The following is a 112,303-nucleotide window of genomic DNA, read 5'->3' as shown; positions in this document are numbered from 1 at the left end:
ATCTGCGGCAACACCAGGCAAAACTTCATGCCAGCGACCTTGAACTGGCGCAGGCAATTCTCGTCCAATAGCCATCCCTGTTATTCCGGAGTCGTTCCATGCGTAGCCCGCTGATTGCCGCCACCCTTGGCCTGCTGTTGTTGGCCGACGTGGCCCAGGCACAAACCCTGGTGGCCACCAGTAATATCATCGTCCGCGCCTCTGGCCGCACGATCGATTTCACCTCGGACACCACCACCTCGATCCGAGACTCCAAAGTCGTACGCGAAGCCCATGACGATGCCGCCAGCTTTGTCGCCAGCAATGGCGATATCCGTGGCGCACAACTGGAAGCTGCCTTCACTGCACTGCGCACCCAATTGCCGGAAGCCCGTAACGCCAGCGATCAGGTCCTCGCCGAAGCTATCCTCGCTCTGTGAAGCCAGTTTTCGCCTGGCTGCTGGCCGGGACCCTGGGGCTGCTCTGTGGCACCGCCCAAGCCGACCTGCAATTGCGCCTCAAGACCGATGGTTTGAGCCCGGCGCAACAACGCGCCAGCCAGGCGCTGCTGGATGAAGCGATGCAGGCACTGCCGCCGCGCTTCATCCAGCAACTGGATCGCACCATTGATGTCGGCTGGACCGACCAGATGCCCGACAATGCCTATGGCGCGGCATCCCTGGTTGCGGAACTGGACCTCAATCGTGCCCTGTTGCCCAGCCTGGCCGATGGCTCGGCTGCGACCCAGAAGACCAGTCGCCCCCACGGCACCGTGCGCCGGGAACTGCTCGCCACCGTACTTCATGAACTGACCCATATTTATGATCGTGCGCGTTTATGGCCCAGCGCCGAACGCAGCCTGATCCAGCGCTGCACCCGCAAGACCGGTACTTCCGGCCTGATCGGCCTGCCGGATGAGTGCCGGGGCCAGAACGATCGCCGCTTTACCCTCAGCGACGACCCGCGGCTGCTGGACCTGGCCGGCTGGCCGCAATATGTCGGTCGCCGCGGAGAGCGGGAACAGCACAACCGGCAGGTTGCCCGCAGTCCGGACCTCTACGAGATCACCAACCCGAAAGAGTTCGTAGCGGTGAACATGGAGTACTTCCTCCTCGATCCGAGCTACGCCTGCCGCCGCCCGGCGCTGTATCGCTACTACCAGGAACATTTCGCCTGGGCCCCAGCAGCCAAGGACAATTGTGCCCAGTCCTTTGCCTTCCTCAACGCCGGCAACGACTTCGCCAAGACGCCCCTGGGCAAGGTCGACCCGGAACGGGTCTACGCGGTGGACTACCTGCTGGCCGAGGCCAACCAGAACTGGGTCAGCCGCTGGGGCCACAGCATGCTGCGCCTGGTGATCTGTGCACCGGGCCGGCCCCGTGGCCCGGACTGCCGACTGGACCTGGACCAACACCTGGTGCTGTCCTACCGCGCCTTTGTCGGCGACGTACAGTTGTCCAGCTGGGATGGCCTGGTGGGCAAATATCCTTCGCGGCTGTTCGTCCTGCCGCTGTCGCAAGTCATCGATGAATACACCAAGACCGAACTGCGCAGCCTGGCATCCGTGCCCCTGAAGCTGTCACGCAGCGAGATCGAGGAAGTGGTGGAGCACGCCGCCGAGATGCACTGGAGCTATGACGGCAACTATTACTTCCTGTCCAACAACTGCGCAGTGGAGAGCCTCAAGCTGCTGCGCAGCGGCAGCAACAACAAACAACTGATCGGCCTCGACAGCATCATGCCCAACGGCTTGCTGGAAGTGCTCAAGGGCAGGGGACTGGCGGACACCAGCGTACTCGACGATCCCCGGGAAGCGCTGCGCCTGGGCTATCGCTTCGACTCCTTCCGCGACCGCTACCAGGCCATGTTCGAAGTGATCAAAAAGCACCTGCCGATCAAACAGGCCAGCGTCGAAGACTGGCTGTCACTGAGCGCTGCGCAACGCCGCGAGTGGTTCGACCGGGCCGACCTGCGAACCAGCGCGGCCTTGCTGCTCCTGGAGCAGGCCAGCTATCGCCGGCAACTGTTGCTGGCCCAGGACGAGGTCAAGCAGCGCTACCTGGGCGCCCGGGAACTGAAGAATGGCGGCATGGAAAAAGCCAACAAGACCTTGCAGGAAATTCTCGCCAACAGCGGCTTCCTCAGCCGACCGGCGGAACTGCTGGGCAGCAGCGGCTATGGCTTGCCCCAGCCCGGCGAATGGCAGCGCCTAGAGTCCGAAAGCAGTGAGCGGCAGAAACAGCTGCAATCGCTGACCGGCGAACTGGACAAGGAAGTGCGGGCGTTGCTCGAACCAGCCCGGGCCGCCGAGATCGCCGCCAACGAGGCCAATCTGAAGCAGGTGGGCGAGCACCTGCGGGCTCTGCACAAGGCAGCGGGTGGGTTGGAGCTGCCTTGAAAGCTTCGCCGGCAAGCCTGCTCCTACAGTGTTTCCTCGGGTTCTTCCGGCAATTGCTCGTCCAGGTGCAGCCAGGGAAGCCGGCTGTCGGTCCAGATATGCCGGTCCGCAGGCGCCCGTTCCGGGTGATCCAGAGTGGCGATGGTGACATCGATGCTGTCCTGGCTCAGGTGGGTAACCAGTGCCAAGTGAGCACCGCAGTCAGCGCAGAAATAGCGCGCACAACTTGCAGATGAGTCGTAGCGCGCGGGAACGCCTTCCAGCCACTTGAAAGCCCGGGCGGGCAAAGTGATCCAGGTGGTCACCAGACCGCCGCTGACCCGGCGGCAGATCGAGCAATGACAGTGGGCGATATCCCGCAGTGGCCCGCTGAACTGGTAGCGCAGCCGCCCGCAGTGGCAGCCGCCGGTGTGCAACTCACTCATGTGCATTCCTCTTTTGGGCCCATGCCCGTCACTTTATGCCGCTGGTCGCCTGCCGCAACATCCACCGTTTCCTTTCAATGCCGAAAGCTGGCTGAAAGCTTCCCCGATTAGGATCGCCTCCACTACCGGCAAAAGACCGGTTGGCCACAGCGGGCGTTTCTGGCGCTCCCGGCCCTATTAACAACAACAATGGTGATTCTGATGTCCGCTCGTACCCGCCTGTTCGCTTCGACTCCCCCCGTACGCCTCGTGCTTGCCGTTCTGCGCTGATCCCACCCGGTTCGCCATTCCCTAGCCGCGCTACGCCTGGAGTATTCCCATGCTGACTTTCCTTGGCTTTGCCATGGTCATCACGTTCATGTTCCTGATCATGACCAAGCGCCTGTCCGCGCTGATCGCCCTGATCATCGTGCCGATCCTGTTCGCCCTGTTCGGCGGTTTCGCACCGAAGATCGGTCCCATGATGCTCGAAGGCATCACCAAGCTGGCGCCCACCGGCGTGATGCTGATGTTCGCCATTCTGTATTTCGCCCTGATGATCGACTCCGGCCTGTTCGACCCGGCGGTGCGCAAGATCCTCAAGCTGGTCAAGGGCGACCCGCTGAAGGTCTCGGTCGGCACCGCCGTGCTGGCCCTGGTGGTGTCCCTGGACGGTGACGGCGCCACCACCTACATGATCTGCGTGGCCGCCATGCTGCCGTTGTACAGCCGCATTGGCATGAGCCCGCGGATCATGGCCGGCCTGATCATCCTCGCCGGCGGGGTGATGAACATGACCCCCTGGGGCGGCCCGACCGCCCGCGCCGCCAGCGCTTTGCACGTGGACCCGTCGGACATTTTCGTGCCGATGATCCCAGCGATGCTGGCCGGTGTGGTGGCGATCCTGGCGATCGCCTATCTGTACGGCAAACGTGAACGGGCACGCCTGGGCGAACTGCACCTGGCGGGCGATGAGATCGATCACAGTGAAATCAGCGTCTCGCAGTACCCCGACGCCCGTCGTCCGAAGCTGATCTGGTTCAACGGTGCCCTGACCTTCGCCCTGATGTGCGCGCTGATCGCCGGGCTGCTGCCGTTGCCCGTGCTGTTCATGGTGGCCTTCAGTATTGCCATGATCGTCAACTACCCCTGCCTGCAGCAGCAGAAGGACCGGGTCGCGGCCCACGCCGGCAGCGTGCTGGCAGTGGTCGGGCTGATCTTCGCTGCCGGTATCTTCACCGGCATCCTGTCCGGTACCGGCATGGTCGACGCCATGTCCAAGAGCCTGCTGGCAGTGATCCCTGAAGCCCTGGGGCCCTATCTCGCGGTGATCACCGCGCTGGTGAGCATGCCGTTCACCTTCTTCATGTCCAACGACGCCTTCTACTACGGCGTATTGCCAGTGCTGGCAGAAGCCGCCAGTCATTACGGCATCACGGCGGTGGAAATGGCCCGGGCGTCGATCGTCGGCCAACCGGTGCACTTGCTCAGCCCGCTGGTACCCTCGACCTATCTGTTGGTGGCCCTGGCTGGCATCGAGTTCGGCGATCACCAGCGCTTCACCCTCAAGTGGGCAGTTCTGGTCTGTCTGTGCATAATGTTCGCCGCTCTGCTGATGGGGATTTTTCCGCTGTTCAGCACGCTATAAAAGCAATGATTCTTCGCTCGGGCCGGCTTCCCGGACCGGGCCATAACAACCGCTCAAAGGAATACACATGGAATGGCTGACCAACCCGGAAATCTGGGTTGCCTTCTTTACCTTGACCGCCCTGGAAATCGTCCTGGGCATCGACAACATCATCATGATTTCGATCCTGGTCAGCCGCATGCCCAAGCACATGCAGGCGCGCACCCGGATCTTCGGCCTGGCCCTGGCCATGGTCACGCGGATTCTGTTGCTGCTGTCGATCACCTGGGTCATGCGCCTTACGGCCGATCTGTTCGTGGTCTTCGGCCAAGGCATTTCCGGGCGGGACCTGATCCTGTTCTTCGGCGGCCTGTTCCTGCTGTGGAAAAGCTCCCAGGAGATGTACCACGCACTGGAAGGTGAAGACGAAACCCTGGATGAACCCAAAGGCAAGGGCGGCAACTTCATCTACACCATCATCCAGATCGCCATCATCGACATCGTCTTCTCCCTGGACTCGGTCATCACCGCAGTGGGCATGGTGTCCCATGTGCCGGTCATGGTGGCGGCGATCATTGTCGCGGTCCTGGTGATGATGCTGGCGGCCGGCGCCATCAGCGAATTCATCGACAAGCACCCGTCGCTGAAGATGCTCGCGCTGTCGTTCCTGCTGGTGGTCGGTACCGTACTGATCGCCGAGGCCTTCGAAGTGCACGTACCAAAAGGCTACGTCTACTTCGCCATGGCCTTCTCCCTGGCGGTGGAAGCCATCAACATCAAGATGCGCACCGCCATCGCGAAGAAGAAAAAACAGCAGGACCCGGTGAAACTGCGCAAGGACATTCCTGGTCAATAAACCGCCAACGCGCTACAGAAAAAGGGGCTTACGAGCCCCTTTTTCACGGCTGCAGGCAGCTGTTTTCATGACAGTTTTGTTTCAATCACCGGTTTAGCTATGCGATGCTGGCGTCCTGTGCGTTAGCCAACTACAGCTTAAGTACATAACGTAGAACCTCGCGCAACAACGTCCATTGGCCCCGCTTGGGGCTCTTCACCCCAGGGGGGCCCTCTCATGCTGACCCTGCTCAATCTGCTTTCCGCCGTGGCCCTGCTGATCTGGGGCACGCACATCGTCCGTACCGGCATCCTGCGGGTCTACGGCTCCAACCTGCGCCACGTAATCGGTCAGAACATGGCCAGGCGACCGCTGGCCTTCGTCGCCGGCATCCTGGTAACCGCCATGGTCCAGAGCAGCAACGCCACGGCGATGCTGGTGACCTCCTTTGTCGGCCAGGGCCTGATGACCCTGACCCCGGCGCTGGCCACCATGCTGGGGGCCGATGTCGGTACCGCATTGATGGCTCGGGTGCTGACTTTCGACCTGTCCTGGCTGTCACCGTTGCTGATCTTCCTCGGGGTGATTTTCTTTCTGTCGCGCAAACAGACTCGCGCCGGCCAGCTGGGCCGGGTCGGCATCGGCCTGGGCCTGATCATCCTGGCCCTGCAACTGATCGTCGAAGCCGCAGCGCCGATTACCCACGCCCAAGGGGTCAAGGTGCTGTTCGCCTCACTCACCGGCGACATCCTCCTGGATGCGCTGATGGGCGCGGTGTTCGCCATGGTGTCCTACTCCAGCCTGGCGGCGGTGCTGCTGACCGCCACCCTGGCCGGGGCCGGGGTGATCGGCCTGCCGGTGGCCATCGGCCTGGTGATCGGCGCCAACATCGGCAGCGGGGTGCTGGCCTTCCTCAGCACCAGCATGCAGAACACCGCCGGACGCCAGGTGGCCCTGGGCAGCCTGCTGTACAAGCTGATCGGCCTGCTGCTGATCATTCCGGTGCTCGACCCGCTGGCCCACTGGATGGATAGCCTGGACTTCAGCCCCCAGGAAGTGGTGATCGGCTTCCACCTGTTGTACAACACCGTCCGCTGCCTGTTGCTGCTGCCCACTGTCGGCCCCATGGCCCGATTCTGTGCCTGGCTGATGCCCGAGCGCCCCCAGGACAACGGCCGTGCACGACCACGGCACCTCGATCCCACTGCCCTGGCCACCCCGAGCCTGGCCCTGGCCAACGCCGCCCGGGAAACCCTGCGCATCGGCGACCTGATCGACAATATGCTGGAAGCCATGCGCGATGTGCTGCGTGGCAAGCAGACCGCCATTACCCAGGAAATGCGCGCCCTGAGCGAGGATGTCGAAGCGCTGTACAGCGCCATCAAGCTGTACCTGGCGCAAATGCCCCGGGAAGACCTCAGCGAGCAGGACAGCCGGCGCTGGGCGGAGATCATCGAACTGGCGATCAACCTCAAGCTGGCCAGCGACCTGATTGAACGCATGCTGCGCAAGGTCCAGCAGCAGAAGACGTCGCAACGCCGCTCCTTCTCCGAAGTGGGTCTGGAAGAGCTGACCGGACTGCACGCGCAACTGATCGCCAACCTGCGCCTGGGACTCTCGGTATTTCTCAGCGCCGACCCGGAAAGCGCACGTCAATTGCTGCGGGAGAAACGCCGCTTCCGCGCCCAGGAACGGCGCCTGGCCCACGCCCACGTCAGCCGGCTGCAGCGCAAGATCGTCCAGAGCATCGAGACCAGCTCCCTGCACCTGGAACTGATCGCCGACATGAAGCGTCTCAACTCGCTGTTCTGCAGCAGCGCCTACGTGGTCCTGGAAACCTCGGACACCGGGGCGCTGGAAATCGAGAACATGGCTGACATCACCCATTCACCCTGAACGTCCAGAGTGATCTGAAGTCTCTAAAACTTACGCACGCCGTAAGGAAGCTTGTTATGCGTTGTCTGTTATTCGCCTGCCTGTTGCTGGGCAGTGCACAAGGATGGGCCCTGGATCGTTTCCAGGTCGAGGGCTACACCCTGCCCAACGGCCTGCAACTGCTGCTCAAGCCCGGTAGCGAACGCGGCCATGTGGCGATCCGCCTGGTGGTGGGCGTCGGCCTGGACGATTTCCCCTGTGCCGACAAGGAACTGCCGCACTTGCTTGAACACTTGCTGTTCAGCGGCATCGACGCCAGCGGCGAGGGCGGCCTGGAAGAGCGCATGCAAGCCCTGGGCGGCGAATGGAACGCCTATACCAGCAATGCCGACACCACCTTCGTCATCGAAGCCCCAGCGAAAAACCAGCGCAAGGTCCTCGATCTGCTGCTGGCATTGCTCACCCGCACCCACCTTGGCGACAACGCCGTGGCCGCCGCCAAACAGGTGGTGGAGCGCGAAGACGGCGGCCATTACTCGCACCTGCAACGCTGGCTCGACCGCCAGGACCTGGGCCACAAGGCCGGCAACCAGCTGGCGGTGGAACTGGGGCTCAAATGCGCCGAGCGCGCCGAAGTCGGGCACTTGACCCTGGCCCAGCTGGAGCAAGTGCGCAAAGACTGGTACGCCCCCAACAACATGACCCTGATCGTCGTCGGCGAACTGGATCGCCTGCTGCCGGCTTATCTGGAACGCACCTACGGCGCCCTCGAGCCGGTAGAGCCCAGCGAGCACCGCGAGCTGCCACAGATCCAGGGCACGGCCGCCGCCGAGCGCAACTTGATCCATGGCTGGGTAGGGCAGAGCGCACAGTTGCACTGGCTGTTTCCCGAACCCCTGCTGGAGCAGCAGCACGACGAGACCTTCGACCTGCTCAAGGAGTATCTGGACTGGGCGTTATACCGTCAGTTGCGCCTGGAGCATGAGCTGTCCTACGGCCCCTGGAGCGACCGTGAAGTGTTTGGCAGCGTCGGTTTTCTCAGCCTCAATGCCGACCTCGAACGCGATGACCTGCCCCAGGCCCGACAGGTGGTCGAGCAGCTCAAGGCAAAACTGCTCAAGGACGGTCTGGACCCCGCGACTTTCGAGCGCCTGAAGCAGGCCGCCATCGATCGCCAGGCTTGGGCAGTGCAGGGCAACAGCGCCTTGGCGGATTACTACTGGAGTGCCCTCGGCGACTTCGACAACGGCCGCTTCAGCGACCCGGCCAAGCGCCTGCGGGCGGTGAGCCTGAAGCAGGCCAACCTGGCGCTGAAGCAATTGCTGCAACAGCCGGGCTATGTGCGAATCGAAAAACCCCTGTTGGGGGACGAGCAACTGCTCTGGCTGACCGGCGGCCTGCTGGCCCTGATCGTCTTCGGCAGCCTGGGCGGCTACCTGCTGTACCGCCGGCGCACCCTCTAGCCGGTGTGGCGAGGGAGCTTGCTCCCTCGCCACAGGCCGCGGCCAACAGGTATCCTGTCACGGTTTTTTCCTGCCAAGACTGTGACCCCGCCCGATGCCTAACCTGACCCACTATATTCAGCGCATTCTGGAACTGATGAAGCGCTACCCGGGGGTCATTGCGCTCGGCGGTTTCATCTCCGGAGTCGGCAGCTTCATCCTGGTGGACCGGCAACAGAGCCTGGCCTCGTGGATCGCCGTGATCCTGTTGGTGAGCTGGGTCTGGCTGATGCTGGAAAACAGCCTGACCCAACTGTTCACCAAGGTCTTCAAGCGCGAGATCCCACAACCGCTGCTGCGCTACGCGACACAAATGATCCACCAGGAAAGCCTGTTCTTCGTCCTGCCGTTCTTCTTCATCACCACCAGCTGGAACAGCGGCCAACTGGTATTCACCGGGCTGCTGGGGGCAGCAGCGCTGATTTCCATCACCGACCCGCTGTACTACAAGTGGCTGGCGCCGCGGCGCTGGCTGTTCCTCGCCTTGCACACCCTGACCCTGTTCGCCGCCTTGCTCACGGCCCTGCCGCTGATCCTGCACCTGACCACGGCCCAGAGCTTCAAGCTGGCCCTGGGCATCGCCATGCTCCTGTCCTTCCCGAGCCTGGCGTCGATCCTGCCGATCCGCAGCGTGCGCAGCGCACTGGCGGTGCTGTGTATCACCCTGGCCATTGGCAGCACCGGCTGGCTGCTGCGCTCCTGGGTGCCGCCGGCCACCCTGTGGCTGACCGAGGACGCCATCAGCACCCAACTCCAGGACCGCACGCCCGGGGACAGCCTGGAACAGGTGAGTGCCAGCCAGGTACGCAGCAGCGGTTTGTACGCCTACACCGCGATCAACGCCCCCCGGGGCCTGGACGAGCGCATCTATCACGTCTGGAAGTTCAACGGCAGCGAAGTGGATCGCATCGCCCTGGATATTCACGGCGGACGCAAGGAGGGCTACCGCGCCTGGTCCCACAAGCAGAATTTCCCCGGCAACCCAGCGGGAAAATGGCAAGTGCGGGTGATCACCGAGGACGGACAGGTGATTGGTGTGCTGCGCTTCGAGATCACCGACCCAGATCAAGATCCAGCCAAGAGCGGCGAGGCAAAGTAACGGGGATCGTGCTATTACGTAGCACTGCGCAATCGCCACACAAGCTCGGAGCTTATGAATACCCGCATGACGCCCGGCACCGCTCAACTGGATAACGCCCACACTCCGGCGCAACTGCGCATCGGCGGAGACTGGACGCTGGCCCACTACAGCGACCTCAAGCGCCTCTGCCAGAGCCTCAACGGCCACTACGACAGCAGCACCCACGTCGACCTCAACGGCCTGGGAGCCCTGGACACCGCGGGTGCCTCGCTGCTGGTTGAACTCCTGGGGACCGAACGCCTGGGGCAATCCGCCGAACACCCCGATTGCACCCTGTCCACCGCCGACCGCGCATTGCTGCATACGGTCTACAGCTCGCTCAACGATTTTTGTGTACCGGTCAAGGAACCGGAGATTGCCGTCAGCGTGCAACTGCTCTCACGCATTGGCAGTGCGGTCTACACCGTCTGGCAGGACACCCTGAAGGTCCTGGGCTTTATCGGCCTGATCCTCGAAACCCTGGCCCGGGGCCTGCTGCACCCCAAGCGCTGGCGCATCACCCCGGTGGTGGCGCATATCGAGCAGACCGGCCTCGATGCCGCGCCCATCGTCGCCCTGCTGACCTTCCTGGTGGGGGCAGTGGTGGCCTTTCTCGGGGCCACGGTGCTGGCCAACTTCGGCGCCAGCATCTTTACCGTCGACCTGGTGGCGTTTTCCTTCCTGCGGGAATTTGGCGTGCTGCTGACCGCGATCCTCATGGCCGGGCGCACCGCCAGCGCCTTCACCGCGCAGATCGGCTCGATGAAGGCCAACGAAGAGATCGACGCCATCCGCACCCTGGGCCTGGACCCGATGGAGTTGCTGGTGCTGCCTCGGGTGCTGGCCCTGCTGGTGGCGCTGCCGATGCTGACCTTCCTGGCGATGCTCTCGGGGATCATCGGCGGCGCCGTGGTCTGTGCCCTGTCCCTGGATATTTCCCCGGCGATGTTCCTTTCGCTGCTGCACTCGGACATCGGCGTTAAGCACTTTCTGCTGGGCCTGGTCAAAGCGCCGATCTTCGCTTTCCTGATCGCCGCCATCGGCTGCCTGGAGGGCTTCAAGGTCAGCGGCAGCGCCGAATCGGTGGGCGCCCACACCACGTCCAGCGTGGTGCAGTCGATCTTCGTGGTGATCGTCATCGACGCCGTGGCCGCGCTGTTCTTCATGGAGATGGGCTGGTGAGCCGCCCGACGCGCCCGCCCGCCGAGGCGGTGATCGAGGTCCGTGGCCTGTGCAACCGCTTCGGCAAGCAGAGCGTGCACGAAAATCTCGACCTGGACGTGTACAAGGGCGAGATCCTCGGTGTGGTCGGCGGCTCCGGTAGCGGCAAGTCGGTGCTGCTGCGCAGCATCGTCGGCCTGCGCCAACCCAGCGAAGGCTCGGTGCGGGTCTTCGGCCAGGACCTGCCCAGCCTGCCGGAGCAGCAACGTTCCCTGATCGAGCGGCGCTTTGGCGTGCTGTTCCAGAAGGGCGCGCTGTTCACCTCGCTGACAGTGACCGAGAACGTCGCCCTGCCACTGATCGAGCATGCGGGCCTGTCCCGCAGCGACGCCGAACACCTGGCGGCGGTGAAACTGGCCCTGGCCGGGTTGCCCCTGTCGGCCGCCGACAAATACCCATCCTCGCTCTCCGGCGGCATGATCAAGCGCGCAGCCCTGGCCCGTGCCCTGGCCCTGGACCCGGACATCCTGTTTCTCGACGAACCCACCGCCGGCCTCGACCCGGTGGGGGCGGCAGCCTTCGACCAACTGATCCTGACCCTGCGCGATGCCCTGGGCCTGAGCGTGTTCCTGGTCACCCACGACCTGGACACCCTCTACACCATCACCGACCGGGTGGCGGTACTGGCGCAGAAAAAGGTACTGGTGGCGGACGCCATCGACATCGTCGCCGAAACCCCGGACGAATGGATTCACCAATACTTCCATGGCCCACGCGGCCGCGCGGCCTACCAGGCCGCTACACAGACCAACGAGGGATGACATGGAAACCCGAGCCCATCATGTACTGATCGGCCTGTTCACCGTGATCGTGGTGGCCGGCGCCCTGCTGTTCGGCCTGTGGCTGGCCAAGTCCAGCGTCGACAGCGCCTTCCAGGACTATCAGATTGTCTTCAATGAGGCGGTCAGCGGCCTGTCCAAGGGTAGCGCCGTGCAATACAGCGGCATCAAGGTCGGCGACGTGGTCAACCTGCGCCTGGACCCCAAGGACCCGCGCCGGGTACTGGCGCAGATCCGCCTGGGCAGTGAAACCCCGATCAAGGAGGACACCCAGGCCAAGCTGGCCCTGACCGGCATCACCGGCACCTCGATCATCCAGCTCAGCGGCGGTACACCGCAAAGCCCGCCCCTCAAGGGCAAGGACGGCCACCTGCCGACCATCATTGCCTCGCCATCGCCCATTGCCCGCCTGCTGAACAACAGCAATGACCTGATGACCGGGGTCAACCTGCTGCTGCACAACGCCAACAGCATGTTTTCCCCGGACAACGTGGAGCGGGTCAGCAACACCCTGGACAACCTGCAGAAAACCTCGGCCAGCATCGCCGGACAACGTGACGACCTGCGCCAGCTGATGCAGCAACTGGGCTCTATCAGCAAGCAGACCAGCGCCATGCTGGAACAGACCACCGCGCTGATGCGCAATGCCAACGGCCTGCTCAACGACCAGGGCAAGCAGATGTTCGGCAGCGCCGAGCACGCCATGCGCAACCTGGAGCAGAGCAGCGCCACCCTGAACAAACTGCTGAGCGACAACCAGGACTCGCTGAACAATGGCATGCAAGGGCTCAACGGCCTGGCGCCGGCGGTACGCGAGCTGCGCGAGACCCTGAGCTCGCTGCGAGCCATCACCCGCCGCCTCGAAGCCAATCCCGGCGGTTACTTGCTGGGTAACGAGAAGAACAAGGAGTTCACGCCATGAAGCCTGCCTGTCACCTGCTGGCCCGACTGGCCCTGGGGTGCACCCTGGCCCTGAGCGCTGCCTGCTCGATCCTGCCCAAGGGCGAACCACTAGATATCTACCGGCTGCCGGTAGGGCAAAACGCGACCCCTGCCAGGGGCAAGGCACTGTCGTGGTCGCTGCAGTTGCTCAAGCCGCAGGCTGGCGATGCGCTGAACAGCGCACGCATTGCGGTGATTCCCCAGGGCAACCTGATCAGCAGCTACAAGGCTTCGCGCTGGAGCGACCCGGCACCGATCCTGCTGCGCAACCGCCTGCTGGACGGCTTCCAGCGCGATGGCCGGGTGCAGTTACTGAGCACCGACGACAGCAACCTGCAGACCGACCTGGCCCTGGGCGGCGACCTGCAAGCCTTTCAGACCGAGTACCAGGGCAACGCCGTCCAGGTGGTGATCCGCCTGGATGCGCGGCTGATTCGAGGTTATGACCAGAAGATCCTCGCCAGCCGGCGCTTTGAAGTGCGCCAACCCCTGAGCGAACCCCAAGTGCCGGCGGTGGTGACAGGGTTTGGCCAGGCCAGCGATGCGCTGACCCGGCAGGTAGTGGATTGGGCAGTGGGGCAGGGCAACCTGGCGCTGAAACAATGAACGGCCCTTTCGCCGGCAAGCCGGCTCCTACAACCTCCGTAGGAGCCGGCTTGCCGGCGAAGGCTTATCCAAAGAACCAATAGCAAACCGCAATCGCCGCCACCACCCCGGCGAACTCGGCCAGCAAGGCACAGCCCACCGCGTGCCGCACCCGCTGGATACCCACCGCACCGAAGTAGACCGCCAGCACATAGAAGGTGGTCTCGGTGCTGCCCTGGATGGTCGCCGCCGCCAGGGCCGGGAAACTGTCCACACCTTGAGTCTTCATGGTCTCGATGAGCATCGCCCGGGCGGCACTGCCGGAGAACGGCTTGACCATGGCGGTGGGCAGAGCGTCGACAAAGCGTGTATCCCAGCCGGCCCAGGCCACCAGATGACGAATCCCGTCGAGGCCGAAATCCAGGGCCCCGGACGCCCGCAATACGCCGATCGCGCACAGCATGGCCACCAGGTACGGCAAGAGGTTCTTGGCGACGTCAAAACCCTCCTTGGCCCCTTCGACAAAGGCCTCGTAGACCTTGACCTTGCGCAGCGCACCGATCACCAGGAACAGCATGATCAGACCGAACAGGGTGAGGTTGCCGAGGATCGACGACAGGGATGCCAGGGCTGTGGCCGACAGAGTCGCCAGCAGCGCCATGAAGGCGCCCAGAGCCAGGGCCCCGGGAATCAGGTAGGCCAGCACCACCGGGTCCCAGAGACGCAGGCGCTGCATCACCGCCACCGACAGCAGGCCGACCAGGGTCGAGGCGCTGGTGGCCAGGAGGATCGGCAGGAACACCAGGGTCGGGTCCGCCGCACCTTGCTGGGCGCGGTACATGAAGATGGTCACCGGCAGCAGGGTCAGGGACGAAGCGTTGAGCACCAGGAACAGGATCTGCGCGTTGCTGGCGGTGGTGGCGCTGGGGTTGAGTTCCTGCAGGGCGCGCATGGCCTTGAGGCCGATCGGCGTGGCAGCGTTATCCAGGCCCAGGCCGTTGGCGGCGAAGTTCAGGGTGATCAGCCCCAGGGCCGGGTGCCCTGGCGGCACTTCCGGCATCAGGCGCTTGAACAGCGGGCCCAGGATCTTGGCCAGCCAATCGACGATGCCGGCCTTCTCGGCGATCCGCAGAAAACCCAGCCACAGGGTCAGGGTGCCGAACAGCAGCACCATCACCTCCACCGACAGCTTGGCCATCGCGAAAATGCTTTCCACCATGGCGGCAAAGATCCCGGCGTTGCCGCCCACCAGCCACTGCGCCAGGGCGGACACGGTCGCTACGATAAAGAAGCCAAGCCACAGGCCATTGAGCATCGGTCATATCCCTCGGAAGATGCGGCGAATGATAGCGGGGCCCGCAGAAACGACAAACCCCGGATTACCCGGGGTTCGTTCATTGCAGGAGCCGGCTTGTCGGCGAAGGCGCGTCTGAGCCGTATAGAGGACTTGAGGGCCTCTGCGTCGGCAAGCCAGTTCCTACACCGAGGCGCTTAGCCTTTGGACGCTTCGCCTGCCGGCAGCTTCTCTTTGCTGCGCCAGTGCGGCAGGGAGTTCCAGTAGCGCTGGCCCTTGGCATCGTCGTACATGCCTTCCCAACGGGCGATGACCAGGACTGCCAGGGCGTTGCCGATGACGTTCAAGGCGGTGCGCGCCATGTCCATCACCCGGTCGACACCGGCGATGAAGGCCAGGCCTTCCAGCGGAATGCCCACGCTGCCCAGGGTGGCCAGCAGCACCACGAAGGACACGCCCGGAACCCCGGCAATGCCTTTGGAGGTGACCATCAGGGTCAGCACCAACAGCAATTGCTGGCTGATGGACAGGTCGATGCCGTACAGCTGGGCAATGAAGATCGCCGCGATGGACTGGTACAGGGTCGAGCCGTCCAGGTTGAAGGAGTAGCCGGTGGGCACCACGAAGCTGCAGATGGCTTTCGGCGCGCCGTAGGCTTCCATCTTCTCGATCACCCGCGGCAGCACGGTTTCCGAGCTGGCGGTGGAGTAGGCCAGCACCAGTTCATCCTTGAAGATGCGCATCAGCTTGAGCACCGAGAAGCCGAACAGGCGGGCGATCAGGCCGAGGATCACGAAGGCGAAGAAGGCGATGGCCACGTACACCAGGATCACCAGCTTGGCCAACGGCAGCAGGGAGGCGAAACCGAAGTTGGCGACGGTCACCGAGATCAGGGCAAACACACCAATCGGCGCGTAGTTCATGATCATGTGGGTGACTTTGAACATGCTTTCCGAGACGCCCTGGAACATCTTCACCAGCGGCTCGCGCAGATCGGACTGCAGGCTCGACAAGCCCAGACCGAACAGCACCGAGAAGAAGATGATCGGCAGCATCTCGCCACGGGCCATGGCCGCGAAGATGTTCGATGGAATCAGGTTGAGAATGGTCTCGATGAACGCATGTTCATGCTGCACTTCGGCGGCGGTGGCCTGGTACTTGGAAATGTCCACGGTACCCAGGGTGCTCATGTCGATGCCCGCGCCCGGATGGAACAGGTTGGCCAGCAGCAGACCCACAACGATGGCGATGGTGGTGACGATTTCGAAGTAGATGATGGTCTTCAGACCGATGCGGCCAAGTTTCTTGGCGTCGCCGACACCGGCAATGCCGACGATCAGCGAGGAGATGACGATCGGGATCACGATCATCTTGATCAAGCGGATAAAGATATCGCCTGCAGGTTGCAGAACGTTGCTGACCCACCAGGCCTTTTCAGCACTGAAATGATTGAGCAGCGCGCCAATTGCAATCCCCAGGACCAGACCGATGAGGATCTGCCAGGCGAGGCTTAATTTTGCCTTCTTCATATCATTACCCTTACTTCAGTTGGACTCGGGCTGATGCGCGAACTGGAACGCTCAATGGCGGAAAAGTTTGTGCATCGGCCCCCGTATAAGGTCATCCCGAACGAGCATTTACGGCTCTCTGCGGGCGAAAAAAGGCGCAACTATTCCGATGCTAGGGGGGCGCGTCTAATGCCGTAAACGCCTACCCTATGCCGAATCGGCATGAGTTTTTACAAACTAAACGGGCGTCCCAACCGGTTCGAATACGACATTTCGGCAGGCAGAAATACCGTGAAACGGCCATTTCAGGCGGCGTGCAGGCTTGTCGGAAGGGTCAGGAAAAGGTCTGAAAAAGTTTAGGATTACTCTGATTCGGGCGTTCGGAAAGGTTGCGCAATTGACGCAAAGTTTCTCGATATACGGTCGCAGAGAAACACCAGGAAACGTTTGACTGGAGTCAAAGGAAGTTTTTTTCCTTGGGGAATCACGAAAAAGACGGACCGATGGCTCTAGGACAAGACTTTGCTCTTCAAGCACGCCGCAAGCTCGTCAAGTCGATGCTCGACCTGGGAGCTTACGCCGCTGCTCTTTCCTGACCCGGCCCTTGCGGAGGCACTCCCTGTACCCCTAGGTCACTCCGATCATCGGTGGATCAGAACGTCCCGACCCCTTGGTCATGCACTCACCCTCCTCGGGTGGTGCAACAGTCGAAAGAGCCAGGGCGGCCCTTTCTTCTAGCTGTTATGCAAAATCGGCAATGCGCGCTCAGTACCAGTTCGGGTCTTTGCGCAACTGCTCCTGAAGCAATGCCCGCATTCCTTCATCGGGTTTGCCGAGAAAGCGGTAGCTCGCGTGACGGGTCGGTGACTTGTCCGCAGGCAAGCCCGCAGGCACCTCCACCAACATCGCGTAGGCATGCTTCTTGTCGAAGCTGAAGGCCACGATCAGGCGCTGGTTCTGACAACTCTGCGCAGTCTCGCAGAGCGGTCCAACTAGGTACTGATCGCCGTCTTCAGTCACTGCGTTCATCTGTTGCTGAGCATCGCCCGACAGGTTCATCACCCATTCAGGCAAGCGCTCTTCCTTGTGCACAACCCCCTGCCAGGTGTCACGAAACTGCGGGTCCGAACCCAGCAGTTGGTTGGTACGTGCCTGGCCATCATTGGCCGCCGACGCCAGGGCGCTGACGCCCAGCAGCAGCGTGGCAGCCAATGTTTTCAACGAAAGACTCATGGTCAGCCTCGACCACGACGGCCAAAGAAGAACGAAGCGATGAACATCACCAGGAACACGACAAAGAGAATCTTGGCGATACCCGTGGCGGTGCCCGCGATACCACCGAAGCCCAGGACCGCAGCGACAATGGCAATGATCAGGAATGTGATTGCCCAGCTCAGCATGATGATTCTCCTTACTCTTCTATTAATAGTGCTCAGGGGTGCTGCCTATGAAGCCGGTCGTGCGCCGCCGAATGCGGCCCAGACCTTGGTGCCTAGAACACCCAGCGTTCCTGACGCGGAGCCTCAAGCACCGGTTGTGCCTGGTCGACGGCCATCAGTTGCACTGGCGTTGCATCGTTGAGCTGACTGCTCACCGAACTGAAATGGGTCTGGGTGAAGTGATGAGCCGGCACGCGCGGGGCGGGTGCCTGGCTATCCTGCCAACGCTGGAACTGCTGTCCGGCGATCAAGGTGACCAGTAACGCCAGGCTGGCAAACAGGCCTTGCTGGAGATGCAGTGGCGCGATACGCAATTGGGCAAGACCTTGGCGATTCATCCTGAAACTCCTCCCACACTGGTGGTGATGTTGTTATGGAAGCCCTGACTTGCGCTTCACGATGAGAGGGATATTGCAGTCTGCATGCCAGCTTTTAATCATATAAATAATTCAATAAAATCAATGACTTAAATCAATTCAAAGACGCCCACTCACACGCATCCTGCACGATCCCCACCGGCCAACCGTGCGAAATGCACGATCGGACCGTTCCGGGTCCATGGCTTTTTGATCAGAGGGGGAACTTTGCCGAGCCGCGGACAGCCTGATACAGACCCACCCAGGGTCTAGCCTTGGCAAAACATTAGGGATTTCAGTCTGTTAGCCATTTCCGGCGGAGATATCTAACCTTCAGGCCGTGGAATGGATCAGAATCAACCTTGCAACTTGCCCGATTTTTCTGGGACTAAATAAGATCATTCATTAAAGGAGCCTGGGAAATGGAGTCAGCGCCGGAGAATCAAGGCCGCATCCTGCTGGTGGATGACGAATCCGCCATCCTCCGCACCTTCCGCTACTGCCTGGAAGACGAGGGCTATACCGTGGCCACCGCCAACAGCGCGGCCCAGGCGGATACGCTGTTGCAACGCCAGGTGTTCGACCTGTGTTTCCTTGACCTGCGCCTGGGGGAAGACAACGGCCTTGATGTGCTGGCCCAGATGCGTACTCAAGCGCCCTGGATGCGGGTGGTGATCGTCACTGCCCACTCCGCCGTGGACACGGCGGTGGACGCAATCCAGGCCGGTGCCGCCGACTACCTGGTCAAACCCTGCAGCCCCGACCAACTGCGCCTGGCTACCGCCAAGCAACTGGAAGTGCGCCAGCTCTCGGCGCGCCTGGAAGCCCTGGAAGGCGAAGTGCGCAAACCCAAGGACGGCCTGGACTCCCACAGTCCGGCGATGAAAGTGGTACTGGAAACCGCCCGCCAGGTGGCCAGCACCGATGCCAATATCCTGATCCTCGGCGAGTCGGGTACCGGCAAGGGCGAACTGGCCCGGGCCATCCACGGCTGGAGCAAACGGGCGAAGAAGTCCTGCGTGACCATCAACTGCCCATCGCTGACCGCCGAGCTGATGGAAAGCGAACTTTTCGGCCACAGCCGCGGCGCTTTTACCGGGGCCAGCGAAAGTACCCTGGGCCGGGTCAACCAGGCCGATGGCGGCACCCTGTTCCTCGACGAGATCGGCGACTTCCCCCTGACCCTGCAGCCCAAGCTGCTGCGTTTTATCCAGGACAAGGAGTACGAGCGCGTCGGCGACCCGGTGACTCGCCGGGCCGACGTGCGCATCCTTGCCGCCACCAACCTCAATCTCGAGGACATGGTGCGCGACGGACGCTTCCGTGAAGACCTGCTGTACCGCCTGAACGTGATCACCCTGCACTTGCCGCCCTTGCGCGAACGCAGCGAAGACATCCTGACCCTGGCCGACCGCTTTCTTGCACGCTTCGTCAAAGAGTATTCGCGACCGGCCCGAGGCTTCAGCGACGACGCCCGGGAAGCCCTGCTCAATTACCGCTGGCCGGGCAACATCCGCGAACTGCGCAACGTGGTGGAGCGGGCAAGCATCATCTGTCCCCAGGAACGGGTTGAAATCAGCCATCTGGGCATGGCCGAACAGCCCACCAACAACGCCCCGCGAATCGGTGCCGCGCTGAGCCTGGACGAACTGGAAAAAGCCCATATCGGCGCAGTCCTGGCCACCAGCGACACCCTGGACCAAGCGGCCAAGACCCTGGGCATCGACGCTTCGACCCTGTACCGCAAGCGCAAACAGTACAACCTGTGAGCATCACCCTATGAAGTTAGCGATGAAACTGCGGACCCGGCTGTTTCTGAGCATCTCGGCCCTGATCACCGTGGCCCTGCTGGGGCTGGTGCTCGGGCTGGTCAGCGTGATGCAGATGGCCAGTACCCAGGAATCGTTGATCCGCAACAACTTCATCACCCTGGATCTGGGGCTCAAGCTGCGCCAGACCCTGGGTGATCAGTTGATCATCATGCTCAGCAACAAGCCCGACTCCGCAGCCCTGGAAGCCTCGCGGCAGCACTACCTGGACCTCCTCGACCAGGGCATCGCCCACGAACAGCAGAACCCGTCCGTGGGTGGTTTCAAGCAGGCCCGCAGCGACTACCTGAGCTTCTACCAGGCCTTCGAACACAGCAACACTGCCGCGAGCCTGAACAACAACGAGGCGCTGACCGAGCGTTTCAATACCTTGCGCAACGGCCTGATCAACGAACACAAGCGGGCCCTGGACAACATCAGCCAGGTGGAACGCCAGGCCCGGGACCGTGCCTTGCTGGTAGCCGGCTTGCTGGGCCTGGTCGGCCTGGCGGTGCTGATCATCGGCTTCATCACCGCCCACGCCATTGCCCGGCGCTTTGGCGGACCGATCGAAGCCCTGGCCAAGGCCGCGGACAAGATCGGCCAAGGCAATTTCGACGTCACCCTGCCGATCTCGGCCGCCGCGGAAATGAACCTGCTGACCCGCCGCTTCGGCATCATGGCCGAAGCCCTGCGCCAGCATCAGGCCACCAATGTCGACGAACTGCTGGCCGGCCAGCAGCGCTTGCAGGCGGTGCTCGACAGCATCGACGACGGCTTGTTGATGATCGACCGCCAAGGCCGCCTGGAGCACCTCAACCCCGTGGCCCAACGGCAGTTGGGCTGGGACCAGGAGCGCCTCGGCCAGGGCCTGGGCAGCGCCCTGCAACGCCCGGAGCTGGATGAACAGCTGCAGCTGGTTCTGCGTGGCGGCAACCTGGAGCGGGCCCCGGAAGACCTGGATATCGAGGTCGATGGCGAATCGCGCCTGCTGACCTACAGCCTGACCCCGGTGAGCCACACCCAGGGCCATATTCTCGGCGCGGTGATGGTGCTTCATGACGTCACCGAACAGCGAGCATTCGAGCGGGTACGCAGCGAGTTCGTATTGCGCGCCTCCCACGAACTGCGAACCCCGGTCACCGGCATGCACATGGCCTTCGGCCTGCTTCAGGAACGCCTGCACTTTGCCGAAGAGTCCCGGGAGACCGACCTGCTCAATACAGTCAACGAAGAAATGCAGCGGCTGATGCAACTGATCAACGACCTGCTGAATTTTTCCCGCTATCAGAATGGCCTGCAGAAACTCACTCTCGCGCCCTGTCCCCTGGAAGAGTTGCTGGAGCAGGCCCAGGGCCGCTTCAACGAACAGGCGCAGCGGCAGGACATCAGCCTGCTGCTGGAGATCCAGGCGCCACTGCCGCGCCTGCACGCCGACCGTCCGCAACTGGAACGGGTCCTGGACAATCTGATCGACAACGCCCTGCGCCATACCGCCAGTGGCGGCCAGATCCGCCTGCAGGCCAGGCGCCATGGCGAACGGGTGATTGTCAGCGTCGAGGACAATGGCGAGGGCATCGCTTACGGTCAGCAGGGTCGGATCTTCGAACCCTTCGTTCAGGTCGGACGCAAGAAAGGCGGCGCCGGGCTCGGACTGGCCCTGTGCAAGGAAATCGTCCAGCTCCACGGTGGACGCATGGGCGTCTACTCAAGGCCGGGGCAGGGCACCCAGTTCTATCTGGCCCTGCCGCTCTAGGGCTTCAGGCTTCATCATCCAGGCGCCGGGGCACCAGACGCCGGCCTCGGGTAATCAGCTCGGTAAACTGCAAGGCACTCAGGGCATGGGCGAACAGCCAACCCTGACCGAAGCTCACCCCCTCGCTGCTGAGCAGCGAAGCCTGGTCCTCGAATTCGATGCCCTCAGCGATCACCGTGAGATTCAAGGCGTGGGCCATGCGAATGATATGGGGCGCCACGCCACTGCTGGCAGCATCGTGACCCAAGGCGTCGATAAAGGCCTTGTCGATCTTCAGGCAATCCACTGGCAGGCTTTGCAGATAGGCCAGGCTGCAGTAGCCGGTGCCGAAGTCATCGATCAGCACCTGATGCCCGACATCCCGCAAGGCCTGCAGGTTGTTGCGCGCCACCACCACGTCGATCAGGCCACGCTCGGTGACCTCGAAGGCGATCTGTCGCGCCGCCACCTTGTGCAAGGCCAGAAGCCGCGCCATGACCTGACCGATGCGCGGCACCATGACATCACAGGCCGCCAGGTTGACCGAGATATACAGCTGGGGATTGGCTCGCAGTACGTGCCCCAGTTGCTCCAGCAGACGCTGCAGGACGAAGTCGGTGATCTGGCGGATCTGCCCAGTGTTTTCCGCCAACGGAATGAACAGATCGGGACTGGTCAGGGTGCCGTCCGGACGCCGCCAGCGCAGTAACGCTTCGGCCCCTACACAGAGCCTGCTGTTGAGGTCGAAGATCGGCTGGTACAGCACCTGCAGCTCACCGCGTCGCAGCGCCCCTTGCAGCTCTGCTCCCAACGACTGGCGCTGCCGCGCCAACTGATACACCAGCCCGCCGATAAACAGCGCCAGCAACAGACTGAACGGTAACAACCACCACCAGCCATCGAGTACTTCCGCCTGCAGGCTGGCCCGGGGCGTGATCAGCACCAACTGGTACTCGGGATTCTGGGTCGGCATGCGATAAATCAGCAGGTCCGGGGTGACCTGCAGCGGCCCCTCGCGACTGGCGCGCCAGGGCTCCACCGGCGGCCAGGAACGGGCCTGACCCAGTACCGGAATCGCCCGGGAGCCATGCTCGACCACCACCATCAGGCTGCCACCGGCCGGCAGGTCCACCACATCGGTCAAGTGCCCACGGGAGGTGGCCACGCGAAAATTGCCCCGCCCCAGCATCAGAGCAGCGAGGTTTTCATTGGGTTGGGTCGAGGTGTTGAGCCAGTAGCTGTAGGTCGGCCCGCGGATATCCGGAGCCCTGGGCGAGGGCAGGAGATTCTGTCGCGGCCAGTTTGAGCACGTCTGGGTGGCATCCATGTAGGCCGCTTCATAAATGAAGCGATAGCTGTAGCTGACCTGCTGCAGGGCTGCGATCAGCTCGGCGTTGCACTCGCGCAGCGGCTGGGCCTCCAGTACATCCAGGCCTTCACGCAGTTGCCCGAACAGTTGCTCCAGGCGCTCCAGAAAACGCTGGCCCTGGGCGTTCATCTGTTGGCTTTCTCGCTGCTGGACCTGATGCATGGCCACTCCGGCACTGCCCAGCAACAACACCGCCGCGCTCAGCACAGCCGCCAGCGTCGCCAGCAACCAGGGGCGATGGAACCAGGTACGCAGGGTCTGGCGAGCAACCGGCATCATGAAAGATCCGAAGGATTACCAATGAGTTATAGCAACTGATTGAGCAATCGGCCCGAACCGTCCGGCGGCGTCATTATTTTGTCTGGTTGAGCACCTGCAGGATGGCTGCGCTTTCGGCGTCCGGGGTGCCGTCGAATCGGCCCGGGCGATAGTGCATCTGGAAAGCCGCCAGCACGTGGCGGGTGGCCACATCCAGTTCGCCAGTCTGCGGCGTGGCATAGCCCAGGACCGCCAACTGTTGCTGGAACCAGCTGATGCTCGGCAGGTTAGCGGCAAAAAATGCCTGCTGGCGGGCCACTGCCTGAGCGTTTGGCCACAGGCCGAGTCCGGCGTCAGCCAGGCGCTTCCAGGGGAACAGCGGGCCCGGATCGAGCTTGCGCGATGGCGCGATGTCGCTGTGGCCAATGATGTGACGCGGGGAGATGTTGTTGCGCTTGCTGATGTCCTTGAGCAGCACGATCAGGTTCTGGATCTGCGCTTCGCTGTAGGGATACCAGAGCCGTCCGTTGGGGCCATCACGAAAGCCCGGGTTGACGATTTCAATGCCGATGGAGCTGGAGTTGAGCCAGGTCCGGCCCTGCCACTGGCTCTCGCCGGCGTGCCAGGCGCGGTATTGCTCGTCCACCAGTTTGTAGATCGTGGCGGACTTGTCGTCGCCGATCAGGTAATGACTGCTGACCTGACCGTGGGTCAGCAGGGCCAGGGAGCGTTCCAGGGATGCCGAGGTGTAATGAACGATGATGAACTGGGCGCGCTGGTCGTAATTGACCGAAGGGTGGCTGGTGTCAATACGCGGACCGCTGGCACAACCGGCGAGGACCAGGAGCGAAAAAGCAAGAGCAAGAAGTTTCATGGCAAAGGGCAGTACGCTGAAGAAAAGAATGCAACAGTGTAACGTACTGCTCCCAACGCCATGGGCAAAACCGAGGTTTCAGACAGGAATCGGCAAGCGTCTCAGCCTGCCTCTACCCGGTTGCGACCCGCATCCTTGGCCCGGTACAACGCCTGATCGGCTCTTTTGATCACCAGATCGCTGCGATCACCGGCCTTGAAGGCACTCAGTCCGACGGACACGGTAATGGTCACTGGCTCGCCCTTGAAGTGGAACGGACACGCCTCGACCGCCGCTCGCAGCGCTTCCACTATCCGCGCGCCCGCTGGCAACGAGGTATTGGGCATCAGCAGGACAAACTCCTCGCCGCCGAAACGCGCGATAAAGTCGCTGCCGCGCAGGCGCTTGCGCAACACGTTGGCGATGATCTTCAACACCTTGTCACCGGCCAGATGACCGTAGTTGTCGTTGATCCGCTTGAAGTGATCGAGGTCGAGCATGGCCAGCAGCAGGCTGTTGCCATGTTGCTGCCATTGACCGACCTCGTGCTCCAGACGCTCGGTCCAGGCGGCGCGGTTGGGCAACCCGGTCAGCGGATCGATCAGAGCCTTTTGCCGCTGTTCTTCCAGGTGCTCACGGTAGCCCTGGGCCTCCTGCTCCATGCTCGAAACCCGCTCTGCCAGGCTTTGCAGACGGGCCGCCACTTCCTTCTCACGCTCATCGCGCTGCTTCTGGTGGTGATCCATGGTGCCCAGCAGGCCTTCCAGATGGCTTTCCAGTACCTGCTTGAGGTCATCCAGGTCTGCCGCCTCCTGCACGCTGCTCTGCAGGCCATCGACCTGCTCACGGATCTGGGTGTCCATGGCCCGTGCCGCCGAGCTGCTGTCGGCGTGGCCATCACTGGCTGCCTGCAGATTGCTCTGGAAAGCCTCGAGGCGCTCGTTGAGCTGTTTAAGGTACGTCTCGAACTCATGCTGGCCCGAATCGGTGATTGCCAGCATCAGTACCGCCAGATCATCGAGGATTGGCAGCAATTCATACCAGTTCAGGCCATGTTGCAGACGATCACGCATGGCTTCGGCCTGAGGCCGATGGCGTTCCGGCAGACTCAGGTCATCGAGCAGTCCCAGCAGGGTGTGTTCGATATGCTTGGCCACCGAGCTGTAGGAGGGCTCAGGAGAGTCCGGCAGGGCGTAGAGCACATCGTGCTCGGATTGCTCTGGATCGATGGCCGCCAAGGCCTCGGCCATGACCGGCGGCAAGGGCAGGCTGTCGAGCAGCACTGCCGGGGAAACCGCGGGAAGCGGCAACAGCTCATCGGGGTTGAGCGGACCGGGCTCGCTCTGAGGTGCGGCGGGTACTTCTGCCGGCGGCTGCAGAGGCGCTACCGGTAAAGCATCGACTGCGACAGAGGCCAGAGGCGCGACCTCGGCTGCAGCCGGAGCCGGAGCCGGAGCTTCGATCGCGACCTGGGGCGCTGGCTCAAGGGGTGCTTCCTGTGCCAGGACTGGTGGCACGAATGCCACCACCGACGACGGGGGAGGTACGCTGGCCGTTTCGGGCTCAATCTTGGCAGGGGCCTCGGAAACGGGCTGCGCAGCGGGTGTTGCCTCGGGCTTGGCCGGTGTCACGGCGACAGGTGCCGGAGGGACCTCAGCGACTTCCGGCAAATCCGTGGCCGGGGTCTGATAATGCTCGCGAACCACTTCGTCCGCTTCGCCAGCCTCTTCAACCTGGGGACGGGAGTCCACAGCAGGGACAGGAGCAGGCGCCGCTGGCGTAACCGCCTCAGCCTGGGGAGCATCGGCGGTGTCACGGCCCCCGAACAGGCGCTGCAGCAGACTCGGGCGATCTGGTTCGGCGGGAGTTTCCAGCTGGCTCAGGGCCTTGCCCTGAAGATTGCTCAGCTCCCCCAGCAGCAAGGGGATCTCTCGCGCCTGACTGACCCGGCCATCCAGTTGCTTGGCGAAGGCCTTCAACGGGCGGCTGACGTCCCGGGGCAGGGGCAGGGACTGCAACTGGGTAACCAGGGCCGTCAAGGCACTGCTCATCTGGTTGACCCGGGTTTCACGCCGCTGCTCGGAGTCCAGCACGGCTTTTTCCAGACGGGGCAGCAGCGCTGCAAGCCCAGCATCCATGTCGTCGGTGCGCACAACCTCGCGCATCTCCTTCATGCACTGGTCGACCGCACGATCGGTACCCTCCGCCGCCAGGGTGCTACGCACCAGGCCACGACGTAGCAAGTCCAGTCGAGCGGCCCATCGGCGCTCAAGCTTTTCCTGCTGCTCGATACTTTTGAGGTATTTCTCTTTCCAGCGTTGGGCGTCGTCGCTCATTCATCGGTTCCGCGAGGTGCAGGACTCAACGCGGGCAATGCATCGGCCGTGAGCGAACCCGGCAGACGAATCTCTACCGCGACCGGCAGGTGATCGGATATGGGTTGGGCCAGGACTTCGACTCGCTCCAGGGTCAGGCTGGGGCTGAGGAGGATATGGTCCAGGCAGCGTTGCGGACGCCAGCTGGGGAAGGTCGCCTGCAGTTGCGGCGCCAACAGGCTGAGGTCACGTAAAGGGGAGTGCTCCAGCAGATCGCTGGCGTGGGTGTTCATGTCTCCCATCAGCACTTGATGCTTGTAGCCACCAATCAACTCGCGGATGTACGCCAGTTGCCGGGTTCGAGCCCGGGCGCCGAGGGCCAGGTGCATCATCACCACCACCAGCGCCTCGGGGCCTTCGCCAAATCGCACAAGGATCGCGCCGCGCCCCTTGGGGCCGGGCAGTGGATGGTCTTCGATGGCCCAGGGGCGCAAGCGACTGAGCACACCGTTGCTGTGCTGAGCCAGGCGTCCCAGGTTGCGATTGAGCTGTTGGTACCAGTAAGGGAAGGCACCCAGTTGGGCCAGGTGCTCCACCTGATTGACGTAGCCTGAACGCAGGCTGCCACCATCGACTTCCTGCAGGGCTACCAGATCGAAGTCCCCCAGCAGATTGCCGATCTTCTGCAGGTTGTCCGCACGTCCGTTATGGGGCAACAGGTGCTGCCAGCCACGGGTCAGGTAATGGCGATAACGCTCGGTGCTGATACCGACCTGAATATTGAAACTGAGCAAACGCAGGCGACTGTCCGCCGGCAGCCCGGTCGACGCCAAATGGTGCTCGTTGACCTGCGGATCATGCAGGCCAACGATGCGTTCAGAGCCCCAGCGCGGCATGGCGGCGGCGCTTACTTGGCTGCGCGCTCTTTGGCAATCAACTGGTCGGCGACGCTCAGCGCACCTTCAGGACCACCGGCGGAGCCCAGGTCGAAACGGTACTTGCCGTTGACCACCATGGTCGGTACGCCAGTGATCTGGTAGGCCTGAGCCTTCTTCTTGGCGTCTTCGACCTTGCCTTTGACGGCGAAGGAGTTGTAGGTGCTCAGGAACTTGTCCTTGTCGACGCCTTCGGCTACCAGGAATTCGGCCATCTCCTCTGGAGTGGCGAGTTTCTTGCCGCTATGGATGGCTTCGAACACGGCCTTGTGAACCTTGTGCTCGACGCCCATGGCTTCCAGGGTGATGAACAGTTGGCCATGAACGTTCCAGATACCGCCGAACATCGCCGGGATACGCACAAAGTTGACATCGCTAGGGAGTTTTTCAACCCAGGGATTGATGGTCGGCTCAAAGGCGTAGCAGTGCGGGCAGCCATACCAGAACAGCTCTACCACCTCGATCTTGCCAGGCACGGCAACCGGAACGGCGCTGCTCAACTCGACATATGTTTTACCGGCTTCAAGCGGCTCGGCGGCTTGAGCGGTCACGCCAAACAGGCTGGCGGTGACGAGAGCGGCGCTGAGAATCAGATTACGCATGCTTTACTCCTGGACAATTTTGGCGCCTCGCGCGACCTGAATTCAGACAGATCATGGCGGGCTTGAGTTCGCTAGTGTAGCGGCAGACGCCATAAAAAAGGGCGGCCTGAGCCACCCTTTATGCTTGCACCGTCAGATTAATCGATCATTAACGTTGCCGCGGCTCAACACCCTCGGCAACTTGATCGAGCAGGCCTTAGTGCAGGCCCTGAATATAGCTGGACACCGCCTCGATGTCTTTGTTGCTCAACTTGGCCGCGATGCTGCGCATGACCATGGTATCGCCGTCATTGGTGCGGTTGCCTTCGCGGAAGTCGGTCAGCTGCTTGGCCACATATTGTGCGTGCTGCCCACCCAGGTGAGGGAAGCCGGCCGCTGCGTTACCCGCGCCATTTGGCGCATGGCAGCCGGTGCAGGCAGGCATGCCTTGATCCAGCTTGCCGCCCCGGAAGAGCTCTTCACCACGGGCCACGACTTTAGGATCAGCGGCGCCGACGCTGCCTTTCTGGCTGGCGAAGTAGGCGGCGATGTCAGCCAGGTCCTGATCGTTCAGATTGGTCAGCATACCGGTCATTTCCAGCACTTGCCGCTTGCCGGACTTGATGTCGTGCAGCTGCTTCTCCAGGTACTTTTCCCCCTGACCCGCCAGCTTGGGAAAGTTTGGCGCCATGCTGTTCCCATCAGGGCCGTGGCAAGCGCCACATACTGCGGTTTTCGCCTGACCGGCAGCAGCGTCGCCTGCGGCATGGGCGACACCTGTGATGCCCAAGGTCAACAGCAGACTCACGAGTAATTTGTTCATCAGCTAATCCAACTACGGCTAAGGGTTAAGAGTTATGGACCGGAATCACTCGCTCATCCAATGGATGATGGCTCGGTAATCCTCGGCACTGCAGTCCATGCACAAACCACGCGGCGGCATCGCCTTGAAACCCTGGGTCACGTGTTGCACCAGCGTCTCCATACCTTGCGCCAACCTCGGCGCCCAAGCTTCCTGGTCGCCCTTGCGGGGCGCCGTGGGTAGTTGGCCGGAATGACAAGCCCCACAAACACGGTTGTACACAGCTTCCGGATCCTGTGTAGCCTGAGCGCTGTAAAGCGGCATCAAGACACCGGCAGCTAGCAGCCATTTCGTCATAAAACGACCTTTTCAGGGTTGAGAGCGTGCTGCGTTCTAATGCGCATTCAAGGTTTATCGCTCTCGTGAACTTCATCCTACGCTGGGACAAAGCGCACACAAAATCTGCGGCATTATATACTGGCGTTACTGAAACGGAAACGACACCGCTCGCCGCGTCCACTCTCGGCATCGCCCCTATCGGAAATCCCATGCAACTCAAGAACCCCATCCTCGGTCTGTGCCAACAGGCTACGTTCATGCTCAGCGCCGCCAAAGTCGATCAATGTCCTGACGATGACGGCTTTGAAGTGGCCTTTGCCGGGCGCTCCAACGCCGGTAAATCCAGCGCCCTGAACACCCTGACCCACGCCAGCCTGGCACGCACCTCGAAAACCCCGGGTCGCACGCAGTTGTTGAACTTCTTCAAACTAGACGACGATCGCCGTCTGGTCGACCTGCCGGGCTACGGTTACGCCAAAGTACCGATCCCGCTGAAGCAGCACTGGCAGCGCCACTTGGAAGCTTACCTGGGCAGCCGCGAGAGCCTTAAGGGCTTGATCCTGATGATGGATATCCGTCATCCCATGACCGACTTCGACCTGTTGATGCTGGACTGGGCGGTCGCCAGCGGCATGCCGATGCACATCCTGCTGACCAAGGCCGACAAACTGACCTATGGCGCAGCCAAGAACACCCTGCTCAAGGTGCAGTCGCAGATCCGCAAGGGCTGGGGCGAAGCGGTCACCATCCAACTGTTCTCGGCCCCCAAGCGCATGGGCCTGGAAGAGGCCTACACCGTGCTGGCAGGCTGGATGGAACTGGCCGACAAAGGCGCCGAAACCGAGGCCTGAGAGCCGTCGGGAAAACTGTCTGGGGGATGATCAGGCAAGGCAAAAGCGCGGTGCGAAAGCGGAGTTTACTGGCTGTAAATGAGCATTTCGCGCCGCGCTTTTAACGCAGCATGATCATTTCCCAGGCAGTTTTCAGGCAAAAAAAACCCCGGACTTCGTATGGGGAGGGGGAAGTTCGGGGTTCAAGTTCTAGACCGCTAGGGCGGGGTCCAGATATCTGCCAACACTTAACACAACATAGGAGCATCGAAGGGCTTCACCAGCCATTCAGTAACTCTGAGTGAGCTTTCACCGATTTAGTTCCGGCGGATTGCAAAAACTATTGGCAATAAACGATGAAATTTTCCGTGCTAATAGCCCCTGGCCAGCTTTTACCGCGACACTATGCCGCGGCAAAAACCGCTTAAAAGAGCCCTTAGTGGGCCTCATCCCAGTTATTTCCCACGCCGACTTCAACCAATAACGGCACATCCAGGGTTGCGGCACCGCTCATGTAGCCGCGAATCTCATCACGTACTTGATCCACCAGGTCCTCACGCACCTCCAGCACCAGTTCGTCGTGTACTTGCAGAATGACCCGGGCATCCAGCCCCGAGGACTCCAGCCAGTTGTCCACCGCCACCATGGCCTTCTTGATGATATCCGCCGCCGTGCCCTGCATCGGCGCGTTGATCGCGGTGCGCTCGGCCCCGGCACGCTCCTGCGGCTTGTTGGAGTTGATCTCCGGCAGGTACAGCCGGCGACCGAAGATAGTCTCTACGTACCCTTGGTCCGCCGCCTGGGCACGGGTACGGTCCATATACTCGCGAACCCCCGGATAGCGGGCGAAATAGGTATCGATGTAGGCCTTGGCCTGCTTGGTATCGACGCCGATATCCTTGCCCAGCTTCTGCGCGCCCATGCCATAGATCAGACCAAAGTTGATGGCCTTGGCACTGCGACGCTGATCGGACGTAACGTCCTTGAGTTCCACCTTGAACACTTCGGCAGCCGTAGCGGTGTGCACATCCAGGTTGTTGCGGAAGGCATTGAGCAGGCCTTCGTCCCGGGACAAGTGCGCCATGATCCGCAACTCGATCTGCGAATAGTCCGCCGCCAGCAGCTTATAGCCGGCCGGGGCGATAAAGGCCTGGCGAATACGCCGACCTTCCGCGGTGCGCACCGGAATGTTCTGCAGGTTCGGATCACTGGAGGACAGACGCCCGGTAGACGCCACAGCCTGATGATAGGAAGTGTGGATACGCCCCGTGCGCGGGTTGATCTGCTCAGGCAGGCGATCGGTGTAGGTGCTTTTCAGCTTGCTCATGGAGCGGTACTGCATCAACACCCGGGGCAGCGGATAGTCGTCTTCGGCGAGCTTGGCCAACACCTCTTCAGCCGTAGAAGGCTGGCCCTTGGCGGTCTTCTTCAGCACCGGCAGGCCGAGTTTGTCGTAGAGAATCGTCCCCAGTTGCTTGGGCGAGCCCAGGTTGAACTCCTCACCCGCGATCTCGAAAGCCTCGCGCTCAAGGGCAACCATCTTGTCCCCCAGCTCGATGCTCTGAATCCCCAGCAGCTTGTCGTCCACCAGAGCGCCCTGACGCTCGATACGCGCCAGGACCGGCACCAGCGGCATCTCGATATCGGTCAATACGCTGGCCAGGCTCGGAATGGCTGTCAGCTTCTCGAACAGCACCTGGTGCAGACGCAAGGTCACATCGGCATCTTCAGCAGCATACGGCCCCGCCTGCTCAAGGGGGATCTGATCGAAAGTCAGCTGTTTGGCGCCCTTGCCGGCGATATCCTGGAAGCTCACGGTGCTGTGGTCCAGGTACTTCTGCGCCAGGCTGTCCATGTCATGGCGAGTGGCGGTGGAGTTGAGCACGTAGGATTCGAGCATGGTGTCGAAGGCAATGCCGCGCACGGTGATGCCGTTGGCCTGATCGCCACCTATGGCGCAATTGGCCAGGATATTCATGTCGAACTTGGCGTGCTGACCGACCTTGAGCAGCTTGGGGTCTTCCAGCAACGGCTTCAAAGCCAGCAGCACAGTGTCGCGATCCAGCTGCTCCGGAACGCCCATATAGGAGTGGGTCAACGGAACGTAGGCCGCTTCCCCGGCCTTGACCGAGAAGGACAGCCCCACCAGTTGCGCCTGTTGTGCATCGATACCGGTGGTCTCGGTATCGAACGCAATCAGCTTGGCGTTTTTCAGCTTCTCCAGCCAGACCGCAAAACGCTCCTGGTCGAGGATGGTTTCGTACTGCAACTCAAGTGGCGCCTGCTCCGCCGCTGCCGGTTGCTCTGCCACCGCCTCAGGCGCATCGGCAGAGCTGAGCTCGACGCGCTTGGCGTCACGCTGCAAATCATCGAGCCAGCTCTTGAATTCCAGCAGGCTGTAGAGCTCCGCCAGTTTCTCGCGGTCGGGCTCGCGCAAGTGCAGGTCATCCAGCCCCACATCCAGGGCAACGTCTACCTTGATGGTCGCCAACTGATAGGAGAGAAAGGCCATCTCCTTGTGCTCTTCCAGCTTGGCCGGCAAGGTCTTGGCGCCGCGAATCGGCAGGGTCGGCACGATATCAAGCTGCTCGTAGAGCTCCTTCAGGCCGCCATTGACCCCGACCAGCAAACCGGAAGCCGTCTTCGGACCAATACCCGGTACGCCCGGAATGTTGTCGGAAGAATCGCCCATCAGTGCCAGGTAATCGATGATCTGCTCGGGAGCGACGCCGAATTTCTCCTTCACGCCTTCCACATCCATGCTGCTACCGGACATGGTGTTGACCAAGGTAATGTGCCCGTCGACCAACTGGGCCATGTCCTTGTCACCGGTGGAAATCACCACCGGGCGATCCGCCGCCGCGCTGCTGCGGGCCAGGGTGCCGATCACGTCATCGGCCTCGACCCCTTCCACGCACAGCAGCGGGAAGCCCAGGGCGATCACGCTGGCGTGCAGCGGCTCGATCTGCACCCGCATGTCATCGGGCATGCTCGGGCGGTTGGCCTTGTATTGGGCGTACATGTCATCGCGGAAGGTCCCGCCCTTGGCATCGAACACTACCGCGAACGGGCTGTCCGGGTACTGCTTGCGCAGGCTCTTGAGCATGTTCAGCACGCCCTTGACCGCGCCGGTAGGCAGGCCTTTGGAGGTGGTCAGAGGTGGCAACGCGTGAAACGCGCGGTACAGATATGAAGAACCGTCCACCAGGACGAGGGGGGCTTGGCTCATGAGCAGGATCAACCTTTTCGGCGGGTCCGGCGCTAGAATAGCGGGACCGTTGACGACAAAGGGACAAGGTTATCATGCGCACACTAAATCGCTTGCTGCTGGCCGGCTTGATTGCAATCGCTCCAATGGCCGTGATCGCCGCAGAAGATGCGCCGTCAGCGGACCCGGAAGTGACCATTCGCACGGAAGGCGACAAGACCATCCAGGAATACCGGCAAAATGGCTTTCTGTACGCCATCAAAGTCACGCCCAAGGGCGGTAAACCCTACTTCCTGGTGCGCGCCGATGGCTCCGACGGCAACTTCATCCGTTCGGATCAGCCGGATATGCTGATCCCTTCGTGGAAAATCTTTGAGTGGTAAACCACTCCGACTTCAACTCATTGGCGCTGGCTCGATAGTGGCGCCCGTACTGGCAGTTTTTAACCATGTCTGTGTTCACCCCCCTGGCTCGGCCCGAGCTGGAAACCTTTCTCGCCCCTTATGGGCTCGGCCGCCTGCTTGACTTCCAGGGGATCGCCGCTGGTAGCGAAAACACCAACTTCTTCATCAGCCTGGAGCAGGGCGAGTTCGTCCTGACCCTGGTGGAGCGCGGCCCGGTCCAGGAAATGCCGTTCTTCATCGAACTGCTGGACGTGCTGCACCAGGCCGACCTGCCGGTGCCTTATGCACTGCGCACCACAGACGGCGTGGCCCTGCGGGAATTGGCTGGCAAACCGGCGTTGCTGCAACCGCGCCTGGCGGGCAAGCACATCAAGGAAGCCAACGCCCAGCACTGTGCCCAGGTGGGTGAGTTGCTCGGGCATCTGCACGTGGCGACCAAGGACAACATGATCAAACGCAAGACTGATCGTGGCCTGGACTGGATGCAGGAGGAGGGCACCCAGCTGTTGTCGCACCTCGATGCTCCCGCTCAAGACCTGCTGCAACGAGCGCTGGATGAAATCACCGAACAGAAGACCGGGATCCTTGCCTTGCCTCGGGCCAACATCCACGCCGATCTGTTTCGCGACAACGCGATGTTCGAAGGCACCCACCTGACCGGCCTGATCGACTTCTACAACGCTTGCTCGGGGCCGATGCTCTACGACGTGGCCATTGCCTTGAACGACTGGTGTTCCGACGCCGAAGGCGTGATCGACGGACCACGGGCCCGGGCGCTGTTGGGCGCCTATGCGGCGCTGCGACCATTCACTGCGGCCGAGGCCGAACTCTGGCCGACCATGCTGCGGGTGGCCTGCGTACGCTTCTGGCTGTCACGACTGATTGCCGCCGAGAGTTTCGCCGGGCAGGACGTACTGATTCACGATCCAATGGAGTTCCAGCAGCGCCTGGCACAGCGGCAACAGGTCAGCCTCACGCTGCCCTTCGCCCTGTAAAACGCTTCGCGGGCCAGCCCGCTCCTACAGGTGCACTCTGTAGGAGCGGGCTGGCCCGCGAAAGTCATCCCGCAACAATCCCTGCTTAAAGCTGCTCCAGACAGCCCGCCAGATCGTTCCCCAATTTCTCCAGCACCTGCTCATAGCCCTGAGCGGTCGCGGGCGTATAACCACCCAGCGCATCCAGCTCCGCCAGCTTCACCGGCAAGCCGGCCACCAACGTCTCGGCCAACCGCGGACGCAGAGGCGGCTCGCTGAACACACAGGTCTTGCCCACCTGCTGCAAGCGCGCGCGCATGGCCGCCACGTGCTGCGCACCCGGCTGCACTTCCGCAGCAACGCTGAACACCCCGGCGTGCTTGAGGCCATAAGCGTCCTCGAAGTAATCGAATGCCTCATGGAACACGAAGTAGGGCTTGCCGGCGATCCCCGCCAGACGAGCCTTCAAACGAGTATCCAGGGCATCCAGACGCTCATTGAATGCTCTCAGGTTGCTCTGGTAACGGGCAGCGTTGGCCGGGTCGGCAGCGCTCAAGTCCGCAGCGATGCGCGTCGCGATCACCCGGGCATTTATCGGCGACAGCCACAGGTGGGCATCCAGGGTTCCCGGGCGATGATCGTGATCGTGTTCGTCGGCTTCTTCGGCATGCGAGTGGCTATCTTCGGCGAAATGGCGAAGCTTCATGCCCGGCAGATCCTGCACCGCCACCGAGGGCAGGCTGCGCCCCTTAAGGACCCGCGGCAGAAAACCCTCCATGTCCGGGCCGATCCAGTACAGCAGGTCCACACTCTGCACCTTGCGTACGTCCGACGGACGCAGCGCATAGTTGTGCGGCGATGCACCCGGCGGCAGCAGCACCTCGGGAACCGCAACGCCGTCCTGCACCGCCGCCGCGATCAGTTGCAGCGGCTTGATGCTGGTGAGTACCCGGACTTCGGCCTGGGCCGAGCCGATCGCGAACAAGCTGAAGGTAAAAGCGACAAAAAGGCGAAAAAGTGTGGGCACGATGGACACTCGAAGAGGCGAGAACGGGTAACATAATAACGTCTCTCACAAACCTCGTCGCCGCTCATGCCTAAAACACCCCTTGCCAGCCGTCCACACGACCACTCTCACTGCGTACACAGCGCACTGTCTGAGGCCGACGCCCTGTGCGCACGGCAAGGCCTGCGCCTGACCGCCCTGCGTCGGCGGGTACTGGAGTTGGTGTGGCAAAGCCACAAGCCCCTGGGGGCTTACGACATTCTCGCCGTACTCAGCGAGCAGGACGGTCGTCGCGCCGCCCCGCCAACGGTTTACCGGGCCCTGGATTTCCTCCTGGAAAACGGCCTGGTACACCGCATCGCCTCGCTTAACGCCTTCGTCGGCTGCAACCACCCGGAACACGCGCACCAGGGTCAGTTCCTGATCTGTCGCGAATGCCACGCCGCCATCGAGCTCGAACAGAAATCCATCAGCGACGCCATCATCACCAGCGCCCGCGACGTCGGCTTCGTGGTCGAGGGCCAGACTGTCGAAGTGGTCGGACTCTGCTCGGGCTGCCAGGGGGCTTGATGAGCACTGCGTTGATCCGCCTCGAGCAGGTCGGGGTGACCTTTGCCGGGCAGAACGTCCTGGACAACATCCAGCTCAGCGTCGAGCCCGGGCAGATCGTGACCCTCATCGGCCCCAACGGCGCCGGCAAGACCACCTTGGTGCGCGCCGTGCTGGGCCTGCTCAAGCCCGACAGCGGCAGCGTCTGGCGCAAGCCCAAGCTGCGGGTCGGCTACATGCCGCAAAAGCTCCATGTCGACCCGACCCTGCCCCTGTCGGTGCTGCGCTTTCTGCGCCTGGTGCCGGGCGTGGATCGCAGCCGAGCCTTGGCAGCCCTCAAGGAAGTTGGCGCCGAGCAGGTGATCGACAGCCCGGTGCAAAGCATTTCCGGCGGCGAAATGCAGCGCGTGCTGCTGGCCCGGGCATTGCTGCGCGAGCCTGAACTGCTGGTACTCGACGAGCCGGTACAAGGCGTTGACGTCGCCGGCCAAGCCGAGCTCTACAGCCTGATCACCCGCCTGCGGGACCGGCATGGCTGCGGCGTGCTGATGGTCTCCCATGACTTGCATCTGGTAATGAGCACCACCGACCAGGTGGTCTGCCTGAACCGCCACGTCTGCTGCTCCGGCCACCCCGAACAGGTCAGCGGCGATCCCGCCTACGTCGAGCTGTTTGGCAAGAACGCACCAAGCCTGGCGATCTACCACCACCATCACGATCACGCCCATGACCTGCATGGCTCGGTGGTCACCCAGCCCGCCTCGGGCCACCCCCATGTCCACGGAGAAAACTGCAAGCATGGCTGATTTTCTGCTCTACGCCCTGCTCGCAGGTTTGGCCCTGGCGGTGGTTGCCGGCCCCTTGGGGTCCTTCGTGGTCTGGCGGCGCATGGCTTACTTTGGCGACACCCTGTCCCATGCTGCGCTCCTGGGAGTCGCCCTGGGTTTCCTGCTGGATGTCAGCCCCGCCGTGGCCGTCACCGTAGGTTGCCTGTTGCTGGCGGTGCTGCTGGTGACCCTGCAACAACGCCAGCCTCTGGCATCCGACACGCTGCTGGGGATTCTTGCTCCCAGCACCCTGTCCCTGGGCCTGGTGGTACTAAGCTTCATGCATGAAGTGCGAATCGACCTGATGGCCTACCTGTTCGGTGACCTGCTGGCGATCAGCCCGGGCGATCTGGCGTGGATTCTCGGCGGCAGCGCAGCGGTGCTGTTGCTGCTGGTGGCACTGTGGCGGCCCCTGCTGGCAATCACCGTGCACGAGGAGTTGGCCAAGGTCGAAGGCCTGCCCGTGGCTTCGCTGCGCCTGGCGCTGATGCTGTTGATTGCCGTGGTGATTGCGGTAGCGATGAAGATTGTCGGGGTATTGCTGATTACCTCGTTGCTGATCATCCCGGCCGCTGCGGCACAGCGTCACGCCCGTTCGCCGGAGCAGATGGCCCTGGGCGCAAGCCTGCTGGGCATGCTCGCGGTGTGCGGCGGGCTGGCGCTGTCCTGGTTCAAGGACACCCCGGCCGGGCCGTCGATCGTGGTCACGGCCGCCGCATTGTTTCTGCTGAGTTTTGTTCTGCCCCGTCGAGGGGTGTAGACTTGCTCGCTTTTTGCGCAATTAGAGAGTCGCAGGAATGAAGCCGTTCGCCTCCCGTTATCTGCTCCTTGTCGCATTCTCCCTGCTGCTGGGGGCCTGCCAAAGCACGCCACCGGCGACCACCCAGGTCCCCGATGCGCGGGCCTCGGCCATCGCGCAGTTGGAACAAAACATTGCCAGCAGTGAGCTGGCCACCGCTGAAGACCAACTCAGTGCACTGCAGGCACAAACGCCTGACGACCCACAGTTGGTGCAATACCAGCGGCAGATTGCCGAAGCCTATCTGCAGCGCAGCCAGATCGTCCTGCAAAAGGGCGATGTGAATGCCGCGGCCACAGCCCTGAGTCGGGCTCGGGCGCTGATGCCCAAGGCCCCGGCGCTGACCGGTGGGGTCAACAACGCCATTGCCCATGCACGCAAGGCCGAGCTGGACCAGGCCGAAGCCGCCTTGAAGGCTGCCGAAGCGCGCCCAGCGGCCAAGCTGATCGATCCTGCGGCCCAGAGCACCACCATCGCCTTGAACGTCACCGATATCCGCAAGCTGCGTCATCAGCTCGATGCGCTGGCCACCGATGTGGTGAATTATCAGTGCGACGTGAGCATCCAGGTGCCGCGCACCGAGGATTATCCCTGGCTGTCGACCTTGCTCGGCAAGCGGGTGAAGAAGCTCGACCCGGACTTTGAACAGAAGATCAGCCGGCAGATCGTGCGCCATGTACCGGCGCAGATGGTCTTGAGCCCGCGCAAGGCGCAGTAAAGCCCTCGCCGGCAAGCCGGCTCCTACCGGGAGCGGGCTGGTCGGCGAAAGTTTGTTCAGGCCGGGATTGCCTTGGCCTTTTCCTCTCGATCCCAGACCCGATGCTGCCCAATGGCGGCAAAGAACGCTTTGAGTGCCTTGGCATCTCCTCCAACGATCAAGCCCTTGTCCGCTTCCAGCTTGAGCACCGCCAGCAGCTCCCGGGCTTCGCCGTGCAAGGCGATGGCCTTGAGATGTTTGTAGGCCTCCAACAGGTAATGCAGCGCCACACCATTGCCGCTCAGGGTCTTGATCGACTGCGCGCCGCCCGGCACGAACACCGCGTCGAACGCCACTGACGGCAGGCCTTCCATGGAAGCATCCACCGACAGGCGCTTGCCATCCGCGCTGGTAACCGGTGCCGAGCTCGGCCCCAACAGCTTGGCGTGCGCCCCTTCAGCCTTGAGAGCCTTCTTCAACGCGTCAATCGCTGCACCATCAACGCCGTTGGCCGCTAGAATCGCCACTTTCCGCGTTTTGATATGACCCGGCAGCAGGTTCGCCTGGCTCAGGGCTGGCGAGCGTGTCAGCGACGTCTTGCGCTCAGCCACAGTGGCCTTCTTCGGCGCCGCCAGGCCCAGGTTCTCGGCCACACGAGCGGCCAGGTGCAGATCGATGTTGGCGAGAATTTCGTTTACCTGCCGCTCACGGATCCACTGCCGCTCGACCTTGCCCAGCTCGAAGCTGTAGGCCGCGATGATGTGTTCCTGCTCGTGCTTGCTCATGCTGTTGAAGAACAGCCGTGCCTGGGAGAAATGATCGCCGAACGACTCGCTGCGCTGGCGGATCTTGTGGGCATCGATGCGCTCGTTATAACTCTCGAAACCACCATCCTGGGCCGCCGGCGGGGTTTCTTTCGGCCAGCCCCCATCAATGGAGTTCGGCTCGTAGGCAGCCCGCCCCCTGTCGATGGTGCTGCGGTGCATGGCGTCGCGCTGACCATTGTGCAAAGGGGTCAGCGGTCGGTTGATGGGCAGCTCATGAAAGTTCGGCCCACCCAGGCGACTGATCTGCGTATCGGTGTAGGAAAACAGCCGCCCTTGCAGCAACGGGTCGTTGGAGAAATCGATCCCCGGCACGATGTGCCCCGGGCAGAAGGCGACCTGCTCGGTTTCGGCAAAATAATTGTCGGGGTTGCGGTTGAGCACCATCTTGCCCAGGGGCGTGATCGGCACCAGTTCCTCGGGGATCAGCTTGGTGGGGTCGAGAATGTCGAAGTCGAAATTGTGTTCGTCTTCTTCGGCGATGATCTGCACGCCGAACTCCCACTCCGGGTAATCCCCGGCTTCGATGGAGTCCCACAGGTCACGGCGATGGAAGTCGGTGTCCTTGCCGGCGAGCTTCTGCGCCTCGTCCCAGACCAGGGAACAGGTGCCCACCGTCGGCCGCCAGTGAAACTTGACGAAGCTTGCGCGCCCCTCGGCGTTGATCAGACGGAAGGTGTGCACACCAAAGCCCTGCATGCTGCGCAGGCTTTTCGGAATGGCCCGGTCGGACATGGCCCAGATCACCATGTGCGCCGACTCCGGCTGCAGGGATACGAAGTCCCAGAAGGTGTCGTGGGCCGAGCCGCCGGTGGGGATTTCGTTATGCGGCTCGGGTTTCACCGCGTGCACGAAGTCGGGGAACTTGATCGCGTCCTGAATGAAGAACACCGGCATGTTGTTGCCCACCAGATCGAAGTTGCCCTCGTCGGTGAAGAACTTCACCGCAAAACCCCGGACATCACGCACGGTATCGCCGGAGCCTCTTGGCCCCTGGACCGTGGAAAAGCGCACGAACACCGGAGTCTTTTTCCCCGGGTCACGCAGGAAACCAGCCTTGGTCAGGGCCGAATGATTGTCGTAGCTCTGGAAGTAGCCATGGGCACCAACGCCCCGGGCGTGGACGATGCGCTCGGGAATCCGCTCATGGTCGAAGTGGGTGATCTTCTCCCGCATGATGAAGTCTTCCAGCAGCGAAGGACCACGAGCGCCCGCCTTGAGGCTGTTCTGGTTGTCAGCGACCTTCACCCCCTGATTGGTCCGCAGGGCCTGGCCCGTGGCGTCGGAGCGGAACGGCTCCAGGCTCTGCAACTTGGTGTTGCTGTTGCCCCGGTCCAGGGTATCGGTCCCGGCCATCTGGCTTTTCGGGGCATTGGGCTTTTTCGTACTCATCAGACAAAAACTCCTCGTTGGCGAAGTCCCTGGCGCGCCGGGGCTTCGTGAACACAGGCCCGCAGGCACGGCACCTGGGGCTTTTCGAGTGGCTTAAGTAGTGACTGACGAGAAACCGCGAGCGTTCCTTTTTTATGACCTTTGATCGCGTTATTGCCAAATGGCAGGATGATTGCGAAATAAATGCTAAGAACCTCTATACGGACAGGCTAAAATGCGCGCCCGGCTAACCGCTGATCCTTTTCTAACGCGCCCCACAAGGTTCGCTACGTGATCGAGTTTCAAAACGTCCATAAAACCTACCGGGTCGCCGGTAAGGATATTCCCGCCCTGCACCCGACCAGTCTTCGGGTCGAGAATGGTCAGGTGTTCGGCCTGATCGGTCATTCCGGCGCGGGCAAAAGCACGCTGCTGCGCCTGATCAACCGCCTGGAAAACCCCAGCGGCGGCACGATCATCGTCGACGGTGAAGAAGTCACCGCGCTGGACGCCAACGGCCTGCGCCGCTTCCGCCAACAGGTCGGGATGATCTTCCAGCACTTCAATCTGCTGTCCTCCAAGACTGTGGCTGACAACGTCGCCTTGCCCCTGACCCTGGCCGGCGAGCTGTCGCGCAGCGACATCGAACGCCGTGTGGCTGAGTTGCTGGAGCGGGTCGGCCTGTCCGACCACGCCAAGAAATACCCGGCACAACTGTCCGGCGGCCAGAAGCAGCGCGTCGGCATCGCCCGCGCCCTGGCCACCAAGCCGAAGATCCTGCTGTGCGACGAAGCCACCAGCGCCCTCGATCCGCAGACCACGGCCTCGGTCCTGCAACTGCTGGCCGAGATCAATCGCGAGCTGAACCTGACCATCGTTCTGATCACCCACGAAATGGACGTAATCCGTCGCGTCTGTGACCAAGTGGCGGTCATGGACGCCGGCCAGATCGTCGAACAGGGCTCGGTGGCCGAGGTGTTCCTGCACCCCAAGCACCCGACCACCAAACGCTTCGTCCAGGAAGACGAGCAGATCGACGAGAACGAGCAACGCGACGACTTCGCCCACGTCCCGGGGCGTATCGTGCGCCTGACTTTCCAGGGCGATTCCACCTACGCACCGCTGCTGGGCACTGTGGCCCGGGAGACCGGGGTCGACTACAGCATCCTCGCCGGACGCATCGACCGCATCAAAGACACCCCTTACGGGCAACTGACCCTGGCCATCACCGGCGGTGACATGGAAGCGGCCTTCGCCCGCTTCACCGCGGCGGATGTCCACATGGAGGTGCTGCGCTAATGAGCGGCTTACTGCATTACTTCGACAACGTTGACTGGGCCGATATCGGAGTGGCGGCCAGCGACACCATGGTCATGCTCAGCACGTCCCTGGTATTCACCGTACTGGTCGGCCTGCCGCTGGGGGTCTTGCTGTTCCTGTGCAGCCCAAGGCAGTTGCTGGAACAGAAAAATGTCTATTCGATCCTGGGCTTTGTGGTCAACGCCATCCGCTCGCTGCCGTTCATCATCCTGCTGATCGTGATGATTCCGACCACTATCCTCATCACGGGCACCTCCCTGGGTGTGGCGGGCGCCATCCCTCCGCTGGTGGTGGGCGCTTCCACCTTCTTCGCGCGCTTGGTAGAAACCGCTCTGCGTGAAGTGGATCGCGGCATTATCGAGGCCACCCAGGCCATGGGCGCCACGACCCGGCAGATCATCATGAACGCCCTGCTGCCCGAGGCCTGCCCCGGTATCATCGCGGCGATCACGGTCACCGCCATCGCCCTGGTCGGCTACACCGCCATGGCCGGTGTCGTGGGCGCAGGCGGCCTCGGTGACCTGGCCATTCGTTATGGTTACCAGCGTTTCCAGGACGATGTGATGGTGGTGACCGTGGTGATGCTGATTGTGTTGGTTCAGGTTCTGCAAACCGTTGGCGATAAGCTGGTGGTGCACTTTTCCCGCAAATAATTGCAATCGCCGGCCCCGGCCGGCAGGCGCCCGGGGTCGGGCGACTTACAAGGAGCTTGTTCGATGAAAAAACTACTCGTCGCTTTCGCAGCCGTTGCCGCGTTCTCCGCGCACGCCGCCGAAACCCTGACCGTGGCCGCCACACCGGTGCCCCACGCCGAGATCCTGGAATTCGTCAAACCGGCCCTGGCCAAAGAAGGCGTGGACCTGAAGGTCAAGGTCTTCACCGACTACGTGCAGCCCAACGTGCAAGTGGCCGAAAAACGCCTGGACGCCAACTTCTTCCAGCACCAGCCATACCTGGATGAGTTCAACAAGGCCAAGGGCACCAAGCTGGTGAGCGTGGCCGGCGTGCACCTGGAACCCCTGGGCGCCTACTCCAGCAAATACAAGCAACTCTCCGAATTGCCAGGCGGCGCCACCGTGGTGATCCCCAACGACGCCACCAACGGCGGTCGCGCCCTGTTGCTGCTGGACAAGGCCGGCCTGATCAAGCTCAAGGATTCCAACAACATCCTGGCCACCATCAAGGACATCACCGAGAACTCCAAGGACCTGAAGTTCCGCGAACTGGAAGCCGCCACCATCCCCCGCGTGCTGACTCAGGTCGACCTGGCCCTGATCAACACCAACTACGCCCTGCAGGCCAAGCTGGACCCTTCCAAGGATGCCCTGGTGATCGAAGGCAAGGATTCGCCTTACGTGAACATCCTGGTCGCCCGTCCTGACGACAAGGACTCGGACGCCATGAAGAAACTGGTCGCCGCCCTGCACAGCCCAGAAGTGAAGCAATTCATTCTCGAGAAGTACAAAGGCGCCGTACTGCCAGCGTTCTGATCGGTTGCAGAAATACAAACGGGGCGCCTTGGGCGCCCCGTTTTGTTTGTAACCGCTGCCGAAGGCTGCGATAAGGCGCAAAGCGCCTTCCGAGGGCCTCAAGCACGCGTCCTCTTCGAGGCCGATCGCAGCCTGCGGCAGCGGCAGCGGCAGCGGCTACAGGGTTCAGCGGTTCAGCGGTTCAGCGGTTCAGCGGTTCAGCGGTTCAGCGGTTCAGCGGTTCAGCGGTTCAGCGGTTCAAGCATGCCGCGTTATTGGCGCTGCAACATCACCGGCAACTGGGCCACCAGCTTCTGGTTGTTCAACGGTGCGCGGATAAAGCCACGCTGGTGGCCGTCCGGACCGATCACCGCGAGGTTGCCGCTGTGGTCCACGGTGTAGTTGGGCTTGCTGGTGTCCGCCGGAATGAAGGGAATGCTCACCGCGTTGGCCAGCTTCTGCAGGTCTTCCACCGAGGCGGCGGTCAGGCCCTTGAAGTCCTTGTCGAAGTAGCCCAGGTACTGCTTGAGCTGCTGCGGCGTATCGCGGTTGGGGTCGACGCTGACCAGAATCACCTGCAGCTTGTCCACCGCCTCCTTGGGCAGCTCACTCTTGATCTGCCGCAGTTGGGCCAGGGTGGTGGGGCAGATGTCCGGGCAGAAGGTGTAGCCGAAGAACAGCAGCGACCACTTGCCCTTCAACTCATCGATCACCACGGGCTGGCCGTCCTGGTCGAGCATCTTCACCGCAGGCAGCGTACGGCTCTGGGGCAGGAGGATGATGCCGGCGTCGATCAATGCGGTGGGATCGCCCTGACCCTTGCCGGACAGTACTTTGTTGACGGTCAGCCCCAGGATAAGGGCCACCAGCGCAACGAGAATAAAGACGGTTTTCTGAGTTCGAGTCATAGGTTCAACAATAGGTAGTGGTCTACGAGCAGGGCGATGAACAGCAGGAACAAGTAATAAATAGAGTACTTGAAGGTGTTGATCGCCGCGTGCGGCCGAGTGCCACGGTACAGCACCCAGGCCCATTGCAGGAAGCGCCCGCCCAGAAGCAAAGCGCACACCAGGTACAGCACGCCGCTCATGTGGATGGCATAGGGCAGCAGGCTCACCGCCAGCAGGGCAAAGGTATAGAGCAGGATGTGCACCTTGGTGTAGTGCTCACCGTGGGTCACCGGCAGCATCGGGATATCGGCCTTGGCGTATTCCTCCTTGCGATGGATGGCCAGGGCCCAGAAGTGCGGCGGGGTCCAGGCGAAAATGATCAGCACCAGCAGCAGCGGCTCGGCGCTCAAGTGCCCGGTAGCAGCAACCCAGCCCAGCAGCGGCGGCGCCGCACCGGCCAGCCCGCCGATCACGATGTTCTGCGGCGTCGCGCGTTTCAGAAAGCCGGTGTAGACCACCGCGTAGCCCAGCAAGGACGCCAGGGTCAGCCAGGCCGTGAGCGGATTGGTGAACGCCAGCAGCAGCGCTTGCCCGGCCAACGCGAGGCACAGGGCGAACGCCAAGGCCGCCCGGGGTGAAACCCGGCCTTGGGCCAGGGGCCGTTTGTGGGTCCGGGCCATCAGCGCGTCGATGCGTCGATCCACCACATGGTTCACCGCCGCCGCGCCACCCGCACACAGGGCAATGCCCAGGTTGCCGAACACCAGCACCGTCCACGGCACCCCCGCGCGGGTGGCGAGGAACATGCCCACCAGGGAGGTGATCAGCATCAGCACCACCACCTTGGGTTTGGTCAGTTCCAGGTAATCGCGCCAGATGGCCTGGGGATGCTGACGTTCGCTGATCAGAGTCGCCATGGCATCTCTCCTTTGATGGTGATGGGGCCCGCCATCTGTTTGCGCGGGCTGAGGCGCCAGCCCAGGGGCAGGCGATCCCGGGCCTGCACCAGGCTGGTACGGGCGTGATAGTTGACCAGCACCAGGGTCAGCAACAGCGCCGCGCCCCCGGCGTTGTGCGCCACCGCCACCGGCAGGGGCAAATGGAACAGCACGTTGCTGATGCCCAGGCTGACCTGCGCCGCCAGCGCCACCAGCACCAGCCCGGCCAGGCGGGTCATGCCGGTTTGCCGGAGTTGCCAGGCCAGCCCCAGCAACACCAGGGTCACCAGCACCGCGCCCACTCGGTGGGTCATGTGGATGGCGGTGCGGGCGTCACTGTCCAATTGTCCGCCCAGGTAGTTGGGGCCGATGTGCTGGGTCAGGTGAAAGCCGTTGGCGAAATCCATGTTCGGCCACCACTGGCCATGGCAGGTGGGCAGGTCGATGCAGGCCACGGCGGCGTAGTTGGAGCTGACCCAGCCGCCCAGGGCGATCTGCCCGATCACCAGCACCAGCCCGGCCGTTGCCCAGTACTGCAGGCGCCGCGGCACAATCAGCGCCGGCAGCACGCCGGACAAGCGCAAGGTCAGCAGGAACAGGAGGCTCAAGGTGGCAAAGCCCCCCAACAGGTGCGCGGTGACCACTTGCGGCCAGAGCTTGAGGGTGACCGTCCACATGCCGAAGGCCGCCTGGGCAAACACCACCACCATCAGGAACAGCGGCAGCTTCAGGGGCTGCCCGGGATGCCGGCGATGGGTCCAGGCGCGGGCCGCCAGCAGCACGATCAACAGCCCCAGGGTGCCGGCGAAATAGCGGTGGATCATCTCGTTCCAGCCCTTGTGGGCTTCCACCGGGGTGTCGGGAAAATGCAGTTCGGCATGGGCCAGTTGGGCTTCGCTGTTCGGCACGCTGATAAAACCGTAGCAGCCGGGCCAGTCCGGGCAGCCCAGGCCCGCGTGTGTCAGCCGGGTGTAGGCGCCCAGCAGCACCACGATCAGAGCCAGCAAAGTGGCAAACAACGCGAGGCGAAATCCAGGTTTGGCCATGACGATGCCCTTATCCGATATTCGACAGTTTCAGCAGGTGCCGCAGGTCGTTGAGCAGGTCCTTGCCCTTGACCCGAGCGTCGTAGCGCAACACCAGATTGCTGTGGGGATCGACGATCCACAGCTGCGGCGCGTCCTTGTCGTTGACGCCTTTGGCATAGGTCACCAGGTCCAGGGGGTAGCGTTGCAACTGCGGGTACTCGCGCTGCAGCCTGGCTTGGTATTCGGCGCTCAGCGGCTGGGCGCTGGCCAGGGCATGGCTGGCCCGCGAAGCATCGCGGCCCAGGGCCACCTGAATCTGCCGCGCCAGGTACACCAATTGCTGGCAATCGGCATCGCACGCCTTGGGGGCCGTGACCAGAATCTGCCAGCGAGCCTCCTCGGACTGCACGCCGATCTGCGCCCGGGTCTGGCCATTGCCAATCAGCTCACCGTGATAGCTGCGGCTTTCCGGCACCCAGAACTGCAGCTTGTACATGCCGGTGGCGAGGATCATCGGACCGATCACCATCAGCAGGATCAGGATCAGTTGCCAACGGCCGCGGCGCCGGTTGGGCACCTGGGCGTCAGAGATGTTGGGTGGATTCATGGCCGTTCCCATGGCGGTTCTCCCGTGCGTTGTGCCAGCCGAAATAGAGATAGAGGAGCAGCAGGGCCAGGGCCATGGCGAACCACTGCACGGCATAGCCCAGGTGTTTTTCCGGCCCCATGGCCACCACCGGCCACGCGGTCAGGTAGGCGCCAGCACCGGACTCCTGACGCACTTCATGGTTGAAGCCGCTGCGGCCAAGCTCGGCCCAGAGAGCCTCCGGGTTCACGGCGGTGATCAACCGTGGCCAGCGCGCAGCCGCCGGGTCGGCCTGCAGTTGGAACGCTGCGCCCGGAGAAACGTAGACCCAGGCATCCAGACTCAGGCTCTGCTCCGGGGTGCTGAATGCCGCAGGCGTGCGCCGATCCGGCCAGGGCAGCCAGCCACGATTGACCAGCAACCAGCGCCCGCTGGCCTGATCGAGGAAGGGTTGCAGCAGCTCGACCCCGACCTTGCCGTCGTGCAGGCGGTTGTCCAGCAGCAGGCTGTGCTCGGCATCGAAATGACCGTGCAGGCGCACCCGGCGAAAGGCCGGGTCTTCGACCGCCAGCAACTCGAACAGCGACACCGGCTCGGCCGCGCGGCGCTCGGCGTAGCTGGTCAGCAATTGGCGCTTCTGCTCGCCACGGCTCAGTTGCCAGAAGCCCAGGGAAACCAGCGCAGGCAGCAACAACAGCACCACCAGGGTCGGCACGACTCCCGGCCGGAAGCCTTTCATGACCGGCCCGCAAGGCTGAGAAATCCACTCGCTATACTGCTGTACATCGCGTTTCCCCCGGAGTCCCACCATGCTCAAAGCAGCCATCGTCCTGATGCTGATTGCCACGGTTATCAGCCTGTTCAGCGGCCTGTTCTTTCTGGTCAAGGACGACAGCCAATCCAAACGCCTGGTGACCGCCTTGAGTATTCGGGTATGCCTGGCCGCAATCACCGTGGGCTTGATCGCCTGGGGTTTCTTCAGCGGCCAGCTGGTGTCCCACGCGCCCTGGTAGGGCGCAGCAGGCCCTCAGAGCACGTAGACAAAAACGAACAGGCCGATCCACACCACATCGACGAAGTGCCAGTACCAGCTGGCCGCTTCAAAGCCGAACTGATGTTCGGCGTCGAAATGCCCACGCATGACACGCATCAGCATCACGAACAGGATCAAGGTGCCGATGGTCACGTGGGCGCCGTGGAAACCGGTGAGCATGAAGAAGGTGGCGCCGTAGATCCCCGAGCCCAGCGTCAGGCCCAGCTCGCGATAGGCGTGGATGTACTCTTCGGCCTGGAAGCCGAGGAAGGCGCAACCCAGCAGCACGGTCAGCGCCAACCAGATCTTCAGCGCTCCACGATGGCCTTTCTTCAGGGCATGGTGGGCGATGGTCACGGTGACACTGGAACTGACCAGCAGCACGGTGTTGAGCAGCGGCAAGCCCCAGGGGCTGATGGTGCCCGTGGGCGATGGAAAGAGTTTCGGATCGGGGTTGTTGAGCAGGGGCCAGACGAACTCGAAGTTCGGCCAAAGCATATGGGCGATGCCCTTGTTCCCCTCACCGCCGAGCCAGGGCCCGGACAGGTGTCGCACATAGAACAACGCGCCGAAGAAGGCCAGGAAGAACATCACTTCGGAAAAGATGAACCAGCTCATGCCCCAGCGGAACGAGCGGTCGAGCTGAGCACTGTACAAGCCGGCGCGGCTTTCCTTGATCACCGCGCCAAACCAGCCGAACAGCATGTAGGCCAGCAGCAGGCTACCGACGAAAAAGATCAGCGGGCCATGGGATTCCGGGCGCGCCGCCTTGAGGTCGTTGAACCAGGTCGCCAGGCCGAACACGGTGACGAACATGCCCACCGTCGCAATGATCGGCCACTTGCTCTGGGCAGGAACGTAATAGTGCTCATGAGTCGCCATGGGTTGTTCTCCTTATCGGGCACGCCAGATCGTCTATCCACCGGTCTTGGCGGCAACCGCCACCGGTGGATGACGCGCGGTGATATCGAACAGCGTGTAAGCCAGCGTCAGGTGCTTCACATCCTTGGGCATGTCGCGGTCAACGATGAAACGCACCGGCATCTCGATCTTCTCCCCGGGCTGCAGCACCTGCTGGGTAAAGCAGAAGCACTCGGTCTTGTGGAAATACATGGCCGCGCTGCTGGGGGAGATGCTCGGGATGGCCTGGGCGCTCATCGGGTGATCGCTGGGGTTGCGGGCGATGAAGACCACCTCGTTCACCGCCCCCGGATGGACCACGATGTCATCGGACTTGGGATAGAACTCCCAGACCATGTCGATGGCGTTGGTGGACAGGAACTGCACCCGCACCTGGCGCGAAGCGTCGATCTGCTGCCCCTGGTCCGCGTACTGCCCGCCGGTCTTGCCATTGATGCCCAAGGCCTTGCACATCACGTCGTAGATCGGCACCAGGGCAAAACCGAAAACGAACATCGCCGCCACCACCAGCAACAGGCGGGTCACCAGCTTCTTCAGCGAGATCTCGGCCATCTCAACGTCCTCCCGAACCTGTAGGAGCCGGCTTGCCGACGAACCGGGCACCAGGTTCTGGCGCCTTCGCGAGCAAGCTCGCTCCTACAACACAGCTGTTCATTTCACTTCCGGTGGCGTGACGAAGGTGTGGTACGGCGCCGGCGATGGAATGCTCCACTCCAGCCCTTCGGCCCCTTCCCACGGCTTGGCCGGGGCCGGTTTGCCACCGCGAATGCACTTGATGACGATGAACAGGAAGAAGATCTGCGTCGCGCCGAAGGTGAAGGCGCCGATGGAGGACACCATGTTGAAGTCGGCGAACTGCAGGTTGTAGTCCGGAATCCGCCGCGGCATGCCCGCCAGACCCACAAAGTGCATAGGGAAGAAGGCCATGTTCATGCCGACGAAGGACAGCCAGAAGTGCAGCTTGCCCAGGGTTTCGTCGTACATGTACCCGGTCCACTTGGGCAACCAGTAATAGGCCGAGGCGAAGATCCCGAAGATCGCCCCCGGCACCAGCACGTAGTGGAAATGCGCCACCACGAAGTAGGTGTCCTGGTACTGGAAGTCCGCCGGGGCGATGGCCAGCATCAACCCGGAAAAGCCGCCAATGGTGAACAGAATGACAAAGGCCACGGCGAACAGCATCGGCGTCTCGAACGTCAGCGCGCCCTGCCACATGGTGCTCACCCAGTTGAACACCTTGACCCCGGTGGGCACGGCAATCAGCAGGGTGGCGTACATGAAGAACAGTTCGCCCACCAGCGGGATGCCCACCACGAACATGTGGTGCGCCCAGACGATGAACGACAGGAAGGCAATGGCTCCGGTGGCATAGACCATCGAGGTGTAGCCGAACAGCGGCTTGCGGCTGAAGGTGGGGATGATCGAGCTGACGGCGCCGAAGGCCGGCAGGATCATGATGTACACCTCGGGGTGACCGAAGAACCAGAACACGTGCTGGAACAAGACCGGGTCGCCGCCGCCGGCGGCACTGAAGAAGCTGGTGCCGAAGTGAATATCCATCAGCATCATGGTCACGCAACCGGCCAGCACCGGCATCACTGCGATCAGCAGGAAGGCGGTGATCAGCCAGGTCCAGACGAACAGCGGCATCTTCATCAGGGTCATGCCCGGGGCACGCAGGTTGAGGATGGTGGCGATCACGTTGATCGCCCCCATGATCGAACTGATACCCATCAGGTGGATGGCGAAAATGAAGAAGGTCACGCTTTCCGGGGCGTAGGTGGTGGACAGCGGGGCGTAGAAGGTCCAGCCGAAGTTCGGCCCGCCGCCGGGCATGAATAACGTCGAAACCAGCATCAGGAAGGCCGCCGGCAACAGCCAGAAGCTGAAGTTGTTCATCCGCGGCAGGGCCATGTCCGGGGCGCCGATCATCAGCGGAATCATCCAGTTGGCCAGGCCGACGAAAGCCGGCATCACCGCGCCGAAGACCATCACCAGGCCATGCATGGTGGTCATCTGGTTGAAGAACGCCGGCTCGACGATCTGCAGCCCGGGCTGGAACAGCTCGGCGCGGATCACCATGGCGAAGGAGCCGCCCAGCAGGAACATCGCGAAGCTGAACCACAGGTACAGGGTGCCGATGTCCTTGTGGTTGGTGGTCAGTACCCAGCGCATCAGGCCCTTGGCGGGACCATGGGCGTGGTCATCATGGCCGGCGTGGCCGTGGTCATCGATCACTGCACTCATGCCCTGTCTCCTGCAAACGGGTGGGCTGGACGCTCAGGGACACTGCACCCCGAGCGGTTGCGGAAATACCCAATAAGCCGGCTCATTTGCTTTCCGCCTGTTTCAGCGCCAGCACTTCTTTTGGCGTGACCATGTCGCCCTTGTTGTTGCCCCAGGCGTTGCGCTCGTAAGTGACGACGGCGGCGATGTCGACTTCCGACAACTGCTTGCCGAAGGCCGCCATGGCAGTCCCCGGTTTGCCGTGAAGGACGATATTCAAGTGATCGCCCTTGGGCCCGGTGGCGATCTTCGAGCCCTTGAGGGCCGGGAACATCGGCGGCAGGCCCTGGCCTTCCGCCTGGTGACAGGCGACGCAAGCGGTGTGGTAGACCTTATCGCCACGGGCCACCAGCTCATCGAGGGTCCATTCCTTGCTGGTCAGCTCCTTGAGCTTGGCGGCCTCGGCCTTGCGCTCGCCCATCCAGGTGTCGTAGTCGGCCTGGCTCTTGACCTCCACCACGATCGGCATGAAGCCGTGGTCCTTGCCGCACAGCTCGGCGCACTGGCCACGGTAGATACCGGGCTTGTCGACCCGGGTCCAGGCTTCGTTGACGAACCCCGGGATGGCGTCACGCTTGACCGCAAAGGCCGGCACCCACCAGGAGTGGATCACGTCGGCGGCGGTCACCAGGAAGCGCACCTTGGCCCCCACCGGCAGCACCAGGGGCTGGTCGACTTCCAGCAGGTAGTGCTCGCCCTTGACGCTCTTGTTGTGGATCTGCTCGGCGGGGGTGGCCAGGTTGCTGAAAAACTCCACATCCTGGCCGAGGTATTTGTAGTGCCACTTCCACTGGTAGCCGGTGATCTGGATGTCCACGTCCGGCTCGCTGGTGTCGTACATCTTGATCAGGGTCGCCGTCGCCGGGACGGCCATGGCCACCAGGATCAGGAAGGGGATGATGGTCCAGAGGATTTCCACGGTGGTGCTTTCGTGGAACCGGGCCGGGACCTGGCCCGTGGAGCGGCGGTGAACGATCATTGACCAGAACATCGCGCCGAAGACGATGACGCCGATCACCACACAGATCCAGAAGATGGTCATGTGCAGGTCGAATACCGCGTGGCTTATCTCGGTAGCCCCAGGCGTCATATTCACCGTCCAGGCGGCTTGCGCCTGGCTGAATATCGACAACAACAGGAGGCCCATCCAGACATGTGGATGTCGCATCATTGCGGGTTCCCCTTATCGTTCTTGTTATCCCGCCGGCTTAACACCTGCGGCAAGGGAGCGGCTGCCTAGACTACGAACTTAAACCGGCCGGGCCTCGCTGCATTTGCAGTCGGGCGTCATCAGCTAACTTCATACAATGGCGAGTATAGACAGCGACTCTGACCTCGCAACGCGAGGGCGTAAATCAGCTGAAACACTGGAAAGGAGGTTTGCAGGCCACGGCACAAAAGGGATCGAGTGCCCGGGATGGCAGAACGATATAACCCCGCTGTCTAAGCATGAAATAATTATGACAAATGCGTCTTAAGCATTTTCGTAAGCAGGCTAACTTATGTTCTCCCTATTCAATTGCCCTTGTTCCCTGGAGTTTTCATGAACACCGCCGCATTGCGCGAGCAGATCCAACTGGCCCGGCAACACGAAGCCAGCACAGGCCTTCTGACCCGTCAGTTGGAAACGCAACTGCCTCACCTGCACCCTGCCATCCAGCTGCCCGAAGTCGACGCCAAGGACGTCATGACCCGTTTCGTCAGCGCCTACATCGATCAGGTTCCGGACCTGCTGGACGCCGCCAATGCGGTGGCCCGTGAAGCCGGCATCGAATCGCAGATCAAGCCTGTACTGAAGATCGCCGAGCAATTCTTCCTCCAGCCGCCGGCCATCATGGACGGCCACGTCGGCCTCGACAGCCTGCTGGACGAAGCCTACCTGGCACTGCGCCTGGTGGAAGAGGTCAACGATCTGTACATCAAGCACTTCGGCCGTCCACTGATCCCCCTGGACATGACGGTCGCCAACCTCATCGCCCACCAACTGATCGGTGAAACCTTCGCCAACCAGCTGGACGAAGCGGTACACCACGCGGTCGACGCCATGCTCGACGAAGAAAGCTTCGCCCTGGAATCAGTGGAAGCCTACCGCGACAAACTCAACAGCCCGGACACCGAGGCCGCCTGGAAACGCTGGCCCTGCCTGTCACGCCAGCTGGGCGTGGAGCTAGAGCTCGACCAGCCCGCCGCCTGAACCCACTCCTCGCCAGCAAGGCTCGCAACGAGCCTTGTGGCGAAGGGGGCAGCCCATTCCCTGCTGCCATCAACTTCTTGCTGACGCCACTCCAATCCCACCACCACTGCTCAAGCGTCCTTCCAGGCGTCGCTTCAAGCCCCGCGCCTCGATCATCAACCGCGACCCCTTGGCCTGATTGGCCCGAGTCCATTCCTCCAGCAGCTCCAGGCAGGCGTGATCGATGTAACTGAGGTGGTTGAGAGGCACATGCACCGTCGTCGCCGGTGGAATGCTCGCCAGAACCCGAGTCAGGGCCGGCACTTTGAGAAAGGTCGCGGCCCCCATCAGACGCAGTTCCATCTCGCCGGCGGCGGGAAGGTCGATCAGGCTGATCTTCAAGCGCGAGGCCTTGAACGCCAGCTTGGCCAGCGTCAGGGCAAAACCTATCAGCACCCCGGTCAGCAGATCGCTGAAGACAATCGCCAGGGCCGTCACCGCGTAGGTCAACATCGGCATCCGCCCGTAGCGCCCCAGGCCGCGAAACACCTTGAGGTCCACCAGCTTGAAGCCGGTGTAGACCAGCACCCCGGCCAGGCTCGCCACCGGAATGCTCTGCAGCACGCTGGACAGCAGCAACACGAAACCCAGCAGCCACAGACCATGGAAGATCGTCGAGAAACGGGTCTGGGCCCCGGCCTGGACGTTGGCCGAACTGCGCACGATGACCCCGGTCATCGGCAAGGCCCCAAGCAGGCCGCAGAGCATATTGCCCACGCCCTGGGCCGACAGTTCACGGTCGAAGTCCGAACGCACGCCGCTGTGCATGCGATCCACCGCAGCGGCAGACAGCAAGGTCTCGGCGCTGGCAATGAAGGCCACGGCGAAGGCCGCGATCAACAGGTTGGGGTCCGCCAGATTGAGCAGGTCGGCTGGGCGTAGCCAGTCGATGGCCTCACTCAGGTTGGCCGGCACCTCGACCCGCTTCACCTCCAGGGCCAGGACCAGGCTGGCCAGAGTCGCCAGGCCCACACCCAGCAACGCCCCCGGAATGAAGCGCAGCGATTGTGGCCGCCACTTGTCCCACCCCCACATCAGCGCGATGGTCGACAACCCCAGCAAGCCCGCCTGCCAACCCAGGCTCGGCAAGGCCTGGGCCAGCGCCTGAGGGAAACCGACAAGGTTAGCCAGCCCCGAGGCCTGGGGCGCGGCATCGAGCATCACATGCACCTGGGACAGCACGATCAACACACCAATCCCCGCCAGCATGCCGTAGACCACCGCCGGCGCCGTGACCCGGAACCAGCACCCCAGGCGCAGACGCCCGGCCAACAATTGCAGCAGCCCGGCCAACAGCAGGATCGGCCCGAGCATGGCCACACCGTGCTGGCGCACCAGTTCGAACACCAGCACCGCCAGCCCGGCAGCCGGACCGCTGACCTGCAAGGGCGAGCCCGCCAACCAGCCCACCACCAGCCCGCCGATGATCCCGGTGATCAGGCCCTTGGCTGGCGGCAGGCCCGAGGCAATGGCGATTCCCATGCACAGGGGCAGGGCCACCAGAAACACCACCACCGAAGCCAGCAGCTCCCGTGGCAGGACACTTTTCAACTGTGCTGCACGCATGACAGTTCTCCTGACTTTTGTTCAGGCGTGGCAAAGCCGGACCGCCAAACGGCGGCCCTGGCTACAACCACTCAGGTGTATTTAGGCGGGATTAGAAGCGCGCTTTGGGCGTCGCCACGGGGATCGGATGAGTGCCATCGAGCGGCAGGAAACAGCCCTTGTCCGCGTCGTAGGCCTTGATCGAACTGGTCTCGATGTCGTAGACCCAGCCATGGATGAACAATTGGCCGTTGGCCATGCGCGAAGCCACCGAAGGGTGGGTGCGCAGATGCTGCAACTGGGCGATGACGTTCTCCTCGGTCAGCACATGCATGCTGGAGGATTCATCGGCGCAATCGCAATTCTCGTGGACCATGGTCCGCGCCACTTCGGCATGCCGCAGCCAGGCCTTGACCGTAGGCATTTTCTCCAGGCTTTGCGGATTGAGCACCGCGCGCATGGCGCCGCAGTCCGAGTGCCCGCAGACGATGATGTGGTGCACCCCAAGGGCCAGCACCGCGTATTCGATCGCCGTGGAAACACCCCCGTTCATCTGCCCATAGGGCGGCACCACGTTGCCCACGTTGCGGGTCACGAACAGGTCGCCGGGAGAGCTCTGGGTAATGAGTTCGGGAACGATGCGCGAATCCGCGCAAGCAATGAACATCGCCCGTGGCCGCTGGGCGGTGGCGAGTTTCTTGAACAGTTCTTCCTGCTGCGGGAAGACTTCATGATGAAAATGCAAAAAGCCGTCAACGATATGCTGCAGCGCTGCATCGGCGGTTTCGGCAACCTCGGTGGGTGCGGGAGCCGACGCAGCCAACGGCTGTTTATCCTTGTCACTCATGATTCAGCCTCTCTGTCGGATTTGGTGAATTTTCCAGAATTATCCGGCACGACGCCAGTAATCGATTAAAAAATAACCGGGGCGCCGACCGCGACCCGTCGGTCACTTGATGGGCAAGGTAGCGCTAAAAACTTAACTCAAACTGAATGGAACGCTCTAGAACGCCACTATGGGCGATGTCAAAAGGTGACCAGCGAACCTCCGTCAGCAACGTCCGCTAGGCAACCATAGGCCAATGCTTCTCACAGCAACGACATCTGCCCCCCCGGCGGACAGAAGGCCGAGCAATCAAGATCGAAGCCCGCGCGCCGATCGAGCCCCAGGCGCTTGAGCGCCTTGGCGAAACGCTGGGCCAACAGGTCGGCGAAGGGCCCCTCACCGCGCATGCGGCTGCCGAAACGGCTGTCGTAGAGCTCACCACCCCGGCTCTGGCGGATCAGGCTGAGCACATGGGCGGCCCGCTGCGGGTAATGCGCCGCCAGCCACTCCTCGAACAGCGGCGCCACCTCCAGGGGCAGGCGCAGCATCATGTAGGCCGCGCTCTGCGCCCCGGCGGCATGGGCCTCGCTGAGCAGGCTTTCCAGCTCGCTGTCGTTGATCATCGGGATCATCGGCGAACACAGCACCCCCACCGGAACGCCCGCTTCACGCATCACCCGGATCGCCCGCAAACGCGCCTTGGGCGCCGCCGCCCGGGGTTCGAGAATGCGCTTCAACTCATCGTCCAGGGTGGTCAGGCTGATCATCACCGCCACCAGCCGCTGCCGGGCCAGTTCGACCAGCAGGTCCAGGTCCCTCAGGATCAGCGAGCCCTTGGTGACGATGGTCACCGGATGCCGATAGCGCAGCAGCACTTCCAGGGTGCGTCGGGTCAGTTGCTGCTCACGCTCGATGGGCTGGTAGGGGTCGGTATTGGACCCCAGGTTGATCGGGGCACAGCGATAGCCGGGCTTGGACAGTTGCTGCTCCAGCAGCGCGGCGGTGTTGCTCTTGGCGATCAGCTTGGTTTCAAAATCCAGCCCCGGGGACATATCCCAATAGGCATGGCTGGGCCGCGCGTAGCAATAGATGCAGCCGTGCTCACAGCCGCGATAGGGGTTGATCGAGCGATCGAAGGGCAGGTCAGGCGAGGTGTTGCGGGTAATGATGGATTTCGCCGTTTCAAAACGCACCTCGGTGCCTTGGGTCAGCGGCACTTCCTGGTACCAGCCGTCGTCCTCGGCCACCGAACGATTGGGCGCGAAACGATTGTGCGGATTGCTCGCGGTACCGCGACCACGGGGAGGCAGGGGGGTGAACATGGGAGCGCTCCATTACTGTATGTATACACAGTAATGGAGCCGGATTTATCAGACCAGCACCGCCGGACCGAAACCCACCCCCCGCAAGTGAACGCTCCCCGGCGCGACACAGGCCGCACCTTCGCCGACAAGCCGGCTCCTACAGGTTTGTGGCGTTGGGGTATAAGGCAGGCTCAAAGAACAGGAGCGCAAACATGCCCAGGACACCTGGCAGGCTGGAAAAGATCTTCTATGCAGCGGATGCCTACCTCCCCAGCTACGAACAAGGCGCCGACCTGATCATCGTCAGGGCGCCCGATGGCCAGCTCTGGGGCCTGGCCTGCGAATTCGAGCTATGCACCCAGGACATCGAAAAGGCCACAGTGAACGACCAGCAACCTTTCGATGAAGCGGACCCGAAGTTCGCCGCGGTGCGCTGGAGCGCCCACCACGATGGCATCGGCCTGCTCCCCGCCAGCTGGGAAGACCTGATGAACGCCGGACTGGCGGACTGCATCGCCGGCTATCAACTGGAAAGCCGCTTGGGCATCCAGCGCTTCACCCAGGACTGAACAGCCACCACCGGACCGACGCCCGCAGCGGGCGCCGGCCTCGACGCTAGCGACCAGTGAACGGCCCCAAATCATCGTTGGACGTGCTCTGCAGGTCGCCATTGCGCAACGCCGCCACGTCCCCGGCCTTCACCGCCGACGCCTGGTTGCCCCAGCTGCCGCGGATGAAGTTGACCACATCGGCCACCTCCTGGTCCGACAGGCGCCAGGCGAAAGGCGGCATGGTGAAGGTCGACGGCGCGCTGTGGGTGGCCGGCAAGGTGCCGCCCTTGAGCACGATGTGAATCAGCGAGGTGGCATCCGCCGATTGCAGCACCGGATTGCCCGCCAGCGCCGGGAACACCCGGGTGTAGCCCTGGCCGTCGGTGCGATGGCAGGCTGCGCAGTTGTCGATGTACACCGCCGCGCCGGGCTGGCTGTCGTCACCTTTCCACAGGGCCTCGGCCACCTGCTGGTCATACGAGTGCGGCTGATCCTTGGGATCATTGGCCGGCAGCGACTTGAGGTAGCGGGCAATAGCCGTCAGGTCGGCCTCGCTCATGTACTGCATGCTGTGCACCACCACATCGCTCATGCCGCCGAACACCGCACTGCGATCGCTGCGGCCGGTCTTGAGGAACTGCACCAGCTGCTCTTCGCTCCAGCTGCCCAGGCCATCCTTGTGGTCACCGCGCAGGCTCTTGGCGATCCAGCCCTCCAGCGGCGCACTGCCGGACAGGAAAGCACTGCCGTCGCTGGCGCTCAGGGCCTTCTCTTGCATGGTCAGGGCCCGGGGCGTGTGGCAGGCGCCACAGTGGCCCAGGCCCTCCACCAGATAGGCACCGCGGCTGATCACCGGATCGCTGCCGGTCGCGAGCGCCGGGGTCTCCACGCTCGGGGCGAACATCCAGCGCCAGATCGACAGCGGCCAGCGCATGCTCAGGGGCCAGGGAATGTCGCTGTCCTGGTTGTCCCTGACCACCGGGGCCACGCCTTTCATGAAGTAGGCGTACAGCGCCTGCATGTCGGCGTCGCTGACCCGGGCATAGGACGGGAAGGGCATGGCCGGATACAGGGTGCTGCCGTCCTTGGCCACGCCATGGCGCACGGCCTGGTCGAAGTCCTCGAAGCTGTAGTCGCCGATGCCGGTCTTGTCCGGGGTGATGTTGGTGGAATAGATCACCCCGATGGGGGTTTCCATCGGTAGCCCGCCAGCGAAAGGCTGGCCGTCCTTGGCGGTGTGGCAGGCCACGCAGTCACCGGCACGGGCCAGGTACTCGCCCTGCTTCACCAGGGCCTGCTGATCCACTTCGGCGGCGCTGACAGAGGCGCTGCCCAGCAGCGCCAGGGTAGCGATAACGAGTGCTTTCATGGTCATCGCTCCTTATGCCTGAACCAGTGGGCCGGGGTTTTTCAGGTACTGCTCGCGGATCGCCCGGGCCGACCAGTAGGTCAGCGCCGCCACCAGGCCGGTGGGGTTGTAGCCCAGGCCCTGGGGGAAGGCCGAAGCCCCGGGAACGAAGACGTTGTGCACGTCCCAGCTCTGCAAGTAGCGGTTCAGGGCACTGGTCTTGGGGTCGGTGCCCATGATCGCGCCACCGTTCAGGTGCGTGGTCTGGTAGGACGCGGTGTTGAAGTGCTCCCCCACCTGCTTGCCCAGTCGGGCAATGGCCTTGGGATTCATCGCCTCGGCGATCTTGCCCATCTTCTCGACCATGAAACGGTTCATCTTGATGTCGTTTTCCTGCCAGTCGAAGGTCATCCGCAGCAGAGGCAAGCCATAGGCATCGCGGTACACCGGGTCCAGATCCAGGTAGTTGCCACGGTAGGACTGATGCGCGCCGTGGGCGTCCATGGATACCTGGTGGGTGTAGTAATCGGCAGTGGCCTTCTTCCAGGCGCTGCCCCAAGTCGGGGTGCCCGGCGGGTTCGAGGTGCCGGCGATCGGCCGGCTCCCGGCCTGGTTGACCCACATCGGCGAGCCGCCGACGAAGCCGTGCGGGCCGTGGTCGAAGTTGTCGGCGTTGAAGTCGTCCACCGCCACGCCGTTGCCGCCGGCGCCGATGAAGTTGTTGGTGTGCACGTCCTTGTCGAAGTAAGCCTTGATGGTGGCCATGTTCTGGTAGGCGAAGTTCCTGCCCACCACGCCTTCGCCGCTGATCGGGTCGTAGGGCTTGCCGATACCCGACAGCAGCATCAGGCGCACGTTGTGCAACTGGAAGGCGCCGAGGATCACCAGGTCCGCCGGCTGCTCGATCTCCCGGCCCTGGCCGTCGACATAGGTGACGCCCGTGGCGCGGGTCTTGCTGCTGTCGAGGTTGACCTTGAGCACGTGGGCGTTGGGGCGCAACTCGAAATTCGGCAGCGGCTTGAGGGCCGGCAGGATGTTCACGTTGGGCGAGGCCTTGGAATACATGTAGCAAACGTAGCCACTGCAGAAGCCGCAGAAATTGCACGGGCCCATTTGCGCGCCATAAGGGTTGGTGTAAGGCCCTGAGGTATTGGCCGACGGCAGGTTGTAGGGCTTGTAGCCCACTTCATGGGCGGCTTTCTGGAACAGCTGTGCGGAATAGGTGTTTTTCTGCGACTCCAGGGGGAAGTGGTCCGAGCGATCCGGCGCATAAGGGTTGCCGCCCTTGCCGTCGCCCACCAACTGGCCCTTCACGGTCCAGGCCTGGCCCGAGGTGCCGAAGACCTTTTCCGCGAAGTCGAAGAACGGCTCCAGCTCTTCGTAGCTGACGCCGAAGTCCTGGATGGTCATGTCCTTGGGGATGAAATGCTTGCCGTAGCGCTCTTCGTAATGACTGCGCATGCGCAGTTCGATGGGGTCGACGCGAAAGTGCACGCCAGACCAGTGCAGGCCGGCGCCGCCCACGCCGTTGCCCGGCAGGAAGGCGCCGAGTTGCCGGTTGGGCAGGGCCACATCGTTGACGCTGTGGCGAATGGTCACCGTTTCTTTGGAAATGTCCTGGAAGAGTTTCTTGCGCACGCTGTAGGTGAGCTCGTCGATCACCTGGGGATAACTGCCGTCAGGGTAGGTGTCCTGCATTGGCCCGCGCTCCAGCGCCAGCACGTTGAGCCCGGCTTCGGTCAGCTCCTTGGCCATGATCGCGCCGGTCCAGCCGAAACCGACGATCACCGCGTCGACCTTCTTCATCACTGTTGCCATGCTCAAGCCCTCTGGCCGCGAATCGATACTGCCGGGAAGGGGTATTGCTCGTTGCGCTCCACCCAATCCATGAAATCGGCGCGCGCGCCGGGAAAGCCGATCAGGGTCCAGCCCACCAGGCCTTTATTGCCACCGTGGATCGGATCACTGAAGAAGCCTTCCTTGGTGTTTTGCAGCAGCAGATTGAAGAAAAGCTTGGCCGGGAGCGCCTCGAACTGCGGGGTTCCGGCTTCCAGCTGCTTGAGCAAAGCGTCTCGGGTAGCGCTGTCTTGCGCAGCAAAAACTTGACCCTTGAGGTCTTTGCACCATGCATCCACAGCGGCAATGCCCAGGCGATAGATGTCTTTGGGCACCAGCTTGCTCTGCCAACCCATCTCCGGTGCGGCGTCGGCCTTGAACGGGCCTTGCATGTACCACAGGGCGCCGGCGGCGTAGGGGGTGTTCATTTGGCGGTCGATGTACTCCGGCACCCCGGCTTCCAGGGCACCTGGCCCCATTTCGTCCGCCGGGATCAGGCGTTCCACCGCCGCCTTGATGAAGGCCCACTCTTCGGCGCTGAAGTAACTGGGCTCATAGTTCTGGCTGCCGCTGGGCAGCTTGCTCGGCGCCGCCGGCCTGGCAGCGACGGCCGTCTCGGGCGCGGCCGCCAGCATGGAACTGCCCAGGCCGGTACTGGCGACAGTGACCACAGGGATCAAGGTCAAGGATTTACGCAAAAACTCACGCCGCGGGTTGTCTCGATCTTGATCAGACATGGGTGCACCTCATCAGGCATTGATGGAAAGGTCAGCCGCGTCATGGCGCGACTTTGTGTTTTGGCAACGCAGAAGGCCGGGCAAGGCCCGGTTTTTATGAGTACATCAGCAAAATTTGGTTACAAATGGTAGCAGGCTAAGCATTTGGATGAACCGTTTCAGGCGAAAAAAAGATCAGAAGCGGCGGAAAATTACGTATCAGCTTCAGGTTTCCATGACAGTTGGCTCACGGGGCTTTGCTGGCCAATGGCGGCTGCAGCACCCGTGTGTTCGCCACCTGTTCGGTGAAAAGCTGGTTCGAAACGGTGGGGGGTCAGGGGGCCGCGTAGGAGCGAGCTGGCTCGCCAAAGCCCACGGGGCGAAGGAAGGGGGGCGAATCGCTTTGCCGGCAAGCCGGCTCCTACCAGGGAGCCGGCTTTGTCTGGCGTGGTCAGTCGGTTTTTTTCTTCAACTTGGGGTTGGGGAAGAACTGCACCGATTGCACCTTGGTGTCGGCCACCTTGGGCGTCGCGCTGTTGACCCGGGTCCCGAGTTCCTTGGGCACCGACAGGCCCTGCTCGTTGAGGGTGTCGGAGTAGCCACAGGCCACGCACTCGCGATGGGGTACGTCGTCCTCACTCCACATCATCAGCTTGTCCTGCTCACTGCACGCCGGGCATACCGCCCCGGCGATAAAGCGTTTCTTGGTCTTCACGGGTGCGTCACTCATGCTGCCGCGTCCTCGCTGAGGCCGCTGTGGCGCAAGAGTGCGTCAATCGACGGCGCCCGTCCGCGGAAATCGACAAACAGCACCATCGGCTCCTGGGAGCCGCCACGGGCCAGGATCGCCTCGCGGAACGCGCGCCCGGTGGCCGGGTTGAGCACGCCGTCTTCCTCGAACTTGGAGAAGGCATCGGCCGACAGCACTTCCGCCCACTTGTAGCTGTAGTAACCCGCGGCATAACCGCCGGCAAAGATGTGGGCGAAGCTGTTGGGGAAGCGGTTGTAGGCCGGCGGACGCATCACCGAGACCTCGTCACGCACGGTTTCCAGCACTTGCAGCACGCTGCGGCCATCGCCGTGGGTGGCATGCAGTTCGAAGTCGAACAGCGAGAATTCCAGCTGGCGCACCATCATCAGCCCGGACTGGAAGTTCTTCGCCGCCAGCATCTTCTGCAGCAGGTCCTGGGGCAGCGGCTCGCCGGTTTCATAGTGACCGGAGATCAGTGCCAGGCCTTCCGGCTCCCAGCACCAGTTCTCCATGAACTGGCTAGGCAGCTCCACCGCGTCCCAGGCCACGCCATTGATCCCGGAGACTCCGGCATGCTCGACCCGGGTCAGCAGGTGGTGCAGGCCATGGCCGAACTCGTGGAACAGGGTGGTGACTTCGTCGTGGGTCAGGAGTGCAGGCTTGCCGCTGTCGGCCGGGGTGAAGTTGCACACCAGGTTGGCCACCGGGCTCTGCAACACACCGTCAACGGTGCGGCGACGGTCGCGAGCACCGTCCATCCAGGCACCGCCACGCTTGTTGGAACGGGCGTAGAGGTCGAAGAAGAAACGGCCGACGTGCTGACCGTTTTCCTTGATTTCGAACAGGCGCACGTCCGGGTGCCAGCTGTCGAAGCCCTGCTGCTCGGCAATCTCGATGCCGTACAGGCGCTGGACAATGGCGAACAGGCCGCCAAGTACCTTGTCGATGGGGAAGTAGGCGCGCAGGGCTTCCTGGGACACGCTGTAACGCTGCTCGCGCAGCTTCTCGCCATAGAAACCGCTGTCCCAGCTTTGCAGGTCGGGGCAACCCTGTTCGGCGGCATAGGCGCGCAGCTGTTCCAGGTCCTGAGCGGCAAAGGGTTTGCTGCGCTTGGCCAGGTCCCGCAGGAAGCTCAGCACCTGATCGCTGGACTCGGCCATCTTGGTGGCCAGGCTCAGCTCGGAAAAGCTGGCAAAGCCCAGGAGCTTGGCCAGTTCCTGACGCAGGTCGAGGATCTCTTCCATCACCGGGCCGTTGTCGTTCTGACCGGCGTTAGGGCCTTGGTCCGACGCCCGGGTGCAGTAGGCGGCATAGACCTCTTCACGCAGGGCACGGTCCTGGGCGTAGGTCATCACCGCGTAGTAGCTGGGGAATTCCAGGGTGATCAGCCAGCCGTCCAGGCCTTTGGCCTGGGCCGCGGCGGCCATCTGCGCCTTGGCCGAGTCGGTCAGGCCGGCCAGGGCCGCTTCGTCGGTGATGTGCTTGGTCCAGGCCTGGGTGGCGTCCAGCAACTGGTTGGAGAAACGGCTGGCCAGCTCCGAGAGCCGGCTTTGTACCTCTGCGTAGCGCTGTTGCTGCTCGGGCGGCAAGTCGATACCCGACAGGCGGAAGTCCCGCAGGGAGTGTTCGAGGATGGTTTTCTGCGCCACGTCGAAACCGGCGGCTTCGGGGCTCTTGGCCAGGGCGTCGAAGGCCTGGAACAGCTCACGGTTCTGGCCCATTTCCGTGGAGTAGGCGCTCAAGGCCGGCAGACAGGCCTCGTAGGCTTCACGCAGTTCGGCGCTGTTGCACACCGCGTTGAGGTGGCTGACCGGGCTCCAGGCCGCGCTCAGGCGGTCATTGAGCTCGTCCATGGCCAATACCAGACCGGCCCAGGTGGGCTGGGTGGCTTGGGTCTTGAGGATTTCAGCGATAGCGGCGCGGTTGTCAGCCAGGATCTGTTCGATGGCCGGTTGCACATGCTCGGCGCGGATCGCCGAGAACGGCGGCAGGTCGTAGGGCTGCAGAAGAGGGTTGTTCACACTCACGGTGGGCACCTTGGCTGGAAGAAACATGCAGGGAAACGTAGCACCATCTTAATTACAATGAGCAGCCACCGCAGCTATAGCCCCCATTAATAAATCTCAGAGAGGCATTCGCACTTGGCCATTCGCAGCTATCAGAACCACACCCCGAGCCTGGGCGAACGGGCCTTTGTCGACCACTCGGCAGTGGTCATCGGCGACGTCGAGATCGGCGCCGACAGCTCGGTCTGGCCCCTGACGGTGATCCGCGGCGACATGCACCGCATCCGCATCGGCGCGCGCACCAGCGTGCAGGATGCCAGCGTGCTGCACATCACCCACGCCGGCCCCTTCAACCCCGACGGCTTCCCGCTGCTGATCGGCGACGACGTGACCATCGCCCACAAAGTCATGCTCCACGGTTGCCGCATCGGCAGCCGGGTGCTGATCGGCATGGGCAGCATCGTCATGGACGGCTCGGTGGTGGAAGACGACGTGATCGTCGGCGCCGGCAGCCTGGTGCCACCGGGCAAGCGCCTGGAAAGCGGCTTTCTCTACGTCGGCAGCCCGGTGAAGCAGGCGCGTCCGCTGACCGACAAGGAGCGCGCCTTCTTCACCTACAGCGCCGCCAACTACGTGAAGCTCAAGGACCTGCACCTGGCCGAAGGCTACGACCGTCCCTGATCTGCTACTGACTGCCGAGGAACTGCCATGCATTACCAAACCGTCCTGTTCGACCTCGACGGCACCCTGACCGATCCCCGCGAAGGCATTACCCGCTCGATCCAGTTCGCCCTGGGCAAGCTGGGGATCGACGAGCCGGACCTGACCCGGCTGGAGCACTTCATCGGCCCACCGCTGTTGCAGGCTTTCATGCAGTTCTACGGTTTCGACGAAGCCCGGGCCTGGGAGGCGGTGAACTTCTATCGCGAACGCTTCAAGGTCACCGGCCTGTATGAGAACCGGGTCTTCGACGGGGTCGCGCCGCTGCTGGAAACCCTCGGCGGGCAAGGGCGCCAGCTGTACATCGCCACCTCCAAGCCCTGGGTGTTCGCCCGGGAAATCGCCCGCCACTTCGACTTCGCCCGCCACTTCAAGGTGATCTACGGCAGCGAACTGGACGGCACCCGCACCGACAAAGTGGAGCTGATCGCCCATTTGCTGGAGCAGGAACAGCTGGACCCGGCCAGCACCCTGATGATCGGCGATCGCAAGCACGACCTGATCGGCGCCAAGCGCAATGGCTTGGATGCGGCGGCGGTGGGGTATGGATTCGGCAGCCGTGAGGAGCTGAGTGCCGAAGCTCCGGCCTATCACTTTGAGACGCTGGCCGAGTTGCATCAGGCGTTTATGCAGCGTTAGAACCGCTGTCCGCCGGCAAGCCGGCGCCTACAGGTCAGGGGTGGAAGCCGGCTTGGCGGATAAGGCGCTCTGCAGCCTGAGCAAATCAGCCTTGCGCTGCTCGGCCGGCAGGCGCCCCAGTTTCTCCACTGCAAGGAAGAACGCCGGCCAGTCGCCATTGACCTCCTTGAACAGCGCGGCAAACGCCGGCACCCATTGGTCGTACAGACCGAAGGGCAGCAGCCGGGCGTTGTTCAACGGTGCGTTGATCCAGGCGTCATAGCGCTTGGAACCGGCCCACTCGCGGTCCCGCAGCTGCCGATAATCCCGGCGCAGCACCTCGAACTCCTGGGCCTTGCGCTGGCGCATCTGCTCGGCGGACAAGGGTTGGGCATACAACTGCTCCAGGCGTTTGCGAGCATCCAGCAACAGCTGGATGAACTGATCCCGTTGACGGACATCAGCGTTGTCCTGGGGCGGCAACCCACGATAGGCCCGCCACTGGCGAGTGCCTTCCTGCTCGACGAAAGTGGCGAAGGACTCATTGAACTCGGTGTCGTCCTTCACATAGAAGCGCTGGTGCGCCAGCTCATGGAAGATCAGGGTCGCCAGGCGCTCATCGCCCCAATGCATCATCGAACTGATGATCGGGTCATCGAACCAGCCCAGGGTCGAATAGGCCTCCACCCCGCCGATCGCCACGTCCATGCCTTTTTGCCGCTGCAGCGCCGCCTCGCCCCGGGCGGCGCCCTGGCTGTAGTAGCCGCGGTAGGCCACGCAACCGGCAATGGGGAAGCAATGGGTCTGCGGGCTCAGGGAAAACTCCGGGGTAGCGAACACGTTCCACACCACATAGGGCCGGCCGATGTCGACGTACAGCCGGTAGCTGTTGTTATCCGGCAGGTGCAGATGCTGGCTGGCAAAGCTACGGGCCCGTTGCGACTGGGCCAGATGGGCCCGCAGGGTCGGGTCGCGGGTGGGGTCGGCGACCACCTGGGCCACCGGCGTGCGAGCCCGCAACAGGTGCATCTGGCCGCTGGCCAACTGGCTGTAGTACGCAACGCTGCTGCAACCGTTGAGCAGCAAAAGCGTCAGGGCCGCAAACAAAAAGCGCAAAAGAGGATCAAGTAACCCATGGCTTGAACGCGGCCTATTCAATTGGAATCATCCACAGAGAGTCTGCCCGCAAGACTATCTCGCCAACCTGGAGTTTCGCCACGTGCGTGTTGCTGCCGACGGCCGCACTCTTGTCTTTCGCCGGCGGCGCCAGACTGCCCGAACCGGCCCCGGCGCAAGCCTGGATCGACCTCACGCCGCCCCCAGGACCGCCACCTGCTGGCTGATGAGCAGCACACCCTGCTGGCGGCGGGCTGCCAGCGCAATTGATCGGCGCTATGCTGAGGGCCTTTCGCTTACTCGGCCTCCGTCATGCGCCCACTTCTGTTGATCCTCGCCCTTGCCACCCTCAGTGCCTGCAGCACGCCCCTGCCCAGCGTCGATCCGCAACAGGCCTGGATTGACCTGGCCACGCCGACGCCGGGGGGCAAGCTGGTCATGGCCGAGCGCCTGGACAACCAGCGCCTGCGGGACGGGCGTTTCTTCCAGGTCAGCCCCGGCAGCCACGAGCTGATGGTGCGTTTCGACTTCGAGGTGTTCGGCGGCGGCATGGGCATGACCACCGATCCCCAGGAGCGACTGTGCTACCTGAGCCTGCGCTACGACCATTTTGAGGCCGGCCAGCGCTATCGCCTGGAGGCGCGCAACCTAGCCTTCACTCCCAGCGCCCGGCTGTACAACGCCAAGCGCGAGATCGTCGCCGAGGAGCGCCTGATCAACTGCGTGCCGTGAGCCGGCTCAGCGATCGTTCTTCTGATAGATGATCTTCTTCGTGCCGTTCTCACAGCTGCCGACCACCATGTTGTTGTCGTGGACCTCGTCGTTGGTGACGATTTCCAGCGTGTAGGAGGCAACGCCCTGGGCCTGGATCTTGGCTTCGATCTCGGCCTTGAGTTCCTCGCAGGGCTTGGGGGCGGCGAAGGCCGATGTGGCCAGCGCACAGCAAACAACCGCCAAGGCAAAACGTTTCATGATCTCAAGCTCCCTTGCTACGGCGCGCACGAGCGTGCGCTGAAGCCGCAGTCGCGTATTCGACCACAGGTTCTTGTCCGCCGCACAGACGCATTCACCGGCATGCCGGCTCCTACCAACCGAAGCAGGAGCTGGCTTGCCGACGCAACGATCAGCCCAGCAGCGTCGCTTCCAGGCTGATCTTGGCATTGAGCACCTTGGACACCGGACACCCTTCCTTGGCCTTGTTGCTCAGCTCCGTGAACTGCTGCTGGCTGGCGCCGGGGATCTTCGCCTTGAGGATCAGGTGCACCGCCGTGATGGCGAAGCCGCCGTCCACCTGATCCAGGGTCACTTCGGCCTGGGTATCGATGCTGTCAGCCTTGAGCCCGGCATCACCGAGAATCATCGAAAACGCCATGGAGAAGCAGCCCGCATGGGCCGCACCGATCAACTCTTCCGGATTGGTGCCCTTGCCACCTTCAAAACGTGCCTTGAAGCCATAGGGCGCCTCACGCAACACCCCGGTTTCGGTCGAGATCGAGCCGATGCCGGTTTTCAGGTCACCTTCCCAATGAGCCGAAGCCTTCTTTTTGATACTCATCTCTTTCTCCTCAAGAACCGGGTGCGAAGGGTCGCACCGCACTTGTTTCTGTTGCCTAAGGGTTCTGAGGATAGATCCGGCGGCAAAGTTCAGCCGGTGTGCGCGACGTCTATTTACCCGACAAATTCACTCTGACTATTGAAACTCGGGTATATGCCCACATTGCATGAGTCTGACTTACAAATTTCGGCAGGTTTTGGCTCATGACAAAGGCCTGCACCCCTATGGAGAAGCAGGCCTATGAAACCGCTGTCCGCTGTTAAATTCTCGACCCTCGACCTGGTGCCCGTGCGTGAAGACGGCAGCCCGGCGCAATCCCTGCGCAATTCCCTGGACCTGGCCCAGCACGTGGAAAAGTTCGGCTACACCCGCTTCTGGGTCGCCGAACACCACAACATGGATGGCATCGCCAGTTCCGCCACTTCGGTGTTGCTGGGTTATCTGGCCGGTGGGACATCGAGCATTCGCGTCGGCTCCGGCGGGGTCATGCTGCCCAACCACGCACCGCTGGTGATCGCCGAACAGTTCGGCACCCTGGAAAGCCTGTACCCGGGACGCATTGACCTGGGCCTGGGGCGCGCCCCGGGTTCCGACCAGATGACCGCCCGCGCCTTGCGCCGGGAACGCTCCGGCAGCGCTGACGATTTCCCCGAGGACGTGGCGGAACTGATGGCCTACCTCGGCCCGCGTACTCCGGAGCAACGGGTGATCGCAGTACCGGGCACCGGCACCAACGTACCGGTGTGGCTGCTGGGCTCCAGCCTGTTCAGTGCGCAACTGGCCGGAGAGCGGGGTTTGCCTTACGCCTTCGCCTCGCATTTCGCACCGCGCTACATGCATGAGGCGATTCGCGTCTATCGCAATCACTTCAAGCCTTCCGCGGTGCTCGACAAGCCTTACGTGATGCTAGGCGTGCCTCTGGTAGCCGCGGATACCGATGAACACGCGGATTACCTGGCCACCTCGGTGTACCAGCGGATTCTCGCCCTGATGCGCGGCCAGAGCCTGGTCCAGCGCAAGCCGGTCAACAGCATGGACGGCCTGTGGCTGCCCCATGAGAAGGAGGCGGTGTCGAGTTTCCTGGGGTTGGCGATGATCGGCAGCCCGGCGAAGATCCGCGCCAAGCTGGAGGTGCTGATCGAGCAGACCGGCGCCGACGAGCTGATCTTTACCTGCGACCTGTACGAACACGCCGATCGCCTGCACTCCTATGAGTTGCTGGCCCAGGTGATGAAGGGCTAAGGCTGCTTTCGGGCACAAAAAAGCCGACGCTGATGCGTCGGCTTTTCAATGGGCTTCTACAAAGGCTCAACCGCGCTTGTAGACAATCTCCTTGGTGCCGGCTTCGCAGGAGCCAACCACTTTGCCGTCAGCCGCCGCGCCTTTGTCGACCACTTCCAGCGAATAGTGGGTGGCGCCTTTGGCATCGATCTTCGCGGCGATCTCGCTTTTCAGCTCTTCGCACGGCTTGCCGGCGGCAAGGGCAGTTCCCGCAAGACTCAACAAAGCAGCAGCTAATACTAGTTTTTTCATCGGTCACATTCCCTGGTCGGATCAAAAGAGGCGGCGTTGCAGCCAGCCTGACAGAGGCTCAAGACAGTTGTAGCGCTTTGCCACTTCCTATGGCACTCGGCCAGCGCACAAGTTCCAGAGCCTAGCCCAAGCTTTCAACTATTGGCAATCCGGAAGCCTACCTTGAGGGTGACCTGGAAATGCGCCGCTTTACCGTCCTTGATATGACCCCGGGTTTCGGTCACTTCGAACCACTCCAGGTGCTTGATGCTCTTGTGCGCCTCGGCCAGCGCGTTGTTGATTGCCTCTTCGATGCTGTTCGGCGACGAACCCACCAGTTCGACTTTCTTGTAGGTGTGATGATCGGTCATGGCGCTCTCCTTTTTTGCTGTGAAATACAGCCTAGCAGTGATTTTTCTTATTACTTGGGGCGCCATTGCTCACGGCTAGTTCAGATTTTCTGCACTTTCTGAACAGGCCGCAGTCGGAACCTACAGAGTCCGTTCACTACCCCTCAGGAGAGCCGACATGGCCAACACCTCGTTACGCAAAGCCTCACTGGAAAGTATGGAAGCCGAGATCGAAAGCCTGCTCAAATCCCTGGAAAGCCTCAAGGACGATGCGACTGACGAATCGCGCAAAACCCTCAAGGCCCTCAAGAGCAACGCCGAGAATGCGCTCAAGCATTCCCGCAGCCTGATCAGCGATGCCTACGAAGAAGTCAAAGTGAAAACCCGCGAAACCGGAATCGCCACCCGCGAATACGCCCAGGAACACCCCTGGGCCACCGCGGGCGTGGCGGTAGGCGCCATCGGCCTGCTGGCCGCCTACCTGCTGTGCAAGCGCGGTAACTAAAGCGCCTGGCGCAGTTCGTTTTTCAACCACTGCGCCAATTGCCGGGCGCGCCCATCGGCGGCGCGCTTGGGTAACCACAGCGCCAGTTGCCCCGGGGTGTCGGAAAACCCCCACGGGGCGACCAGCCTGCCCGCCAGCAAGTCCTCGGCCACCAGCGGCTCTGGAGCGATTGCCACGCCCAGCCCGGCCACGGCCGCTTCCAGCAAGTAATACAAATGCTCGAAACCCTGCCCGTACTTCAGCGCCTCGGCGCTGATGCCGTTGTGCCGTGCCCAACTGGGCCAGGCCTGGGGACGCGAGGTGGTGTGCAGCAGCGACTCCGCCGCCAGGGCCGCCGCTGGCGCTTCGCGCAAGTGCGAGTAACCGGCATAGCGCGGGCTGAGCACCGGCCCGATTCGCTCGCTGGCTAGCTCATAGACCTGCATGTCCGCCGGCCAGGGGGGCTCGGCAAACACCAGCAAGGCATCCAGCCCCGGGCGCCGGGGGTCCAGATCGCCTTCACCAGCGGAAAGGTGCAGGCGCAGGTCCGGCAAATCGGCATTCAGGCGCCCCAGGCGCGGAATCAGCCAACGCGCCAGCAGGCTGCCGGAGCAGCCGAGCACGAAGGGCGCATCGGCACTGCCCCGGGTCAGTTCGCCACAGACGTCCCGCAGACGCTCGAAGGCCTCGCTGCTGGCATCGCGCAGGCGAACCCCGGCATCTGTGAGTTTAATGCCACGGCCATCCTTGACGAAAAGACTCAGGCCCAGGTGTTCTTCCAGCACCTTCAACTGCCGGCTGACCGCACCGTGAGTCACGTGCAGTTGTTCGGCAGCCTGGCTGACGCTGTTAAGCCGGGCAGTGGCTTCGAAGGCCCGCAGGGCGTTCAGGGGGGGCAGGTCGCGGCTCATGGGATAGGTGAGTTTTCCTGACAGGTTGCGGCGATCTTATCGGTTTTCAGGCTCCAGTGTCAGGGGTAGAGTGGGCTCCATTGTCCTTCCATGAATCTGTCATTCCACACACTTCCCCGGGAGCGCTCCAATGACCCAGTCCCAATTGCGTAATGGTCCTGACGACAACGGCCTGTTTGGCGCGTTCGGCGGCCGTTATGTGGCAGAAACCCTGATGCCGCTGATCCTCGACCTGGCCCGTGAATACGAAAAGGCCAAGGAAGATCCCGAGTTTCTCAAGGAGCTGGCCTACTTCCAGCGCGACTACGTCGGCCGTCCAAGCCCGCTGTACTTCGCCGAACGCCTGACCGAACACTGCGGCGGCGCCAAGATCTACCTCAAGCGCGAAGAGCTGAACCACACCGGCGCGCACAAGATCAACAACTGCATCGGCCAGATCCTCCTGGCCCGGCGCATGGGCAAGAAACGCATCATCGCCGAGACCGGCGCCGGCATGCACGGCGTGGCCACCGCCACCGTGGCCGCGCGTTTTGGCCTGGATTGCGTGATCTACATGGGCACCACCGACATCGAACGCCAACAGGCCAACGTGTTCCGCATGAAGCTGCTGGGCGCCGAAGTGATCCCGGTCGTCGCCGGCACCGGCACCCTGAAAGACGCGATGAACGAAGCCCTGCGTGACTGGGTAACCAACGTCGACAGCACCTTCTACCTGATCGGCACCGTGGCCGGCCCGCACCCTTATCCGGCCATGGTCCGCGACTTCCAGGCCGTGATCGGCAAGGAAACCCGCGAGCAGATGCAAGCCCAGGAAGGCCGCCTGCCGGACAGCCTGGTGGCGTGCATCGGCGGCGGCTCCAACGCCATGGGCCTGTTCCACCCGTTCCTCGACGACAAAAGCGTGCAGATCATTGGCGTTGAAGCCGCCGGCTACGGCATCGAGACCGGCAAGCACGCCGCCAGCCTGAACGGCGGCGTACCGGGCGTGCTGCACGGCAACCGCACCTTCCTGCTGCAGGACGACGACGGCCAGATCATCGACGCCCACTCGATTTCCGCCGGCCTCGACTACCCCGGCATCGGCCCGGAACACGCCTGGTTGCACGACATCGGCCGCGTCGAATACACCTCGGTGACCGACGACGAAGCCCTGGCCGCGTTCCACCAGTGCTGCCGCCTGGAAGGCATCATCCCGGCCCTGGAAAGCGCCCACGCCCTGGCCGAAGTCTTCAAGCGCGCGCCGACCCTGCCCAAGGATCACCTGATGGTGGTCAACCTCTCGGGCCGCGGCGACAAAGACATGCAAACCGTCATGCACCACATGCAACAGTCCCAGCAGGAGAAACACTGATGAGCCGCCTGCACACCCGCTTTGCCAAGCTCAAGGAACAGAACCGCGCCGCCCTGGTGACCTTCGTCACCGCCGGCGACCCGAACTACGACACTTCCCTGGCGATCCTCAAGGGCCTGCCCGCAGCGGGTGCCGACGTGATCGAACTGGGCATGCCCTTCACCGATCCGATGGCCGACGGCCCGGCGATCCAGCTGGCCAACATCCGGGCCCTGGGGGCCAAGCAAAACCTGGCGAAAACCCTGCAGATGGTCCGCGAGTTCCGCGAAGGCAACAATGAAACCCCGCTGGTGCTGATGGGCTACTACAACCCGATTCACCATTACGGCGTGGCGCGCTTCATTGCCGACGCCAAGGCATCTGGTGTGGATGGACTGATCGTGGTGGACATGCCGCCGGAACATAACAGCGAGCTGTGCGACCCGGCCCAGGCCGCCGGCATCGACTTCATCCGCCTGACCACCCCAACCACCGACGACGCGCGCCTGCCCAAGGTGCTCGACGGCAGTTCCGGCTTTGTCTACTACGTTTCGGTAGCCGGGGTGACCGGTGCCGGCGCCGCCACCCTGGAACATGTGGAAGAGGCCGTGACCCGCCTGCGTCGCCACACCGACCTGCCCATCAGCATCGGTTTCGGCATCCGCACCCCGGAGCAGGCCGCCGCCATCGCCCGTCTGGCAGACGGCGTGGTCGTGGGCTCGGCGCTGATCGACCACATCGCCAATGCCGAGTCTTCCGAGCAAGCGGTGGATGGCGTCCTGAGCCTGTGCGCAGCCCTTTCCGAAGGGGTACGCAAGGCTCGGGTCAGCTGAAGGTAAAGACCAGACCGCAAGATCAGGGGGGCGCAACCAAAGGTTGCGCCCCCCTTTTTGCATGGTGTGCACGAGCAACCACCGGCTCCTTAGAACCCCGTCAGATCCAGCGGCCGCATGGCCCCCATCCAGATCGCATGATCGGTGTGATCGAGCAAATCGTCCCCGGTATCGGGGTGCAGGAACACCACCAGCCCCCGGCGATTGAGTGCCAGCCACGGCACTACCTGGGCAAACACCTCAGGGGCGAACGCCAACTGGCAACTCCAGTCCGGATGGGGCCCCACCGGCCGCTCGTGGACCCGACCCATTTTCAGGTCAAACAGCTGCGCGGCCTGCTCACACAAGGCCCGGGCCTGGCCGATGGTACTGGCGTCGAAGTAGACGTGGGCGTGATAACCCTTGATCCGTTGCATGCAAACCCTCGCGATAAAAGACCAAGCTTCAAGGCTCGTCACAGAGGCTGAGCACCCTCTGTGGAAAAAAACACCGGCCCCATGAAAACACCGAAAGCCGAGCAGCTCAAAGCGGTTGCGCCAGCGCGCCTGCCACCTCCAGCAACTGCTGGCGCAACCAGAGATGGGCCGGGTCTGCCGTGTTGCGTCCATGCCAGATCGCCAACAGCGACGACGCTTCAACCGCCAGTGGCAGCGCCCGCTGACACAGGCCAAAGCGCTGTTCGAAAGCCCGGGCCAGCGGCCCCGGCACAATCGCCACCAGCCGCGACTGTTCCAGCAACTGCGGCAGCACCAGGGCATGGGGCAGGGTGACCTTGTATTGGGGACTGCGGCCAATCGCCGCCAGCGCCTGCTCCAGGCGCTGGCGATCGAACATCTCCGACTGCCGGGCAATACCGCGCTCAAGAATGTAGCCGTTGACCGCGCCTTCCTCCTGCCCGCCTACCGACAGTGTGATCAATGGCTGGTCCGCCAGGGCCTCAAGGGTCAACTCGGGCAGGTCGAGCAAGGGATGCTCGGGACACATCAGCAACACATCCTGCTGCTGCCAGAGACGGGCGCTGTGCACTCGCTGCGGCAGCTCGGCAAACACCCCCACGGCCAGGTCGATGCGCCCGACGTCGATCTGCTCGGCCAGATCCAGGCGGGTCGCCGGGCGCACCACCAGGTCCACCCCCGGAGCTTCCTGGGCCAGGCGCCGCAACAGCGGCGCCAACAGCACCGAACTCAGATAGTCATTGGCGGCAAGGGTGAAGGTACGCGTTGCGCTGGCGGGGTCGAACGCCTCCACGCCCACGGTGCGCTGAATGGTCAGCAGTGCTTCGCGCAGCGGGCCGGCAATTGCTTCGGCACGGGCCGACGGCTGCATGCCCTTGGCGGTGCGAATAAACAACTCGTCCTGCAGGGACTCACGCAACCGGGTCAAGGCATGGCTGACCGCCGACTGGCTCAGATGCAGGCGCTTGCTGGCCAGCAGGATGCTGCGGTCCTCATAGACGGCATCGAAAACCCGCAGCAGGTTGAGGTCGATACGCGGGACGCGGGGCACTTCATCACGGAGCATATTGCATATCCTGCAGGAGGCTATTGCGGATTGTTCCCTTGCCCCAAGGGGCGGGCGCGGGCAACTTTAGCGCATCCGACAAGCGAGCAGATGGCACTGAAAATCAAACCGTGCGATCACGGCCACGGCTTGCCCGAAGTTCAGTGAAAGCAACTGACCTGAGTGTTTTTCGACCCCTTGAAACCTCGTCCTCAGTTGCGATCAAGACCGTGCTCAAGTTCAGGGAACGAAGATGCCCGCAAGCCCCGACCTCAATGACATTCGCGACCACGATTGGGTCGCCACCCGGCTGCCCCGCTCCTGGCAGGCCTACGCCCGCCTGATGCGCCTGGACCGGCCCATCGGCACCTGGCTGACCCTGCTGCCGGCCCTGGCCGCGTTGATACTCTGCGCCGGGCGTATTCCACAGGTCGGCACGGTGCTGGTGTTCGCCCTCGGCGCCCTGCTGATGCGCAGTGCCGGCTGCTGCATCAACGACATCCTCGACCGACGCTTCGACGCCCAGGTCAACCGCACCCGCCAGCGGCCCCTGGCCAAGGGCTCACTGAGCCTGAATCAGGCCCTGGCTTGCCTGGTCGTACTCTTGCTGCTGGCGGCCGCATTACTGCCCTTGCTGCAACCACTGACGGTGCTGCTGGCCCTGGGCTGCGTGCCGCTGACCCTGATCTACCCGCTGTTCAAACGCTTCACCCACTGGCCCCAGGCGTTTCTCGGCGCGGTGTTCAACTGGGGCGTGCTCATGGCCAGCGTGGAAACCACCGGCAGCCTGCAAGCCAGTGCGCTGGCACTGTGGCTGGGCTGCCTGTTCTGGCAGTTGGGCTACGACACGCTCTATGCCTACAGCGACCGTGAGGACGACCTGAAAATGGGCCTGCGCTCCACCGCGACGCTGTTCGCCGAACGGGGCAAGACCTGGATCGCCGGGTTCTACGCCATGACCGTGCTGTGCTGGTGCGCCGCGGGCCTGCTGGCCGGTGCCAACCCGGGCTTTTTCATCGTGCTGCTGCCGATCGCCTTGTCCCTGGCCTACCAGCTCAGCCTGTTCAGTCCAGACCACCCGGAGCCCTGCAACGACCTGTTTCGCAGCAACTTCCACGTCGGCGTGCTGCTCCTGGCCGGCGCCTCGGTGGCCATCGTTTAACCGCTGAACACTCAGCAACCCGCAACACTCCCAACCACACAAGGACTTGTCATATGCCTGCCCGCTCAATCGCATCACCACTCTCGGCACCGGAACAATGGGCCGCCCTGTTCCTGCGCCTGGCCCTGGGCGCCATGTACATCGCCCATGCGCTGTTCAAAGTCCTGGTCCTGGGTTGGCCGAGCACCCTCAAGCTGTTCGGCGCCACCGGCATGCCCGAGTGGATGACCTACCCGGCGGTGTGCGCCGAGCTGGTGGGGGGCTTGTTGCTGATACTCGGGGTCGGCGTGCGCTGGATCGCCCTGGGGCTGCTGCCGATGCTGCTGGGGGCGATTGTCTTCGTCCACGGCGCCCACGGCTGGATCTACACCAGCCCGGGCGGCGGCTGGGAATACCTGGCCTTCCTGGCGGTGGTGTCGGTGTCGCTGGTGTGCCTGGGCAACGGCGCACTGTCCCTGTTGAGCCTGTTCAAGGCGCCGCCTACAAGGCAATGGACGGCAACGACAGCCCCTTGAGGGATTGAGCGCTGCCGGCTTGCTCGGCCATCAGCCAGTCGACGAAGCGCTGGATCAATGGGCCACGGCGCTTGCGTGGCGGCAGCACCACGTAATAGCCGTAGCCGGACAGCGCACTCTGGGCGATCGGCCGGCACAACAGCCCCTGCGCCAGCAAATCGTCCACCAGATGACGCCAGCCGATGGCCACGCCCTGACCGCCGATGGCCGCCTGGATCAGCAGGGTGTAGTTGTCGAAACGCAATTGCCCGGGAGGCGGGGCGCCAGCCAGGCCCAGTTCGCGGAACACCCCGCTCCAGTCGAACCAGTGGCTGGCGTTTTCACCCCGCAGGTGCAGCAGCGGCATCTCCAGCAGGGCATGGGCGGGCAGGGGAGCCAGACGCTCCTTGAGCAGCAGCGGGCTGCACACCGGAAACACTTCCTCGCTGAACAGCCAGCGACTTTCGCCGTGCTTGAAACGCCCGTCGCCGAACAGCACCGCCACGTCGATATCGCTGCGCAGCATGCTGTGGCTGCGTTCACTGGTCACCAGGCTGACGTCCACCTGGGGATTGGCCTCATGAAAACGATGCAGGCGCGGCATCAGCCAATAGGCGGCGAAGGCGAAGTCCGTGGCCACCTGCAACACCTCGTGCTGATGCTGCTGGCTCAGAGCACTGAGGCCGGCATCGATGCTCTGCAAGCCGACCTGCACCTGTTCCAGTAGCAAGGCGCCGGATTCGGTCAGTTCGATACCGCGGTAGATCCGGTCGAACAGGCGCACGTTCAACCGCTCCTCCAACCGTTTGATCTGCTGGCTGATGGCCGGCTGGGTGGTCCCCAGTTCCACCGCCGCGGCGGTGAAGCTGCGCAAACGGGCCGCTGCTTCAAACACCCGGAGCAGGTCCAGGGACAGGTCGCCAAGGGCTTCATACATAAGCTGTGCTTATCCTAGTCATTGCCGTGCATGGGCTTTACCGCCAAAGACATGGAATCCATGCTCGATCGCAGCACTTTCGCATAACCATCGACTATGGAATGCCGCGAATCCATGAAGCGCAAGAACATTCTTTTCATCATGGCCGACCAGATGGCCGCGCCCTTGCTGCCATTCTACGGTTCATCACCGATCAAGCTGCCGCACCTGAGCCGCCTGGCTGCCCAGGGCGTGGTATTCGATGCCGCCTACTGCAACAGCCCACTGTGCGCGCCGTCGCGCTTTACCCTGGTGAGCGGGCAGTTGCCGAGCAGGATCGGCGCCTACGACAACGCTGCGGACTTTCCCGCCGACGTGCCCACCTACGCCCACTACCTGCGGCGCCTGGGCTACCGCACCGCGCTGTCGGGCAAGATGCACTTCTGCGGCCCGGATCAGTTGCACGGTTATGAAGAGCGCCTGACCACCGATATCTACCCCGCCGACTACGGCTGGGCAGTGAACTGGGATGAGCCCGAGGTGCGCCCCAGCTGGTACCACAACATGTCCTCGGTGCTGCAGGCCGGGCCCTGCGTGCGCACCAACCAGCTGGATTTCGATGAAGAGGTGGTGTTCAAGGCCCAGCAGTACCTGTTCGACCATGTGCGCGAAGCCGGCGACCAGCCGTTCTGCCTCACCGTGTCCATGACTCATCCCCACGATCCCTACACCATCCCCAAGGCCTTCTGGGACCTGTACCGCGACGACGAAATCCCACTGCCCCAGACCCCACCGCAGAGCGAACTGGACCCTCATTCCCAGCGCCTGCTCAAGGTCTACGACCTGTGGGACAAGCCGCTGCCTGTGGATAAGATCCGCGACGCGCGGCGGGCCTACTTCGGCGCCTGCAGCTACATCGACAGCAACGTCGGCAAACTGCTGCAGACCCTTGAAGACACCGGGTTGGCGGACGACACCCTGATCGTGTTTTCCGGCGACCACGGCGACATGCTCGGCGAGCGCGGCCTCTGGTACAAAATGCACTGGTTCGAAATGGCCGCCCGGGTGCCGCTGTTGATCTGCGCGCCGGGGCAGTTCGCCGCCGGGCGAGTCAGCGCGGCAGTCTCCACCGCCGACCTGCTGCCGACCCTGGTGGAACTGGCCGGCGGCCGGGTGGAGGCGGACCTGCCCCTGGACGGCCGCTCCCTGGTCCCCCATCTGCTGGGGCAGGGCGGCCACGATGAGGTCTTCGGCGAATACATGGCCGAAGGCACCATCAGCCCGCTAATGATGATTCGTCGGGGCGCCTACAAATTCATCTACAGCGAAGACGACCCCTGCCTACTCTTCGACGTAGCCAACGACCCCCAGGAACACCGCGACCTCAGCCAGTCGGCCGAGCATCGAGCGCTGTTCGACGCCTTCCTCGCCGAAGCCCGGGCCAAGTGGGACATCCCCACCCTTCACCAACAGGTCCTGGCCAGCCAGCGCCGTCGCCGCCTGGTGGCCGACGCCCTGGGCCGGGGCACGCGCAAGAGCTGGGATCACCAGCCACTGGTAGACGCCAGTGCGCAATACATGCGCAACCACATCGACCTCGACGATCTGGAGCGCAAGGCGCGTTATCCACAACCCTGCCAACACCAATAATCCAAGGGGAAGAGCATGCAAAAGTTATCCACAGCGCTGGCCGTCGGGTTCCTGGCTCTGGGCAGCACAACCGCCTGGGCCGACTCGTGCGCAACCGTGAAAATGGCCGATCCGGGCTGGAGCGACATCGCCGCCACCAACGCCATCGCCAGCTTTCTACTGGACGGCATGGGCTACAAGGCCAAGATCGACACCCTGGCGGTGCCGATCACCTACGGCGGCCTCAAGGACGGCCAGGTGGATGTGTTCCTGGGCAACTGGATGCCGGCGCAGCAGGGCTTCTACGACAAGTTCGTGGCCAATGGCGAGGTGATCCAGCTGGCGAAGAACCTGGAAGGCACCGAGTTCACCCTGGCGGTTCCGGACTACGTGTGGGACGCCGGGGTGCACGACTTTGCCGACCTGAGCAAGTTCGCCGACAAGTTTGACAAGAAGATCTACGGCATCGGCTCCGGTGCCCCGGCCAACCTGTCGCTGCAGGAGATCATCAAGAACAACGAGTTCAGCCTCGGCCAGTGGAAGCTGATCGAGTCCAGCGAGCAGGCGATGCTCGCCGAAGTGTCCCGGGCCACGAAAAAACAGCGCTTCGTGACCTTCCTCGGCTGGACCCCGCACCCGATGAACGTGCAGCTGAAAATGCAGTACCTGACCGGGGGCGAGAAGTACTTCGGCGCCAGCGGCAGCGTCTACACCCTGACACGCAAGGGTTATGCACAGGCCTGCCCGAACGTCGGCAAGCTCCTTACCAATCTGCGGTTCACCCAGGACATGGAGAACGCCATCATGGCCGAGGTGGTGAACAAGAAGGTCAGCAACGCCGACGCCGCCAAGGCCTGGATCAAGGCCAACCCGGCGGTGCTGGAGCAATGGCTGGAAGGGGTCCGGACCATTGATGACAAAGAGGCCCTGGCGGCGGTGAAGGCCAAGTTGTAGCCCAAGGTGCGCCGGCCATTCGCCGGCAAGCCGGCTCCTACGGGATGAGGGGCCGGCCTCGGCACATGCCCAAGGCCGGACAATGCTTTACCCTGGCCCCCCTGAATCTACCCACCCGTGAGGAACCATGGCCTGGCCCAACCGCCATTCACTCCTGCCTTTCCTCGGCTGGCTGCCACAGCAGACCCGGGCCAGCGTTGGCCGGGATCTGCTGGTGGGCCTGAGCGGCGCGATTCTCGCCCTGCCGCAATCCATCGCCTATGCGCTGATCGCCGGCCTGCCGCCGGAGTACGGCCTGTACGCAGCCATAGTCCCGGTGCTGATCGCCTGCCTCTGGGGTTCGTCCTGGCACCTGATCTGCGGGCCCACGGCAGCGATCTCCATTGTTCTGTATGCCAGCGTCAGCCCTCTGGCGGTGCCGGCATCCGAGGACTACATCACCCTGATCCTGCTGCTGACCTTGCTGGCGGGCATCTTCCAGTGGCTGCTGGGGCTGCTGCGCTTCGGCGCCCTGGTGAACTTCGTCTCGCATTCGGTGGTGCTGGGTTTCACCCTAGGTGCCGCGGTGGTGATCGCCCTGGGGCAATTGCCCAACCTCCTGGGCCTGGAGCTGCCAAACCAGGCCACCGCCCTCAATAGCCTGACCTCGCTGCTGGAACACCTGGACGCTGTGGACCAGCCTTCGCTGTTGCTGGGGCTGGGCACCCTGATCGTCGGCCTCGGCCTGAAGCTGTTGGCGCCGCGCTGGCCCAGCCTGTTGCTCAGCCTGGTCCTCAGTGCGCTGGTGGTCTGGCTGCTGCCGGGGGTGTTCGGCCACGTCAAATTGGTCAGCGCCTTCGTGGGCCGGCTACCGCCCTTGAGCCCGTTGCCACTGGACCTGGATCTGGTCCTGCGGCTGCTGCCCAGTGCCGTGGCAGTGGGGATGCTGGGGCTGGTGACCAGCCTGTCGATTGCCCGCTCACTGTCGGCACGTTCGGAACAACTGCTCGACGCCAACCAGGAAGTCCGCGCCCAGGGCTTGTCGAACATGGTGGGGGCGTTTTTCTCCGGCTACCTGTCCTCCGGCTCCTTCACCCGCTCGGGCTTGAGTTATGAAGCCGGTGCCCGCTCGCCCCTGGCCGGGGTGTTCTCGGCGCTGTGGGTGGCACTGTTCGCGGTGGCCGGCGCCGGGCTGATCGCCCATATCCCGATTCCGGCCATGGCCGGGAGCATCCTGCTGATCTGCTGGGGCCTGGTGGATCATCGGGGCATCCGCGCCCTGTTCAGAGTCAGCCGCGCCGAATTTTTGGTGATGAGCCTGACCTGCATCGCCACCTTGCTCCTGGAGTTGCAGACGGCGATCTATGCCGGGGTCCTGGCGTCGCTGTTCTTCTACCTCAAGCGCACCTCCCAACCACGGGTGCAGCATTCCAGCGAGGGCGATGCAGACATCCTGCGGGTGGGTGGCTCGATCTTCTTTGGCGCCAGTCATTACCTGCAGGTGCGCATGCAACGCTGCCACGCACCGAACCTGGTGATCGACGCCCGGCAGATCAACTTCATCGATTATTCAGGGGTGGAGATGCTGCATCAGGAGGCGCGCCGGCTGAAACGCCAGGACCGCAGCCTGACCCTGCGCCGGGCACGGCAGACGGTGAAAGAGGAATTGATCAAGCTCGAAGGACCAGAGCACTGCCCGATCCGCTTCGAAGACTGACCCCCATCCGTAGGAGCCGGCTTGCCGGCGAAGAGGCCCTTGGACCTGGCGCCAGTCTTGAGGCCGCCTTCGCTGGCAAGCCAGCTCCTACGAGGGGGAGGGGTTACTGCGCCAACTGGCGGCGCAGTTCGGCCAGCACCGGGGCACTGTCCGGGCGCACGCCGCGCCACAGGTAGAAGGCTTCCGCCGCCTGTTCGGCCAGCATGCCCAGGCCATCGAGCACCAGCGCCGCTCCGTGATCGCTGGCCCAGCGGCAGAACGGCGTCGGCTCCTTGGCGTACATCATGTCGTAGCACACCGTTTTGCCCGGTTCGATCAGGCTGCTGGCAATCGGCGGCAAGTCCCCCGACAGGCTGGCGGAAGTGGCATTGATGATCAGGTCCACCGACTCCTGCAACCAGTCGAAGCCGCTGGCCGACACCGGCCCCAGGTCGGCGAACAGTTCGGCCAGCAACTCGGCTTTTTCCACGGTGCGATTGGCAATCACCACCGACGCCGGCCGCTGCGCCAACAGGGGTTCCAAGGCTCCACGCACGGCGCCACCGGCCCCCAGCAAAAGGATGCGCTTGCCCTTGAGACTGACCCCGGCGTTCACCGTCAGGTCGCGTACCAGTCCGGCGCCGTCGGTGTTGTCTCCCAGCAGAGTGCCGTCCGCTTGCTTGCTCAGGGTGTTCACCGCACCGGCCCGCTGGGCGCGCTCGGTCAGGCTGTCGCACAGGCGATAGGCGTCTTCCTTGAACGGCACGGTGACGTTGGCACCGCGGCCCTGGGCGAAGAAATCGCGGGCGGCATCGGCGAAATCGTCCAGAGGCGCCAGCAGGGTGTTGTATTCCAGTTGCTGGCCGGTCTGCTGGGCGAACAGCCGATGGATCAAGGGTGATTTGCTGTGGCCGATCGGATTACCAAAGACAACGTACTGATCCATCTCTCATCCCATTTGCTCAACACACTGGCAGGAACCGCGTCCGCCTTGAAGGCCTCTTCGCCGGCAAGCCGGCTCCTGCGCAGTGGGTGCGGTTTAGTTGCTGGCGGCCAGCCAGTCGCGGTCTTGCAGGAAGTATTCGGTCAGGCGCGCTTCTTCGCTGCCCGGCTCGGCCTTCCAGTCGTAGCCCCAGCGCACTTGCGGCGGCAGCGACATGAGGATCGATTCGGTGCGACCGCCCGATTGCAGGCCGAACAGGGTGCCACGGTCGTAGACCAGGTTGAACTCGACGTAGCGACCGCGGCGGAACTCCTGGAACTCGCGCTGCTGCTCGGTATAGGCGGCAGTCTTGCGGCGCTGGACGATGGGCAGGTAGGCCTCGATGTAGGCATCGCCGATGGCGCGCATGAAGGCGAAGCTGGTGTCGAAGTCCCATTCGTTGAGGTCGTCGAAGAACAGGCCGCCGATGCCCCGCGGTTCGTTGCGGTGCTTGATGTGGAAATAGCTGTCGCACCAGGCCTTGTAGCGCGGGTAGACGTCGGCACCGAAAGGCGCGCAGGCGCGCTCGGCAACCCGGTGCCAATGCACGCAGTCTTCTTCATTGCCGTAGTAGGGGGTCAGGTCGAAACCGCCACCGAACCACCAGACCGGCTCTTCACCTTCCTTCTCGGCGATGAAGAACCGCACGTTGGCGTGGGACGTCGGCACATGAGGGTTGTGCGGGTGAATCACCAGGGACACGCCCAGGGCCTCGAAACCCCGGCCGGCCAGTTCCGGACGGTGGGCACTGGCCGAAGGTGGCAGGCCGCTGCCGAACACATGGGAAAAGTTGACCCCACCCTTTTCGATCACTGCACCGTCGCCGATCACCCGGGTGCGTCCGCCACCGCCGGCAGGGCGGGTCCAGGCGTCCTCGATAAAGCGTGCGCCACCGTCTTCGGTTTCCAGTGCAGCGCAAATGCGGTCTTGCAGGTCGAGCAGGTAGGCTTTTACGGCCTCGGTGCGGGTAGTCATGGCATCACCTTGAATCGGGCAAAGCTACGCGGCGCTAGGGATGGAGCAGGGGACGCGCGCAAATGGGCGCGTAGCATAACACCGCGTCGGGGCGCTCCGCAGTTGACGAAGGTCAAGCACAGGAGTCCGATAGAGCACTTTCACGACACGACCAAGGAGAGAGTGCAGATGGCCAAACGTATCCAGTTCCGCGCCCATGGCGGCCCCGAAGTACTCGAGTATGTGGATTACCAGCCCGCCGAACCGGGACCACAGCAGGTTCGCGTCAGCAACAAGGCCATCGGCCTGAACTTCATCGACACCTATTTCCGCAGTGGCCTGTATGCCCCACCAGCACTGCCGTCCGGCCTCGGCGCCGAAGGCGCCGGGGTGGTGGAAGCGGTGGGCAGCGCTGTGACGCGCTTCAAGGTAGGTGATCGCGTGGCCTATGGCAGCGGCCCACTGGGCGCCTACAGCGATGTGCATGTACTGCCGGAAGCCAATCTGGTGCATCTGCCAGAGGCCATCAGCTTCGAGCAAGCCGCCGGGGTGATGCTCAAGGGCCTGACCGTGCAGTACCTGCTGCGTCAGACTTATGAACTCAAGGGTGGCGAAACCGTACTGTTTCACGCCGCAGCGGGGGGCGTCGGTTCCCTGGCCTGCCAATGGGCCAAGGCCCTTGGGGTAAAACTGATCGGTACCGTCAGCTCGCCGGAGAAGGCCGCCATTGCCAAAGCCCTCGGCGCCTGGGAAACCATCGACTACAGCCATGAAGACGTCGCCAAGCGCGTGCTGGAACTGACGGATGGCAAGAAGTGCCCGGTGGTGTATGACGGTGTCGGCAAAGACACCTGGCTGACCTCCCTGGATTGCCTGGCACCGCGCGGGCTGATGGTCAGCTTCGGCAATGCCTCGGGAGCGGTGGACGGGGTGAACCTGGGGATTCTCTCGGCCAAGGGCTCGCTGTACGTGACCCGGCCGACCCTGGCCAGCTACGCCAACAATGCCGAGAACCTGCAGCTCATGGCCGACGACCTGTTCGGCATGATTGCCAGCGGCAAGCTGAAGATCGAGATTGGCCAGCGCTTCGCTCTGGCGGACGCGGCCAAGGCCCATATCGAGTTGTCGGCCCGGCGTACTACCGGCTCGACCGTGTTGTTGCCTTAAGCGCTTTCGCCGGCAAGCCGGCTCCTACGGATGTTCATAGGAGACGGCTTGCCGGCGAAGCGGTTCAGGAAGGCCGCACCACCTTGCCGGTGGCCAGATCCCGAATCAGGCTTGGGTTCTTGCGCCCGCCCAGGCTACCGGTGAGCACCAGGTCCAGTTGTCCACGGAAATATTGCTCGATGCGCAGCCGCGTACGCGCCGCCGGCCGCCCCTGGGGATTGGCCGAAGTGGAAATCAACGGCCCCACCAAGGCACAGAGTTCACGGACCAGCGGATGGTCGCTGACCCGCAACGCCACCGTGTCATGCACCCCGGTCACCCACTGCGGCAGCAGGTTCTGATGGGGCACCAGCCAAGTGTTGGGACCCGGCCAGGTGCTGGACATGCGCTCGATCCAGGTATCCGGGAAATCCTCGAAGAGGAAATCGAACTGGTGGATGTTGTCGGCGATCAGGATCAGGCCCTTGTCCACCGACCGTGACTTGATTGCCAGCAGGCGATCCACCGCCTCTTCATTCCACGGATCGCACCCCAGGCCCCAGACCGCTTCGGTTGGATAGGCAATCACCGCCCCTGCGCGAATCTCTCGTGCGGCTTGCTGCACACGCCAACTGCTGACCATTGCCGAATCTCCAGATAAAAGCTGTGCGCAGTTTACCGATCCTGCCTATAAAACCTAGCTCAGACGCGCAAACCAGCGGCCGTTTTCGTTGACGGCCCGCGCCTCGATTTCCAGCTCGGTCAGTGCCGCCAGCACCCGGGGCAGGGACCAGCCGCTGGCAAGCGCCAGGGCCTCGCTGCTGTGGGGGGCCGCCTGCAGCAGCGCCAACAGCGGATGCTCGCTGGCCTCCACCGGCGCTGCGGTGGGCGGTGGCAGGTGTTGCCAACCTCTCAGGGTTTCCAGGATGTGCTGCACGCTTTCCACCAGCACCGCGCCATCACGGATCAGTTGATGACACCCCCGGGCACCGGGGTGATGAATCGAACCGGGGATCGCGTACACCTCGCGGCCTTGCTCGGCCGCCAGGCGGGCGGTGATCAGCGAGCCGCTGGCGACACTGGCTTCCACCACCAGCACCCCCAGGGACAAGCCACTGATGATCCGGTTGCGCCGGGGGAAGTGCTCCGGACGTGGGCCAGTGTCCAGGGGGAACTCGGAAATCACTGCGCTGCCCTGCTCGATCATCGCCCTGGCCAAGGCCCGATGCCGCTGTGGATAACATTTTTCCAGGCCCGTGCCCAACACCCCCACGGTACGCCCACCCACGTCCAGGGCCGCCTGGTGCGCAGCGCCATCGATCCCCAGGGCCAGGCCGCTGGTGATCACGAATCCGGCGGCGGCCAGACTCCGGGAAAACGCCGCGGCCGTGTCCAGTCCCGGACGCGAAGCCCGACGGCTGCCCACCAGCGCCAACTGCGGCCGTTGAAGAATCGACGGATCGCCGGCCACGAACAACAGCGGTGGCGCATCCTCCAATTGCGCCAGCAGCGGGGGATAGTCGGGCTGGTCCCACATCAGCAAATGCTGGGCCTGGTTGTCTATCCAGGCCAGTGCGCGGCGGGCGCCTTCCCGAACTTCGACACTGCGCCGGGCATCGGTACAGGCCGTCGGCAGACCCAGGGAGTGCCAGGCGCTGGCCGGAGCACTGAGGGCCTTGGAGGCTGAACCGAAGGCCTGGAGCAAACGCCCAAAGCGCATGGCGCCCAGGGCGGGCAGGCCATGCAAACGTAAACGGGCTTCCAGTTCCGCGGGGGAAATGGCGGCACTGATCGAGTGCGACATGGATCATCCTTGATCGTCATCGGTCCGGCGAAAGCCGGAACAATCTGTGGATAAGTCTGTTGGTAACTTGTTGAGGAAAGGTTTCCTGTTGCGCCAGGGAGATGCCCTGCCGAGGTCGGTCTTGCTCTGCCCAACCACCCGTGCAGCCAACCGCAAGCACGCCAATCAAGCCTGACGCAGCCGCTTGCAGGTCCGACCGATGGCGGTCCAGCCCAATAGCAGCAGGGCGAACAGACATTTCCTCAGGGGCTGAATCCCTTTATTATGTGCGTTCGCGTAAAACGCCAGAGCCTGCGCGGCTCGCTCCTTTGCAGAGCACGTTTTGCATCGGCGGCCCAGGTCCAGGACCTGCCAGGACGCCGACTCCGCCCTTACTTCACACGTGTAGCAATTACGCTTATGGCCATTTTAAACATCCTCGAATTCCCCGATTCGCGCCTGCGCACTATCGCCAAACCCGTGGCCGTAGTGGACGACGAAGTGCGTCAGTTGGTCGATGACATGTTTGAAACAATGTATAAGGCCCCAGGCATTGGTCTGGCGGCGACCCAGGTCAACGTGCACAAACGCGTCGTGGTCATGGACCTGTCCGAAGATCGCAGCGAGCCCCGGGTGTTCATCAACCCCGAGTTCGAAGCCCTGACCGACGAGATGGACCAGTATCAGGAAGGCTGCCTTTCGGTGCCGGGTTTCTACGAGAACGTCGACCGTCCGCAGCGCGTCAAGATCAAGGCCCTGGACCGCGACGGCCAGCCCTATGAGCTGATCGCCGAAGGTTTGCTGGCGGTGTGCATCCAGCACGAATGCGACCACCTCAACGGCAAGCTGTTCGTCGACTACCTGTCCACGCTCAAGCGTGACCGGATCAAGAAGAAGCTGGAAAAGCAGCATCGCCAGCAGGCTTGATGACCGTCTTGCAAAGGCTTGCCACGGCAAGCCTTTTTCTTTTCCGCATGTTTAACATCGAGAATTCCCATGACTGAGCCACTGCGCATCGTCTTTGCCGGCACCCCCGAATTCGCCGCCGAACACCTCAAGGCCCTGCTCGACAGCCCTCACCAGATTGTCGCGGTCTACACCCAGCCGGACCGTCCGGCGGGGCGCGGGCAGAAGCTGATGCCAAGCCCGGTCAAACAGCTGGCCCTGGAGCACCAGATCCCGGTGCTGCAACCGCCCACCCTACGCAATGCCGAGGCCCAGGCCGAACTGGCGGCGCTCAAGCCGGACCTGATGGTGGTGGTGGCCTACGGCCTGATCCTGCCTCAAGTGGTGCTGGATATTCCGCGCCTGGGCTGCATCAACAGCCACGCCTCCCTGCTGCCGCGCTGGCGCGGTGCCGCGCCGATCCAGCGCGCCGTAGAAGCCGGCGACGAGGCCAGCGGCGTGACCGTGATGCGCATGGAAGCCGGCCTGGACACCGGGCCGATGCTGCTCAAGGTCAGCACCCCGATCAGCGCCCAGGACACCGGCGGCAGTCTGCACGACCGCCTGGCCGAGCTGGGCCCGCCGGCAGTGCTGCAAGCCATCGAAGGCCTCGCCGCCGGCACCCTGGAAGGCGAAATCCAGGACGACAGCCTGGCCACCTACGCCCACAAGTTGAACAAGGATGAAGCGCGCATCGACTGGAATCGCCCGGCCGTGGAGCTGGAGCGCCTGGTCCGGGCCTTCAATCCCTGGCCGATCTGCCACAGCACCCTCAATGGCGAAGCCCTGAAAGTCCTGGCAGCCACCCTGGCCGAAGGCCGTGGCACCCCGGGCGAGATCCTCGGCGCCAGCAAGGACGGCCTGATCGTCGCCTGCGGTGAACAGGCGCTGTGCCTGACCCGCCTGCAACTGCCCGGGGGCAAGGCGCTGAACTTCAGCGATCTGTTCAACAGCCGCCGCGAGAAATTCGCCATCGGCACCGTCCTCGGCCAGACGGCGGACGCCCAATGAACCCGCGCCTGGCCGCCGCCAAGGCCCTGACCGCGGTCCTCAACGGCAAGGCCTCGCTCAACAGCTCGCTGCCGGTCCAGCTGGACAAGGTCGAGGTCCGTGATCGCGGCTTCACCCAGGACCTGGCATTCGGCACCGCACGCTGGCAGCCGCGGTTGTCGGCGCTGGCGGCCAAGCTGCTGCAGAAGCCGTTCAAGGCCGCCGATGCCGATGTCGAGGCGCTGTTGCTGGTGGGGCTCTATCAGTTGCTCTACACCCGAGTGCCGGCCCACGCCGCCATCGGCGAAACCGTGGGCTGCGCCGACAAGTTGAAAAAGCCCTGGGCCAAGGCCCTGCTCAACGCCGTGCTGCGCCGCGCCCAGCGTGAAAGCGAGGCCCTGTTGGCCGAGCTGGAACATGATCCGGTGGTGCGCACCGCCCACCCACGCTGGCTGCAGAAGTCCCTCAAAGCCTTCTGGCCTGAGCAATGGGAAGCCATCTGCGCCGCCAACAACGCTCACCCGCCGATGATCCTGCGGGTCAATCGTCGTCATCACTCCCGGGATGCCTACCTGAAGCTGTTGAGCCAAGCAGGGGTTGCGGCCAAGGCCTGCGTCTACAGCCAGGACGGCATCGTCCTCGACGAAGCCGGTGATGTGCGCAGCCTGCCGGGCTTTGCCGAAGGCTGGGTCAGCGTCCAGGACGAAGCCGCGCAACTGGCTGCCGATCTGCTGGAACTGGCCCCGGGGCAACGGGTGCTGGATGCCTGCTGCGCCCCGGGCGGCAAGACCTGCCACATCCTCGAAGTGCAGCCGCAATTGGCTGGCGTGGTGGCGGTGGACCTGGAAGCCAAGCGCCTGGTGCGAGTGCGAGAAAACCTCGACCGCCTGGGGCTCGATGCCCAGCTGATTGCCGCCGACGGCCGGGATACCCAGGCCTGGTGGGACGGCCAGCCGTTCCAGCGCATCCTGCTGGACGCTCCCTGCTCGGCCACCGGGGTGATTCGTCGCCACCCGGATATCAAACTCACTCGCCAAGCCGAAGACATCGCCGCCCTGGCGCAACTGCAAGGCGAACTGCTGGACGCCCTGTGGCAGACCCTGGAAGTGGGCGGCATCCTGCTCTACGCCACCTGCTCGACCCTGCCCACCGAGAACACCGAAGTGATCGAGGCCTTCCTGTCCCGCACCCCGGGAGCTCGTGAGTTGGACATCGGCGGCCAACTGGGGCAGCCTGCGGCCGGCCTCAAGCAGCCCCACGGACGCCAGTTGCTGGCGCAAGAGGGCGGCCACGACGGCTTCTATTACGCCAAACTGATCAAGATCGCCGCAGCTCGCGGCTAAACGGTTTTAAGGGAGTGACTGGATGAAAATCATCATCCTCGGCGCCGGGCAAGTGGGTGGCACGCTGGCGGAACACCTGGCCAGCGAAGCCAACGACATCACCGTGGTCGACACCGACGGCGAACGCCTGCGCGACCTCGGCGACCGCCTGGACATCCGCACCGTGCAGGGCCGCGCCTCGTTCCCGACGGTATTGCGCCAGGCCGGCGCCGACGACGCCGACATGCTGGTGGCGGTGACCAACAGCGACGAAACCAACATGGTTGCCTGCCAGGTCGCCCACACCCTGTTCCACACCCCGACCAAGATCGCCCGGGTGCGCGAAGCCGCCTACCTGACCCGCGCCGGGCTGTTCGACAACGACGCGATCCCGGTGGACGTGCTGATCAGCCCCGAGCAGGTGGTGACCAACTACATCAAGCGTTTGATCGAACACCCCGGCGCCCTGCAGGTGATCGACTTCGCCGAAGGCAAGGCACAACTGGTGGCGGTCAAGGCCTATTACGGCGGTCCGCTGGTGGGCCAGCAACTGCGTCAGTTGCGCGAGCACATGCCCAATGTCGATACCCGGGTGGCGGCGATCTTCCGTCGCGACCGGCCGATCATGCCCAAGGGCGATACGGTGATCGAGGCCGACGACGAAGTGTTCTTCATCGCTGCCAAGGCCCACATCCGCGCGGTGATGAGCGAGATGCGCCGCCTGGAAGAGTCCTACAAGCGCATCGTCATCGCCGGTGGCGGGCAGATCGGCGAGCGCCTGGCCGAGGCCATCGAAAGCCGCTATCAGGTGAAGATCATCGAGATGAACCCGGCCCGCTGCCGCTACCTGTCCGACACCCTGGACAGCACCGTGGTGCTGCAGGGCAGCGCCTCGGACCGCGATCTGCTGCTGGAAGAGAACATCGCCGACGCCGATATCTTCCTGGCCCTGACCAACGACGACGAGGCCAACATCATGTCCTCGCTGCTGGCCAAGCGCCTGGGGGCGAAGAAGGTCATGACCATCATCAACAACCCGGCCTATGTCGACCTGATCCAGGGCGGCGATATCGACATTGCCATCAGCCCGCAGCTGGCCACCATCGGCACCCTGCTGGCCCACGTGCGCCGCGGCGATATCGTCAGCGTGCACTCCCTGCGCCGTGGCGCGGCGGAAGCCATCGAGGCCATCGCCCACGGCGACGCCAAGTCGAGCAAGGTGATCGGCCGCGCCATCGAGAGCATCGGCTTGCCGCCGGGCACCACCATCGGCGCGATCATTCGCGATGAAGAAGTGCTGATCGCCCACGACGACACGGTGATCGAAGCCGGCGACCACGTGATCTTGTTCCTTGTGGATAAAAAGCACATTCGCGACGTGGAGAAACTGTTCCACGTCGGCCTGAGCTTCTTCTGATCAACCACTGTGTAGCCGCTGCCGCAGGCTGCGATCGACTGCACCGCAGGCGCTGACCTTGCGCAGCCTGCGGCAGCGGCTACATGAGCCCACAGGAGTGACAACGATGCTTGAATCGCTGGAAAAAATGCTCGCCAAGGGTGTGGATAACGCCTTGCTGCGCTTTGGCCTGGGCAAGGGCTATCTGGACCAGGGCGATTTCGCCAAGGCCGCCGAGCACCTGCAGCACTGTGTGAGTTTCGATCCCAAGTATTCGGCGGCCTGGAAGCTGCTGGGCAAGGCCTGCCAGGGACAGGGCGACCTGGCGGCGGCGCGTCAGGCCTGGGAACAGGGCCTGGAAGCGGCCCGGGGGCATGGCGACAAACAGGCAGAAAAGGAAATGACCGTGTTCCTGAAAAAACTCGACCGCCAGTCTCAAGGCTGACCTCTATCCCCTGTAGCCGCTGCCGAAGGCTGCGAACGGCCCGCAGGGACGCAAAGATCTTGAGACGACACAGGTTCGGCTGGAGATCGCCAAGCAAGGCCCTTCGGTCCTTTTCCCAGCCTCGCGGGCTCGGCAGCGGCTACAGGACGATTTCACAGGTAGCGCAAGGCGATCCCTTCCGCGTCCGCCTGGACCACTTCCATGCGCACCCTGGGCGCCGCCGCCGGCAAGCCCTGCACCTGGCCATAGACCACCGCGCCCTTGGGCAATTGCGCCAGGACCGGGCTTTGCACATAGACGCCACTGGCAGACAGGTTGCGAGTCTGCCCCAGGCATTCGCCAATGCTCTCGTGGGAAATCTTGATGCGAAACGACTTGCGGTGCTCGGACATCTTCTGCGCCCTTGTTGTGTGTGCTGTGGATAACGCCCTACGCGAAGTTATCCACAGATCGTGCCAGCTCGGTCAGTACCAGCGTGCCTCACCCGGCGGGCGCTTCTTGAAGCGTTTCATGCTCCACATGTACTGGCTCGGGTACGCCCCGACATAGCGTTCGACCACCTTGCTCATGGCCGCACAGGAGGTTTCGGTGTCGGTGCTGTACATGTCGTCCGGGGCCGCTTCGAGGATCACCTTGTAGCCCGAACCATCCGGCAGGCGCAGGGCGTGAAGGAAGACCCCCACGGCCTTGCCGCCGGCCAGCATGTTCGGCACGAACTTGCTGGTCAGCGCCTGGGTGGCGAAGAAGGGCACGAAGATCCCGGCGGATTCGGCCGGTTCCGGGTCGGCGGGAATGCCCACCGCACCGCCTTTGCGCACTTCCTTGATGACGCTGAGGATGCCTTCCTTGGTGGAGGCCGCCACGCGGTTGCCCAGTTGCACCCGCTGCTTGCGCAGCAGCTCGTCCACGGCCTTGAGCTTGGGCGGACGATAGAAAATGATCGGTTTGCACTGGCTGCAATAGAAGTGGTTGAGCACTTCCCAGTTGCCCAGGTGGCTGGTGATGCCGACCACGCCCTTGCCCGAGGCCAGGGCGTCCTTGAGTACGTCCAGGCCCTCGACCTCCCGCACCAGAGCAATGGAGCGCTCCGCCGGCCAGATCCAGGCGCAAGCGCTTTCGGTCAGGGACTTGCCGATGTCTTTCAGGCTCTGTCCCACCAGACGCTCGCGCTCGGCGGGGTCCATCTGTGGAAAACATTTGGCCAGGTTGATGCGCACCACGTCGCGGGAGCGATTGGGGGTCTTCCACATGATCCAGCCGATGGCCGCGCCGACCGCCTGCACCGCGCGCCAGGGCAGCAGGGCAAACAACCGCAGAGCGCCCACCAGCAGGGCGCCTTTGAACTTATCCACAAATGACTCCTGATCTGTCGGTCTGAAGCGTGTCGCGAGCCGGCTATTCTAACCGCGCGTTGGAGAGGATGGCGTAACGATCACAGTCGCGGGTGTGATCCATGACCATGCCCGAAGCCTGCATCAGCGCGTAGCAGATGGTCGGGCCGACGAAGGTGAAACCGGCTTTCTGCAGGCCGCGGCTCATGGCTTCGGCCTCCGGGGTCACCGCCGGCACTTCGCTGCGGTCCCGGAAATGATTGATCTTGGGCACACCACCGACGAAGGACCAGAGAAAGGCCACCGGGTCTTCCAGCTCCAGCCAGGCCTGGGCATTGCGCCGGGCGGCGTTGAGCTTGAGGCGGTTGCGGATGATGCCAGGGTCCTGCATCAGGTCCTCGATCTCGGCGTCGCTCATCTGCGCCACGCGCTGCACATCGAAGCCGAACAGCACCTGGCGATAGCGCTCGCGCTTCTTCAGCACGGTGATCCAGGACAGCCCGGCCTGGAACCCTTCGAGCAATAACAACTCGAACAGACGCTGCCCATCGCGCAGCGGCACGCCCCACTCCTGATCGTGATAAGCCATGTACAGCGGATCGTCGGAACACCAAAAGCAGCGTGGCATAAGGCTCCAGGGGGCGTGCGCAGGACTGAATCGGGTATACTCCCGCTCCTTAAATCGCAGCCCAAGTAACAGGTGAATTTCGTGAGCCAGCCTACGCCAGCCGTGCGTACCTTCCAAGACTTGATCCTCGCCCTCCAGCAGTACTGGGCCGAGCAAGGTTGTGTGGTACTTCAGCCCTACGATATGGAAGTAGGCGCCGGCACTTTCCACACCGCCACATTCCTGCGGGCCATTGGCCCGGAAACCTGGAACGCCGCTTATGTGCAGCCCAGTCGTCGCCCGACTGACGGCCGCTACGGCGAAAACCCCAACCGCCTGCAGCACTACTATCAGTTCCAGGTGGTCTTGAAGCCCAACCCGGAGAACTTCCAGGAGCTGTACCTGGGTTCCCTGAAGCACGTGGGCCTGGACCCGCTGGTGCACGACATCCGCTTCGTCGAGGACAACTGGGAATCGCCGACCCTGGGCGCCTGGGGCCTGGGCTGGGAAGTCTGGCTCAACGGCATGGAAGTGACTCAGTTCACCTACTTCCAGCAGGCCGGTGGCATCGAGTGCTACCCGGTGACCGGCGAGATCACCTACGGCCTGGAACGCCTGGCCATGTACCTGCAGGGCGTGGACTCGGTGTACGACCTGGTCTGGGCCGACGGCCCGTTCGGCAAGGTCACCTATGGCGATGTGTTCCACCAGAACGAAGTGGAGCAGTCGACCTACAACTTCGAACACGCCAACGTCGAGAAGCTGTTCGAACTGTTCGATTTCTACGAAAGCGAGGCCAAGCGCCTGATCGAGCTGGATCAGCCGCTGCCGCTGCCGAGCTATGAAATGGTCCTCAAGGCCTCGCACACCTTCAACCTGCTGGATGCACGCCGGGCGATCTCGGTGACTGCGCGTCAGCAGTACATCCTGCGTGTGCGCACCCTGGCGCGTTCCGTGGCGCAAGCTTACCTGCTGGCTCGCGCCAAGCTGGGCTTCCCCATGGCGACCCCGGACCTGCGTGATGAAGTGTTGGCTAAGTTGGAGGCGGCACAATGAGTGCGCAAGATTTTCTGGTTGAACTGGGCACTGAAGAACTGCCACCCAAAGCCCTGAACACCCTGGCCGAAGCCTTCCTGGCCGGCATCGAGAAAGGCCTGCAGAGCGCCGGCCTGAGCTTTCAGGCCAAGCACGTGTACGCCGCGCCACGGCGCCTGGCGGTACTGATCACCCAGCTGGACACCCAGCAGCCGGATCGCAGCATCAACCTCGACGGCCCACCACGCCAGGCGGCCTTCGACGCTGAAGGCAACCCGACCCAGGCGGCCCTGGGTTTTGCCAAGAAGTGCGGCGTCGAACTCAGCGAGATCGACCAGAGCGGCCCGAAACTGCGCTACAGCCAGAGCATCAAGGGCAAGCCGACCGCCAGCCTGCTGCCGACCATCGTCGAAGATTCGCTGAACGACCTGCCGATTCCCAAGCGCATGCGCTGGGCCGCGCGCAAGGAAGAGTTCGTGCGTCCGACCCAATGGCTGGTAATGCTGCTGGGTGACGACGTCATCGACTGCACCATCCTGGCCCAGAAGGCCGGTCGCGACTCCCGTGGTCACCGCTTCCACCACCCGCAAAGCGTGCGCATCACCTCGCCGGCCAACTACCTGGCCGACCTGCGTGCCGCCTACGTGCTGGCCGACGCCAACGAGCGCCGCGAGCTGATCAGCAAGCGCACCGCGGAACTGGCAACCCTGCAAGAAGGCACGGCGATCGTCCCGGCGGACCTGCTGGACGAAGTGACCGCCCTGGTGGAATGGCCTGTGCCGCTGGTGTGCTCGTTCGAGGAACGTTTCCTTGAAGTGCCCCAGGAAGCCCTGATCACCACCATGCAGGACAACCAGAAGTACTTCTGCCTGCTGGACGTGGACGGCAAGCTGCTGCCGCGCTTCATCACCGTGGCCAACATCGAGAGCAAGGACCCGCGCCAGATCATCGAGGGCAACGAGAAAGTCGTGCGCCCACGCCTGACCGACGCCGAGTTCTTCTTCAAGCAGGACAAGAAGCAGAAGCTCGAAGACTTCAACCTGCGCCTGCAGAACGTGGTGTTCCAGGAAAAACTCGGCAGCGTCTACGACAAGGCCGAGCGGATTTCCAAGCTGGCCGCCTTCATTGCCCCGCGCATTGGCGGCGACGCCCAGCGCGCAGCCCGTGCCGGCCTGCTGTCCAAGTGCGACCTGGCCACCGAAATGGTCGGCGAGTTCCCGGAGATGCAAGGCATCGCCGGCTACTACTACGCCCTCAATGACGGCGAGCCGGAAGATGTGGCCCTGGCCCTCAACGAGCAGTACATGCCGCGTGGCGCCGGCGCCGAGCTGCCAAGCACCGTGACCGGTGCCGCCGTGGCCATCGCCGACAAGCTGGACACCCTGGTGGGGATCTTCGGCATCGGCATGCTGCCCACCGGCAGCAAGGACCCCTACGCCCTGCGTCGCGCTGCCCTGGGCGTGCTGCGTATCCTCATCGAGAAGAAGTTCGACCTCGACCTGAACGACGCCGTGGCCTTCGCCGTCAGCGCCTTCGGCAGCAAGGTCAAGGCCGCCGGCCTGGCCGACCAGGTGCTGGAGTTCATCTTCGACCGTCTACGTGCCCGTTATGAAGACGAAGGCGTGGATGTGGCCACCTACCTGTCGGTACGTGCCCTGAAGCCGGGCTCGGCCCTGGACTTCGACCAGCGCGTGCAAGCCGTGCAGGCCTTCCGCAAGTTGCCGGAAGCCGCCGCCCTGGCCGCGGTGAACAAGCGCGTGTCGAACCTGCTGAGCAAGATCGAAGGCAATGTGCCGACCACCGTCGAAGCCAAGTACTTCGACAACGCCAACGAGTTCTCCCTGTACTCGGCGATCCAGCAGGCGGACCAGGCTGTACAGCCGATGGCCGCAGCGCGTCAGTACAGCGAGACCCTGGCCCGCCTGGCCGCCCTGCGCGAGCCGGTGGACGCCTTCTTCGAGGCGGTGATGGTCAATGCCGAGGACGCCAAGGTGCGGGCCAACCGCTATGCGCTGCTGGCGCGTCTGCGGGGCCTGTTCCTGGGTGTGGCGGACATTTCGGTACTGAGCTGATCAGGTAAGGAACTGCTGTGAAACTGCTGATACTCGACCGTGACGGCGTGATCAATCACGACTCCGATGCCTACATCAAATCGGTGCAGGAGTGGATTCCAATCCCCGGCTCGATCGAAGCCATTGCGCAGTTGAGCAAGGCCGGCTGGACGGTGGCGGTCGCCACCAACCAGTCCGGCATCGCTCGCGGCTACTACGACCTGGCCACCCTCGACGCCATGCATGCGCGCCTGTGCGAGCTGGTGGCGGAGCAGGGCGGCGAGGTCGGGCTGATCGTCTATTGTCCCCACGGCCCCGACGAAGGGTGCGCCTGTCGCAAACCGAAACCGGGCATGCTGCGGACCATTGCCGAGCATTACCAGGCAGAACTGACAGGTCTATGGTTTGTCGGTGACAGTCTCGGTGACCTGGAGGCCGCAAAAGCCGTCGACTCTCAGCCAGTATTGGTAAAGACCGGGAAAGGCGAAAAGACCCTGGGGAAAACCCTGCCGGTAGGCACCTTGATTTTTGACGACCTGGCGGCCGTTGCCGCTGAACTTATCCACAATTAGGCCCCTTCTGGCATCCTGACCAAGGACTGTTCGGGAGAGCGCTTTTTAACAGGCGGGCATGCCCGCAATGGTAAATGCCGCTATGTCGATCCTGCAGGCCATCAGAACCTTCTTCTTTTACCTGCTGTTGGGCACCAGTTCCTTGCTGTGGTGCTCCCTGAGCTTTTTTATCGCGCCGTTCCTGCCCTTCAAGGCGCGCTACCGCTTTATCAACGTCTACTGGTGTCGCTGCGCGCTGTGGCTGACCAAGGTATTTCTGAACATTCGCGTGGAAGTGAAGGGCGCTGAAAACGTCCCCGAGCGGCCCTGCGTGATCGTCTCCAATCACCAGAGCACCTGGGAGACCTTCTTCCTCTCGGCCTACTTCGAGCCTCTGAGCCAGGTCCTCAAGCGTGAGTTGCTGTATGTGCCGTTCTTCGGCTGGGCCATGGCCATGCTGCGCCCCATCGCCATCGACCGCGACAACCCCAAGGCGGCCCTCAAGCAAGTGGCGAGCAAGGGCGACGAACTGCTCAAGGACAATGTCTGGGTGCTGATCTTTCCGGAAGGCACTCGCGTGCCCTATGGCACCGTCGGCAAGTTCTCCCGCAGTGGCAGTGCCCTGGCGGTAAACGCCGACCTGCCGGTGCTGCCAGTGGCCCACAACGCCGGCAAGTTCTGGCCGAAGACCGGTTGGGCCAAGCGGCCCGGTACCATCACCGTGACCATTGGCGCGCCGATGTACGCCGAAGGCAGCGGCCCACGCGCCATCGCCGAGCTCAACGACCGGGTTGCCGCCTGGAATGAACAGGCCCAGCGAGATATGGGCTCATTGCCACCATTGGCGACTTCCACGGATAAGGTTGCTGTATGAGCTTCTGTGGATAACCTGTGTACGACTATTCGTACAACGGCTGAAATCGACCTATAAATCACTGATTTATATGTATATTTCCCAAGCTCATAAAATGTGGAAAAACGTGCATAAGTTTTACCGCAGCCAAAAAAACCGGCCTTGATGCCGGTTTTTTTTCGCCTGGAATATCCCCGCGCCCTTATTCCTCCAACAAGGGCAGCTCAAGGATGAAACAGGAACCCTGGCCCACCTCGCTGCGGCAGCTGATCCGCCCTTGATGCCGGTCCACCACCGCCTTGACCATGGACAGTCCCAGGCCCAGGCCGTCGATGCCCTTGGCCGAGGCAAACCGCTGGTACTGACCAAACAACAGGGGCAGTTCCTGGGCCGCAATGCCCCGGCCCTGGTCGATGATTTCGCAACGCAGCCAGCCCTCGGCACAGCTCACCCGAACATTGACGGTGGAATTCGCCGGGCTGTACTTGATGGCGTTTTCCAGCAGATTGAACAGGGCCCGGGTCAGCAGCGGCTGATCCGCCAGGACCATGCTCTCGCCTTCCTCATCCAGGTCGTGCACCAGGTGGATATGCTTCAACTGGGCCAGGGTCGTGGCCTGGTCGAAGGCGTCCAGGACCAGCATGGCAAACATGCTCGGCGCAAACTGATAGGCCTCCGACTCGGCCTTGGCCAATTGCACGAATGCCTCGGTCAGCCCCAGGGCTCGACGCACCTGCTGCTCGATCTGGCTGTAGACCTGCCTGGGCGGCGATGGCTGGCGGCTCTGCACGTCCAGCAGCGCAAGGATCGCCGAATGGGGCGCGCGCAGGTCATGGGAAAGAAAACGCAGCAATACGCCCCGTTGCTGTTCGGCGTCCCGCTCGACGCTGAGGTCGGTGAGGCTCAACAACCAACCGATGGCGTTGTCACTGTCCACCGGCAGCAGCGGCGCCAGTTCCATGCGCAGGCTGCGTTGCTGAATGTCGCGAAACTCCAGCGCCGTCAGTTGCTCAAGCCTGGGATACAGCGCAGGTTCCGTCAGGCCCGGATAGCCCAGGGCGGCCAATTGCGCGATCAAGGGCTGCCCGACCAGTGAGTGGGCGAACACTTCCCGGGCATTGCGATTGGCCAGCAGAATCTTGCCGTCCGGGTCGCTGATCAGGGTCGCCACCGGCAAGTACTCCAAGCCGTCGGCGATAAAGCGCCGGGTATCCCGGGTCCGGCTCAGGGCCTGTTCCAGGGCAACGATCTGCCCTTGCAGCACATCACCGGCGGGGGTCTGGCCACGACGGCGCTCCGGCAACACCTTGGGCTCGTTGTCCAGGCGCTCCAGCTCCCAACCGAAATAGGCCAGGATCACGCTGAGCCGACGCCAGTTCCAGATCAGGTACGCCAGCAGCATGCCCAGCAGGCTGGCCACCGGCGACCACCAGTAGCCCAAGCGCAGCATCAGCACCGATCCCAACAGGGCCAGGCCCATGCAGCCCAGGGTTATCCACAAGGCGTGGCGCGGACGCCACAGCAACAATCCGAGCAAGGCTGCGGTCAGGGCCATGGACCACAGCATCCCCGGCCACTGGCCCAGGGCGACGATGCTGCGATGCTGCAACAGGCCATTGAGCAGGTTGGCCTGGATCTCCACGCCCGGGGTGGTGCCCTGGCTGCCGGATTGCGGGGTGACATAACGGTCGCCCAGCCCCGGGGCGGTGGACCCCACCAGGATCAGCCGGTCACGCAGCAACTCGGCAGGCACCTCGCCACGCAGCACGCTGACATAGGGCACGCTGGGAAAGCCCGCCGCCTTGTCGATAAAGGCAATACGTACCGGGTTGGCTCGCAGCCAGCCCCTGCTGATCTGCGCAGTCGCGGGGCCCGGCATCAGCGACGACAGCGGATCGGCTTCGGTGAGCTGATAGAGCAACCAGGTCAGTTGCGCCCGCGGTGCCTGCTGCGGACCTTCGCGCAGGTAGACGCTGCGCACGGTGCCGTCGGCATCCGCTTGCGCATTGATATGCCCCAGGCCCCGAGCACAGTGGCGCAACACCGACACCGGTGGGATCTCCTCCAGGTCCTGGCCATAGCGAGCAACCCCCTCGCGCAGCACCGGCAGGAACACCGTGCCGGAGCGACACAGGGCGGCGGCCAACTGCGTGTCGTTTTCTACAGTGCTGCCGGGTTCGCTGAGGATCACATCGAACAGCACGCCTTTGACCTTGGCGTCCGTCAGCCGGTCCAGCAACTGTCCATGGAGCGCCCGTGGCCAGGGCCAGCGTCCCAGTTGCTGCAGGCTGTAGTCGTCGATGGTCACCAACAGAATGCGCGGGTCTACCGGCAGCGGGGTAAAACGTCGCAGGTTGTCATAGAACAGGTTGTTCAAAGCCAGGCCGTGGCTCAGGGACAGTAAGGCAGTCAGGGGCAGAAGAATCAGGCCAACCCACAACCATTCACGTACCAGGCGGCGAAACAGGCGCTGGGCCTGGGTCGGTTCACGGCCGTTGGCCCTTTGCTTCCAGAGACTCATCGGCGGCCCGCCGACGGGTTATTGAACACGAGTGGTCCTGGGGTAGTAGAAGATGTCATAGACCCCGGTTTCTCCTTCCAGGCCATGCTCGTCGAACGCCGAGAGCCGTACATGATAGAAAAACGCCTTCAGGCCAGTGAAGTTCACTTCCGGGGTGCTGGAGAACTGTTCTTGCTTGATGTTGAGGAAACCCTTGTCGGTGGCCACCTGTGCCCGATAGCGACGGGCACCCGGCAAAGGTTGCAGGATCAGCTGCCAGACGGGCAGGGCGCCGGTTTGTCCGGCCTGCCCCAGCAGCCGGGGCGCGGCCAGCAGTTCCACCGGTTTGAGCTCGCCCTGCTTCTGAATGCGCAAACCCTGGCGCGCCATGACCTGGACTTCCCCTGGCCGCGGACCTGCAGGTTTATCCACAACGCGCTTGCCGGAACGTCGAGCAGCCTTGCTCGGCGGCTCGTCTTCGCGGCTCACCGCCACCTGGCCGTTGAGCACCTCCACCAGGGATTGCTGATCGTCATTACGCACCCGGAAATGAGTCCCTCGTACCCCCAACACGCCCACGGGGGTCACGATCTGGAAGCGGTCGTGGTCGCTGTTGCGCTTGATCACATAGGACTCGATCTGGCCCTGTTCCAGGACCACCTGAGGAATGCTGTATTGCGTATTGAGTTGCAGGGTGATCTGGGAACTGGAGGGCAACACCACTCGCGAACCATCTCCAAGGGACAGGCTGACGAAAGCCGATGGCGAAGTTTTCACCCCTTCTTTCTCATCGATGCTCATGCCTTCTTCCAGGGTCACCTCGCGGCCCTTGGCATCCAGCTTCCAGGCGTCACCCGTCAGATGCTCGACGGTAGCCGGCAAGGGCTGGCCACGGCATTGCTGGTTGTCATCTATATAGGGAAGGCGTTGCGGGGCAGCCTGCACGGCGCACGATGGCAGGATCAGACCCGCTAGCAGCAATGCGGCGCACGCCACCTGCAACCGGCCAATGGACGGAGAAGGGCAGAGGTCATTCATGAATATGCTTTGAGCCTTTGGGAAAACCACGGCGAAATCCTACGCACCATACCTGAGGCAGCGCGTGGGCAGAAAGCCGGACGCTGCACGGCGTCGCCCAGAGGAGAGAGGACGAGTCGGAACCGGGAGGGAAGCGCACAGGGAGCGAAGAAAGTGACACGTCCCTGTGTCGGAACCGAGGCGACAGGTCGCCCGGCCCAAAGTCCTGAGGAGGCACTCCCTGTATTCCCCTTCAACGACGCACGCAAGCGCGCGTTGTGCCGCCAGCCTGGCGGTTGACACTCCCTGTGTCGGAGCACTTCCAGGTGCCCCCGTGTGCCACTCAGCGAGGAGCAATGTAACGCTGGCCGAGAGGCTGCGACGGATTTGCAATATTTGTTCAGAATCATCGCCCCGCCTGCTAAAAGACCCAGCGTGGTGCAGGTGCCTGCCAATCCGCAGGCAGGGCTGTTCTGCCCAGTACCGGTTCGGCATCCAGGGTCAGGCGGGTTTCATGGCTGTCGGGCGAGGCCAGTGTCGAGTAAACCTCGGCCTTGGCCGCCTCACAGCAGGAAGCGGATGGCGACGGCAAGACGTTGGCACTGATCCCCAGATAAGCCGCCAGCATCAAACTGACCAGGCGCAGCGGATCATCGCCGCTGAACATTCTGACCAACGCGACCTGGCCTTTGCTGAACATGTTCCCCATGGTTCTTTTCCTTGCTTGAGCGAGCCGGTATCGTGCTGCTGCGATAGCCCCCCAGGCACCCGTGCTCCAGGTGCCTTACCGGCTATTTGATATCAGCGTACCGAGGGAGCAGGGGCTCAAGAGCAATTCGCCACAATTGTTCAGAATCAGCCAAGACACCTAAACTTCCCCCAGCCTGAAGCCGCTGGATCTGCGTCTCAGGTGCTCTTCGAACCATAAGGAACTGCCTGGCATGCGTGTCGCGATACTGGATGACGAACCCGCAGAACTGGCACGGGTGGAACAGACACTGCGAGAAATTCCCGGCCCCGGTGAAGCCGCCTGGTCCCTGCATCGCTTCGAACGGGGCGAAGACCTGCTACGCCAACTGCGGCGGGAAACCTTCGACCTGCTGATTCTCGACTGGCAAGTGCCAGACCTCAGCGGCCTGTCGTTGCTGCGCTGGACCCGCGAGCACATGGACTCCCCTCCGGCGGCCATCATGCTCACCAGCCGTGATGCCGAGAGCGATATCGTCCAGGCCCTGAACACCGGCGCCGATGACTACCTGAGCAAGCCTTTTCGTCCCAACGAACTCAAGGCCCGGGTCAACGCAGTGCTGCGCCGCCACGGCCTGCAGCGCAGCAACAGCGAGGAGGTCCTGACCTTCAATGACTTGAGTTTCGATGACGCCGAACTGACCGTCACTCGTGCCGGTGCCCCCATCAGCCTGACCGAGCGCGAATACCGCCTGGCCCGCTGCCTGTTCGCCAACCTGGGCCGGCCGCTGTCCCGGGAGTACCTGTACGAACGGTTCTGGACCCACGAGGAAATCATTTCCTCGCGGCCCCTGGATACCCACATCTACCGTCTGCGCAACAAGCTCGGACTGACCGCGGACCGTGGCTGGCAGTTGCTGACGATCTACGGTTACGGCTACCGGCTGGAAAGTGTCGCGTCGCCTGACGAGCAGGGTAACTGACTGCTTGCCGTCAAAAGCGGCTTGAAATCACTGCGGGTCCTGCCAGACATCTTCATAGCCGGCGCGGTCGATGATGAAACGCGTCCCGCTCGGCAGATACAGGTAATCGATCACCTCCGGCAACAGCTCGAGCAGATGCTCGGCGCACAGAGGCTGGTAGAAATCCACGGCTGTGGAATGTTCGCCGCAGTGGATAAACCAACTGATCGTGCCGTTCTCCGGCAACTCGACCCGGGTGCCATAGATGGGCGACTGCGCCAGGGAACCGGTGGCCAGTGCAATCATCGGCTCCGGTGCCTGGGGGGCTAGATCGTAGCGCTCACAGATAAGCTGCTGTCTTTCGTTCATTGCTCCAGCCACCAATTGAGCAAGGTCTCGTCATCGGAGTCATCGAGGTTTTTATAGATGTTGGCGTAGTACCACTCGATGCCCGTGGTCTCGCGGAAGCGGTTGAAGAACAGGGCGATGTTGTCCATGCCGTTTCGCGCCGGCACCGACAATGTCAGATTGCCCTTATAGCGCCCGTCGAGCATGCCGCCCAATTCGCTCGCCACATCCGCCGCCAGGGCAACGATATGTTCTTCAGGAATATGATCTGCATAAATGTGGATGCAGAAGTTGCCGCCTCGCTTGAGCACCACGGCGGGGGCCTGGGGGTCCTTGATCGAAATGATGTCGCCCTTGGCCAGGTTCAGCGTCAGCCCCGGTGAGTAGAGAATCTCGTAACTGTCCTCATCGATCCGCCGTACATGCAGCGGCTCATAGACCGGGCCGTGGCTGTTCTGCCCCGCAACAACCCGGATCGATATTTCCTGGTTTTCATCATCCATAACAAATTTCCGAGCAATTGCTGTTTTTAGAAGAGTGAAAAGAACCGAGCCAGGCTCAGCCGCGTAGCGGGGTCAACGGCTCGACAAACACGTCTCGAAGCGCCTGTTCGATGGTTCGATCGTCCTGCAGATCAGCTGCCAGCAACAGCACCAGCTGATCCAGGCCCACACGCCAGGTGACGGAGCTGGCCATGCTGAAAATGATGCGTTCCTGGCTGAAATAATTGGCAGGCCATTCGACCGTCATGCTTGAACCTCAAGTGAAGCCAGCGATAGGCACTCGCTCATGCGCGCAGGCTCAATGGCCCCGTGCTGTAAGCAGGCATCTTCATAGGCGATATGTTGGTCGTCGGTGATGGAGGACAGGTATTGGTCAATTGCGCAAAAACTGACCTCGGGCGCGATATCCACAGTGAACAGCGACAGGCCCCCTTGCTCACGCCGTAGAGATAGCAGGGCGTGTTATCCAACTCATAGACACCTGCGCCGCGTTGAATGCCCCACATCGATTCATACCCCACCGGTGGGTAACCGTCGGCGTCGACGGTGAGCTTGAAAATGATCTTGTGAAACTGTGCTGTCGAGGTGTCCATTCCATCTCACCGAGGCGCCGCCATGGGCCTCACAAACTGCCCGTAAAAGAAGTTTTCCTCGAAGGAAAATATGACCTCTGCGCTATTCGGTATGGCCAGGGCCGTATTCTCATCGGACGGATAGAAAAAGTCGTCCCAGCATTTTATAAAAATATCCCTGGACACCCGCGCTGCGCAGCACCTGAACCTCAGTACGGATGGGCCCGCTGACAAGGCACTATCTGATGGATCAACAGGGCGGTATCGGGCGTGGTTTGGTAGCGAAATGTCGATACCTCGCTGTGCGGCGACAGCAGTTGAAGGCGCAGACAAGCCTTGGGATCAAACCTGTCGACCCCATCAAACAGCACCAGCGCGTCGCTTGACCAATCAATACTCAACCGCTCGATCGGGGTCAGTGAACCAAGCTCAAGCCGCTCAAGCTGCGCCAGCACCTCGGCCTCAGAAGGGGCGCAAATCCATCGGATAATCAGCAACGCGTCGTCTGCCGTGGCAATCGCCGTGTCCAAAGGCTCGTCACCCAGGACAAGAATATCGCCATCGACACCCTCCAGCCGGCCGGCATAGTCATCAATCTGACACGCCCTGTGGTAATCCGAGGGATGGCCGTCGAGGCCACGCCACATACCGGCCAAGCCGTCACCTATCACCACCAAGGGGCCACCGGAACTGGACAGCCATGGAGAAATCTTGAATCGACTCATAGGCTCCTTGCCTTCCTGTTGAGCAGAACAGCTACATGATCCACAGACAACACCGTGATGTCCGCGCAAAAAAAAGCCAACGCTAGGCGTTGGCTTTTTAGGTGCCGCCGCGGATCAGAAGTCCAGGTTGGACACCGCCAGGGCGTTGCTTTCGATGAAGTCGCGACGTGGCTCGACCGCATCACCCATCAGGGTGTTGAAGATCTGGTCGGCGCCGATGGCGTCTTCGATGGTCACCTTGAGCATGCGACGCATGCTTGGGTCCATGGTGGTTTCCCACAGCTGGTCAGGGTTCATCTCGCCCAGACCTTTGTATCGCTGGATGGTGTGGCGCTTGGTGCTTTCCGCCATCAGCCAGTCCAGGGCTTCCTTGAACTCGGTCACGGCCTTCTTGCGCTCACCGCGCTGAACATACGCGCCCTCGTCCAGCAGGGTGCTCAATTGAGCGCCCAGGGAGACGACGGTCTTGTAGTCGTTGCTGCCGAAGAAGTCGCGGTTGAAGGTGACGTAGTTGGACAGGCCGTGGGAGATCAGCTCGACCTCTGGCAGCCAGACATTACGCTCACGGTCTTCCCGCAGGCTGGCCTTGTAGACCAGGCCCGACTTCTCGGAGGTGCGCAGGCGGGCGTCGTACTTGGCCAGCCAATCCTGCATGGCGGCGTGATCGGACAGTTGCTCCATGGTCACGGCCGGCAGGTAGATGAAGTGCTCGGTCAGTTCCTGCGGGTACAGGCGCGACAGGCGCTTGAGGGTCTTCATCACCATGCGGAAATCGTTGACCAGGCGCTCCAGCGCCTCGCCGGAGATCCCCGGAGCTTCGTCGTTCAGGTGCAGGCTGGCATCTTCCAGAGCCGACTGGGTCATGTAGTCTTCCATGGCCTCGTCGTCTTTGATGTATTGCTCTTGCTTGCCTTTCTTGACCTTGTACAGCGGCGGCTGGGCGATGTAGATGTAGCCGCGCTCGATCAGCTCCGGCAACTGACGGAAGAAGAAGGTCAGCAGCAGGGTACGGATGTGCGAACCGTCAACGTCAGCATCGGTCATGATGATGATGTTGTGATAACGCAGCTTGTCGATGTTGTACTCTTCGCGGCCGATGCCGCAGCCCAATGCAGTGATCAAGGTGCCGACCTCTTGCGAGGAGATCATCTTGTCGAAACGGGCTTTCTCTACGTTGAGGATCTTGCCCTTGAGCGGCAGGATCGCCTGGGTCTTGCGGTTGCGTCCCTGCTTGGCGGAACCGCCAGCAGAGTCACCTTCCACCAGGTAGAGTTCGGACAGGGCAGGGTCCTTTTCCTGGCAGTCAGCCAGTTTGCCCGGCAGGCCGGCGATATCCAGCGCGCCTTTACGACGGGTCATTTCACGGGCTTTACGCGCCGCTTCACGAGCACGAGCAGCGTCGATCATCTTGCCCACCACCAACTTGGCTTCGTTGGGGTTTTCCAGCAGGAAGTCGGAGAAGTACTTGCCCATTTCCTGTTCGACAGCGGTCTTCACTTCGGAAGAGACCAGCTTGTCCTTGGTCTGGGAGCTGAACTTAGGGTCCGGCACCTTCACCGAGATGATCGCGGTCAGGCCTTCACGAGCGTCGTCACCGGTGGTGGCAACCTTGTGCTTCTTGGCCAGGCCTTCGGCTTCGATGTAGGTATTCAGGTTACGCGTCAGAGCAGAACGGAAGCCCACCAGGTGGGTGCCGCCGTCGCGCTGAGGAATGTTGTTGGTGAAGCACAACAGGTTCTCGTTGAAGCTGTCGTTCCACTGCAGGGCGATTTCCACGCCGATGCCGTCTTCACGCTGGATGTTGAAGTGGAACACCTGGTTGACCGCAGTCTTGTTGGTGTTCAGGTATTCAACGAACGCCCGCAGGCCACCTTCGTACTTGAACAACTCTTCCTTACCGCTGCGCTCGTCCTTGAGGATGATGCCGACACCGGAGTTGAGGAAGGACAGTTCACGAATCCGCTTGGCCAGGACGTCCCAGCTGAAGTGGATGTTCTTGAAGGTTTCAGCCGAAGGCTTGAAATGAATCTGGGTACCGGTGGTTTCGCTGTCGCCAACGATCTTCATCCGTTCTTGCGGAACACCGTGGACATAGGTCTGTTCCCAGATCTTGCCGCTGCGGCGCACAGTGAGAATCAGCTCTTCGGACAGGGCGTTCACTACCGATACACCTACGCCGTGCAGACCGCCGGAGACCTTGTAGGAGTTGTCGTCGAACTTACCGCCGGCGTGGAGCACGGTCATGATGACCTCTGCCGCCGAAACGCCTTCTTCTTTATGCACATCTACCGGGATGCCACGACCGTTGTCGCGCACGGTGATCGATTCATCCGGGTGGATGATGATGCTGATGTCGTCGCAATGGCCGGCCAGCGCTTCGTCGATGGAGTTGTCGACCACCTCGAACACCATGTGGTGCAGACCGCTGCCGTCATCGGTGTCGCCAATGTACATACCGGGACGTTTGCGTACGGCATCCAAACCTTTCAGCACCTTGATGCTGGTCGAGTCGTACGTATTTTCTTCGCTCATGCCTTCACTCCCGATGGTCGTGGGTCTGGGTGATACGGCCTTGTTCCACGTGGAACAAAGCGACTGGCGTTTCCGTCTGCCAGCCTTCCCTCAATAATTCGTGGTCTACACAGGTGATAAACACCTGGCAGCGTAAGTCTTCCAACAAGCGACAAAGTGCGCGGCGATGCTGCTCGTCCAACTCGGACGGCAAGTCATCCACCAGATAAATACACTGACCGCGACGGGCCTGGCTCACCAGGTGCCCCTGGGCAATGCGCAAGGCACAGACCACCAACTTCTGCTGGCCACGGGACAAGATGTCCGCGGCGTTGTGTCCGCCTAAGCGCAGACGCAAATCAGCACGTTGTGGACCGGCCTGGGTATGACCCATTTGCTGATCACGGTGCAGGGCGGCCGCGAGCACTTCACTGAGCTCTCGGTCCTTGTCCCAACCACGGTAATAGCTAAGCGTCAGGCCCTCGAGCTGCAACAACTCGCCCAAGGTCCGCTCAAAGACTGGTTTCAAGGCTTTGATGTATGCGCGGCGGTATTCATCGATTTCAGCGCTGGCCTGACACAGTTCCCGGTCCCAGGCCGCTTGCGAAGCGGCGTCAAGTGTACCATGCCGCAGCCATGAGTTCCGCTGCCGCAGGGCCTTCTGCAAGCGCTGCCAGGTGGACATGAAGCGAGGTTCCACATGGAACACTCCCCAGTCCAGGAACTGTCGACGGATCTTTGGAGCGCCTTCAAGCAGACGAAAGCTGTCCGGATTGATCAGTTGCAGCGGCAGGATTTCCGCCAGCTGCGCCGCGCTGCGGGCATTCTGACCGTCGATGCGGATCTGGAACTCCCCCTGACGATCCCGGGATATCCCCAGGCTGCTGTGCCCACCCTGGGCCAATTCCACCTGGCCAAAGACCGTACAAGCCAGCTGTTCATACTGGATCACCGGCAGCAAGCGGGCACTGCGAAACGAGCGGGCAAGCCCCAGCAGGTGGATGGCTTCCAGCACGCTGGTCTTGCCACTGCCGTTGGCGCCGTAGAGAAGGTTGATGCGGGGAGAGGGGGAGAAGGTCACCGGGTGCAGATTGCGCACCGCGGTGACCGAGACGCGACTGAGGGACATCTAGCTTCTGCTGAGCATGATTACAGGCGCATCGGCATGACAACGTAAGCCGAGTCGTCGTTGTCGGATTCCTGCACCAGCGCACTGCTGTTGGAATCGGACAGGATCAGGCGCACCTGTTCGGTGGTCATCACGCCCAGCACGTCCAGCAGGTAGCTGACGTTGAAGCCGATTTCCAGCGAGCCGCCGTTGTATTCAACACCCACCTCTTCTTCCGCTTCTTCCTGCTCCGGGTTGTTGGCCTGGATCTTCAACTGACCATTGGCCAGCTGCAGACGGATACCGCGGTACTTCTCGTTGGACAGGATCGCGGTACGGCTGAAAGCTTCACGCAGGGCCTGACGGTCACCCAGTACCAGCTTGTCACCGCCTTTTGGCAGCACGCGCTCGTAGTCAGGGAACTTGCCGTCCACCAGCTTGGAGGTGAAGGTGAACTCGCCGGTAGTGGCGCGAATGTGGTGCTGACCCAGGACGATGCTGACGTTGCCATCCGGCTCGGTGAGCAGGCGGGCCAGCTCCAGGATGCCTTTACGCGGCACGATCACCTGGTGGCGATCGGGCTGGCCGATATCCGCCTGCATCGAGCACATGGCCAGACGGTGACCGTCGGTGGCCACGGCGCGGATGATCCCGGCGGACACTTCCAGCAGCATGCCGTTGAGGTAGTAGCGCACGTCCTGCTGGGCCATGGCGAAGCTGGTGCGTTCGATCAGGCGACGCAGGCGGCTCTGCTCCAGCTGGCAGGTCAGCGAACCCGGGCCTTCTTCCACGGTCGGGAAGTCGTTGGCCGGCAGGGTCGACAGGGTGAAGCGGCTACGACCGGCCTTCACCACCAGTTTCTGCTCGTCGACCTTGATGTCGATCAGCGCGTCGTTGGGCAGGCTCTTGCAGATGTCCATCAGCTTGCGCGCGGGAACGGTGATTTCCCCCGGCTCTGCGGGCTCTTCAAGTTGCACACGACCGACCAGCTCGACTTCCAGGTCGGTACCGGTCAGCGACAGTTGCTGGCCTTCGACAACCAGCAGCACGTTGGAAAGTACCGGCAAGGTCTGACGGCGTTCGACGACGCCGGCGACCAGTTGCAGGGGTTTCAACAGGGCTTCGCGTTGAATGGTGAAATGCATGGTCTAGTCCCTTGCCTTAATAAGCTGCGTTGGAGTCATCAAGTGGTCAGAGTACGCAGCAGGTTCTTGTAGTCCTCGCGGATGTCCGCGTCGGATTCCTTAAGTTCATTGATCTTGCGGCAGGCGTGCAGCACCGTAGTGTGGTCGCGGCCACCGAACACATCGCCGATTTCCGGCAGGCTGTGGTTGGTCAGTTCCTTGGACAGGGCCATGGCCACCTGACGGGGGCGGGCTACCGAACGCGAACGTCGCTTGGACAGCAGATCGGAAATCTTGATCTTGTAGTACTCGGCGACGGTGCGCTGGATGTTATCCACAGACACCAGCTTGTCCTGCAGCGCCAGCAGGTCCTTCAACGATTCGCGAATCAGCTCGATGGTGATGTCGCGCCCCATGAAGTGCGAGTGGGCGATGACTCGCTTGAGTGCGCCTTCCAGTTCACGGACGTTGGAACGAATTCGCTGAGCAATGAAGAACGCCGCATCGTGGGGCAGTTCGACTTTGGCCTGGTCGGCCTTCTTCATCAGGATCGCCACCCGCGTTTCCAGTTCCGGCGGTTCGACCGCTACCGTCAGGCCCCAGCCGAAGCGGGACTTGAGGCGTTCTTCCAGGCCTTCGATTTCCTTCGGATAACGGTCGCTGGTGAGAATCACCTGCTGGCCGCCTTCGAGGAGGGCATTGAAGGTGTGGAAGAACTCTTCCTGGGAACGCTCCTTGCGAGCGAAGAACTGGATATCGTCGATCAGCAATGCGTCGACCGAACGATAGAAGCGCTTGAATTCGTTAATGGCGTTGAGCTGCAACGCCTTGACCATGTCCGCAACAAAACGCTCGGAATGCAGGTACACGACCTTGGCATTCGGGTTCTTCTTTAATAAGTGGTTACCCACGGCATGCATCAAGTGGGTCTTACCCAGACCGACGCCGCCATAAAGGAAGAGCGGGTTATAGCCATGCTTGGGGTTGTCCGCCACCTGCCAGGCCGCTGCCCGAGCCAGTTGGTTGGACTTACCCTCGACGAAGTTTTCAAAGGTGAAGGTGCGGTTCAGGTAGCTGGTGTGCTTGAGCGCACCTTCTACCTGGACAGTACGCTGCTCAGCGCGTACCGGTGCCTGCTGCGAGCTGGCGCCCGCCATCGGGTCGAAGCTGTCACGAGAGGGTTCTTCGCTGACCTCGGCACTCTTCTGCGCCGCGGCTTTCTTGGCCGGAGCTGACGTCGGTGCCGGAGTTGGCGCAGGAGCCGCCGCCGGGGTGGCATTGGCTGCTGCCGCTTGCAGCGCTTGCGAGGCAGCGGCGGCCAGTGGCGCATTAGGTGCAGCGCGAGGCGCCGAACTGCGTTTGCTGCCTATTAATAAGGAAAGAACCGGCGCACTGCCGTTGCCGTGTTCATCCAGCAGCTCGAGCACGCGGCCCAGGTACTTTTCGTTGACCCAATCGAGAACAAAACGATTCGGTGCGTAGACACGCAACTCGTCGCCTTCGGCTTCGACCTGTAGCGGACGGATCCAAGTGTTGAATTGCTGGGCAGGCAGCTCATCACGCAGAAGCTCCACGCACTGCTGCCAAAGTTCCACTGACACGGATATCCCCTAAGTTGAAAGCCGGTGAGGCAAAAACAAGCGGCCATTGTAGCGATCAGCCGTCCACTTATCCACATGTAGCGTGCCCTCAGGACACTAAGAATCAACGCCTTACCCCGAATAAACACGACCAATGGTATGTGCATAAGCTCTGTGGATAACCCCGCCTGAGGTCATTGCACAACTCGGGTCAAAACTCTGTGGATAACTCGCCTGTGGATAACCGCTCGTTCCACACACAGGTTTTCCGATAGCGCAGCACAGGCAGGACACCGTTTCTCAACCGTGTTGTCATCCTCTGTACAGTACGGAATATAAGGGCTTAAGCCAGTTATCCACAGAAGGTGCCGTCCCTAGCCTTTATAAGCTTTACAGAAAAGCTTTAAATACTTTCCTTCTTTATTTTTATATCTAGCCAAGACTGACTCACAACCCAGGACCCGGACATACATAGATAAAGGAAAAGCTGGTTGGAAATTGACCTAGAGGCTTGCTTTCTCTAGAATCGCCGATCTCTTAAAACGGGGGCCATTCCGGCCCGTTGTGGACGAACCAGGTAA

The 112,303-nt window shown here is 62.6% G+C and carries 111 protein-coding genes (1 of these 111 cut by a window edge); 50 read left to right on the top strand and 61 right to left on the bottom strand.

Annotation, left to right across the window (positions count from 1 at the left end):
- The 3 genes in view from WIN67_RS00555 to WIN67_RS00545 are tightly spaced (at most 27 nt apart) and all read left to right on the top strand, a layout consistent with a single transcriptional unit that may run on beyond the window.
- Positions 1-71, top strand: the end of a protein-coding gene (locus WIN67_RS00555) for a DUF2388 domain-containing protein (protein WP_404942562.1). 223 nt of this gene lie to the left of the window's left edge; the window shows 71 of its 294 coding nt (coding positions 224-294); its start codon lies off the left edge, out of view; it ends in the stop codon at positions 69-71.
- Between the two features lie 27 nt (positions 72-98).
- On the top strand, positions 99-419 hold the full coding sequence (locus tag WIN67_RS00550) for a DUF2388 domain-containing protein (protein ID WP_102862518.1): 321 nt from the start codon (positions 99-101) through the stop codon (positions 417-419).
- Positions 416-2,377, top strand: a complete 1,962-nt coding sequence (locus WIN67_RS00545; RefSeq protein ID WP_102881463.1) for a DUF4105 domain-containing protein — start codon at positions 416-418, stop codon at positions 2,375-2,377. The genes WIN67_RS00550 and WIN67_RS00545 overlap by 4 nt, the downstream gene beginning before the upstream one ends.
- 23 nt (positions 2,378-2,400) lie before the next feature.
- On the opposite strand, the gene WIN67_RS00540 is transcribed toward WIN67_RS00545, so the two are convergent.
- The gene (locus WIN67_RS00540) at positions 2,401-2,802 is read right to left on the bottom strand and encodes a GFA family protein (protein ID WP_339070475.1); all 402 of its coding nucleotides are present in this window, start codon (positions 2,800-2,802) and stop codon (positions 2,401-2,403) included.
- A 319-nt stretch (positions 2,803-3,121) separates the two neighbouring features.
- Here WIN67_RS00540 and WIN67_RS00535 point away from each other — a divergent pair, with 319 nt between their 5' ends.
- The 9 genes from WIN67_RS00535 (at position 3,122) to WIN67_RS00495 (ending at position 13,288) form a co-directional block, all read left to right on the top strand.
- Complete coding sequence (locus WIN67_RS00535) at positions 3,122-4,429, top strand: CitMHS family transporter (RefSeq protein ID WP_102881461.1); 1,308 nt, start codon at positions 3,122-3,124, stop codon at positions 4,427-4,429.
- A gap of 67 nt (positions 4,430-4,496) precedes the next feature.
- A complete protein-coding gene (locus tag WIN67_RS00530) occupies positions 4,497-5,264 on the top strand; it encodes a TerC family protein (RefSeq protein ID WP_102862514.1) in 768 nt (255 codons plus the stop codon).
- A 216-nt stretch (positions 5,265-5,480) separates the two neighbouring features.
- On the top strand, positions 5,481-7,139 hold the full coding sequence (locus WIN67_RS00525; protein ID WP_102881460.1) for a Na/Pi cotransporter family protein: 1,659 nt from the start codon (positions 5,481-5,483) through the stop codon (positions 7,137-7,139).
- Positions 7,140-7,195: 56 nt separating this feature from the next.
- Positions 7,196-8,581, top strand: coding sequence for a M16 family metallopeptidase (locus WIN67_RS00520; RefSeq protein ID WP_306394890.1), 1,386 nt, complete (start codon positions 7,196-7,198; stop codon positions 8,579-8,581).
- A 94-nt stretch (positions 8,582-8,675) separates the two neighbouring features.
- The gene (locus WIN67_RS00515) at positions 8,676-9,719 is read left to right on the top strand and encodes a DUF5924 family protein (RefSeq protein WP_102881458.1); all 1,044 of its coding nucleotides are present in this window, start codon (positions 8,676-8,678) and stop codon (positions 9,717-9,719) included.
- A gap of 54 nt (positions 9,720-9,773) precedes the next feature.
- Positions 9,774-10,922 (top strand): ABC transporter permease, encoded by a 1,149-nt coding sequence (locus WIN67_RS00510; protein WP_102881457.1) that lies wholly within the window; start codon positions 9,774-9,776, stop codon positions 10,920-10,922.
- Positions 10,919-11,722 carry an ABC transporter ATP-binding protein gene (locus WIN67_RS00505; protein ID WP_102881456.1) on the top strand — a complete coding sequence of 268 codons (804 nt, stop codon included), beginning with the start codon at positions 10,919-10,921 and terminating at the stop codon, positions 11,720-11,722. Before WIN67_RS00510 ends, WIN67_RS00505 begins: the two co-directional genes overlap by 4 nt.
- Before the next feature lies 1 nt (position 11,723).
- Complete coding sequence (locus tag WIN67_RS00500) at positions 11,724-12,662, top strand: MlaD family protein (RefSeq protein ID WP_102862508.1); 939 nt, start codon at positions 11,724-11,726, stop codon at positions 12,660-12,662.
- The gene (locus tag WIN67_RS00495) at positions 12,659-13,288 is read left to right on the top strand and encodes an ABC-type transport auxiliary lipoprotein family protein (RefSeq protein WP_339070473.1); all 630 of its coding nucleotides are present in this window, start codon (positions 12,659-12,661) and stop codon (positions 13,286-13,288) included. The genes WIN67_RS00500 and WIN67_RS00495 overlap by 4 nt, the downstream gene beginning before the upstream one ends.
- Before the next feature lie 64 nt (positions 13,289-13,352).
- Here WIN67_RS00495 and WIN67_RS00490 read toward each other — a convergent pair whose 3' ends face one another.
- From WIN67_RS00490 to WIN67_RS00470, 5 genes are all read right to left on the bottom strand, one after another.
- On the bottom strand, positions 13,353-14,582 hold the full coding sequence (locus WIN67_RS00490) for a nucleoside recognition domain-containing protein (protein ID WP_110594113.1): 1,230 nt from the start codon (positions 14,580-14,582) through the stop codon (positions 13,353-13,355).
- 176 nt (positions 14,583-14,758) lie between these two features.
- Positions 14,759-16,090 (bottom strand): glutamate/aspartate:proton symporter GltP, encoded by a 1,332-nt coding sequence (gltP, locus tag WIN67_RS00485; RefSeq protein ID WP_102862505.1) that lies wholly within the window; start codon positions 16,088-16,090, stop codon positions 14,759-14,761.
- Positions 16,091-16,834: 744 nt separating this feature from the next.
- Entirely contained in the window at positions 16,835-17,302 is a 468-nt protein-coding gene (locus WIN67_RS00480) for an inhibitor of vertebrate lysozyme family protein (protein WP_102862504.1), read from the bottom strand.
- Positions 17,303-17,304: 2 nt separating this feature from the next.
- Entirely contained in the window at positions 17,305-17,469 is a 165-nt protein-coding gene (locus tag WIN67_RS00475; RefSeq protein WP_003170804.1) for a DUF1328 domain-containing protein, read from the bottom strand.
- A 92-nt stretch (positions 17,470-17,561) separates the two neighbouring features.
- Positions 17,562-17,846 (bottom strand): hypothetical protein, encoded by a 285-nt coding sequence (locus tag WIN67_RS00470; protein WP_110594114.1) that lies wholly within the window; start codon positions 17,844-17,846, stop codon positions 17,562-17,564.
- 440 nt (positions 17,847-18,286) lie between these two features.
- On the opposite strand from WIN67_RS00470, the gene algB reads away from it, so the two are divergent.
- On the top strand, positions 18,287-19,633 hold the full coding sequence (gene algB, locus WIN67_RS00465; RefSeq protein ID WP_102881452.1) for a sigma-54-dependent response regulator transcription factor AlgB: 1,347 nt from the start codon (positions 18,287-18,289) through the stop codon (positions 19,631-19,633).
- Positions 19,634-19,643: 10 nt separating this feature from the next.
- Positions 19,644-21,428 carry a KinB sensor domain-containing domain gene (locus tag WIN67_RS00460; RefSeq protein ID WP_102881451.1) on the top strand — a complete coding sequence of 595 codons (1,785 nt, stop codon included), beginning with the start codon at positions 19,644-19,646 and terminating at the stop codon, positions 21,426-21,428.
- A gap of 4 nt (positions 21,429-21,432) precedes the next feature.
- On the opposite strand, the gene WIN67_RS00455 is transcribed toward WIN67_RS00460, so the two are convergent.
- From WIN67_RS00455 to WIN67_RS00425, 7 genes are all read right to left on the bottom strand, one after another.
- Complete coding sequence (locus WIN67_RS00455; RefSeq protein WP_110652544.1) at positions 21,433-23,052, bottom strand: EAL domain-containing protein; 1,620 nt, start codon at positions 23,050-23,052, stop codon at positions 21,433-21,435.
- Between the two features lie 76 nt (positions 23,053-23,128).
- Positions 23,129-23,908, bottom strand: coding sequence for an N-acetylmuramoyl-L-alanine amidase (locus WIN67_RS00450; protein ID WP_110594116.1), 780 nt, complete (start codon positions 23,906-23,908; stop codon positions 23,129-23,131).
- Between the two features lie 101 nt (positions 23,909-24,009).
- On the bottom strand, positions 24,010-26,223 hold the full coding sequence (locus tag WIN67_RS00445; protein ID WP_339070472.1) for a diguanylate cyclase: 2,214 nt from the start codon (positions 26,221-26,223) through the stop codon (positions 24,010-24,012).
- Positions 26,220-27,098 (bottom strand): endonuclease/exonuclease/phosphatase family protein, encoded by an 879-nt coding sequence (locus WIN67_RS00440; protein ID WP_102862498.1) that lies wholly within the window; start codon positions 27,096-27,098, stop codon positions 26,220-26,222. The genes WIN67_RS00445 and WIN67_RS00440 overlap by 4 nt, the downstream gene beginning before the upstream one ends.
- An 11-nt stretch (positions 27,099-27,109) precedes the next feature.
- Entirely contained in the window at positions 27,110-27,739 is a 630-nt protein-coding gene (locus WIN67_RS00435; protein WP_102862497.1) for a thiol:disulfide interchange protein DsbA/DsbL, read from the bottom strand.
- 196 nt (positions 27,740-27,935) lie between these two features.
- On the bottom strand, positions 27,936-28,541 hold the full coding sequence (locus WIN67_RS00430; RefSeq protein ID WP_102862496.1) for a c-type cytochrome: 606 nt from the start codon (positions 28,539-28,541) through the stop codon (positions 27,936-27,938).
- A gap of 45 nt (positions 28,542-28,586) precedes the next feature.
- Complete coding sequence (locus WIN67_RS00425; protein WP_016963939.1) at positions 28,587-28,877, bottom strand: c-type cytochrome; 291 nt, start codon at positions 28,875-28,877, stop codon at positions 28,587-28,589.
- Positions 28,878-29,068: 191 nt separating this feature from the next.
- Between WIN67_RS00425 and yihA the strand changes: the two genes are divergently transcribed.
- Positions 29,069-29,710, top strand: coding sequence for a ribosome biogenesis GTP-binding protein YihA/YsxC (gene yihA, locus WIN67_RS00420; protein ID WP_060836883.1), 642 nt, complete (start codon positions 29,069-29,071; stop codon positions 29,708-29,710).
- Positions 29,711-30,125: 415 nt separating this feature from the next.
- On the opposite strand, the gene polA is transcribed toward yihA, so the two are convergent.
- On the bottom strand, positions 30,126-32,918 hold the full coding sequence (gene polA / locus WIN67_RS00415; protein WP_253084162.1) for a DNA polymerase I: 2,793 nt from the start codon (positions 32,916-32,918) through the stop codon (positions 30,126-30,128).
- Positions 32,919-32,992: 74 nt separating this feature from the next.
- Here polA and WIN67_RS00410 point away from each other — a divergent pair, with 74 nt between their 5' ends.
- Complete coding sequence (locus WIN67_RS00410) at positions 32,993-33,280, top strand: DUF2782 domain-containing protein (protein WP_102862493.1); 288 nt, start codon at positions 32,993-32,995, stop codon at positions 33,278-33,280.
- Positions 33,281-33,345: 65 nt separating this feature from the next.
- Complete coding sequence (locus WIN67_RS00405) at positions 33,346-34,296, top strand: homoserine kinase (protein WP_110652534.1); 951 nt, start codon at positions 33,346-33,348, stop codon at positions 34,294-34,296.
- Positions 34,297-34,381: 85 nt separating this feature from the next.
- Here the strand turns inward: WIN67_RS00405 and WIN67_RS00400 are convergent, their stop codons facing one another.
- Positions 34,382-35,311, bottom strand: a complete 930-nt coding sequence (locus tag WIN67_RS00400) for a zinc ABC transporter substrate-binding protein (RefSeq protein WP_339070471.1) — start codon at positions 35,309-35,311, stop codon at positions 34,382-34,384.
- 57 nt (positions 35,312-35,368) lie between these two features.
- Between WIN67_RS00400 and zur the strand changes: the two genes are divergently transcribed.
- From zur to WIN67_RS00380, 4 genes are read left to right on the top strand one after another with little or no spacing between them, the layout of a single operon-like run.
- On the top strand, positions 35,369-35,851 hold the full coding sequence (zur, locus tag WIN67_RS00395) for a zinc uptake transcriptional repressor Zur (RefSeq protein WP_060836879.1): 483 nt from the start codon (positions 35,369-35,371) through the stop codon (positions 35,849-35,851).
- Positions 35,851-36,636 carry a zinc ABC transporter ATP-binding protein ZnuC gene (gene znuC, locus WIN67_RS00390; protein ID WP_339070470.1) on the top strand — a complete coding sequence of 262 codons (786 nt, stop codon included), beginning with the start codon at positions 35,851-35,853 and terminating at the stop codon, positions 36,634-36,636. The genes zur and znuC overlap by 1 nt, the downstream gene beginning before the upstream one ends.
- Positions 36,629-37,417 carry a zinc ABC transporter permease subunit ZnuB gene (gene znuB / locus WIN67_RS00385; protein WP_102862489.1) on the top strand — a complete coding sequence of 263 codons (789 nt, stop codon included), beginning with the start codon at positions 36,629-36,631 and terminating at the stop codon, positions 37,415-37,417. Before znuC ends, znuB begins: the two co-directional genes overlap by 8 nt.
- A 37-nt stretch (positions 37,418-37,454) precedes the next feature.
- A complete protein-coding gene (locus WIN67_RS00380) occupies positions 37,455-38,174 on the top strand; it encodes a PA5502 family lipoprotein (RefSeq protein WP_102881442.1) in 720 nt (239 codons plus the stop codon).
- Between the two features lie 56 nt (positions 38,175-38,230).
- Here the strand turns inward: WIN67_RS00380 and katE are convergent, their stop codons facing one another.
- The gene (gene katE / locus WIN67_RS00375) at positions 38,231-40,369 is read right to left on the bottom strand and encodes a catalase HPII (protein ID WP_296415397.1); all 2,139 of its coding nucleotides are present in this window, start codon (positions 40,367-40,369) and stop codon (positions 38,231-38,233) included.
- A gap of 270 nt (positions 40,370-40,639) precedes the next feature.
- Here katE and WIN67_RS00370 point away from each other — a divergent pair, with 270 nt between their 5' ends.
- From WIN67_RS00370 to WIN67_RS00360, 3 genes are all read left to right on the top strand, one after another.
- Positions 40,640-41,647, top strand: coding sequence for a methionine ABC transporter ATP-binding protein (locus WIN67_RS00370; protein ID WP_102862486.1), 1,008 nt, complete (start codon positions 40,640-40,642; stop codon positions 41,645-41,647).
- Positions 41,647-42,321: a methionine ABC transporter permease gene (locus tag WIN67_RS00365; RefSeq protein ID WP_170001354.1), complete on the top strand. Its 675-nt coding sequence runs from the start codon at positions 41,647-41,649 to the stop codon at positions 42,319-42,321. The genes WIN67_RS00370 and WIN67_RS00365 overlap by 1 nt, the downstream gene beginning before the upstream one ends.
- 63 nt (positions 42,322-42,384) lie before the next feature.
- Positions 42,385-43,158, top strand: coding sequence for a MetQ/NlpA family ABC transporter substrate-binding protein (locus tag WIN67_RS00360; protein ID WP_102862484.1), 774 nt, complete (start codon positions 42,385-42,387; stop codon positions 43,156-43,158).
- A gap of 251 nt (positions 43,159-43,409) precedes the next feature.
- Here the strand turns inward: WIN67_RS00360 and WIN67_RS00355 are convergent, their stop codons facing one another.
- The 5 genes from WIN67_RS00355 to WIN67_RS00335 are packed head-to-tail and all read right to left on the bottom strand — an operon-like array spanning position 43,410 to position 47,318.
- Positions 43,410-44,045: an SCO family protein gene (locus WIN67_RS00355; RefSeq protein ID WP_102862483.1), complete on the bottom strand. Its 636-nt coding sequence runs from the start codon at positions 44,043-44,045 to the stop codon at positions 43,410-43,412.
- Positions 44,042-44,944 carry a heme o synthase gene (gene cyoE / locus WIN67_RS00350; RefSeq protein WP_102862482.1) on the bottom strand — a complete coding sequence of 301 codons (903 nt, stop codon included), beginning with the start codon at positions 44,942-44,944 and terminating at the stop codon, positions 44,042-44,044. Before cyoE ends, WIN67_RS00355 begins: the two co-directional genes overlap by 4 nt.
- Positions 44,932-46,011: a COX15/CtaA family protein gene (locus WIN67_RS00345; RefSeq protein WP_102881440.1), complete on the bottom strand. Its 1,080-nt coding sequence runs from the start codon at positions 46,009-46,011 to the stop codon at positions 44,932-44,934. Before WIN67_RS00345 ends, cyoE begins: the two co-directional genes overlap by 13 nt.
- Before the next feature lie 10 nt (positions 46,012-46,021).
- The gene (locus WIN67_RS00340; RefSeq protein WP_110594123.1) at positions 46,022-46,612 is read right to left on the bottom strand and encodes a hypothetical protein; all 591 of its coding nucleotides are present in this window, start codon (positions 46,610-46,612) and stop codon (positions 46,022-46,024) included.
- A complete protein-coding gene (locus tag WIN67_RS00335; protein WP_306394906.1) occupies positions 46,578-47,318 on the bottom strand; it encodes an SURF1 family protein in 741 nt (246 codons plus the stop codon). The genes WIN67_RS00340 and WIN67_RS00335 overlap by 35 nt, the downstream gene beginning before the upstream one ends.
- A 70-nt stretch (positions 47,319-47,388) precedes the next feature.
- Here WIN67_RS00335 and WIN67_RS00330 point away from each other — a divergent pair, with 70 nt between their 5' ends.
- Positions 47,389-47,592, top strand: coding sequence for a twin transmembrane helix small protein (locus tag WIN67_RS00330; protein WP_016967712.1), 204 nt, complete (start codon positions 47,389-47,391; stop codon positions 47,590-47,592).
- 14 nt (positions 47,593-47,606) lie between these two features.
- On the opposite strand, the gene WIN67_RS00325 is transcribed toward WIN67_RS00330, so the two are convergent.
- The 4 genes from WIN67_RS00325 to coxB form a co-directional block, all read right to left on the bottom strand.
- Positions 47,607-48,494, bottom strand: coding sequence for a cytochrome c oxidase subunit 3 (locus WIN67_RS00325; protein ID WP_102881438.1), 888 nt, complete (start codon positions 48,492-48,494; stop codon positions 47,607-47,609).
- A gap of 33 nt (positions 48,495-48,527) precedes the next feature.
- A complete protein-coding gene (locus WIN67_RS00320; protein WP_339070468.1) occupies positions 48,528-49,085 on the bottom strand; it encodes a cytochrome c oxidase assembly protein in 558 nt (185 codons plus the stop codon).
- 99 nt (positions 49,086-49,184) lie between these two features.
- Complete coding sequence (gene ctaD, locus WIN67_RS00315; protein WP_102881437.1) at positions 49,185-50,780, bottom strand: cytochrome c oxidase subunit I; 1,596 nt, start codon at positions 50,778-50,780, stop codon at positions 49,185-49,187.
- Between the two features lie 82 nt (positions 50,781-50,862).
- Complete coding sequence (gene coxB, locus WIN67_RS00310; RefSeq protein WP_102862476.1) at positions 50,863-51,990, bottom strand: cytochrome c oxidase subunit II; 1,128 nt, start codon at positions 51,988-51,990, stop codon at positions 50,863-50,865.
- 372 nt (positions 51,991-52,362) lie between these two features.
- Between coxB and WIN67_RS00305 the strand changes: the two genes are divergently transcribed.
- Positions 52,363-53,013: a hypothetical protein gene (locus WIN67_RS00305; protein WP_102881436.1), complete on the top strand. Its 651-nt coding sequence runs from the start codon at positions 52,363-52,365 to the stop codon at positions 53,011-53,013.
- A gap of 69 nt (positions 53,014-53,082) precedes the next feature.
- Here the strand turns inward: WIN67_RS00305 and WIN67_RS00300 are convergent, their stop codons facing one another.
- The 3 genes from WIN67_RS00300 to WIN67_RS00290 all read right to left on the bottom strand — a co-directional run bounded on the left by WIN67_RS00300 (position 53,083) and on the right by WIN67_RS00290 (position 56,745).
- Entirely contained in the window at positions 53,083-54,618 is a 1,536-nt protein-coding gene (locus tag WIN67_RS00300) for a SulP family inorganic anion transporter (protein WP_110652528.1), read from the bottom strand.
- A 91-nt stretch (positions 54,619-54,709) separates the two neighbouring features.
- A complete protein-coding gene (locus WIN67_RS00295) occupies positions 54,710-55,444 on the bottom strand; it encodes a carbonic anhydrase (RefSeq protein WP_102862473.1) in 735 nt (244 codons plus the stop codon).
- 242 nt (positions 55,445-55,686) lie between these two features.
- Positions 55,687-56,745, bottom strand: a complete 1,059-nt coding sequence (locus WIN67_RS00290; protein WP_110594127.1) for a PA0069 family radical SAM protein — start codon at positions 56,743-56,745, stop codon at positions 55,687-55,689.
- A 194-nt stretch (positions 56,746-56,939) separates the two neighbouring features.
- Between WIN67_RS00290 and WIN67_RS00285 the strand changes: the two genes are divergently transcribed.
- Positions 56,940-57,296: a hypothetical protein gene (locus tag WIN67_RS00285; RefSeq protein ID WP_110652527.1), complete on the top strand. Its 357-nt coding sequence runs from the start codon at positions 56,940-56,942 to the stop codon at positions 57,294-57,296.
- Positions 57,297-57,342: 46 nt separating this feature from the next.
- Here WIN67_RS00285 and WIN67_RS00280 read toward each other — a convergent pair whose 3' ends face one another.
- The 5 genes from WIN67_RS00280 to prlC all read right to left on the bottom strand — a co-directional run bounded on the left by WIN67_RS00280 (position 57,343) and on the right by prlC (position 63,983).
- On the bottom strand, positions 57,343-58,647 hold the full coding sequence (locus WIN67_RS00280; protein ID WP_273907455.1) for a c-type cytochrome: 1,305 nt from the start codon (positions 58,645-58,647) through the stop codon (positions 57,343-57,345).
- Positions 58,648-58,659: 12 nt separating this feature from the next.
- On the bottom strand, positions 58,660-60,444 hold the full coding sequence (locus WIN67_RS00275) for a GMC family oxidoreductase (RefSeq protein ID WP_115581301.1): 1,785 nt from the start codon (positions 60,442-60,444) through the stop codon (positions 58,660-58,662).
- Between the two features lie 2 nt (positions 60,445-60,446).
- A complete protein-coding gene (locus WIN67_RS00270) occupies positions 60,447-61,199 on the bottom strand; it encodes a gluconate 2-dehydrogenase subunit 3 family protein (protein WP_110594131.1) in 753 nt (250 codons plus the stop codon).
- A 430-nt stretch (positions 61,200-61,629) separates the two neighbouring features.
- Positions 61,630-61,908, bottom strand: a complete 279-nt coding sequence (locus WIN67_RS00265; protein ID WP_047290196.1) for a YheV family putative zinc ribbon protein — start codon at positions 61,906-61,908, stop codon at positions 61,630-61,632.
- Positions 61,905-63,983, bottom strand: coding sequence for an oligopeptidase A (prlC, locus tag WIN67_RS00260; protein ID WP_170001361.1), 2,079 nt, complete (start codon positions 63,981-63,983; stop codon positions 61,905-61,907). The genes WIN67_RS00265 and prlC overlap by 4 nt, the downstream gene beginning before the upstream one ends.
- Before the next feature lie 87 nt (positions 63,984-64,070).
- Here prlC and WIN67_RS00255 point away from each other — a divergent pair, with 87 nt between their 5' ends.
- Positions 64,071-64,616: a gamma carbonic anhydrase family protein gene (locus tag WIN67_RS00255; protein WP_339070467.1), complete on the top strand. Its 546-nt coding sequence runs from the start codon at positions 64,071-64,073 to the stop codon at positions 64,614-64,616.
- A gap of 27 nt (positions 64,617-64,643) precedes the next feature.
- Positions 64,644-65,294 carry an HAD family hydrolase gene (locus WIN67_RS00250; protein ID WP_273922717.1) on the top strand — a complete coding sequence of 217 codons (651 nt, stop codon included), beginning with the start codon at positions 64,644-64,646 and terminating at the stop codon, positions 65,292-65,294.
- A 27-nt stretch (positions 65,295-65,321) separates the two neighbouring features.
- Here the strand turns inward: WIN67_RS00250 and WIN67_RS00245 are convergent, their stop codons facing one another.
- A complete protein-coding gene (locus tag WIN67_RS00245; RefSeq protein WP_339070466.1) occupies positions 65,322-66,431 on the bottom strand; it encodes an aminopeptidase in 1,110 nt (369 codons plus the stop codon).
- Positions 66,432-66,701: 270 nt separating this feature from the next.
- Here WIN67_RS00245 and WIN67_RS00240 point away from each other — a divergent pair, with 270 nt between their 5' ends.
- Positions 66,702-67,121 (top strand): hypothetical protein, encoded by a 420-nt coding sequence (locus tag WIN67_RS00240; protein ID WP_102862464.1) that lies wholly within the window; start codon positions 66,702-66,704, stop codon positions 67,119-67,121.
- A gap of 6 nt (positions 67,122-67,127) precedes the next feature.
- Here the strand turns inward: WIN67_RS00240 and WIN67_RS00235 are convergent, their stop codons facing one another.
- On the bottom strand, positions 67,128-67,361 hold the full coding sequence (locus tag WIN67_RS00235) for a DUF1161 domain-containing protein (protein ID WP_102862463.1): 234 nt from the start codon (positions 67,359-67,361) through the stop codon (positions 67,128-67,130).
- Positions 67,362-67,512: 151 nt separating this feature from the next.
- Positions 67,513-67,944, bottom strand: a complete 432-nt coding sequence (locus tag WIN67_RS00230; protein WP_102862462.1) for an OsmC family protein — start codon at positions 67,942-67,944, stop codon at positions 67,513-67,515.
- A 240-nt stretch (positions 67,945-68,184) separates the two neighbouring features.
- On the opposite strand from WIN67_RS00230, the gene WIN67_RS00225 reads away from it, so the two are divergent.
- Positions 68,185-69,186: an LLM class flavin-dependent oxidoreductase gene (locus WIN67_RS00225; RefSeq protein WP_102862461.1), complete on the top strand. Its 1,002-nt coding sequence runs from the start codon at positions 68,185-68,187 to the stop codon at positions 69,184-69,186.
- Positions 69,187-69,252: 66 nt separating this feature from the next.
- Here WIN67_RS00225 and WIN67_RS00220 read toward each other — a convergent pair whose 3' ends face one another.
- Complete coding sequence (locus tag WIN67_RS00220; protein ID WP_102862460.1) at positions 69,253-69,477, bottom strand: DUF1161 domain-containing protein; 225 nt, start codon at positions 69,475-69,477, stop codon at positions 69,253-69,255.
- Positions 69,478-69,611: 134 nt separating this feature from the next.
- Entirely contained in the window at positions 69,612-69,827 is a 216-nt protein-coding gene (locus tag WIN67_RS00215) for a dodecin (RefSeq protein WP_016965134.1), read from the bottom strand.
- A 157-nt stretch (positions 69,828-69,984) separates the two neighbouring features.
- Here WIN67_RS00215 and WIN67_RS00210 point away from each other — a divergent pair, with 157 nt between their 5' ends.
- A complete protein-coding gene (locus tag WIN67_RS00210; RefSeq protein ID WP_102881426.1) occupies positions 69,985-70,311 on the top strand; it encodes a DUF883 family protein in 327 nt (108 codons plus the stop codon).
- Here WIN67_RS00210 and WIN67_RS00205 read toward each other — a convergent pair.
- Positions 70,308-71,201: a LysR family transcriptional regulator gene (locus tag WIN67_RS00205; RefSeq protein WP_102881425.1), complete on the bottom strand. Its 894-nt coding sequence runs from the start codon at positions 71,199-71,201 to the stop codon at positions 70,308-70,310. The two genes, WIN67_RS00210 and WIN67_RS00205, sit on opposite strands and share 4 nt — an antisense overlap.
- A gap of 130 nt (positions 71,202-71,331) precedes the next feature.
- Here WIN67_RS00205 and trpB point away from each other — a divergent pair, with 130 nt between their 5' ends.
- Positions 71,332-72,552, top strand: coding sequence for a tryptophan synthase subunit beta (gene trpB, locus WIN67_RS00200; protein WP_102862457.1), 1,221 nt, complete (start codon positions 71,332-71,334; stop codon positions 72,550-72,552).
- Complete coding sequence (trpA, locus tag WIN67_RS00195; RefSeq protein ID WP_102881424.1) at positions 72,552-73,364, top strand: tryptophan synthase subunit alpha; 813 nt, start codon at positions 72,552-72,554, stop codon at positions 73,362-73,364. The genes trpB and trpA overlap by 1 nt, the downstream gene beginning before the upstream one ends.
- Positions 73,365-73,453: 89 nt before the next feature.
- Here the strand turns inward: trpA and WIN67_RS00190 are convergent, their stop codons facing one another.
- Complete coding sequence (locus tag WIN67_RS00190; protein ID WP_102881423.1) at positions 73,454-73,780, bottom strand: DOPA 4,5-dioxygenase family protein; 327 nt, start codon at positions 73,778-73,780, stop codon at positions 73,454-73,456.
- Between the two features lie 106 nt (positions 73,781-73,886).
- A complete protein-coding gene (locus tag WIN67_RS00185) occupies positions 73,887-74,885 on the bottom strand; it encodes a LysR family transcriptional regulator (protein WP_102881422.1) in 999 nt (332 codons plus the stop codon).
- 232 nt (positions 74,886-75,117) lie between these two features.
- Here WIN67_RS00185 and ubiA point away from each other — a divergent pair, with 232 nt between their 5' ends.
- Together ubiA and WIN67_RS00175 are read left to right on the top strand one after the other, a co-directional pair.
- The gene (gene ubiA, locus WIN67_RS00180) at positions 75,118-76,026 is read left to right on the top strand and encodes a 4-hydroxybenzoate octaprenyltransferase (protein ID WP_339070465.1); all 909 of its coding nucleotides are present in this window, start codon (positions 75,118-75,120) and stop codon (positions 76,024-76,026) included.
- Positions 76,027-76,079: 53 nt separating this feature from the next.
- Positions 76,080-76,541, top strand: coding sequence for a DoxX family protein (locus WIN67_RS00175; RefSeq protein ID WP_123390213.1), 462 nt, complete (start codon positions 76,080-76,082; stop codon positions 76,539-76,541).
- Here the strand turns inward: WIN67_RS00175 and WIN67_RS00170 are convergent.
- Positions 76,507-77,457, bottom strand: a complete 951-nt coding sequence (locus WIN67_RS00170; RefSeq protein ID WP_123390210.1) for a choline sulfate utilization transcriptional regulator — start codon at positions 77,455-77,457, stop codon at positions 76,507-76,509. The two genes, WIN67_RS00175 and WIN67_RS00170, sit on opposite strands and share 35 nt — an antisense overlap.
- 114 nt (positions 77,458-77,571) lie before the next feature.
- On the opposite strand from WIN67_RS00170, the gene betC reads away from it, so the two are divergent.
- The 3 genes from betC to WIN67_RS00155 all read left to right on the top strand — a co-directional run bounded on the left by betC (position 77,572) and on the right by WIN67_RS00155 (position 81,715).
- Entirely contained in the window at positions 77,572-79,086 is a 1,515-nt protein-coding gene (gene betC / locus WIN67_RS00165) for a choline-sulfatase (RefSeq protein WP_213664498.1), read from the top strand.
- Between the two features lie 15 nt (positions 79,087-79,101).
- A complete protein-coding gene (gene choX / locus WIN67_RS00160) occupies positions 79,102-80,019 on the top strand; it encodes a choline ABC transporter substrate-binding protein (RefSeq protein ID WP_339070464.1) in 918 nt (305 codons plus the stop codon).
- Positions 80,020-80,146: 127 nt separating this feature from the next.
- Complete coding sequence (locus WIN67_RS00155) at positions 80,147-81,715, top strand: SulP family inorganic anion transporter (RefSeq protein ID WP_170001368.1); 1,569 nt, start codon at positions 80,147-80,149, stop codon at positions 81,713-81,715.
- Between the two features lie 103 nt (positions 81,716-81,818).
- Here the strand turns inward: WIN67_RS00155 and aroE are convergent, their stop codons facing one another.
- Positions 81,819-82,640, bottom strand: a complete 822-nt coding sequence (gene aroE, locus WIN67_RS00150; protein WP_339070463.1) for a shikimate dehydrogenase — start codon at positions 82,638-82,640, stop codon at positions 81,819-81,821.
- A 93-nt stretch (positions 82,641-82,733) separates the two neighbouring features.
- Positions 82,734-83,651: an oxygen-dependent coproporphyrinogen oxidase gene (hemF, locus tag WIN67_RS00145; protein ID WP_110652517.1), complete on the bottom strand. Its 918-nt coding sequence runs from the start codon at positions 83,649-83,651 to the stop codon at positions 82,734-82,736.
- Positions 83,652-83,819: 168 nt separating this feature from the next.
- Between hemF and WIN67_RS00140 the strand changes: the two genes are divergently transcribed.
- Positions 83,820-84,797 (top strand): NADPH:quinone reductase, encoded by a 978-nt coding sequence (locus WIN67_RS00140; RefSeq protein WP_102881414.1) that lies wholly within the window; start codon positions 83,820-83,822, stop codon positions 84,795-84,797.
- A 64-nt stretch (positions 84,798-84,861) separates the two neighbouring features.
- On the opposite strand, the gene WIN67_RS00135 is transcribed toward WIN67_RS00140, so the two are convergent.
- Positions 84,862-85,419, bottom strand: coding sequence for an L-threonylcarbamoyladenylate synthase (locus tag WIN67_RS00135; RefSeq protein WP_110652515.1), 558 nt, complete (start codon positions 85,417-85,419; stop codon positions 84,862-84,864).
- Between the two features lie 54 nt (positions 85,420-85,473).
- Positions 85,474-86,580 (bottom strand): DNA-processing protein DprA, encoded by a 1,107-nt coding sequence (dprA, locus tag WIN67_RS00130; protein ID WP_306382214.1) that lies wholly within the window; start codon positions 86,578-86,580, stop codon positions 85,474-85,476.
- A 399-nt stretch (positions 86,581-86,979) separates the two neighbouring features.
- On the opposite strand from dprA, the gene def reads away from it, so the two are divergent.
- The 5 genes from def to WIN67_RS00105 all read left to right on the top strand — a co-directional run bounded on the left by def (position 86,980) and on the right by WIN67_RS00105 (position 91,657).
- On the top strand, positions 86,980-87,486 hold the full coding sequence (gene def / locus WIN67_RS00125) for a peptide deformylase (protein ID WP_339070462.1): 507 nt from the start codon (positions 86,980-86,982) through the stop codon (positions 87,484-87,486).
- 69 nt (positions 87,487-87,555) lie between these two features.
- Positions 87,556-88,515: a methionyl-tRNA formyltransferase gene (gene fmt / locus WIN67_RS00120; RefSeq protein WP_273922726.1), complete on the top strand. Its 960-nt coding sequence runs from the start codon at positions 87,556-87,558 to the stop codon at positions 88,513-88,515.
- Positions 88,512-89,837 (top strand): 16S rRNA (cytosine(967)-C(5))-methyltransferase RsmB, encoded by a 1,326-nt coding sequence (gene rsmB / locus WIN67_RS00115; RefSeq protein WP_110594144.1) that lies wholly within the window; start codon positions 88,512-88,514, stop codon positions 89,835-89,837. The genes fmt and rsmB overlap by 4 nt, the downstream gene beginning before the upstream one ends.
- 22 nt (positions 89,838-89,859) lie before the next feature.
- Complete coding sequence (gene trkA, locus WIN67_RS00110) at positions 89,860-91,233, top strand: Trk system potassium transporter TrkA (protein ID WP_102862439.1); 1,374 nt, start codon at positions 89,860-89,862, stop codon at positions 91,231-91,233.
- Positions 91,234-91,339: 106 nt separating this feature from the next.
- The gene (locus WIN67_RS00105; protein WP_170001370.1) at positions 91,340-91,657 is read left to right on the top strand and encodes a tetratricopeptide repeat protein; all 318 of its coding nucleotides are present in this window, start codon (positions 91,340-91,342) and stop codon (positions 91,655-91,657) included.
- A gap of 152 nt (positions 91,658-91,809) precedes the next feature.
- Here WIN67_RS00105 and WIN67_RS00100 read toward each other — a convergent pair whose 3' ends face one another.
- The 3 genes from WIN67_RS00100 to tag all read right to left on the bottom strand — a co-directional run bounded on the left by WIN67_RS00100 (position 91,810) and on the right by tag (position 93,616).
- On the bottom strand, positions 91,810-92,049 hold the full coding sequence (locus WIN67_RS00100; protein WP_092318073.1) for a PilZ domain-containing protein: 240 nt from the start codon (positions 92,047-92,049) through the stop codon (positions 91,810-91,812).
- A 72-nt stretch (positions 92,050-92,121) separates the two neighbouring features.
- Entirely contained in the window at positions 92,122-93,009 is an 888-nt protein-coding gene (locus WIN67_RS00095; protein WP_102881409.1) for a lysophospholipid acyltransferase, read from the bottom strand.
- A 43-nt stretch (positions 93,010-93,052) separates the two neighbouring features.
- The gene (gene tag, locus WIN67_RS00090) at positions 93,053-93,616 is read right to left on the bottom strand and encodes a DNA-3-methyladenine glycosylase I (protein WP_102881408.1); all 564 of its coding nucleotides are present in this window, start codon (positions 93,614-93,616) and stop codon (positions 93,053-93,055) included.
- 81 nt (positions 93,617-93,697) lie between these two features.
- Between tag and glyQ the strand changes: the two genes are divergently transcribed.
- The 4 genes from glyQ to WIN67_RS00070 all read left to right on the top strand — a co-directional run bounded on the left by glyQ (position 93,698) and on the right by WIN67_RS00070 (position 98,106).
- A complete protein-coding gene (gene glyQ / locus WIN67_RS00085) occupies positions 93,698-94,651 on the top strand; it encodes a glycine--tRNA ligase subunit alpha (protein ID WP_003177094.1) in 954 nt (317 codons plus the stop codon).
- Complete coding sequence (gene glyS / locus WIN67_RS00080) at positions 94,648-96,702, top strand: glycine--tRNA ligase subunit beta (RefSeq protein ID WP_102881407.1); 2,055 nt, start codon at positions 94,648-94,650, stop codon at positions 96,700-96,702. Before glyQ ends, glyS begins: the two co-directional genes overlap by 4 nt.
- Positions 96,703-96,719: 17 nt before the next feature.
- Positions 96,720-97,253: a D-glycero-beta-D-manno-heptose 1,7-bisphosphate 7-phosphatase gene (gmhB, locus tag WIN67_RS00075; protein WP_296407400.1), complete on the top strand. Its 534-nt coding sequence runs from the start codon at positions 96,720-96,722 to the stop codon at positions 97,251-97,253.
- 82 nt (positions 97,254-97,335) lie between these two features.
- Entirely contained in the window at positions 97,336-98,106 is a 771-nt protein-coding gene (locus tag WIN67_RS00070) for a lysophospholipid acyltransferase family protein (protein WP_102881406.1), read from the top strand.
- A gap of 181 nt (positions 98,107-98,287) precedes the next feature.
- Here WIN67_RS00070 and WIN67_RS00065 read toward each other — a convergent pair whose 3' ends face one another.
- From WIN67_RS00065 to WIN67_RS00055, 3 genes are all read right to left on the bottom strand, one after another.
- Entirely contained in the window at positions 98,288-100,606 is a 2,319-nt protein-coding gene (locus WIN67_RS00065; RefSeq protein ID WP_339070461.1) for a CHASE2 domain-containing protein, read from the bottom strand.
- Positions 100,607-100,624: 18 nt separating this feature from the next.
- A complete protein-coding gene (locus WIN67_RS00060; protein WP_339070460.1) occupies positions 100,625-101,623 on the bottom strand; it encodes a FecR family protein in 999 nt (332 codons plus the stop codon).
- A gap of 400 nt (positions 101,624-102,023) precedes the next feature.
- Positions 102,024-102,311, bottom strand: coding sequence for a hypothetical protein (locus WIN67_RS00055; RefSeq protein ID WP_110594148.1), 288 nt, complete (start codon positions 102,309-102,311; stop codon positions 102,024-102,026).
- A gap of 232 nt (positions 102,312-102,543) precedes the next feature.
- Between WIN67_RS00055 and WIN67_RS00050 the strand changes: the two genes are divergently transcribed.
- Positions 102,544-103,272 (top strand): response regulator transcription factor, encoded by a 729-nt coding sequence (locus tag WIN67_RS00050; protein ID WP_102881402.1) that lies wholly within the window; start codon positions 102,544-102,546, stop codon positions 103,270-103,272.
- 27 nt (positions 103,273-103,299) lie between these two features.
- Here the strand turns inward: WIN67_RS00050 and WIN67_RS00045 are convergent, their stop codons facing one another.
- From WIN67_RS00045 to dnaA, 9 genes are all read right to left on the bottom strand, one after another.
- Complete coding sequence (locus WIN67_RS00045) at positions 103,300-103,620, bottom strand: immunity protein Imm33 domain-containing protein (protein ID WP_339070459.1); 321 nt, start codon at positions 103,618-103,620, stop codon at positions 103,300-103,302.
- On the bottom strand, positions 103,617-104,102 hold the full coding sequence (locus WIN67_RS00040) for a DUF4265 domain-containing protein (RefSeq protein ID WP_339070458.1): 486 nt from the start codon (positions 104,100-104,102) through the stop codon (positions 103,617-103,619). The genes WIN67_RS00045 and WIN67_RS00040 overlap by 4 nt, the downstream gene beginning before the upstream one ends.
- Positions 104,103-104,157: 55 nt before the next feature.
- Positions 104,158-104,349, bottom strand: a complete 192-nt coding sequence (locus WIN67_RS00035) for a hypothetical protein (RefSeq protein WP_253084140.1) — start codon at positions 104,347-104,349, stop codon at positions 104,158-104,160.
- 37 nt (positions 104,350-104,386) lie between these two features.
- Positions 104,387-104,695 carry a hypothetical protein gene (locus WIN67_RS00030; protein WP_339070457.1) on the bottom strand — a complete coding sequence of 103 codons (309 nt, stop codon included), beginning with the start codon at positions 104,693-104,695 and terminating at the stop codon, positions 104,387-104,389.
- Between the two features lie 188 nt (positions 104,696-104,883).
- Positions 104,884-105,399 (bottom strand): Imm21 family immunity protein, encoded by a 516-nt coding sequence (locus WIN67_RS00025; protein ID WP_300246768.1) that lies wholly within the window; start codon positions 105,397-105,399, stop codon positions 104,884-104,886.
- A gap of 114 nt (positions 105,400-105,513) precedes the next feature.
- Positions 105,514-107,931, bottom strand: a complete 2,418-nt coding sequence (gene gyrB, locus WIN67_RS00020) for a DNA topoisomerase (ATP-hydrolyzing) subunit B (protein ID WP_123723708.1) — start codon at positions 107,929-107,931, stop codon at positions 105,514-105,516.
- Between the two features lie 4 nt (positions 107,932-107,935).
- On the bottom strand, positions 107,936-109,039 hold the full coding sequence (gene recF, locus WIN67_RS00015) for a DNA replication/repair protein RecF (RefSeq protein WP_102862424.1): 1,104 nt from the start codon (positions 109,037-109,039) through the stop codon (positions 107,936-107,938).
- 20 nt (positions 109,040-109,059) lie between these two features.
- Positions 109,060-110,163 carry a DNA polymerase III subunit beta gene (dnaN, locus tag WIN67_RS00010; RefSeq protein WP_011058392.1) on the bottom strand — a complete coding sequence of 368 codons (1,104 nt, stop codon included), beginning with the start codon at positions 110,161-110,163 and terminating at the stop codon, positions 109,060-109,062.
- Positions 110,164-110,201: 38 nt separating this feature from the next.
- Positions 110,202-111,743 carry a chromosomal replication initiator protein DnaA gene (gene dnaA / locus WIN67_RS00005; protein WP_060842037.1) on the bottom strand — a complete coding sequence of 514 codons (1,542 nt, stop codon included), beginning with the start codon at positions 111,741-111,743 and terminating at the stop codon, positions 110,202-110,204.
- Positions 111,744-112,303: the final 560 nt, after the last annotated feature.

This window comes from Pseudomonas idahonensis (assembly GCF_037903935.1).
Taxonomy (GTDB): Bacteria; Pseudomonadota; Gammaproteobacteria; order Pseudomonadales; family Pseudomonadaceae; genus Aquipseudomonas; species Aquipseudomonas danubii.
Note: the sequence above shows the minus strand (reverse complement) of the source record. Positions and strands in the feature narration are given on the sequence as shown.

Excerpts from the sequence above, each read along its gene's own strand:
- WIN67_RS00295 (WP_102862473.1), bottom strand. The coding sequence starts at position 55,444 with ATGAGTGACAAGGATAAACAGCCGTTGGCTGCGTCGGCTCCCGCACCC.
- WIN67_RS00185 (WP_102881422.1), bottom strand. The coding sequence starts at position 74,885 with ATGCTCCGTGATGAAGTGCCCCGCGTCCCGCGTATCGACCTCAACCTG.
- WIN67_RS00480 (WP_102862504.1), bottom strand. The coding sequence starts at position 17,302 with ATGAGTCTTTCGTTGAAAACATTGGCTGCCACGCTGCTGCTGGGCGTC.
- aroE (WP_339070463.1), bottom strand. The coding sequence starts at position 82,640 with ATGGATCAGTACGTTGTCTTTGGTAATCCGATCGGCCACAGCAAATCA.
- WIN67_RS00495 (WP_339070473.1), top strand. The coding sequence starts at position 12,659 with ATGAAGCCTGCCTGTCACCTGCTGGCCCGACTGGCCCTGGGGTGCACC.
- WIN67_RS00240 (WP_102862464.1), top strand. The coding sequence starts at position 66,702 with ATGCGCCCACTTCTGTTGATCCTCGCCCTTGCCACCCTCAGTGCCTGC.
- WIN67_RS00230 (WP_102862462.1), bottom strand. The coding sequence starts at position 67,944 with ATGAGTATCAAAAAGAAGGCTTCGGCTCATTGGGAAGGTGACCTGAAA.
- hemF (WP_110652517.1), bottom strand. The coding sequence starts at position 83,651 with ATGACTACCCGCACCGAGGCCGTAAAAGCCTACCTGCTCGACCTGCAA.
- fmt (WP_273922726.1), top strand. The coding sequence starts at position 87,556 with ATGACTGAGCCACTGCGCATCGTCTTTGCCGGCACCCCCGAATTCGCC.
- WIN67_RS00440 (WP_102862498.1), bottom strand. The coding sequence starts at position 27,098 with ATGCCGCGCTGGGGCTCTGAACGCATCGTTGGCCTGCATGATCCGCAG.
- dnaN (WP_011058392.1), bottom strand. The coding sequence starts at position 110,163 with ATGCATTTCACCATTCAACGCGAAGCCCTGTTGAAACCCCTGCAACTG.
- WIN67_RS00520 (WP_306394890.1), top strand. The coding sequence starts at position 7,196 with ATGCGTTGTCTGTTATTCGCCTGCCTGTTGCTGGGCAGTGCACAAGGA.
- WIN67_RS00345 (WP_102881440.1), bottom strand. The coding sequence starts at position 46,011 with ATGGCCAAACCTGGATTTCGCCTCGCGTTGTTTGCCACTTTGCTGGCT.
- cyoE (WP_102862482.1), bottom strand. The coding sequence starts at position 44,944 with ATGGCGACTCTGATCAGCGAACGTCAGCATCCCCAGGCCATCTGGCGC.
- znuC (WP_339070470.1), top strand. The coding sequence starts at position 35,851 with ATGAGCACTGCGTTGATCCGCCTCGAGCAGGTCGGGGTGACCTTTGCC.
- WIN67_RS00285 (WP_110652527.1), top strand. The coding sequence starts at position 56,940 with ATGCCCAGGACACCTGGCAGGCTGGAAAAGATCTTCTATGCAGCGGAT.
- WIN67_RS00435 (WP_102862497.1), bottom strand. The coding sequence starts at position 27,739 with ATGCGTAATCTGATTCTCAGCGCCGCTCTCGTCACCGCCAGCCTGTTT.
- WIN67_RS00450 (WP_110594116.1), bottom strand. The coding sequence starts at position 23,908 with ATGAAACTTCTTGCTCTTGCTTTTTCGCTCCTGGTCCTCGCCGGTTGT.
- WIN67_RS00510 (WP_102881457.1), top strand. The coding sequence starts at position 9,774 with ATGAATACCCGCATGACGCCCGGCACCGCTCAACTGGATAACGCCCAC.
- trpA (WP_102881424.1), top strand. The coding sequence starts at position 72,552 with ATGAGCCGCCTGCACACCCGCTTTGCCAAGCTCAAGGAACAGAACCGC.
- WIN67_RS00325 (WP_102881438.1), bottom strand. The coding sequence starts at position 48,494 with ATGGCGACTCATGAGCACTATTACGTTCCTGCCCAGAGCAAGTGGCCG.
- WIN67_RS00430 (WP_102862496.1), bottom strand. The coding sequence starts at position 28,541 with ATGAACAAATTACTCGTGAGTCTGCTGTTGACCTTGGGCATCACAGGT.
- polA (WP_253084162.1), bottom strand. The coding sequence starts at position 32,918 with ATGAGCCAAGCCCCCCTCGTCCTGGTGGACGGTTCTTCATATCTGTAC.
- zur (WP_060836879.1), top strand. The coding sequence starts at position 35,369 with ATGCCTAAAACACCCCTTGCCAGCCGTCCACACGACCACTCTCACTGC.
- WIN67_RS00280 (WP_273907455.1), bottom strand. The coding sequence starts at position 58,647 with ATGAAAGCACTCGTTATCGCTACCCTGGCGCTGCTGGGCAGCGCCTCT.
- WIN67_RS00105 (WP_170001370.1), top strand. The coding sequence starts at position 91,340 with ATGCTTGAATCGCTGGAAAAAATGCTCGCCAAGGGTGTGGATAACGCC.
- WIN67_RS00065 (WP_339070461.1), bottom strand. The coding sequence starts at position 100,606 with ATGAGTCTCTGGAAGCAAAGGGCCAACGGCCGTGAACCGACCCAGGCC.
- betC (WP_213664498.1), top strand. The coding sequence starts at position 77,572 with ATGAAGCGCAAGAACATTCTTTTCATCATGGCCGACCAGATGGCCGCG.
- WIN67_RS00140 (WP_102881414.1), top strand. The coding sequence starts at position 83,820 with ATGGCCAAACGTATCCAGTTCCGCGCCCATGGCGGCCCCGAAGTACTC.
- WIN67_RS00170 (WP_123390210.1), bottom strand. The coding sequence starts at position 77,457 with ATGTATGAAGCCCTTGGCGACCTGTCCCTGGACCTGCTCCGGGTGTTT.
- WIN67_RS00425 (WP_016963939.1), bottom strand. The coding sequence starts at position 28,877 with ATGACGAAATGGCTGCTAGCTGCCGGTGTCTTGATGCCGCTTTACAGC.
- WIN67_RS00360 (WP_102862484.1), top strand. The coding sequence starts at position 42,385 with ATGAAAAAACTACTCGTCGCTTTCGCAGCCGTTGCCGCGTTCTCCGCG.
- WIN67_RS00190 (WP_102881423.1), bottom strand. The coding sequence starts at position 73,780 with ATGCAACGGATCAAGGGTTATCACGCCCACGTCTACTTCGACGCCAGT.
- WIN67_RS00525 (WP_102881460.1), top strand. The coding sequence starts at position 5,481 with ATGCTGACCCTGCTCAATCTGCTTTCCGCCGTGGCCCTGCTGATCTGG.
- WIN67_RS00460 (WP_102881451.1), top strand. The coding sequence starts at position 19,644 with ATGAAGTTAGCGATGAAACTGCGGACCCGGCTGTTTCTGAGCATCTCG.
- yihA (WP_060836883.1), top strand. The coding sequence starts at position 29,069 with ATGCAACTCAAGAACCCCATCCTCGGTCTGTGCCAACAGGCTACGTTC.
- WIN67_RS00530 (WP_102862514.1), top strand. The coding sequence starts at position 4,497 with ATGGAATGGCTGACCAACCCGGAAATCTGGGTTGCCTTCTTTACCTTG.
- def (WP_339070462.1), top strand. The coding sequence starts at position 86,980 with ATGGCCATTTTAAACATCCTCGAATTCCCCGATTCGCGCCTGCGCACT.
- WIN67_RS00330 (WP_016967712.1), top strand. The coding sequence starts at position 47,389 with ATGCTCAAAGCAGCCATCGTCCTGATGCTGATTGCCACGGTTATCAGC.
- trpB (WP_102862457.1), top strand. The coding sequence starts at position 71,332 with ATGACCCAGTCCCAATTGCGTAATGGTCCTGACGACAACGGCCTGTTT.
- WIN67_RS00355 (WP_102862483.1), bottom strand. The coding sequence starts at position 44,045 with ATGACTCGAACTCAGAAAACCGTCTTTATTCTCGTTGCGCTGGTGGCC.
- WIN67_RS00060 (WP_339070460.1), bottom strand. The coding sequence starts at position 101,623 with ATGAATGACCTCTGCCCTTCTCCGTCCATTGGCCGGTTGCAGGTGGCG.
- WIN67_RS00175 (WP_123390213.1), top strand. The coding sequence starts at position 76,080 with ATGCCTGCCCGCTCAATCGCATCACCACTCTCGGCACCGGAACAATGG.
- WIN67_RS00275 (WP_115581301.1), bottom strand. The coding sequence starts at position 60,444 with ATGGCAACAGTGATGAAGAAGGTCGACGCGGTGATCGTCGGTTTCGGC.
- WIN67_RS00550 (WP_102862518.1), top strand. The coding sequence starts at position 99 with ATGCGTAGCCCGCTGATTGCCGCCACCCTTGGCCTGCTGTTGTTGGCC.
- WIN67_RS00155 (WP_170001368.1), top strand. The coding sequence starts at position 80,147 with ATGGCCTGGCCCAACCGCCATTCACTCCTGCCTTTCCTCGGCTGGCTG.
- WIN67_RS00035 (WP_253084140.1), bottom strand. The coding sequence starts at position 104,349 with ATGACGGTCGAATGGCCTGCCAATTATTTCAGCCAGGAACGCATCATT.
- WIN67_RS00340 (WP_110594123.1), bottom strand. The coding sequence starts at position 46,612 with ATGGGAACGGCCATGAATCCACCCAACATCTCTGACGCCCAGGTGCCC.
- WIN67_RS00070 (WP_102881406.1), top strand. The coding sequence starts at position 97,336 with ATGTCGATCCTGCAGGCCATCAGAACCTTCTTCTTTTACCTGCTGTTG.
- WIN67_RS00455 (WP_110652544.1), bottom strand. The coding sequence starts at position 23,052 with ATGCCGGTTGCTCGCCAGACCCTGCGTACCTGGTTCCATCGCCCCTGG.
- choX (WP_339070464.1), top strand. The coding sequence starts at position 79,102 with ATGCAAAAGTTATCCACAGCGCTGGCCGTCGGGTTCCTGGCTCTGGGC.
- WIN67_RS00040 (WP_339070458.1), bottom strand. The coding sequence starts at position 104,102 with ATGGATGATGAAAACCAGGAAATATCGATCCGGGTTGTTGCGGGGCAG.
- recF (WP_102862424.1), bottom strand. The coding sequence starts at position 109,039 with ATGTCCCTCAGTCGCGTCTCGGTCACCGCGGTGCGCAATCTGCACCCG.
- WIN67_RS00320 (WP_339070468.1), bottom strand. The coding sequence starts at position 49,085 with ATGGCCGAGATCTCGCTGAAGAAGCTGGTGACCCGCCTGTTGCTGGTG.
- WIN67_RS00335 (WP_306394906.1), bottom strand. The coding sequence starts at position 47,318 with ATGAAAGGCTTCCGGCCGGGAGTCGTGCCGACCCTGGTGGTGCTGTTG.
- gltP (WP_102862505.1), bottom strand. The coding sequence starts at position 16,090 with ATGAAGAAGGCAAAATTAAGCCTCGCCTGGCAGATCCTCATCGGTCTG.
- WIN67_RS00470 (WP_110594114.1), bottom strand. The coding sequence starts at position 17,846 with ATGAATCGCCAAGGTCTTGCCCAATTGCGTATCGCGCCACTGCATCTC.
- WIN67_RS00475 (WP_003170804.1), bottom strand. The coding sequence starts at position 17,469 with ATGCTGAGCTGGGCAATCACATTCCTGATCATTGCCATTGTCGCTGCG.
- WIN67_RS00380 (WP_102881442.1), top strand. The coding sequence starts at position 37,455 with ATGAAGCCGTTCGCCTCCCGTTATCTGCTCCTTGTCGCATTCTCCCTG.
- WIN67_RS00445 (WP_339070472.1), bottom strand. The coding sequence starts at position 26,223 with ATGAGCGACGACGCCCAACGCTGGAAAGAGAAATACCTCAAAAGTATC.
- katE (WP_296415397.1), bottom strand. The coding sequence starts at position 40,369 with ATGAGTACGAAAAAGCCCAATGCCCCGAAAAGCCAGATGGCCGGGACC.
- WIN67_RS00265 (WP_047290196.1), bottom strand. The coding sequence starts at position 61,908 with ATGAGTGACGCACCCGTGAAGACCAAGAAACGCTTTATCGCCGGGGCG.
- WIN67_RS00025 (WP_300246768.1), bottom strand. The coding sequence starts at position 105,399 with ATGAGTCGATTCAAGATTTCTCCATGGCTGTCCAGTTCCGGTGGCCCC.
- algB (WP_102881452.1), top strand. The coding sequence starts at position 18,287 with ATGGAGTCAGCGCCGGAGAATCAAGGCCGCATCCTGCTGGTGGATGAC.
- WIN67_RS00100 (WP_092318073.1), bottom strand. The coding sequence starts at position 92,049 with ATGTCCGAGCACCGCAAGTCGTTTCGCATCAAGATTTCCCACGAGAGC.
- prlC (WP_170001361.1), bottom strand. The coding sequence starts at position 63,983 with ATGTTTCTTCCAGCCAAGGTGCCCACCGTGAGTGTGAACAACCCTCTT.
- tag (WP_102881408.1), bottom strand. The coding sequence starts at position 93,616 with ATGCCACGCTGCTTTTGGTGTTCCGACGATCCGCTGTACATGGCTTAT.
- ctaD (WP_102881437.1), bottom strand. The coding sequence starts at position 50,780 with ATGAGTGCAGTGATCGATGACCACGGCCACGCCGGCCATGATGACCAC.
- dprA (WP_306382214.1), bottom strand. The coding sequence starts at position 86,580 with ATGTCGCACTCGATCAGTGCCGCCATTTCCCCCGCGGAACTGGAAGCC.
- WIN67_RS00135 (WP_110652515.1), bottom strand. The coding sequence starts at position 85,419 with ATGGTCAGCAGTTGGCGTGTGCAGCAAGCCGCACGAGAGATTCGCGCA.
- WIN67_RS00055 (WP_110594148.1), bottom strand. The coding sequence starts at position 102,311 with ATGGGGAACATGTTCAGCAAAGGCCAGGTCGCGTTGGTCAGAATGTTC.
- WIN67_RS00215 (WP_016965134.1), bottom strand. The coding sequence starts at position 69,827 with ATGACCGATCATCACACCTACAAGAAAGTCGAACTGGTGGGTTCGTCG.
- WIN67_RS00300 (WP_110652528.1), bottom strand. The coding sequence starts at position 54,618 with ATGCGTGCAGCACAGTTGAAAAGTGTCCTGCCACGGGAGCTGCTGGCT.
- WIN67_RS00225 (WP_102862461.1), top strand. The coding sequence starts at position 68,185 with ATGAAACCGCTGTCCGCTGTTAAATTCTCGACCCTCGACCTGGTGCCC.
- WIN67_RS00250 (WP_273922717.1), top strand. The coding sequence starts at position 64,644 with ATGCATTACCAAACCGTCCTGTTCGACCTCGACGGCACCCTGACCGAT.
- WIN67_RS00305 (WP_102881436.1), top strand. The coding sequence starts at position 52,363 with ATGAACACCGCCGCATTGCGCGAGCAGATCCAACTGGCCCGGCAACAC.
- trkA (WP_102862439.1), top strand. The coding sequence starts at position 89,860 with ATGAAAATCATCATCCTCGGCGCCGGGCAAGTGGGTGGCACGCTGGCG.
- ubiA (WP_339070465.1), top strand. The coding sequence starts at position 75,118 with ATGCCCGCAAGCCCCGACCTCAATGACATTCGCGACCACGATTGGGTC.
- WIN67_RS00500 (WP_102862508.1), top strand. The coding sequence starts at position 11,724 with ATGGAAACCCGAGCCCATCATGTACTGATCGGCCTGTTCACCGTGATC.
- coxB (WP_102862476.1), bottom strand. The coding sequence starts at position 51,990 with ATGATGCGACATCCACATGTCTGGATGGGCCTCCTGTTGTTGTCGATA.
- WIN67_RS00405 (WP_110652534.1), top strand. The coding sequence starts at position 33,346 with ATGTCTGTGTTCACCCCCCTGGCTCGGCCCGAGCTGGAAACCTTTCTC.
- WIN67_RS00270 (WP_110594131.1), bottom strand. The coding sequence starts at position 61,199 with ATGTCTGATCAAGATCGAGACAACCCGCGGCGTGAGTTTTTGCGTAAA.
- WIN67_RS00365 (WP_170001354.1), top strand. The coding sequence starts at position 41,647 with ATGAGCGGCTTACTGCATTACTTCGACAACGTTGACTGGGCCGATATC.
- WIN67_RS00205 (WP_102881425.1), bottom strand. The coding sequence starts at position 71,201 with ATGAGCCGCGACCTGCCCCCCCTGAACGCCCTGCGGGCCTTCGAAGCC.
- WIN67_RS00220 (WP_102862460.1), bottom strand. The coding sequence starts at position 69,477 with ATGAAAAAACTAGTATTAGCTGCTGCTTTGTTGAGTCTTGCGGGAACT.
- WIN67_RS00540 (WP_339070475.1), bottom strand. The coding sequence starts at position 2,802 with ATGAGTGAGTTGCACACCGGCGGCTGCCACTGCGGGCGGCTGCGCTAC.
- WIN67_RS00515 (WP_102881458.1), top strand. The coding sequence starts at position 8,676 with ATGCCTAACCTGACCCACTATATTCAGCGCATTCTGGAACTGATGAAG.
- WIN67_RS00535 (WP_102881461.1), top strand. The coding sequence starts at position 3,122 with ATGCTGACTTTCCTTGGCTTTGCCATGGTCATCACGTTCATGTTCCTG.
- WIN67_RS00030 (WP_339070457.1), bottom strand. The coding sequence starts at position 104,695 with ATGGACACCTCGACAGCACAGTTTCACAAGATCATTTTCAAGCTCACC.
- WIN67_RS00490 (WP_110594113.1), bottom strand. The coding sequence starts at position 14,582 with ATGCTCAATGGCCTGTGGCTTGGCTTCTTTATCGTAGCGACCGTGTCC.
- WIN67_RS00045 (WP_339070459.1), bottom strand. The coding sequence starts at position 103,620 with ATGAACGAAAGACAGCAGCTTATCTGTGAGCGCTACGATCTAGCCCCC.
- WIN67_RS00050 (WP_102881402.1), top strand. The coding sequence starts at position 102,544 with ATGCGTGTCGCGATACTGGATGACGAACCCGCAGAACTGGCACGGGTG.
- WIN67_RS00210 (WP_102881426.1), top strand. The coding sequence starts at position 69,985 with ATGGCCAACACCTCGTTACGCAAAGCCTCACTGGAAAGTATGGAAGCC.
- rsmB (WP_110594144.1), top strand. The coding sequence starts at position 88,512 with ATGAACCCGCGCCTGGCCGCCGCCAAGGCCCTGACCGCGGTCCTCAAC.
- znuB (WP_102862489.1), top strand. The coding sequence starts at position 36,629 with ATGGCTGATTTTCTGCTCTACGCCCTGCTCGCAGGTTTGGCCCTGGCG.
- gyrB (WP_123723708.1), bottom strand. The coding sequence starts at position 107,931 with ATGAGCGAAGAAAATACGTACGACTCGACCAGCATCAAGGTGCTGAAA.
- glyS (WP_102881407.1), top strand. The coding sequence starts at position 94,648 with ATGAGTGCGCAAGATTTTCTGGTTGAACTGGGCACTGAAGAACTGCCA.
- WIN67_RS00235 (WP_102862463.1), bottom strand. The coding sequence starts at position 67,361 with ATGAAACGTTTTGCCTTGGCGGTTGTTTGCTGTGCGCTGGCCACATCG.
- WIN67_RS00410 (WP_102862493.1), top strand. The coding sequence starts at position 32,993 with ATGCGCACACTAAATCGCTTGCTGCTGGCCGGCTTGATTGCAATCGCT.
- WIN67_RS00290 (WP_110594127.1), bottom strand. The coding sequence starts at position 56,745 with ATGTTCACCCCCCTGCCTCCCCGTGGTCGCGGTACCGCGAGCAATCCG.